Origin of the sequence: Lutimaribacter marinistellae, from assembly GCF_042648365.1 — a bacterium.
Lineage (GTDB): Bacteria > Pseudomonadota > Alphaproteobacteria > Rhodobacterales > Rhodobacteraceae > Lutimaribacter_A > Lutimaribacter_A marinistellae.
The window spans coordinates 367153-479245 of the sequence record NZ_JBHRXI010000049.1 but is presented as its reverse complement, the minus strand read 5'-3'; the positions used below and the strand labels follow the sequence as shown (position 1 = coordinate 479245).

At 62.9% G+C, this 112093-nt stretch carries 107 protein-coding genes (2 of these 107 running past the window's edge); 60 read left to right on the top strand and 47 right to left on the bottom strand.

Annotated elements, in window-relative coordinates:
* Window positions 1–865 carry the 3' portion of an arylsulfatase gene (locus ACFORG_RS23620; RefSeq protein WP_386738065.1) on the top strand. Its footprint begins 668 nt before the window's first position, so the window shows 865 of its 1533 coding nt (coding positions 669–1533); its start codon lies off the left edge, out of view; its stop codon occupies window positions 863–865.
* Window positions 866–1108: 243 nt separating this feature from the next.
* A complete protein-coding gene (gene coaD, locus ACFORG_RS23615; protein ID WP_386738064.1) occupies window positions 1109–1612 on the top strand; it encodes a pantetheine-phosphate adenylyltransferase in 504 nt (167 codons plus the stop codon).
* 51 nt (window positions 1613–1663) lie between these two features.
* Here the strand turns inward: coaD and ACFORG_RS23610 are convergent, their stop codons facing one another.
* Window positions 1664–1807, bottom strand: coding sequence for a hypothetical protein (locus tag ACFORG_RS23610; protein WP_386738063.1), 144 nt, complete (start codon window positions 1805–1807; stop codon window positions 1664–1666).
* A gap of 73 nt (window positions 1808–1880) precedes the next feature.
* Window positions 1881–2882 (bottom strand): type I glyceraldehyde-3-phosphate dehydrogenase, encoded by a 1002-nt coding sequence (gene gap, locus ACFORG_RS23605; RefSeq protein ID WP_386738061.1) that lies wholly within the window; start codon window positions 2880–2882, stop codon window positions 1881–1883.
* Window positions 2883–3175: 293 nt separating this feature from the next.
* On the opposite strand from gap, the gene ACFORG_RS23600 reads away from it, so the two are divergent.
* Together ACFORG_RS23600 and ACFORG_RS23595 are read left to right on the top strand one after the other, a co-directional pair.
* Complete coding sequence (locus tag ACFORG_RS23600; protein ID WP_386738060.1) at window positions 3176–4147, top strand: DUF808 domain-containing protein; 972 nt, start codon at window positions 3176–3178, stop codon at window positions 4145–4147.
* A gap of 77 nt (window positions 4148–4224) precedes the next feature.
* Window positions 4225–5022 (top strand): acyl-CoA thioesterase, encoded by a 798-nt coding sequence (locus ACFORG_RS23595; RefSeq protein WP_386738059.1) that lies wholly within the window; start codon window positions 4225–4227, stop codon window positions 5020–5022.
* 84 nt (window positions 5023–5106) lie between these two features.
* On the opposite strand, the gene tkt is transcribed toward ACFORG_RS23595, so the two are convergent.
* The gene (gene tkt, locus ACFORG_RS23590) at window positions 5107–7128 is read right to left on the bottom strand and encodes a transketolase (protein WP_386738058.1); all 2022 of its coding nucleotides are present in this window, start codon (window positions 7126–7128) and stop codon (window positions 5107–5109) included.
* Between the two features lie 248 nt (window positions 7129–7376).
* Here tkt and ACFORG_RS23585 point away from each other — a divergent pair, with 248 nt between their 5' ends.
* Window positions 7377–8315 (top strand): hypothetical protein, encoded by a 939-nt coding sequence (locus ACFORG_RS23585; RefSeq protein WP_386738057.1) that lies wholly within the window; start codon window positions 7377–7379, stop codon window positions 8313–8315.
* Complete coding sequence (locus ACFORG_RS23580) at window positions 8315–8710, top strand: cell division protein ZapA (RefSeq protein WP_386738056.1); 396 nt, start codon at window positions 8315–8317, stop codon at window positions 8708–8710. Before ACFORG_RS23585 ends, ACFORG_RS23580 begins: the two co-directional genes overlap by 1 nt.
* 3 nt (window positions 8711–8713) lie before the next feature.
* On the opposite strand, the gene ACFORG_RS23575 is transcribed toward ACFORG_RS23580, so the two are convergent.
* From ACFORG_RS23575 to ACFORG_RS23560, 4 genes are all read right to left on the bottom strand, one after another.
* Window positions 8714–10378 carry a tetratricopeptide repeat protein gene (locus tag ACFORG_RS23575; RefSeq protein WP_386738055.1) on the bottom strand — a complete coding sequence of 555 codons (1665 nt, stop codon included), beginning with the start codon at window positions 10376–10378 and terminating at the stop codon, window positions 8714–8716.
* A 53-nt stretch (window positions 10379–10431) separates the two neighbouring features.
* Window positions 10432–11637, bottom strand: coding sequence for a multidrug effflux MFS transporter (locus ACFORG_RS23570; protein ID WP_386738054.1), 1206 nt, complete (start codon window positions 11635–11637; stop codon window positions 10432–10434).
* A gap of 75 nt (window positions 11638–11712) precedes the next feature.
* Window positions 11713–12372, bottom strand: a complete 660-nt coding sequence (locus ACFORG_RS23565) for a DsbA family oxidoreductase (protein WP_386738053.1) — start codon at window positions 12370–12372, stop codon at window positions 11713–11715.
* Window positions 12369–13883, bottom strand: coding sequence for a class I adenylate-forming enzyme family protein (locus ACFORG_RS23560; RefSeq protein WP_386738052.1), 1515 nt, complete (start codon window positions 13881–13883; stop codon window positions 12369–12371). The genes ACFORG_RS23565 and ACFORG_RS23560 overlap by 4 nt, the downstream gene beginning before the upstream one ends.
* 66 nt (window positions 13884–13949) lie before the next feature.
* Between ACFORG_RS23560 and ACFORG_RS23555 the strand changes: the two genes are divergently transcribed.
* Entirely contained in the window at window positions 13950–14573 is a 624-nt protein-coding gene (locus ACFORG_RS23555) for a helix-turn-helix domain-containing protein (RefSeq protein ID WP_386738051.1), read from the top strand.
* Window positions 14574–14576: 3 nt separating this feature from the next.
* On the opposite strand, the gene ACFORG_RS23550 is transcribed toward ACFORG_RS23555, so the two are convergent.
* Window positions 14577–16394, bottom strand: coding sequence for an extracellular solute-binding protein (locus tag ACFORG_RS23550; RefSeq protein ID WP_386738050.1), 1818 nt, complete (start codon window positions 16392–16394; stop codon window positions 14577–14579).
* A 464-nt stretch (window positions 16395–16858) separates the two neighbouring features.
* Between ACFORG_RS23550 and ACFORG_RS23545 the strand changes: the two genes are divergently transcribed.
* The gene (locus tag ACFORG_RS23545; protein WP_386738049.1) at window positions 16859–17632 is read left to right on the top strand and encodes a 3-hydroxybutyrate dehydrogenase; all 774 of its coding nucleotides are present in this window, start codon (window positions 16859–16861) and stop codon (window positions 17630–17632) included.
* Between the two features lie 75 nt (window positions 17633–17707).
* Complete coding sequence (locus tag ACFORG_RS23540) at window positions 17708–18733, top strand: patatin-like phospholipase family protein (protein ID WP_386738048.1); 1026 nt, start codon at window positions 17708–17710, stop codon at window positions 18731–18733.
* Window positions 18734–18736: 3 nt separating this feature from the next.
* Here ACFORG_RS23540 and ACFORG_RS23535 read toward each other — a convergent pair whose 3' ends face one another.
* The 4 genes from ACFORG_RS23535 to ACFORG_RS23520 all read right to left on the bottom strand — a co-directional run bounded on the left by ACFORG_RS23535 (window position 18737) and on the right by ACFORG_RS23520 (window position 22161).
* Entirely contained in the window at window positions 18737–19417 is a 681-nt protein-coding gene (locus ACFORG_RS23535; RefSeq protein WP_386738047.1) for a DUF502 domain-containing protein, read from the bottom strand.
* Between the two features lie 76 nt (window positions 19418–19493).
* Window positions 19494–20411, bottom strand: coding sequence for a pseudouridine-5'-phosphate glycosidase (locus tag ACFORG_RS23530; protein WP_386738046.1), 918 nt, complete (start codon window positions 20409–20411; stop codon window positions 19494–19496).
* Entirely contained in the window at window positions 20408–21301 is an 894-nt protein-coding gene (locus ACFORG_RS23525; RefSeq protein WP_386738045.1) for a PfkB family carbohydrate kinase, read from the bottom strand. The genes ACFORG_RS23530 and ACFORG_RS23525 overlap by 4 nt, the downstream gene beginning before the upstream one ends.
* A gap of 62 nt (window positions 21302–21363) precedes the next feature.
* Complete coding sequence (locus tag ACFORG_RS23520; RefSeq protein ID WP_386738044.1) at window positions 21364–22161, bottom strand: DUF4198 domain-containing protein; 798 nt, start codon at window positions 22159–22161, stop codon at window positions 21364–21366.
* Between ACFORG_RS23520 and ACFORG_RS23515 the strand changes: the two genes are divergently transcribed.
* Complete coding sequence (locus ACFORG_RS23515; RefSeq protein WP_386738043.1) at window positions 22160–23302, top strand: HupE/UreJ family protein; 1143 nt, start codon at window positions 22160–22162, stop codon at window positions 23300–23302. The genes ACFORG_RS23520 and ACFORG_RS23515 overlap by 2 nt on opposite strands.
* Window positions 23303–23307: 5 nt before the next feature.
* Here the strand turns inward: ACFORG_RS23515 and ACFORG_RS23510 are convergent, their stop codons facing one another.
* The 4 genes from ACFORG_RS23510 to ccmI all read right to left on the bottom strand — a co-directional run bounded on the left by ACFORG_RS23510 (window position 23308) and on the right by ccmI (window position 25954).
* Window positions 23308–23928, bottom strand: coding sequence for a thiamine phosphate synthase (locus ACFORG_RS23510; RefSeq protein ID WP_386738042.1), 621 nt, complete (start codon window positions 23926–23928; stop codon window positions 23308–23310).
* 96 nt (window positions 23929–24024) lie between these two features.
* The gene (locus ACFORG_RS23505) at window positions 24025–24255 is read right to left on the bottom strand and encodes a DUF1289 domain-containing protein (protein ID WP_386738041.1); all 231 of its coding nucleotides are present in this window, start codon (window positions 24253–24255) and stop codon (window positions 24025–24027) included.
* A gap of 14 nt (window positions 24256–24269) precedes the next feature.
* Window positions 24270–24734 (bottom strand): Holliday junction resolvase RuvX, encoded by a 465-nt coding sequence (gene ruvX, locus ACFORG_RS23500; protein ID WP_386738039.1) that lies wholly within the window; start codon window positions 24732–24734, stop codon window positions 24270–24272.
* Window positions 24731–25954, bottom strand: coding sequence for a c-type cytochrome biogenesis protein CcmI (gene ccmI, locus ACFORG_RS23495; protein ID WP_386738038.1), 1224 nt, complete (start codon window positions 25952–25954; stop codon window positions 24731–24733). Before ccmI ends, ruvX begins: the two co-directional genes overlap by 4 nt.
* Window positions 25955–26128: 174 nt before the next feature.
* Between ccmI and ACFORG_RS23490 the strand changes: the two genes are divergently transcribed.
* The 6 genes from ACFORG_RS23490 to ACFORG_RS23465 all read left to right on the top strand — a co-directional run bounded on the left by ACFORG_RS23490 (window position 26129) and on the right by ACFORG_RS23465 (window position 32528).
* A complete protein-coding gene (locus ACFORG_RS23490) occupies window positions 26129–27373 on the top strand; it encodes a sarcosine oxidase subunit beta family protein (protein ID WP_386738037.1) in 1245 nt (414 codons plus the stop codon).
* Between the two features lie 279 nt (window positions 27374–27652).
* Window positions 27653–27979 carry a TfoX/Sxy family protein gene (locus ACFORG_RS23485; RefSeq protein WP_386738036.1) on the top strand — a complete coding sequence of 109 codons (327 nt, stop codon included), beginning with the start codon at window positions 27653–27655 and terminating at the stop codon, window positions 27977–27979.
* A gap of 18 nt (window positions 27980–27997) precedes the next feature.
* The gene (locus ACFORG_RS23480; RefSeq protein WP_386738035.1) at window positions 27998–28327 is read left to right on the top strand and encodes a sarcosine oxidase subunit delta; all 330 of its coding nucleotides are present in this window, start codon (window positions 27998–28000) and stop codon (window positions 28325–28327) included.
* A 62-nt stretch (window positions 28328–28389) separates the two neighbouring features.
* Window positions 28390–31404: a sarcosine oxidase subunit alpha family protein gene (locus tag ACFORG_RS23475; RefSeq protein ID WP_386738034.1), complete on the top strand. Its 3015-nt coding sequence runs from the start codon at window positions 28390–28392 to the stop codon at window positions 31402–31404.
* A complete protein-coding gene (locus ACFORG_RS23470) occupies window positions 31397–31966 on the top strand; it encodes a sarcosine oxidase subunit gamma (RefSeq protein WP_386738033.1) in 570 nt (189 codons plus the stop codon). Before ACFORG_RS23475 ends, ACFORG_RS23470 begins: the two co-directional genes overlap by 8 nt.
* A gap of 163 nt (window positions 31967–32129) precedes the next feature.
* Complete coding sequence (locus ACFORG_RS23465; RefSeq protein ID WP_386738032.1) at window positions 32130–32528, top strand: hypothetical protein; 399 nt, start codon at window positions 32130–32132, stop codon at window positions 32526–32528.
* On the opposite strand, the gene ACFORG_RS23460 is transcribed toward ACFORG_RS23465, so the two are convergent.
* Entirely contained in the window at window positions 32525–33277 is a 753-nt protein-coding gene (locus ACFORG_RS23460) for an FkbM family methyltransferase (protein WP_386738031.1), read from the bottom strand. The two genes, ACFORG_RS23465 and ACFORG_RS23460, sit on opposite strands and share 4 nt — an antisense overlap.
* Window positions 33278–33380: 103 nt before the next feature.
* On the opposite strand from ACFORG_RS23460, the gene ACFORG_RS23455 reads away from it, so the two are divergent.
* Window positions 33381–33980 (top strand): superoxide dismutase, encoded by a 600-nt coding sequence (locus ACFORG_RS23455; RefSeq protein ID WP_386738030.1) that lies wholly within the window; start codon window positions 33381–33383, stop codon window positions 33978–33980.
* A gap of 195 nt (window positions 33981–34175) precedes the next feature.
* On the opposite strand, the gene ACFORG_RS23450 is transcribed toward ACFORG_RS23455, so the two are convergent.
* A complete protein-coding gene (locus ACFORG_RS23450) occupies window positions 34176–35186 on the bottom strand; it encodes an LLM class flavin-dependent oxidoreductase (RefSeq protein WP_386738029.1) in 1011 nt (336 codons plus the stop codon).
* A 131-nt stretch (window positions 35187–35317) separates the two neighbouring features.
* Here ACFORG_RS23450 and ACFORG_RS23445 point away from each other — a divergent pair, with 131 nt between their 5' ends.
* Both ACFORG_RS23445 and ACFORG_RS23440 read left to right on the top strand, forming a co-directional pair.
* Window positions 35318–35803 carry an EamA family transporter gene (locus ACFORG_RS23445; protein ID WP_386738027.1) on the top strand — a complete coding sequence of 162 codons (486 nt, stop codon included), beginning with the start codon at window positions 35318–35320 and terminating at the stop codon, window positions 35801–35803.
* 66 nt (window positions 35804–35869) lie between these two features.
* Window positions 35870–36250 (top strand): hypothetical protein, encoded by a 381-nt coding sequence (locus tag ACFORG_RS23440; protein ID WP_386738026.1) that lies wholly within the window; start codon window positions 35870–35872, stop codon window positions 36248–36250.
* Here the strand turns inward: ACFORG_RS23440 and ACFORG_RS23435 are convergent.
* Window positions 36187–36738, bottom strand: a complete 552-nt coding sequence (locus ACFORG_RS23435; RefSeq protein ID WP_386738025.1) for an LOG family protein — start codon at window positions 36736–36738, stop codon at window positions 36187–36189. The genes ACFORG_RS23440 and ACFORG_RS23435 overlap by 64 nt on opposite strands.
* 135 nt (window positions 36739–36873) lie before the next feature.
* On the opposite strand from ACFORG_RS23435, the gene ACFORG_RS23430 reads away from it, so the two are divergent.
* The 3 genes from ACFORG_RS23430 (at window position 36874) to ACFORG_RS23420 (ending at window position 42005) form a co-directional block, all read left to right on the top strand.
* On the top strand, window positions 36874–38487 hold the full coding sequence (locus ACFORG_RS23430) for a LysM peptidoglycan-binding domain-containing protein (protein ID WP_386738024.1): 1614 nt from the start codon (window positions 36874–36876) through the stop codon (window positions 38485–38487).
* Between the two features lie 102 nt (window positions 38488–38589).
* A complete protein-coding gene (locus tag ACFORG_RS23425) occupies window positions 38590–40380 on the top strand; it encodes an ABCB family ABC transporter ATP-binding protein/permease (RefSeq protein ID WP_386738090.1) in 1791 nt (596 codons plus the stop codon).
* Between the two features lie 71 nt (window positions 40381–40451).
* Complete coding sequence (locus ACFORG_RS23420) at window positions 40452–42005, top strand: phospholipase D family protein (protein WP_386738023.1); 1554 nt, start codon at window positions 40452–40454, stop codon at window positions 42003–42005.
* A gap of 1 nt (window position 42006) precedes the next feature.
* Here the strand turns inward: ACFORG_RS23420 and ACFORG_RS23415 are convergent, their stop codons facing one another.
* Both ACFORG_RS23415 and ACFORG_RS23410 read right to left on the bottom strand, forming a co-directional pair.
* A complete protein-coding gene (locus ACFORG_RS23415; RefSeq protein WP_386738022.1) occupies window positions 42007–45798 on the bottom strand; it encodes an efflux RND transporter permease subunit in 3792 nt (1263 codons plus the stop codon).
* Window positions 45795–47063: an efflux RND transporter periplasmic adaptor subunit gene (locus ACFORG_RS23410; RefSeq protein ID WP_386738020.1), complete on the bottom strand. Its 1269-nt coding sequence runs from the start codon at window positions 47061–47063 to the stop codon at window positions 45795–45797. The genes ACFORG_RS23415 and ACFORG_RS23410 overlap by 4 nt, the downstream gene beginning before the upstream one ends.
* Before the next feature lie 264 nt (window positions 47064–47327).
* Here ACFORG_RS23410 and ACFORG_RS23405 point away from each other — a divergent pair, with 264 nt between their 5' ends.
* From ACFORG_RS23405 to ACFORG_RS23385, 5 genes are all read left to right on the top strand, one after another.
* The gene (locus tag ACFORG_RS23405) at window positions 47328–47999 is read left to right on the top strand and encodes a tetratricopeptide repeat protein (protein ID WP_386738019.1); all 672 of its coding nucleotides are present in this window, start codon (window positions 47328–47330) and stop codon (window positions 47997–47999) included.
* A gap of 78 nt (window positions 48000–48077) precedes the next feature.
* The gene (locus tag ACFORG_RS23400; RefSeq protein ID WP_386738018.1) at window positions 48078–49409 is read left to right on the top strand and encodes a PQQ-like beta-propeller repeat protein; all 1332 of its coding nucleotides are present in this window, start codon (window positions 48078–48080) and stop codon (window positions 49407–49409) included.
* A 51-nt stretch (window positions 49410–49460) separates the two neighbouring features.
* Complete coding sequence (gene der / locus ACFORG_RS23395) at window positions 49461–50960, top strand: ribosome biogenesis GTPase Der (protein ID WP_386738017.1); 1500 nt, start codon at window positions 49461–49463, stop codon at window positions 50958–50960.
* Between the two features lie 185 nt (window positions 50961–51145).
* Window positions 51146–52132 carry a fatty acid desaturase gene (locus ACFORG_RS23390; protein ID WP_386738016.1) on the top strand — a complete coding sequence of 329 codons (987 nt, stop codon included), beginning with the start codon at window positions 51146–51148 and terminating at the stop codon, window positions 52130–52132.
* 109 nt (window positions 52133–52241) lie between these two features.
* The gene (locus tag ACFORG_RS23385; RefSeq protein WP_386738015.1) at window positions 52242–52769 is read left to right on the top strand and encodes a helix-hairpin-helix domain-containing protein; all 528 of its coding nucleotides are present in this window, start codon (window positions 52242–52244) and stop codon (window positions 52767–52769) included.
* A 21-nt stretch (window positions 52770–52790) separates the two neighbouring features.
* Here the strand turns inward: ACFORG_RS23385 and serS are convergent, their stop codons facing one another.
* Window positions 52791–54083 carry a serine--tRNA ligase gene (serS, locus tag ACFORG_RS23380; protein ID WP_386738014.1) on the bottom strand — a complete coding sequence of 431 codons (1293 nt, stop codon included), beginning with the start codon at window positions 54081–54083 and terminating at the stop codon, window positions 52791–52793.
* Between the two features lie 116 nt (window positions 54084–54199).
* Complete coding sequence (locus ACFORG_RS23375) at window positions 54200–54628, bottom strand: SET domain-containing protein (RefSeq protein ID WP_386738013.1); 429 nt, start codon at window positions 54626–54628, stop codon at window positions 54200–54202.
* Between the two features lie 380 nt (window positions 54629–55008).
* Between ACFORG_RS23375 and yajC the strand changes: the two genes are divergently transcribed.
* Genes yajC through ACFORG_RS23350 form a run of 5 tightly spaced genes read left to right on the top strand, consistent with a single transcriptional unit; the run spans window position 55009 to window position 59067 of the window.
* Window positions 55009–55293 (top strand): preprotein translocase subunit YajC, encoded by a 285-nt coding sequence (gene yajC / locus ACFORG_RS23370; RefSeq protein WP_386738012.1) that lies wholly within the window; start codon window positions 55009–55011, stop codon window positions 55291–55293.
* A gap of 33 nt (window positions 55294–55326) precedes the next feature.
* A complete protein-coding gene (gene secD / locus ACFORG_RS23365) occupies window positions 55327–56988 on the top strand; it encodes a protein translocase subunit SecD (protein WP_386738011.1) in 1662 nt (553 codons plus the stop codon).
* 1 nt (window position 56989) lies between these two features.
* Complete coding sequence (gene secF, locus ACFORG_RS23360; protein ID WP_386738010.1) at window positions 56990–57958, top strand: protein translocase subunit SecF; 969 nt, start codon at window positions 56990–56992, stop codon at window positions 57956–57958.
* A complete protein-coding gene (locus ACFORG_RS23355; RefSeq protein WP_386738009.1) occupies window positions 57951–58703 on the top strand; it encodes a TSUP family transporter in 753 nt (250 codons plus the stop codon). The genes secF and ACFORG_RS23355 overlap by 8 nt, the downstream gene beginning before the upstream one ends.
* Before the next feature lie 10 nt (window positions 58704–58713).
* Window positions 58714–59067, top strand: coding sequence for an Mth938-like domain-containing protein (locus ACFORG_RS23350; RefSeq protein WP_386738008.1), 354 nt, complete (start codon window positions 58714–58716; stop codon window positions 59065–59067).
* A gap of 3 nt (window positions 59068–59070) precedes the next feature.
* Here the strand turns inward: ACFORG_RS23350 and ACFORG_RS23345 are convergent, their stop codons facing one another.
* Window positions 59071–60075 carry a hypothetical protein gene (locus ACFORG_RS23345; protein WP_386738007.1) on the bottom strand — a complete coding sequence of 335 codons (1005 nt, stop codon included), beginning with the start codon at window positions 60073–60075 and terminating at the stop codon, window positions 59071–59073.
* A gap of 124 nt (window positions 60076–60199) precedes the next feature.
* On the opposite strand from ACFORG_RS23345, the gene ACFORG_RS23340 reads away from it, so the two are divergent.
* From ACFORG_RS23340 to ACFORG_RS23320, 5 genes are all read left to right on the top strand, one after another.
* Window positions 60200–60652, top strand: a complete 453-nt coding sequence (locus tag ACFORG_RS23340) for a hypothetical protein (RefSeq protein WP_386738005.1) — start codon at window positions 60200–60202, stop codon at window positions 60650–60652.
* A gap of 174 nt (window positions 60653–60826) precedes the next feature.
* Window positions 60827–62158, top strand: a complete 1332-nt coding sequence (locus ACFORG_RS23335; protein WP_386738004.1) for an NAD(P)-dependent oxidoreductase — start codon at window positions 60827–60829, stop codon at window positions 62156–62158.
* Between the two features lie 10 nt (window positions 62159–62168).
* On the top strand, window positions 62169–63395 hold the full coding sequence (locus ACFORG_RS23330; RefSeq protein WP_386738003.1) for a glycosyltransferase: 1227 nt from the start codon (window positions 62169–62171) through the stop codon (window positions 63393–63395).
* Complete coding sequence (gene preA / locus ACFORG_RS23325; RefSeq protein ID WP_386738002.1) at window positions 63396–64700, top strand: NAD-dependent dihydropyrimidine dehydrogenase subunit PreA; 1305 nt, start codon at window positions 63396–63398, stop codon at window positions 64698–64700.
* Between the two features lie 137 nt (window positions 64701–64837).
* Complete coding sequence (locus tag ACFORG_RS23320) at window positions 64838–66130, top strand: MFS transporter (RefSeq protein ID WP_386738000.1); 1293 nt, start codon at window positions 64838–64840, stop codon at window positions 66128–66130.
* On the opposite strand, the gene ACFORG_RS23315 is transcribed toward ACFORG_RS23320, so the two are convergent.
* Window positions 66103–66714, bottom strand: coding sequence for a TetR family transcriptional regulator C-terminal domain-containing protein (locus ACFORG_RS23315; protein WP_386737999.1), 612 nt, complete (start codon window positions 66712–66714; stop codon window positions 66103–66105). The genes ACFORG_RS23320 and ACFORG_RS23315 overlap by 28 nt on opposite strands.
* Window positions 66715–66881: 167 nt before the next feature.
* Between ACFORG_RS23315 and ACFORG_RS23310 the strand changes: the two genes are divergently transcribed.
* The 7 genes from ACFORG_RS23310 to ACFORG_RS23280 all read left to right on the top strand — a co-directional run bounded on the left by ACFORG_RS23310 (window position 66882) and on the right by ACFORG_RS23280 (window position 73766).
* On the top strand, window positions 66882–68132 hold the full coding sequence (locus ACFORG_RS23310; RefSeq protein WP_386737998.1) for a Zn-dependent hydrolase: 1251 nt from the start codon (window positions 66882–66884) through the stop codon (window positions 68130–68132).
* An 85-nt stretch (window positions 68133–68217) separates the two neighbouring features.
* On the top strand, window positions 68218–68526 hold the full coding sequence (locus ACFORG_RS23305) for a hypothetical protein (protein ID WP_386737997.1): 309 nt from the start codon (window positions 68218–68220) through the stop codon (window positions 68524–68526).
* A gap of 25 nt (window positions 68527–68551) precedes the next feature.
* Entirely contained in the window at window positions 68552–70006 is a 1455-nt protein-coding gene (gene hydA, locus ACFORG_RS23300; RefSeq protein ID WP_386737996.1) for a dihydropyrimidinase, read from the top strand.
* A 52-nt stretch (window positions 70007–70058) separates the two neighbouring features.
* Window positions 70059–70856, top strand: coding sequence for an ABC transporter ATP-binding protein (locus tag ACFORG_RS23295; RefSeq protein WP_386737995.1), 798 nt, complete (start codon window positions 70059–70061; stop codon window positions 70854–70856).
* 21 nt (window positions 70857–70877) lie between these two features.
* Entirely contained in the window at window positions 70878–71792 is a 915-nt protein-coding gene (locus ACFORG_RS23290; protein WP_386737994.1) for an ABC transporter permease, read from the top strand.
* Between the two features lie 76 nt (window positions 71793–71868).
* Complete coding sequence (locus ACFORG_RS23285) at window positions 71869–72714, top strand: ABC transporter permease (RefSeq protein ID WP_386737993.1); 846 nt, start codon at window positions 71869–71871, stop codon at window positions 72712–72714.
* A 62-nt stretch (window positions 72715–72776) separates the two neighbouring features.
* Window positions 72777–73766 (top strand): ABC transporter substrate-binding protein, encoded by a 990-nt coding sequence (locus ACFORG_RS23280; RefSeq protein ID WP_386737992.1) that lies wholly within the window; start codon window positions 72777–72779, stop codon window positions 73764–73766.
* Between the two features lie 57 nt (window positions 73767–73823).
* Here the strand turns inward: ACFORG_RS23280 and ACFORG_RS23275 are convergent, their stop codons facing one another.
* The 9 genes from ACFORG_RS23275 to ACFORG_RS23235 form a co-directional block, all read right to left on the bottom strand.
* Window positions 73824–73946 (bottom strand): hypothetical protein, encoded by a 123-nt coding sequence (locus ACFORG_RS23275; RefSeq protein WP_386737991.1) that lies wholly within the window; start codon window positions 73944–73946, stop codon window positions 73824–73826.
* A 1-nt stretch (window position 73947) separates the two neighbouring features.
* On the bottom strand, window positions 73948–75216 hold the full coding sequence (locus ACFORG_RS23270) for a c-type cytochrome (RefSeq protein WP_386737990.1): 1269 nt from the start codon (window positions 75214–75216) through the stop codon (window positions 73948–73950).
* A gap of 1 nt (window position 75217) precedes the next feature.
* Window positions 75218–76423, bottom strand: coding sequence for a formate dehydrogenase subunit gamma (locus tag ACFORG_RS23265; protein ID WP_386737988.1), 1206 nt, complete (start codon window positions 76421–76423; stop codon window positions 75218–75220).
* A 118-nt stretch (window positions 76424–76541) separates the two neighbouring features.
* Complete coding sequence (gene fdh3B / locus ACFORG_RS23260; protein ID WP_386737987.1) at window positions 76542–77138, bottom strand: formate dehydrogenase FDH3 subunit beta; 597 nt, start codon at window positions 77136–77138, stop codon at window positions 76542–76544.
* A gap of 15 nt (window positions 77139–77153) precedes the next feature.
* Window positions 77154–80255 carry a formate dehydrogenase subunit alpha gene (locus ACFORG_RS23255; protein ID WP_386737986.1) on the bottom strand — a complete coding sequence of 1034 codons (3102 nt, stop codon included), beginning with the start codon at window positions 80253–80255 and terminating at the stop codon, window positions 77154–77156.
* Between the two features lie 149 nt (window positions 80256–80404).
* Window positions 80405–80593: a twin-arginine translocation signal domain-containing protein gene (locus ACFORG_RS23250; protein WP_386737985.1), complete on the bottom strand. Its 189-nt coding sequence runs from the start codon at window positions 80591–80593 to the stop codon at window positions 80405–80407.
* Between the two features lie 65 nt (window positions 80594–80658).
* Window positions 80659–81264, bottom strand: a complete 606-nt coding sequence (locus ACFORG_RS23245; RefSeq protein WP_386737983.1) for a TorD/DmsD family molecular chaperone — start codon at window positions 81262–81264, stop codon at window positions 80659–80661.
* On the bottom strand, window positions 81261–81866 hold the full coding sequence (locus tag ACFORG_RS23240) for a DUF3306 domain-containing protein (protein ID WP_386737982.1): 606 nt from the start codon (window positions 81864–81866) through the stop codon (window positions 81261–81263). Before ACFORG_RS23240 ends, ACFORG_RS23245 begins: the two co-directional genes overlap by 4 nt.
* Entirely contained in the window at window positions 81863–82390 is a 528-nt protein-coding gene (locus tag ACFORG_RS23235; protein WP_386738089.1) for a DUF3305 domain-containing protein, read from the bottom strand. The genes ACFORG_RS23240 and ACFORG_RS23235 overlap by 4 nt, the downstream gene beginning before the upstream one ends.
* A gap of 234 nt (window positions 82391–82624) precedes the next feature.
* Here ACFORG_RS23235 and ACFORG_RS23230 point away from each other — a divergent pair, with 234 nt between their 5' ends.
* On the top strand, window positions 82625–84574 hold the full coding sequence (locus tag ACFORG_RS23230; RefSeq protein ID WP_386737981.1) for a 4Fe-4S binding protein: 1950 nt from the start codon (window positions 82625–82627) through the stop codon (window positions 84572–84574).
* Between the two features lie 13 nt (window positions 84575–84587).
* Here the strand turns inward: ACFORG_RS23230 and ACFORG_RS23225 are convergent, their stop codons facing one another.
* Complete coding sequence (locus ACFORG_RS23225) at window positions 84588–85316, bottom strand: hypothetical protein (RefSeq protein ID WP_386737980.1); 729 nt, start codon at window positions 85314–85316, stop codon at window positions 84588–84590.
* Window positions 85317–85384: 68 nt separating this feature from the next.
* On the opposite strand from ACFORG_RS23225, the gene ACFORG_RS23220 reads away from it, so the two are divergent.
* Genes ACFORG_RS23220 through ACFORG_RS23205 form a run of 4 tightly spaced genes read left to right on the top strand, consistent with a single transcriptional unit; the run spans window position 85385 to window position 87840 of the window.
* Window positions 85385–85582 (top strand): DUF6494 family protein, encoded by a 198-nt coding sequence (locus tag ACFORG_RS23220; protein WP_386737979.1) that lies wholly within the window; start codon window positions 85385–85387, stop codon window positions 85580–85582.
* The gene (locus ACFORG_RS23215) at window positions 85579–86640 is read left to right on the top strand and encodes an Mrp/NBP35 family ATP-binding protein (protein WP_386737978.1); all 1062 of its coding nucleotides are present in this window, start codon (window positions 85579–85581) and stop codon (window positions 86638–86640) included. The genes ACFORG_RS23220 and ACFORG_RS23215 overlap by 4 nt, the downstream gene beginning before the upstream one ends.
* Window positions 86641–86647: 7 nt before the next feature.
* Window positions 86648–87358 (top strand): biotin/lipoate--protein ligase family protein, encoded by a 711-nt coding sequence (locus tag ACFORG_RS23210; protein WP_386737977.1) that lies wholly within the window; start codon window positions 86648–86650, stop codon window positions 87356–87358.
* Window positions 87355–87840 carry a DUF6505 family protein gene (locus tag ACFORG_RS23205; protein WP_386737976.1) on the top strand — a complete coding sequence of 162 codons (486 nt, stop codon included), beginning with the start codon at window positions 87355–87357 and terminating at the stop codon, window positions 87838–87840. Before ACFORG_RS23210 ends, ACFORG_RS23205 begins: the two co-directional genes overlap by 4 nt.
* Here ACFORG_RS23205 and ACFORG_RS23200 read toward each other — a convergent pair whose 3' ends face one another.
* The 8 genes from ACFORG_RS23200 to acs all read right to left on the bottom strand — a co-directional run bounded on the left by ACFORG_RS23200 (window position 87841) and on the right by acs (window position 97275).
* Entirely contained in the window at window positions 87841–88341 is a 501-nt protein-coding gene (locus tag ACFORG_RS23200) for a flavin reductase family protein (protein ID WP_386737975.1), read from the bottom strand.
* An 82-nt stretch (window positions 88342–88423) separates the two neighbouring features.
* On the bottom strand, window positions 88424–89836 hold the full coding sequence (locus ACFORG_RS23195; RefSeq protein ID WP_386737974.1) for a 3'-5' exonuclease: 1413 nt from the start codon (window positions 89834–89836) through the stop codon (window positions 88424–88426).
* On the bottom strand, window positions 89836–90357 hold the full coding sequence (locus ACFORG_RS23190) for a hypothetical protein (RefSeq protein ID WP_386737973.1): 522 nt from the start codon (window positions 90355–90357) through the stop codon (window positions 89836–89838). The genes ACFORG_RS23195 and ACFORG_RS23190 overlap by 1 nt, the downstream gene beginning before the upstream one ends.
* A gap of 78 nt (window positions 90358–90435) precedes the next feature.
* Window positions 90436–92259, bottom strand: coding sequence for a DUF294 nucleotidyltransferase-like domain-containing protein (locus ACFORG_RS23185; RefSeq protein WP_386737971.1), 1824 nt, complete (start codon window positions 92257–92259; stop codon window positions 90436–90438).
* Between the two features lie 99 nt (window positions 92260–92358).
* On the bottom strand, window positions 92359–94140 hold the full coding sequence (locus ACFORG_RS23180; RefSeq protein WP_386737970.1) for a sodium:solute symporter family protein: 1782 nt from the start codon (window positions 94138–94140) through the stop codon (window positions 92359–92361).
* A gap of 6 nt (window positions 94141–94146) precedes the next feature.
* A complete protein-coding gene (locus ACFORG_RS23175) occupies window positions 94147–94431 on the bottom strand; it encodes a DUF4212 domain-containing protein (RefSeq protein WP_386737968.1) in 285 nt (94 codons plus the stop codon).
* Between the two features lie 185 nt (window positions 94432–94616).
* Window positions 94617–95300: an adenylate kinase gene (locus ACFORG_RS23170; RefSeq protein WP_386737967.1), complete on the bottom strand. Its 684-nt coding sequence runs from the start codon at window positions 95298–95300 to the stop codon at window positions 94617–94619.
* 10 nt (window positions 95301–95310) lie between these two features.
* Window positions 95311–97275 carry an acetate--CoA ligase gene (gene acs / locus ACFORG_RS23165; protein ID WP_386737966.1) on the bottom strand — a complete coding sequence of 655 codons (1965 nt, stop codon included), beginning with the start codon at window positions 97273–97275 and terminating at the stop codon, window positions 95311–95313.
* Between the two features lie 464 nt (window positions 97276–97739).
* On the opposite strand from acs, the gene ACFORG_RS23160 reads away from it, so the two are divergent.
* The 3 genes from ACFORG_RS23160 (at window position 97740) to ACFORG_RS23150 (ending at window position 100868) form a co-directional block, all read left to right on the top strand.
* On the top strand, window positions 97740–98756 hold the full coding sequence (locus tag ACFORG_RS23160; RefSeq protein WP_386737965.1) for a C4-dicarboxylate TRAP transporter substrate-binding protein: 1017 nt from the start codon (window positions 97740–97742) through the stop codon (window positions 98754–98756).
* 75 nt (window positions 98757–98831) lie between these two features.
* The gene (locus tag ACFORG_RS23155) at window positions 98832–99461 is read left to right on the top strand and encodes a TRAP transporter small permease subunit (RefSeq protein WP_386737964.1); all 630 of its coding nucleotides are present in this window, start codon (window positions 98832–98834) and stop codon (window positions 99459–99461) included.
* A gap of 3 nt (window positions 99462–99464) precedes the next feature.
* Window positions 99465–100868: a TRAP transporter large permease gene (locus ACFORG_RS23150; protein WP_386737963.1), complete on the top strand. Its 1404-nt coding sequence runs from the start codon at window positions 99465–99467 to the stop codon at window positions 100866–100868.
* A 211-nt stretch (window positions 100869–101079) separates the two neighbouring features.
* On the opposite strand, the gene ACFORG_RS23145 is transcribed toward ACFORG_RS23150, so the two are convergent.
* Window positions 101080–101961, bottom strand: coding sequence for a helix-turn-helix domain-containing protein (locus tag ACFORG_RS23145; protein ID WP_386737962.1), 882 nt, complete (start codon window positions 101959–101961; stop codon window positions 101080–101082).
* A gap of 52 nt (window positions 101962–102013) precedes the next feature.
* On the opposite strand from ACFORG_RS23145, the gene pobA reads away from it, so the two are divergent.
* Genes pobA through ACFORG_RS23120 form a run of 5 tightly spaced genes read left to right on the top strand, consistent with a single transcriptional unit; the run spans window position 102014 to window position 106183 of the window.
* A complete protein-coding gene (gene pobA / locus ACFORG_RS23140; protein WP_386737961.1) occupies window positions 102014–103180 on the top strand; it encodes a 4-hydroxybenzoate 3-monooxygenase in 1167 nt (388 codons plus the stop codon).
* Window positions 103181–103190: 10 nt separating this feature from the next.
* Window positions 103191–103586: a 4-carboxymuconolactone decarboxylase gene (gene pcaC, locus ACFORG_RS23135; RefSeq protein WP_386737960.1), complete on the top strand. Its 396-nt coding sequence runs from the start codon at window positions 103191–103193 to the stop codon at window positions 103584–103586.
* Window positions 103579–104307, top strand: coding sequence for a protocatechuate 3,4-dioxygenase subunit beta (pcaH, locus tag ACFORG_RS23130; protein ID WP_386737959.1), 729 nt, complete (start codon window positions 103579–103581; stop codon window positions 104305–104307). The genes pcaC and pcaH overlap by 8 nt, the downstream gene beginning before the upstream one ends.
* Complete coding sequence (gene pcaG, locus ACFORG_RS23125) at window positions 104307–104906, top strand: protocatechuate 3,4-dioxygenase subunit alpha (RefSeq protein ID WP_386737958.1); 600 nt, start codon at window positions 104307–104309, stop codon at window positions 104904–104906. Before pcaH ends, pcaG begins: the two co-directional genes overlap by 1 nt.
* On the top strand, window positions 104906–106183 hold the full coding sequence (locus ACFORG_RS23120) for a flavin-dependent oxidoreductase (RefSeq protein ID WP_386738088.1): 1278 nt from the start codon (window positions 104906–104908) through the stop codon (window positions 106181–106183). The genes pcaG and ACFORG_RS23120 overlap by 1 nt, the downstream gene beginning before the upstream one ends.
* On the opposite strand, the gene nagA is transcribed toward ACFORG_RS23120, so the two are convergent.
* Complete coding sequence (gene nagA, locus ACFORG_RS23115; RefSeq protein WP_386737957.1) at window positions 106162–107289, bottom strand: N-acetylglucosamine-6-phosphate deacetylase; 1128 nt, start codon at window positions 107287–107289, stop codon at window positions 106162–106164. The two genes, ACFORG_RS23120 and nagA, sit on opposite strands and share 22 nt — an antisense overlap.
* Window positions 107286–108164 (bottom strand): BadF/BadG/BcrA/BcrD ATPase family protein, encoded by an 879-nt coding sequence (locus ACFORG_RS23110; RefSeq protein WP_386737956.1) that lies wholly within the window; start codon window positions 108162–108164, stop codon window positions 107286–107288. The genes nagA and ACFORG_RS23110 overlap by 4 nt, the downstream gene beginning before the upstream one ends.
* An 89-nt stretch (window positions 108165–108253) precedes the next feature.
* On the opposite strand from ACFORG_RS23110, the gene ACFORG_RS23105 reads away from it, so the two are divergent.
* Window positions 108254–108739 (top strand): flavodoxin family protein, encoded by a 486-nt coding sequence (locus ACFORG_RS23105; protein WP_386737955.1) that lies wholly within the window; start codon window positions 108254–108256, stop codon window positions 108737–108739.
* A gap of 106 nt (window positions 108740–108845) precedes the next feature.
* Here the strand turns inward: ACFORG_RS23105 and ACFORG_RS23100 are convergent, their stop codons facing one another.
* On the bottom strand, window positions 108846–109757 hold the full coding sequence (locus ACFORG_RS23100; RefSeq protein ID WP_386737954.1) for a LysR family transcriptional regulator: 912 nt from the start codon (window positions 109755–109757) through the stop codon (window positions 108846–108848).
* 138 nt (window positions 109758–109895) lie between these two features.
* On the opposite strand from ACFORG_RS23100, the gene ACFORG_RS23095 reads away from it, so the two are divergent.
* Both ACFORG_RS23095 and ACFORG_RS23090 read left to right on the top strand, forming a co-directional pair.
* Window positions 109896–110954 (top strand): dipeptidase, encoded by a 1059-nt coding sequence (locus ACFORG_RS23095; RefSeq protein WP_386737953.1) that lies wholly within the window; start codon window positions 109896–109898, stop codon window positions 110952–110954.
* 43 nt (window positions 110955–110997) lie between these two features.
* On the top strand, window positions 110998–112093 hold the 5' portion of the coding sequence (locus ACFORG_RS23090) for an ABC transporter substrate-binding protein (RefSeq protein ID WP_386737952.1). It continues 506 nt past the right edge of the window; the window shows 1096 of its 1602 coding nt (coding positions 1–1096); it begins with the start codon at window positions 110998–111000; the stop codon falls past the right edge of the window.

The window sequence follows — 112093 nt, the reverse complement described above, 5'->3', positions numbered from 1 at the left end:
GAAACCTTTTTTTCTGTGGTACAATACGACGCGGATGCACATCCATACCCGCCTCAAGGCCGAAAGCCAGGGCGTAACTGGCCTGGGCGTCTATCCTGACGGGATGGTCGAACATGACGGCATGGTCGGGCAGATGCTGGACAAGCTTGAAGAGCTGGGCATCGCCGAGAACACGGTGGTCATGTATTCGACCGACAATGGCGCCGAGGTTTTCTCGTGGCCCGATGGCGGCACGACACCGTTCCGCGGTGAAAAGAACGACAATTGGGAAGGTGGTTTCCGTGTCCCACTGGTCGTCAAATGGCCCGGCGTCATCGAGCCCGGGCGCAGGTCGAACCAGATCATCAGCCATCTGGACTGGTTTCCGACACTGATGTCGGCGCTTGGCGATAGCGATATGAAGGAGCGGATGCTGACCGAGGCGCCGTTCGGAGAAGCGAACGAACCGGTTCATCTCGACGGTTACGACTTCATGCCGTATTTCCGCGGCGAGACCGACGAAGGACCACGTCGGGAGTTCCTGTATTTCTCAGATGGCGGCGACCTGATGAACCTGCGTTACAATCGCTGGAAGGTCGTTTTCGCCGAGCAACGGGCACACGGGTTCGATGTCTGGCAGGAGCCGCTGACATTCCTGCGGCTGCCAAAGATCATCGATCTCTACTCCGACCCGTTCGAGCGGGCCGAGCACGAGTCGATCGGGTATTCGAGATGGCGGCTTGACCGGACCTTCCTGCTGGTGCCGGCACAAGCCTTCGTGGCGCAATTCCTCTCGACATTCGAGGAGTACCCGCCGCGGCAGAAACCCGCGAGCTTCTCGATCGACCAGGTGCTGGAAAGCCTGCAGCGGAACCAGGGCGGATGACGTGACCACCCTCTGAGCAAGTTACCGGGGCGACCGCTGCTGGCGGTCGTCTCTTTTTGCTGCCCTGTGATCCTGACGGTCGCGTATCACTGCCTCACATCTGGTCTGCTTCAACCTATTGGCCGTCCAAAGCCAGGTTTGCCTTCTCGTTTCGTTTCAACAGGTCCGCGAGCGTCGCAGCACTTGCGCAATCCTCACGGATGTGTTTGCTAGCGCGGAACGATTGTTGCGCAGGAGGCCGCCATGCGGGTGGGTTTGTATCCCGGGACCTTCGACCCCATCACGCTGGGGCATATCGATATCATCCGGCGCGCATCGGCGTTGGTCGACAAGCTGGTGATCGGGGTCGCGATCAATCGGGACAAGGGACCGTTGTTTTCGCTGGAAGAACGGGTCTCGATGATCGAGCAGGAATGCGCCGCGCTTTCCGAACAGACCGGCACCGAGATTGTTGCCCATCCGTTTGAGAACCTGCTGATCAACTGTGCCCATGACGTCGGCGCCCAGATCATCGTACGAGGGCTGCGGGCCGTCGCGGATTTCGAGTACGAGTTCCAGATGGTGGGCATGAACCGCGCGCTCGACGACTCGATCGAAACGGTGTTCCTGATGGCCGAAGCGCGCCATCAAGCCATTGCGTCGAAACTGGTCAAGGAAATCGCGCGGTTGCATGGCGATGTGTCGAAATTCGTCACCCCGCCAGTAAACGCCGCGTTGATCGAACGGCTTGGCGCACCGGAACGCTAAGGGCGCTGCGAGGGCGGCTGGGCCTGTCCCAGACGCCCGCCGGGATGAGGGTCAACGCCAGAAGGCGAGATACTCCACCAGTGCATCGAGCTTCTTTGCGAGGAAGATGAGGTGCTCTGTCCCGTAGAGGAGTACATCGACGAGAATCGCGCCGAGGATAAGAGCGCCCAGCCAGAGCGCGATCTTGTTGGTCATTGCGGTCCCCGAACGATTACGCCCGCCCAGATAAGCCGAGCGGGCGTTGTATCTCAAGGGGTTGGGCGAAAGTTCAGCCCAGCTTGCCCATGGCGACGGCCACATCTGCCATGCGGACCGAAAAACCCCATTCATTGTCGTACCAGCCCAGGACGCGCACCATCCGGCCCTCGACCACGCGGGTCTGGTCAGGCGCAAAGATGCAGCTTTCTTCGGTATGGTTGAAATCGGTCGAGACCAGCGGCGCGGGTTCATAGCCCAGAACGCCCTTCATCGCGCCTTCGGCCGCTTCCTTCATCACGGCATTCACCTCTTCCGCGGTCACATCGCGTGCGGCGCGGAAAGTGAGGTCGACCGCCGAGACATTCGGCGTGGGGACACGCATGGCCGAGCCGTCGAGGCGGCCCTTGAGACGGGGCAGGACCTCTCCCAGCGCCTTGGCTGCTCCGGTCGAAGTGGGAATGATCGACATGGCCGCCGCGCGCGCGCGATAGAGATCGGAATGGCGGCGGTCCAGCGTCGGTTGGTCACCGGTATAGGCATGGATCGTTGTCATAAGTCCGTGTTCGATGCCGATGGTCTCATCCAGAACCTTGGCCATGGGGGCAAGGCAGTTGGTGGTGCAGGACCCATTCGAGATCATGCGATCTTTGGCGGTCAACTGGTCGTCGTTGACGCCAAAGACGATGGTCTTGTCGACATTCTTGCCCGGCGCCGACAACAGAACCTTTTTTGCTCCACGGTCAAGATGCGCGTTGGCCTTCAGCCCGTCGTTGAACTTGCCGGTGCATTCCAGAACGACATCGCAGCCGTCCCAGTCGAGCTCTGACATGTCATATGTCGAATACATCTGTATGTCGCCACGGCCGAGGTTCATCGTGCCATCGCCCAGAGTGACCTCTCCGGGGAAACGGCCATGGACACTGTCATATTTCAGAAGGTGAGCGGCGGTCTCCAGCGGGCCCGTCGCATTGACCTTGATCACCTCGATATCGTCGCGCCCGGAAGCGGCGATATGGGACAGGGTACAACGACCGATCCGGCCAAAACCGTTGATGCCAACCTTGATGGACATGACAGGGACTCCGCAGACAGTTAATTCGGCGACCATATAGACGGATGCCCGGTGGTCAGGAAGCGGAAAAGCATAGAAATTGAACATGTTAGCGCAAAAGCTTTATGGTGCCGGTACCGGTTGCGCTAACGTGCCGACGCCGCCCCGTCCTGCACTTCTTCGCCAGGTGGACCTTTTCGCTGGCAGCGCAGTTGGTTGCGAGATGCACTTGCGTTGTCGACGGTCGCAGTTAACGTGCCACGCAGCGGCGCGGCCCTGATCGGTGGGAAAGAACGGAACGAAAGGAAGTTGCGATGAGCGGTTTGTTGGCCCTGCTGGACGACGTGGCGGGAATCGCCAAGGTTGCGGCGGCATCTGTCGATGACGTCGCGGCGCAGGCGCTGAAGGCCGGATCCAAGGCCGCGGGTGCAGTTATTGACGACGCAGCCGTGACACCGAAATACGTACATGGTTTCGAAGCGTCGCGCGAATTGCCGATCATCTGGCGCATCGCCAAGGGCTCTCTCAAGAACAAGCTGCTGTATCTTCTGCCAGTGGGCCTGCTGCTGGCCAATTTCGCGCCTTGGGCCATAGCGCCGCTGCTGATGCTGGGCGGGGCCTACCTGTGTTTCGAGGGCGCTGAAAAAGTGTATCACGCGCTTGTTCCGCATGACGACCACGTGGTCTTTCCCGAGGATGCGCCTGGCGATCCGGCCCATCTCGAGGAGAAGAAGGCCGCAGGCGCCATCAAGACGGATTTCATCCTCTCGGCCGAGATCATGACCATCGCGCTTGCCGCCATCCCGCCCAGCAATTTCTGGATGGAGGCGGCCACCCTTGCGCTGGTGGGTGTGATGATCACCGTTGCGGTCTATGGTTCGGTCGCGCTTATCGTGAAAGCGGATGATGTCGGGCTTTTCGCTGCACAGAACGGTCGACTTGGCGTAACCCGCACGCTGGGTCGCTGGCTGGTACGTGCGATGCCGGGCTTCATGAAACTACTGACCATCGTTGGCACCGCTGCCATGCTATGGGTCGGCGGTTCGATCATCATTCACGGGCTTGAAGAGCTTGGGTTCGGCTGGTTGGGCCATCACATCCATGACTGGGCCTATGCGGTCGGACACGCGGTTCCTGCACAATGGACCGCTGTGGTTGAATGGATCGCCAAGGCCGCGATGGACGGCGTGTTCGGGCTGGCGCTCGGTTTCCTTCTGATCCCTGTGGCCACCAAGGTGATCGGTCCGATCGTGGCGCGGTTCGGCGGGGCCGACGCCGCGCATTGAGGCGTGACGTCCGGTCAGGCTGGTTCCGGGCGCGACGATCGCTACGGTCCCGCTCGAACCATGAAACGAGGACCAGCATGACCGACCAGAGCCTTGATGACGTATTGAACGCTGCCGACCGTGAAGGGGACGGCTTGCGCTACCCCGTACCCGCGGGTTGGACGCAGGGGCGCACGGCTTATGGCGGGTTTACGGCGGCACTGCTTCTGCATGCTGCGCTTGACGGGCGTGACGGGTTGCCGCCCCTGCGCTCGGCCCTCGTCAATTTCACGGGACCTGTCAGCGAGCCACCAATCGTCCGGTCCGAAGTTCTGCGCGCGGGGCGCAATGTCACCACGGTGAATACCCGTGCCGAGATTGACGGGAAGGTCGCAGCGCAGGGCACGTTCTCCTTCGGCGCCGCGCAGGAGAGCCATGTGAGCCAGGGCTGCCCGGCGGTGCCGTCGACGCCGCCCGAGGATACGGCGCCTTTTTTCGGAGAGGCCCGGCGCGCACCGGTGGCGTTTTTCAACAATTTCGAAACAAGGCTGATCGAAGGCGCCCTTCCATTTTCGGGTGCGGAGCGGGGATACAACCGGGTTTGGGCGCGTCACAAGTCACCCGCCATGTGGGACCGGATCGAGGGGCTTCTGGCGATCGCCGACCTGTTGCCTCCGGCCGTGTTCCCGATGTTCACCAGGATCGGTCCGAACTCGTCCATGACCTGGATCTGCAACATCCTTGCGGCCCAGCCGGCAACGCGTGACGGCTGGTGGATGGTAGAGACCGACCTGACCGCCGCACAAGACGGTTATAGCAGCCAGGTCATGCGGATGTGGAACACCGACGGTGAGCTGGTGGTCGAAGGCATGCAATCGGTTGTGGTATTCGTCTGACCTGGATCGCTTGGCGGCGGATGCCCGGAAACGAGAAAGGGCGCCCCGGTCCGGACGCCCTTCATCTTTCTCTGATTGCAGGCGTCAGCCCAGCAGTGCCTTGACCTTTTCGACGACGGCATCGGCCGTGATGCCGAACCGTTCGAAGAGTTCGCCGGCCGGTGCCGACGCGCCGAAGCGATCCATCCCGATGAAGGCAGATTTTGCTTCGCGGCCACGCTCTCCCAGCAGCCAGCGGTCCCAGCCGCCGTCGCGGACGGCAGCCTCGATGCCCACGCGCACGGGTCCTGCGGGCAGGACGCGCTTGCGATAGCTTTCGTCCTGCTCGGCGAACAGTTCCATGCAGGGCATGGACACGACGCGAACGCCGATGCCCTGAGCCTCGAGCTTGGTCTTGGCGTCCATCGCTACGGCGACCTCGGACCCCGTCGCGAGCAGGATCGCCTCGCGCTTGGCAGAGGCTTCGGCCAGCACATAGGCACCCTGTGCAGAGAGGTTCTTGGTCTTGTGCTGGGTCCGCACGGTCGGCAGCCCCTGACGCGTCAGCGACAGGACCGACGGGCTGTCCTTCATCGTCAGTGCCATTTCCCAGGCCTCTGCTGTCTCGATCACGTCGGCGGGACGGAATACATAAGTGTTGGGCGTCGCGCGGCTGATGGCCAGATGCTCGACAGGCTGGTGGGTCGGTCCGTCCTCGCCCAGGCCGATGGAGTCATGCGTCATGACAAAGACCGTCGGCACCTGCATCAGTGCCGCCAGCCGCATCGCGGGACGCGCGTAATCGGTAAAGCACATGAAGGTCCCGCCATAGGGCCGGATGCCGCCATGCAATGCCATGCCGTTCATCGCCGCCGCCATGCCGTGTTCGCGGATGCCATAGTGAATGTAACGGCCCTTGCGGTTTTCGGGCAGGAATACACCGAGATCGCCAGTCTTGGTGTTGTTGGAGCCGGTCAAGTCGGCGGAGCCGCCCACCGTTTCGGTCATGATCGGGTTGACGACCTCCAGCACTTTTTCAGATGCGGCACGAGTGGCCAGCTTGGGCGCGCTTTCCGACATCTGCTTTTTCAGCGCGCGGATCGTGCTGGCCAGCTTCTTGGGGGCCTCGGCGGCATATGCGCGGGTGAACTCGTCCTGCTTGCGCCCCGAAAGCTGGGCAAAGCGCTGCTCCCACTCTTCACGTGCGGCGGCACCGCGGCTTCCGATCACTTCCCAGGCCGTTTTCACGTCGACAGGAACCTCGAACGGGCCATAGGACCAGCCATAGGCATCCTTGGCCGCCTGCAACTGCTCAGGGTCGGTCAGCGCACCGTGGCCCTTGGGCGTGTCCTGCGCCGCGTGACCCAGAGCGATATGCGTTTCGCAGGCGATCATCGTCGGCTTGGACGATTTCTTGGCAGCGGTGATGGCGTCGTCGATAGCCTTGGGATCGTGACCGTCGATCTCGATCACGTTCCATCCCGAGGCGCGGAAGCGCTGCGGCTGGTCTGTGCGGTCGGCAATGTCGACCGTGCCGTCGATGGTGATGTTGTTGTTGTCCCAGAACACGATCAGCTTGGACAGCTCGTGCCGACCGGCGAGGCTTATCGCCTCTTGGCTGACGCCTTCCATCAGGCATCCGTCACCGGCGATGACATAGGTGTAATGGTCGACCACCTTCTTGCCGTAATGGGCGCGCTGGATCTCTTCGGCCATGGCGAAACCCACGGCATTGGAAATCCCCTGGCCGAGAGGGCCTGTCGTGGTCTCGATCGCGGTTGCGAGGAAGTTTTCAGGGTGACCCGCCGTGCGCGCGCCCATCTGGCGGAAATTCTTGATTTCCTCGAGGGTGATCTGCTCGTCGCCGGTCAGGTAGAGCAGGGAGTAAAGCAGCATCGAGCCATGGCCCGCCGACAGGATGAACCGGTCACGGTCTGGCCAGCTGGGGTTCTTTGCATCGAATTTGAGATGCTTTTCAAAGAGCACGGTCGCCACGTCGGCCATGCCCATCGGCATGCCGGAATGGCCGGAATTAGCAGCGGCGATGGCGTCGAGTGTGAGGGCGCGAATGGCCGAGGCCTTGGCCCAATGGTCGGGGTTTGCAGTGCGCAGCGCGGTCAGGTCCACGGGGCTTCATCCTTTGGTTCTCGGGCGGTTTGGCGGGTCAATACCATCCAAGCCCCAAAGTGCAAGTGGAACCGGGCGGCACGTCTTTTCCCACGTCAAGCACGCGCGCCAAGCCCTTGAAACGCAACAGGGGGGTATTTTCCGCGTCGTTTGGGTAGACTAAGCCTGTCCGGTCCCAATTCCGATTCGGATGAGGGCATCAAAAGACCCGACGAAACGAGAACCTGTTTCAGACAAGGCGAGGGGCGATGAGCGAGATCGAGGAACTTCAGCGGCGTATCACGGCTGCGATGGAACGTATCGGGGCCGGGGTCACGAGCCTTTCCGAACGGCCCGTTGCGGTCGAAGTGGCCGAGCCCACCACCGAAGAGGGGGAGGACGGCCCCGGCGCCGCGGCGCTGGCCGAGGCACTGGACGAAGAGAAGATGGCCAATGCCCAGCTCGAAGAGCGTTTGAAGACGCTCAAAGCGCGGCATGCCGAAGAGATCGAAGAACTCAAGGGCCAGTCCGACGGCGAAACTGTCGAGGCACTGCAAGTCGAACGCGATGCGCTGAAGGCCCAGCTGGAAGACACTGCAGAGCTGGACGCGTTGAAAGCTGAATTGGCGGATCTTTCGGAAAAACTGCTCGAAGCCGAAACGGCGAGGGCACGGTTGTCCGAGGAAATCGAGACGCTGCAACAGAATGACCAGACCACGATGCTCACCGCCGAGATCGACGCACTGAAAGCGCAGATCGAAGCGACGGAAGATCCCGCGCCCCTGCGCTCGGAGATCGAGCGGCTGACGGCGCTGGCCGCCGAGGCGGAACAGGTCGAAAGCCTGCGCGCGGAAAATGCCGCGCTCAAGGGTGAGCTGGCCGAGAGTGAACGGTTGTCCGAGCTTTCGGCGGAACTGGATATGCTGCGTGCCGAGCGTGTCAGCCACGGCGAGGCGATGGGACGGCTTGACGGCGATCTGCAACGGCTTCGGAAGTCGAACGAACAAATGACCAAGGCGCTGGCCGAGATGCGCGAGACGGCTCAGGACCAGCTTGGCGATCCGGCGCTGCTGAACAGCGCCATGCTGGCCGAGCTGGAGGCGCTGCGTGCCGCGCGCGCGACCGACGCGGCCGAGGCGCATGCGGTGCTTAGCCGTTTGGGGCCGCTTCTGGCGCAGGCAAACCTGACTGAGGGAGAAGACGAATAATGCCCGAGGTGACAATACATATCGGTGGCCGAGCATTCGAGGTGTCCTGCCAGGAAGGCGAGGAATCCTACCTGCAATCGGCGGCCAAGATGCTCGATGATGAGGCGCAGGTTCTCTCTGACCAGATCGGTCGCATGCCCGAGGGGCGGATGCTGTTGATGGCGGGGCTGATGCTTGCCGACAAGACCGCCGCTGTCGAGGACAAGATCCGCGAGGTCGAGGCGCGGCTGTCAGAGCGCGAGGAAGAGCTTGAAGCGCTGCGCAATGCGCCTGCGCCCGAACCCGAGCGGGTAGAGGTCGCAGTGGTGCCGCCGTCGGTCACCGAAACCTTGGCCGAGTTGGCGGCCCGCGCCGAGGCGCTGGCCGAACAGGTCGAGGAAAAGGCGCAGGGCTAGGCGCTATTCCGCGGCCCGCATCGCCGATTGCGCGCAGAAGCAGGACGCGGCCACGCGTCTATCTGCACGGGCAAGCGCCAGATCAAGCCGCTGCCTGATCAACGGCGCCTCTGCCGCGTCCCCGCGTGCCTCAAGGCAGTCGTGCAAGCCTTTGAGGCTCCAGACATTGTCGGGATGAACACAGGCGCGCGGCAGGTCTCCGCCGAGGCCCAGATCCTCGCGGTAGATCGCTTCGGCCTCGTCGATCCGGCCCTGTTCGAAAAGCAATGCACCAAGCGCATGCCTTGCCGGCTGCATCCAGCCCCACGGCTCGTCATAGGGCAGGTGGTCATCCAATTCGACCGACCTGCGCAGATGAGCAAATGCGGTGTCGAAATTGCCTTTGCGGTACTCGATCTCGCCGCGCAGCATCTCCTTGGCGATGGCCAGCAGGTCGACCACCCGGTTGTTGTGCAAGAGCCGTGTTTCGGGAACGCGGGCGCAGGCGGCAAGAAAGGCCTGCTCTTCGGCTTCGGCTTCCGCGATGCGTCCAGTGGCCGCGTAGCCCAACGAACGTGCATACAGAACCGTGGCGGTCACCGTGCAGAACAGGGCTTGATCCTGCGGCAATTCCAGCGCGATGCACTCCTCCCATTGACCGAACCGGACAAGGATATGCGGCTCCATCGCCATGAAAGCCTCGAAATAGTCTGCCATTGGCGGGCTTTCGACACGCAGCATCTCTTCCGGCGTGGTGTCATGCAACCCGGCATTCGCGCGCAAGGCAGGTTGCATCTGGCCCATGAACAATGCGCCATAGATGACGAAATGGTAATCGTGCTGACGATAACCGGTATAGATGTTGAACGCGCCTTCGCGCTCATAATACTTGAGGTCGGCTTCGATCGCCCGCTCGTTCCAGTGGACGACGTCATGATAGTGTCCGCAGAGCACGTCGATATGGGTCGGCATGTGGACGAGGTGGCCCGCATCGGGCACGAGGGTCCGCAACCTGTCGCCAGCTTTGAGCGCCTTTTCCGGGGTCGGAGACATCTCCATCAGGTGGACGTAAAGATGTAGCAGGCCGGGATGATCCATCGCTGACGGATCCTGCGCCATCGCCTGTTCCAGAACCTCCTGCGCCTCGGTTGTCGCGGCGCCTTCGGCCGGCTGGCCTGTGGTCAAGTTCCACATTTGCCAGGGGGTGAGGTTCAGCAATGCTTCGACGTAGATCGTGCGAAGATCGAGATGGTCCGAAACCGCGGCAAAAGCCGCGCGCATCGCGTCGGCGAAATCGTGATTCCAGCCGTGCATGTCCTCGACGATCTTGCGCTGCGGGTACCGGGCGGGCAGGGCGCGGATCAGCGCCTGTTCGGCTGGGCTGCACGTGTCGGCAAGGCGCAGCGCCTCTTGCGTGGCGTCGTAGGCCAGCGCCAGCGCGTCCGCGCGGCCCTGCTCGTCGAACAACTCCCACGGCATGTTGTAGTTCGGGCCGCCAGCATAAGCGATGCCCCACTGTGCCATCGCGCAGTCCGGGTCGCTTTCTGCCGCGCGCTGAAAGCAGCGCACCGCCTCTTCGTGGTTGTAGCCGTAGGTCCAGACGAGGCCACGGTCGAACCATGTCTGTGCCTCGGACGAATTGGTGGTCACCGGGCAGCTATACTGCCCGAGGTCATAATACGCGGTCATCGGATGCCCTCCCTGTCGGTGGAATGCTACCAGATTCCGCGCGAGGGTGACAGTCAGGCGGGCAGTTGCTGCTGTTCTACCCGACCCATGTGCAGCATCAGGCCAAAGCCGAGCGTCACCATGACAAAGATACCGGCGGCCAGCGGCAGCAGTGAGCCATCGAACAGAAGCCCGACCGGCGCCGCGATGGCTGCGGCAAGAACGGTTGCCACCGCCCCTATGACCGAAGCTGCCATGCCCGCGATGTGGCCCATCGGTTCCATCGCGATCGCGTTCAGGTTGCCGAGGGTCATGCCAGCCATGAAAAAGACGGTTGCCTGCCACATCAGGAACAGCCCGAAACTGACCCCGCCAGGCAGCAGGGTGAGGCTAAGCATTGCGCCGCTGATCGCAATCTGTGCGCCGAGGGTCCAGGTCACCATGCGCCGCATTCCAAGCCGCACCACCAGCGCTGCATTGAGAAGGCTGGCTGACCCCGAGATGATGGCGATCAGGCCGAACCACGCCGGAAAACTCTCGGCCCGATCATAGATCACGTCATAGATCGGCTGCACCATCGTGAGCATGGTAAACAGAACCCCCATGCACAGCGTCTGAACCAGGATCGAAAGGCGCACGGTGGGATGCGCAAACATCTCGCGCAGGGCCGCCAGCAACAGCGGCAGGCGGAACGGACGCCGGTTTTCCGGCGGCAGGGATTCAGGCAGGCGCAGCCCCATCCAGACCACGGTAAGAAGCGAGAAGAGGATGAAGGCCGCAAAGATCCCGCGCCAGTCTGTCAAGGCGATGATGCCCGCACCCATCAAGGGCGCGATTGCTGGAACAAGGGTGAAGATCATCATCGCGATCGACACGATCCGCGCCATCTGGCGGCCGGCATAGAGGTCGCGCACAACCGCCATCGCCACGACGCGCGGTCCGGCAGCGCCAAGGCCCTGCGCCACGCGTGCGGCCAGCACCAGTTCCAGCGAGGAGCTTGCCCAGGCAACGACCGACGCCGCGATGTAAACGAATGCACCGCCATAGATAACAGGCTTGCGCCCGAACGTGTCCGACAGCGGGCCGGTGAAGAACGTACCCAGCCCCATGCCAAGAACGAAAGAGGTCAGGATCAGCTGCGCCCGGTTGATGTCATCGGGGCTGAGTTCCGAGCCGATCTCGGGCAGGGCAGGCAGCATCGCGTCGATGGAAAACGCGATGGTTGCGAACATCATCGCCGTGAGGGCGATGAATTCGGGGCGGGACATTCGGTTTTCCATGGAGGGCTCCTTACCGGATTGCGCTATCACGCAGGGCCGGGCGGAACCAGTCGCAAATTCGCACAGAAATCTGTGCTATTCTGCCGAGTTGCCCTCAATTTGAGACATGATCTCGCGGATCACCTTCTCCCACAATTCGGGTTGTTGCGCCCCCGGAACGGCATGCTGGTTGGCGACGATGAAGGTCGGAACCGATGTCACGCCCATCTTTCGCGAATGCGCGTCGCGGTCAGCTATCGCGTCGCGGTCGGCATCCGAGGCCAGCAGTTTCAGAACGACCGCTGCATCCATGCCGATGGCGTCGGCGATGTCGGCCAGCACCTCGTGATTACCGATATCGCGCCCCTCGACAAAGTAAGCCTCGAACAATGCGTCGACAGCCTCGGTCTGCTTGCCCTCGATGCCGGCCCAGTGGATCAGGCGATGCGCGTCAAGCGTGTTGGGCGTGCGTTCCATCCGGTCGAATGCAATGGACAGCCCAGCCTTTTCAGCATGTTCCACGATGGGTGCATAAGCGCGTGCCGCACCTTCCCGCCCGCCGAACTTCGCCTCGAGATAGGCCCGACGGTCCATGCCGTCCGCAGGCATGTCGGGGTTGAGCTGGAACGGATGCCATTCGATCGAAAACGGGTGATCCGGGATCGAAGCAAGCGCCGTGTCCAGATGTGTCTTGCCGATGTAGCACCACGGGCAGATCGGGTCAGACAGGATATCGAGCTTGACGGTCTGGGTCATGCGGTCGCCTCGAAATAGGCCGGCAGCGCCCGGCGCAGGAGTTTTCCGTTCCCACCCGTCGGCAGGGCAGGCAGGTGTATGAAGGCGCGCGGTTGCTTGTAGCGCGCGAGGTTCGCGCCGACATAGGCACGCAGGCCGTCTTCGTCCAGTTTTTCCGGCCCGGTATAGAAGGCGGCGATCACGAAAGTGTCGGTCTTGACCTCGACCGAGGCCACGCCTGCTTGTGAGATTCCCGGATAGCGGGCCAGCACCTCTTCGACCTCGACGGGTGATACGCGGAACCCGCCCGCGTTCATCATGTCGTCGTCGCGGCCCAGAAAAGTGATCTCGCCATCCACGGCCATCGCACCCTGGTCGCCGGTCAGGAACCAGTCGCCCTGCATCCGTGCCTCGGCCTCTTCGGGCGCGTTGAGGTAGGTCAGCATCAGGCCGGGGTCGGACCGGTGGATCGCGATAGTGCCCTCGGCGCCCTGCGGCACCGGGCCATCCGTGCCGATGATCGCGACGCGGCGCCCCGGTTGCGGTCGGCCCAACGCCTCTCCCCGCGCCGGGTGGGCCGGGCTGGAGGATATGAAGGTGGAGCATTCCGACATCCCGTAGGCCTCGTAAAGCTCGGTGCCGGTGCGCGCCACCCAGTTTTCGTGCAGCGAACGCGACAGTTTCTCGCCTGCGCTCAATCCATGGCGCAGGTCAGACAAATGCAGGCTGTCTGCGCGGGCAAGCATCTGGCGATACACACCAGGCGCTGCTGCGAAGATGGTGGCGCGATGCTCGCGTAGCAGGTCGGCAAGCCGGGCCGGATCGGTGCCCGGTTGCGGGACAAGCGCGGTCGCACCGATGGTCCAGGGATCCATCAGCCCCGTGCCCAGCGTATAGGTCCAGTTGAAGGCGCCGGCATGGCACAGCCGGTCCTCGCCGGTCAGCCCGTACCAGCCATCGACCATCATCTGCCGTGCCCAGATCGCCCTGTGGGCATGCGCGACGGCGCGCTGTTTGCCCGACGTGCCCGAGGTATAGACGACATAGGCCATTCGCTCGGGATCGCCCATCGCATAGGTGGCAGGCGGCAAAGTACGCATGGCCGAAAGTTCCTCGAGGCTGATCTGCCGGGGATGGTCGGCACAGGCCACGGCCGGGTCGCGCAGCACCGCGGCGGGCGAAAGCTCGGCGATGATCCTGGCGGTTTCAGGCTCGGTCAGCTGGGATGAGGTCGGCACCGGCACGAGGCCTGCCGCTATTGCGCCGAGATAGGCAATGGGAAACTCCACCGAGTTGCCCAACCGCATCAAAACGATCTGCCCGGGGACAAGTCCAATCTTCAGCAAACCGGTCGCGGTGCCGAGGATCGCCTCCTCGAGGGCAGCATAGGTCCAGTCCTGTACGCCATCGCGACCCAGAACTGACAGCGCGATCTTGTCGCCGCGGTCGCGTGCGTGGCGCATCACATGGGCCGCAAGGTTGAAGGGCGCGGGGCAGGGCGTTGGCGGCCCCTGATCGAATACGGATATCATCGTGTTTGGCTAGCGCGCGCCGCTCTGCGTTGCAAGCGCCGCGGGCGCACCCTATAGACACTGGTCATGAGCGACAGAGACCCCAGATCCATCATCCGCGTTGCCCGTGACAGCGGTGCGGAAATCGAGGCCGAGCCCCTCGACCTTGGCGCGCGCGTGCGCGAGCTGCGCAAGGCGCGCGACTGGACCCTGGAACAGGCCGCCAGCCAGGCCGGGCTCGCACGCTCGACGCTGAGCAAGATCGAGAACGGGCAGATGTCGCCCACCTATGATGCACTCAAGAAACTGGCCGTCGGTTTGCAGATCTCGGTGCCCCAGCTGTTCACGCCGCCGCAGAAGGACCAGATCAACGGCCGGCTCTCGGTCACGAAATCGGGCGAGGGTACGGCGCATGCGACCGCCACGTATGAACACGAGTTGCTTGCCGAAACGCTGAGCAAGAAGCGGATGCTTCCCTATCGCGCCCGCGTACGTGCGCGGTCCATGGAAGAGTTCGACGGTTGGGTGCGCCATGACGGTGAAGAGTTCCTGTACGTCCTCACCGGCGTCATCACGCTCTATACCGAGTTCTACGAACCGATCGAGATGCGCCGCGGCGACAGCGCCTATTACGATGGCACCATGGGGCATAATGTCGTGTCGGTCAGCCCCGAGGATGCCACGATCCTCTGGGTGACCTCTTTGGTCTGACGACTAGTCTTCCTCGTACCACCAGACATCGGGCATGTATTGCGGCCCATCGCCATAGATCGGCAGCGTTTCGGGAAACTTCAGTTCCTTGGCATGTGCGATCCTGCCGACATCGAAATTCCAGATCGGTATCACGTAGCGCCCCGCCGTCAGCACCCGGTCGAGCGCACGGGTCGCCGCAATGAACTCGTCGCGATCCTCGGTCGTCAGCATCGCGTCGATTAGCGCATCCGCCGCCGGTTGCGCCATACCCATGAGGTTGCGCGTCCCCGGTGCATCCGCGACCTCGCTTCCCCAATAGAGCCGCTGCTCGTTGCCCGGAGAGAGCGAAAGCGCCCTGCGAAAAGGCGTCATGTCGAAATCAAGCTCGGCCAGCCGTCCGGTATATTGCGCATCGTCGACCTTCTCGATCCCGGTGGTGATACCCAAACGGTCCAGCGCCCGGGAATATATCTCCATGACGGTCTGCATGTCGGTATCGCCCTGTCGCAGCAGGACGGTGAAGCGAAACGGCTCCCCCTTGGCGTTGCGCAGCTCTCCCGCCTCTACCTGCCATCCGGCCTCGGCCAGCAGGGCAGTGGCACGGCGCAGGTTGGACCGGTTGCGCGCGGTTCCATCGCTTTGCGGCAGGGCGTACCCCTCCAGCGCTCCGGGCGGCAGCGTGTCGGCATAAGGCGTGAGGTATTCGAGCACACGCCCTTCGGCCGGTCCCGGACGCATCGCCAGCTCCGAGCCCGAGAAATACGATGTGATGCGCGGCTGCGCCCCGCCCGTGACCGTGTCGTTGATGAATTCGAAGTTGAAGGCCAGCAGCATCGCCTCGCGTACGCGCCAGTCGTCGAACGGCGCGCGGCGCGTGTTCATCACGAAGCCCGTCATGCCTGATGGTTTGGCATGCGGAATTTCGGTTTTGATGACATCGCCCCGTGTCACTGCTGGAAAGTCATACTGAGTAACCCATTTCTCGGCGTTGAACTCGCGGATCGCGGTCAACTCGCCTGCCTTGAAAGCTTCGAACAGGACCGTCTGATCGCCGTAGAACTCGATGCGGATTTCGTCGAAATTCATCGTTCCGCGCCGAAAGGGGATATCATCGCCCCAGTAGTCCGGATTGCGTGTCAGCGTCACGAAACGACCCGCCTCGTAATCCGTGACGACATATGGCCCGCTGCCCATGGGAATCTCGGACAGGGGGGCGTTGGCGAAATCCTTGCCTTCCCACTGCGCCTTGTTGAGGATCGGGCGCATCCCGGCGATCAGGGCCAGTTCGCGATCTGTCTCGGCAAAAGTGATCCGCAGGCTGCGCGGGCCGGTCTGCTCGATGGCATCGATCTGGCCCCACAATCCGCGATAGCGCAGATGCCCCTCGGTCCCCAGCATCTCGTAGGACCAGATGACATCCTCCACCGTAACCGGGCTGCCATCGGAGAATCGGGCCTCTTCCCGCAGGGTGAATTCGACCCAGGACCGGTCCGGCGCGGCCTCGACCGATTCGGCCAAAAGACCGTAAAGCGAGAAGGGTTCGTCCCAGGAACGGCCCATAAGGCTCTCATGAGACAGAAATCTCAACTGCCAGGGGTGCGTGCCTTTTTGTGTGAACGGGTTCAGGCTGTCGAAACCTCCGGTGTTTCCGAACACCACGCGCCCGCCTTTCGGCGCGTCCGGGTTGGCATAGGGCAAGGACACAAAATCCGGTGGCAAGGCCGGGTTGCCATACATAGCTATGCCATGCGCTGATTCTCCCTGCGCCGACAAAGGAGCGGAAATCAGCGCAGCGACGGCGAAAACGGGTCGAAGATAGCGGAAAAAATCGGGTCGCACTTTGGCAACAATCCTGCTCTGGCCTTGTTTTGTTGGGTCCGATGGCTATCACGGATCGAAGTCTTTTCAAACTTTTAGCTTGGACGACGCAAGGGAATTGCGTATAAAGGATGCACTGCTCGATAGGTTTCTTGCCTGTATGAAACCTGCCTCAATAACTTAACGCCCGCCTCGTGCGGGCGTTTTTTTTGGTGCGCTGTATCGGGGTCGTCCGCAAGCGCTGGCATCAGTGGATCGGCGGCATCCCGCCGCTTCATGTCTTGTGGACTGTTTCTTCGCGCGATGTAACGCCCAACCGCGCGCCGCATGGCGCGCGGCCCGGCCCAACGCCGAGGAGGGCGCCCGGAAAGGGCGGCCCCGCAGGGGGCGGGAGCGCTTGGATCCAAGGACGGGTTTTCGCGTTCCCTTTGCAGGTGCAGCATGTCAGGGTGGCGCCGGGTAAGCAGATTTGGAAAGGACTCTCCATGTCACTCAAGGGCAAGACCGCCGTGGTCACTGGATCGAACTCAGGTATCGGGCTGGGCGTCGCGCGGGAACTGGCGCGGGCGGGCGCCGATGTGGTGCTCAACTCCTTCACCGACCGCGAGGAAGATCACAAGCTGGCCGAAGAGATCGGGGTCGAGTTCGGCGTGAAAGCGCGCTACATCAAGGCCGACATGTCCAAGGGCGAAGAGTGCCGCGCGCTGATCGAGCAGGCCGGGGCCTGCGATATCCTCGTGAACAATGCCGGCATCCAGCATGTCGCGCCGATCGACGAGTTCCCTGCCGAAAAATACGATGCCATCATCGCGATCAATCTCAACTCGGCCTTTCATACCACCGCCGCCGCCTTGCCGATGATGCGCAAGGCTGGTTGGGGGCGGGTGATCAACATCGCCTCGGCGCATGGCCTGACCGCCTCGCCCTACAAATCCGCCTACGTGGCGGCAAAGCACGGTATCGTCGGCATGACCAAGGTCGTCGCGCTAGAAACGGCGCGAGAGCCTATCACGGCGAACACAATCTGCCCGGGCTATGTTCTGACGCCGCTGGTCGAGGCGCAGATTCCCGACACGATGGAGAAATACGACATGGGCCGCGACGAGGTGATCGAGAAAGTCATGCTCGAACGTCAGCCGTCCAAGGAATTTGCCACCGTGGAACAGCTGGGCGGGACGGCGGTGTTCCTTTGCTCGGACGCTGCGGCGCAGATAACCGGCACGTCGATCAGTGTCGATGGCGGCTGGACCGCGCTTTGACGAAACGGCCGTGGGGGCGCTGCCCCCACGACCGACGGCATTCTGCATTCTGCACGAGATGAAGGAGCGGTCGCGGTGAAACGGATCAACCTGGCGCTTCAGGGCGGCGGCGCTCATGGCGCATTTACCTGGGGCGTGCTCGAAAGGCTGCTGGACGAAGACGACATTGAGGTGGCCGGAATCACCGGCACGTCGGCTGGTGCGTTGAACGGCGCGGCGTTCAAGGCGGGCATGGTTCGCGGCGGCCGCGACGGTGCACGGGCTGAACTCGACCGCCTCTGGAGCCGGATGGGTGCGGTCGGTGACATGCGCCTGGCCAGCTGGATGCGTTGGTTCGAACCTGCGGCCGTCGCCCAGGCCATCGAATATTCGCTGCCCTTTTCCATTGCCGACAACTGGTCGCGCATGGTCTCGCCCTATGCCTACGGTCCGTTCTACCAGAACCCGCTGCGGTCCGTCGTTGACACCTTCGATTACGACACTGTCTGCGCCGATCAGGGGCCGCGCCTGTTCGTCAGCGCGACCTGTGTCCGGTCGGGCAAGATCCGCGTCTTTACCGGTGATGAAATCTCGACCGATGCGATCCTGGCCTCTGCCTGTCTGCCGAACCTCTTTCAGGCGGTTGAGATCTACGACCCCGAGACCGACAGGATGGAGGCCTATTGGGATGGCGGTTACACCGGTAACCCGGCGCTTTTCCCGCTTTTCAACGTCGGCCTGCCGGATGACGTCGTCATCGTGAACATCAACCCGCTGGTTCGGGATGAGGTGCCGCGCAGTTCCCAGCAGATCCAGAACCGGATCAACGAGATCAGTTTCAATTCCTCGCTGCTGCGCGAATTGCGGGCAATCAATTTCGTTCGCCGCCTGCTGGATACCGGCAAATTGAAACCTGGGGAGATGAGCCGCGTGTTGGTTCACATGATTGCCGATGACGACCTGATGAACTCTCTCTCGGTCGCGACCAAGCTGGTGCCGACACCGGTTGTTCTTGACCGGCTGCGTCATGCCGGACGTGCGGCAACCGACCGGTTCCTGTCCGAATTCAAGGACGACCTCGGAGAGCGCTCTACCGTCGACCTGGCCGAAATGTTCGGCTGAACGTCAAGCCTTCGGTGGCTCGCTCGGGTCCTTTTCGTTGGGATAGACAAGCCCCGCCGAGATCACCAGTTTCGCGGCATCCTCAACCGTCATGTCGAGCAGGATCACGTCCTCCTCGGGAAAGTAGAGCAGGAAGCCGGAAGTCGGGTTCGGCGTGGTCGGTACGAACACGCTAAGCAGGTTACCCCCGGTTTCGGCCTTGCGCGCGACTTCGCCCTTGCCCTGTGTCGAGACGAAGCCGATTGCCCAGATGCCGCGGCGCGGATACTGGATCAGGCAGGCCTTTTCAAAACTGCGATCGGTCTGGGCAAAGACGGTTTCCGAAATCTGCTTGATGCCGGAATAGATCGAGCGGACGACTGGCATCCGGTCCACCACGCCCTCGGCGAAGCTGATCAGCGATCGGCCGATCAGCCCCTTGGCGATCCATCCCACCATGATGGTGAACAGCAGGAAGATGATGACGCCCAGGCCACGCAGGTTTATCCCGATATACTGCTCGGGCCGGAAAGACTGCGGTATCAGCGGCAGGACAAACCCGTCGATCCAGCCCACCACTGTCCAGATCAGCCAGATGGTCAGCCCGACGGGCGCGATGACGACGAGCCCTGTCAGGAAAGACGCCCGCAAGCTGGCCAGCAGCCCGCCGCGGCGGTGAGGTTCTTCGTCGAAAGGGGTATTCATCTTCGGTCCCGGAATTCTGCCCATTTCAGTTAGGCAGTTTGGCCGTGCAGCACAATAGTATGCCGCGCCGCAGGCTTTAGCCGGTTTTCAGATTGACCAGTTCCTGTGCGATACCCGCACCCAGCCGGGCATTGTTGCGTACCAGCGCGATATTGGCGGTTAGCGACCGCCCCTCGGTTCGTTCGAATATGCGCTGCAGCAGGTAGGGTGTCACCGCCTTGCCCGCGATGCGATGGGTATCGGCGTCGGCCTGCGCCTCGGCGATGATCGGGCCAAGTTCCGCGGCCGCGATTTCATCGGCCAGCGGGATCGGGTTCGCGACAAGCTGTCCGCCCGGCAGGCCGAGCGCGCCGCGCATCGCGTGCGCGCGGGCAATGGATACGGCATCGTTCATCCGCAACGGTGCGCGATGGGACGAACGCGCCGACCAGAACGCGGGAAACGCGTCCTGCCCGTAGGCGATCACCGGCACGCCCAGCGTCTCCAGCACTTCGAGTGTCTTGGCGAGGTCCAGAATGGCCTTGGCCCCTGCGGCGACCACGGTCACGGGCGTCTGCGCCAGCTCGTGCAGGTCCGCCGAGATGTCAAAAGACGTTTCCGCCCCCTTGTGCACCCCACCGATACCGCCAGTGGCAAACACTTCGATACCGGCATAGCGCGCGGCGATCATCGTTGCGGCCACGGTCGTCGCGCCGGTCCCGCCCGTCGCAAGGCACGCTGCCATGTCCGCGCGCGACAGTTTCGCGACATGCTGCGCCGTTCCCAGCGCCTGCAGTTCCCGCGGCTCCAGTCCGACATGCAGCCGACCTTCTATCACCGCGATGGTGGCCGGTACGGCGCCAGCGTCGCGGATATCCTGCTCGACCTGGGCCGCGACCTCGACATTTTGCGGATGGGGCATGCCGTGGGTGATGATGGTACTTTCCAGCGCGACCAGCGGACGGCCGGACTCGCGGGCTTTGGCGACTTCGGCGGAATAACGGATATCGATCACAGAGGGGTTTCTCCGGAAACATAGGTTGCGGCGGCTTGCAGGGCGCGTGACAGCGCCTCCTCGTCGGGCGCGCCTTGCGCCTCGGCCGCGATATGGGCCGCCATGAAGGTATCGCCGGCACCGGTTACGCGAGTAACCAGAACGGAGGGGGGTGTCAGGGTCAGCGTGCCGTCGGCGTTCGCGACCGAGGCAGAATTGCCGCCATCGGTCACCAATGCACGCAGAGCGCCGCGTTCGACAAGCGCACGGGCGGCGCTTTCCGAACCGGTGAAGGTCCTCTGGCAGAGGATCCCGGCCTCTTCGAGATTGACGTAGAGCGTTGCCCGCGCGTGCTGAAGAAAGGGCAAGAGCCGTTCCGCTTTGCCCGGCGAGGCTGGCGCGACCCGCAGATCGGCGCGGGCAAAAGCATCGGAACGGGCAATCTCTTCGAGCAGGGCAAGCGTCAGGTTACCGTCCAGCGCCACCAGCCCCTCGAACGGTACGGCAGGCGTTCCCAGCGGCCCGTGAATCAGCGGGCGCAGGATCTTGGCACCAGCAGCTTCAAGCGAATGCGCATCGGCAATGGCGGCGATCAGCCCATTCGCGCCCTCGACGGCCATGTACCGGTCCGTCGGCAGATCGTCCGACCGATAGACGTGATCGGTCACCATTCCCAGGCGCGAACTGGCCGCAAGAAGTTCATCCCCCTCGGGGTCGCGTCCGATAGCGGTCAATAGTGTTGGTGTCATTCCAAACCGCACCAGCGTCATCGCGATGTTCATCGCAACACCGCCGGGCAGGCGTGTGATCCGGCCCGGCACGTCCGAACCCTGACGCATGTGGCTGGCGGCCCGGCCGATGATGTCCCACAGGACAGAACCGATGCACAGGATGTCGGAGGTAGTGTTCATCGCTCCCTCATGCCGCAGCCCGGATCACGGCGCAAGCCATTGGCCGCCCTCAAGGTAAGGAATCAGGGGACCGAAAAGGTCATCGCCGCCCAAAGCGATTCCCAAACCGGACCGTCGGGGTCGTGGAGCGGTCGCAGAACGACCGAGTCGAGCAGGTATTCATGCCCCCGCGCGATTGGCACAAGAGTGCGCCCCTCGGCATCGGTCGTGAGAAAGCTGACCGTCACCGTACCTTCCGCGCTGCGATCAAAGACCTCGACCTGTGCATCCGCGCGTGGGCTGCCGCGGTAAAGAAGTTGCACAGGCATACCGCCCATTACGTCGTCAGTGTAAGGATTCGCGAGCGCCACGAACTCCGTCTCCATCCCGGTGGGCGCATCCGTTCCTGCGCCATCGCCAACGGCCACCAGCGCTTTGGCGAACCGACTATAGCTTTCGGCGAATCCTTCCTGTGGAAGCCCGCGCGCGACATGCTCCGCAGCGATCGCCGCGTGCCCCTTGTGCTCGACGAAGCGCACGAACTTGTCCCAGTCGCGATAGGTAAGGGTGGTTGGTTGGGTCTCATGGACCAAAACCAACAAGCCCGCGTCAGGTGCCTTTGCCTCAAGCGCGGGAACATCGCCCATGCGGCCGGTATAGGGCGTCGCGGCGCCTCCGGTAACCATGTCGAAGCGCGCGATGCGGTTCGGGAAATACACTTGCGGTGATCCCTCGAATTTCTCGCCATTTCGTAGCTGAACCACCAGTGGCGCACCACTTTCAACTTGCCACCGCTCGGGATCAATCCAGAATTCATGGGCACCGGCACCGCCAGACAGAAGCGAGGCCGAAATAACGACGGACAGGAGACGCGTTAGCATGGGCAGCCCTTTTTCGCACATCTGGAAGAAGCTGCGCCTTGCGCTGGCGCTGTCAACCCTTTGGGCCGGGCTTGCCAATGCCCATGAGGTCACCCCGACGATCGGAGAGTTCACGGTCGAGGCCAGCGAGATCCGCCTGACCCTGCGCATGAATGTCGAGGCGTTTCTTGCCGGCATCGATCTGGACGGTCTCGAGGACACGAACGAGACTGACCAATCCGACCGATACGACGCGCTGCGCGCCATGCCCGCCGACGAGCTGGAGCCGCTGCTGGACGCCTTCACGGCACGCTGGCTGGAAGAGTTGCAACTGTCTACGGGGCAGGGGACCGAGGTGCCGTTGATCGCACGCGAGGCCGACATTCCGCCGGTCGGCAATGTCGAGCTTCCCCGGGCCTCGGTCCTTGCGTTCTCGGGCACCTTGCCAGACGGTGCACAAGCCTTGCGCTTGGCCTGGCCGGACGGGGACGGGGCGCTGGTACTGCGCCAGATGGGCGTCGAGGCACCCTATACCGGATATCTGCAAGGCGGCGAGACCAGCCCCGCCATCCCGCTGTCAGGCGGCGCAGAGACGACCGGCTGGGAGAGTTTCATCACCTATATCCCGGTGGGCTTCGACCACATCCTGCCAAAGGGTCTGGATCATATCCTGTTCGTGTTGGGACTGTTTTTTCTCAGCGCCCGGCTGCGGCCACTGGTCTGGCAGGTCAGTGCGTTCACGCTTGCGCATACGGTCACCCTTGCGCTCGGGGCTTTGGGGGTCGTCACGGTGAACGCGTCCGTGGTCGAACCGCTGATCGCCGCCTCGATTGCCTTTGTCGCACTGGAAAACGTCTTTTCGTCGCGCCTGCACGCATGGCGACCGGTGATCGTCTTCGGGTTTGGCCTTTTGCACGGGCTCGGGTTTGCCAGCGTGCTCGAAGAGTTCGGCCTGCCCGAAGGCCAGTTCGTGCCTGCGCTCATCGGCTTCAACATCGGTGTCGAGCTGGGCCAGCTTACCGTGATTGCGCTTGCCTTTCTCGCTGTCGGGTACTGGTTCCGCGACAAGCCTTGGTACCGCGCCCGGATCGCGATTCCGGCGAGCCTCGCCATTGCGGCGGTGGGCCTTTACTGGACGGTCGAACGTGTCGGTCTGATCTGATCGCGTCAGCCCATCGCGCCGGTCAGGCGCGACAGGGCTGCCAGAGGGTTGTCCGCGCTCCAGATCTCGGTGCCGATGCCAAAGAAGTCGGTATGCGGAGCAAGCGTGCGAACCACCTCTTCGGTCAGGCCGCCCTCGGCGACGACGGGGATTTCGATCATCTGGGACCACCATTCGAACAGTTCCGTTTCGGCAACGGACCCGTCACCCAGCGCACTGCCCGTGACCGGACCAAAGGCCACGTAATCGGCCCCGGCCTCGCCTGCGGTCATGCCGTCATGGCGCGACGTTCCGCAAAAGCTGCCGACGATGGCATCTGCCCCCAGTTCCTTGCGCGCGGCCCGAACCGAGCGCGAGGCATCGGACAGGTGCACACCGTCCAGCCCCAGACGCTGCGCCATGAGCAGGTGGTCGGCGATCACGATGGCCACGTCGCGGGCATGGGCCACCTCGCGCAGCGTATCGGCCGCACGCGCCACGCTGTCCTCGTTCGTCCCTGCAAGCGCCAGCCGGATACAGGCGATCTCGGCGCCGTCAAGAACCTGTGCAAGTCGATCGGGAAAGACGTCCAGATCGATGCTAGGCGGCGTGACGAGGTAGATCTGCGGCTGCTCGGGGGCGTCCATTGTGGGCTCCTGCAATAGTGGTCGCGACGGCATAACCCATCGCCTCGGCGAAGGAAACGGGGCAGGGCGCCCATCTGCGATGCCGCAAAGCGGTGTTCAGCTCTTGAGGCGCGCCGCGCGTCCACCGCGCCGCTTGGCGAGCGATGGCTTGCGCGCAGGCAGCTCCGCCATGACGGCCTGTCGCTCTTCGCTCGACATGCGCGACCAGCGGCCGATCTCGTCGATCGTGCGATAACAACCGGTGCAGATCCGTTCTGCCGGATGAACGACGCAGATCTGCACGCAGGGGCTTTCGATCTCGTCGCGTTTCCACACCATCTTTGTCATCGCGCGTGATTTCCTTACAAAAAGCGCAACCGGTCGAGCGCGCCTTGCAGAATATAGCCGGCCGCCACGTGATCAATAACCTCGCCGCGACGTTTTCGCGACGTATCCGCCTCAAGCAGTGCTTTTTCCGCCGCGACTGTGCTGAGCCTTTCATCCCAGAAGCTGATCGGGATCTCGGTCAGGCGTGACATGTTGCGCGCAAAGGCGCGGGTCGACTGGCATCGTGGACCCTCGCTGCCATCCATGTTGCGTGGCAGGCCCAACACGATGCCGCCGATTTCGCGCGCCTGCGCGATGTCCAGCAGCCGCGCCGAATCAAGCGTGAATTTCTTGCGCCGCACGGTCTCGAGCGGGCTGGCCACGCCGCGCATCCGGTCGCTGACGGCGACGCCGATCGTCTTGTCCCCAAGGTCGAGGCCCATGAGCGCGGTCATCGGGGCGAGGGCGGCAGCAAACTCGGTGAAATCGTCGTGGATCATTCGATGAGCCCGGCAGACCGCGCCGCGGCACCGATGCGCGCCAAGGCGGCGTCGTTGTCGGCAAAGCGTGTCAGCGCCTCCTGGTGGATCGCGGCGGCGCGTTCGCGCTCTCCCAGCACACCCAATGCGCCGATCAGGCGGGCCCAGTCCTCGGGCGGGCCGCCTTCGGTCGCCAACCGGTTCGAAAGGCCGTCCACCATGCCCCGGATCATCGCCTGCCGGTCTTCGGCGTTCATCTCTCCGGCAGCCTCGATATCCGCGGCAGACGGTCCGCGCGTCGATGCGGCCGATGGCGGCTCGTAATCGACGCCGGCGCGAATGGCCAGATCCTCTATCTGAGCCGCGATCGCCTGCGACCAGGGCGCGTCGGGCGGCGAGCTGCGCAATGTCTGTTCCCAGATGCGGAATGCCAAGTCGGGCCGTCCCGTCTGTGCCAGCATCGCGCCCCAGTAATAGCGCGCGGGCCCATCGCTCGGGTCACGGCGCAGTACCTCTTGCAGGGCCTGCTCGGCCTCGGGTGAGACATAACCGCCAGCGGCCATCACCATCTGTTCGGCCAACTGCGAGTAATCCGAGGCGCCGGCCTCGTCACCCAACAAGTCCAGCGCCCGGCGCTGCGCCTCATAGGCGGCCTTGTGATTTCCAAGATTGGCTTCGTGCTGGGCCAACAGGCGCTGACCCTGCAAATCTCCCGGCCGGTCGGCCACGGCCAGCCGCAGCTGTTCGATCAGGGCCGCATAATCGGCATCGACCTGTGGGTCAGGCGTGGCGGGCATCCGCTCTTCAGCAGTGGCCTGCGCAGGGCGAGACTCGCGGATATCTTCGGCCGTCTCGATACGCAGAGAAAGCGGCAAGTCGCCATATCCAGGTGCACCGAGCCGTGTGTAAAGCGCCATGCCACCGCCGACCACTGCAACCGCGGCAAGGGCAGCGGCGATCACGGTCGGTCCGCGCGACTGGGCCGCATTTGATCCTTCTTCGTTCAGCTTGGCGTCAGCTGCGAGGATGCGGCGCGAAATCTCGGTCCGGATGCGTTCGGCATCCTCCTCGGCGATCACCCCGCGCGCCAGATCGCGGTCGACGCCGGCAAGCTGGTCGCGATAAACCTGCATGTCATAGGCCGCGGCCGGCGCCGCATCGCGCCGTCCGCGCATCAGGGCCAGCGCCAGCAGTGCAGCGACAGACAGCGCCAACAGCGTCACGATTATCCAGAAGACCATGTCCACTCCCAAAACCTCCTTTCATCTAGCGATGCCGCCCAGCCGAAAAAAGAGGCAATCGGTCCAGGCGGGCCACCATGTCGCAAGCGGGTCATATTGCGACGGTTCGCGGCGTGGGTATTCTGCGGCGGCACGGCATATGTGCCCCAAGCTTCGGACCGATCGGAATCGCCCATGAGACACTATTCAGCCTTTGCCGTCGCGCGTGAGGCCTTGCGCTACCACACGGGCTGGGAACGCGCCTGGCGTTCGCCCGAACCGAAAAAACGCTATGACGTCATCATCGTCGGTGCGGGCGGGCATGGGCTGGCCACGGCTTACTACCTTGGCAAGAACTATGGCATCCAGAATGTCGCCATCATCGAAAAGGGCTGGCTGGGCGGCGGCAACACGGGCCGCAACACCACGATCATCCGCTCGAACTACCTGCAGGATCCTTCTGCTGCGATCTACGAAAAGTCGCGCGCCCTCTACGAAGATCTCAGCCAGGACCTGAACTACAACCTGATGTTCTCGCCTCGCGGCGTAATGATGCTGGCCCAGACCCAGCACGAGATACGCGGCTACCAGCGCACCGCGCATGCCAACGCGCTGCAAGGAGTCAAGACGGAATGGATTGGACCCGAGCGGGTCAAGCAGCTGGTGCCGATCATCAATATCGACGGTCCCCGCTACCCGGTTCTGGGCGCGCTCTGGCAGGAACGCGGCGGTACCGCGCGCCATGACGCGGTTGCGTGGGGCTATGCGCGCGCCTGCTCTGCCATGGGCATGGACATCATCCAGAAATGCGAGGTCACCGGCATCCGCCAGGACAAGGGCCGGGTCATCGGCGTGGACACGACCAAGGGCGCGATCGATTGCGACAAGCTGGGCATCGTGGTTGCGGGTCATTCCGGCGTGCTGGCTGACATGGCCGGGTTCCGCCTGCCGGTCGAATCCGTAGCACTTCAGGCGTTGGTCTCAGAACCGATCAAGCCCTGCATGGACGTGGTCGTGATGGCCAACACGGTGCACGGCTACATGAGTCAGTCCGACAAGGGCGAGATGGTGATCGGCGGCGGCGCAGACGGCTACAACAACTATACGCAGCGCGGCTCCTTCCACCATATCGAGGAAACCGTGCGCGCGCTGATCGAAACCTTCCCGATGATCAGCCGCCTCAAGATGCTGCGCCAGTGGGGCGGGATCGTCGACATGACCGGCGACCGCTCCCCGATCCTGTCAAAGACGCCCCTGGGCAACTGTTTCATCAACTGCGGCTGGGGCACTGGCGGGTTCAAGGCGATCCCCGGCTCGGGCTGGGGTATGGCGCAACTCATGGCGACCGGCCATTCGCCGCTGACCGAGGCGTTCAACCTCGACCGCTTCAAGGAAGGCCGCTTCATCGACGAAAGCGTCGCGGCCGGGGTGGCGCATTGAAGCAGACGCCGCAAAAGATCCGCCGCTGTGACACCGGCCCGATTTGCATCGGGCAGGGCGGTTCGGCTGCGGTGGAAAAAACACGCGCGATTTTTGTCTCAACCGGGAACCGGATTGTAACACGCGACGTTTATCGCCTGAACCGGGTCACGGTGGCGGTCCCCTCGGTCCGCCATTCGCTTTCCAAAGCGTTCACGTCTCGTAAAGAGTTCCGGATGGGTTTACCTCGTGCCCATCCGGTTATTCTTTGCACCTCCCTCCGATGCCGCGAGATGCGCCATGGCCTATCCTGAGCAGATGGCCGAAACCATGCGCGCCGACCTGGGGGTCGAGCCGGGCCTGTCCGAAAAACGCATGTTTGGCGGGCTGATGTTCCTGCTTCATGGCAACATGGTCTGTGGCGTGATGAAAGACGGCGCGATGTATCGCCCCGGCAAGGCCCGCGAGGCGGCCGCACTGGAAGCCGGGGCAAGGCGCCTGGAATTCGGCGGTCGCAACCTCGGCGGCATGGTCGAGGTCGACTACGCCGCCTTCGAGGACGACGCCCTGCGCGCCCGACTGACCGAATTCGCTCTGGCCCATGCGGCCAGCCTGCCCCCGAAATGACCGTCCGAGGAGACTGACATGCTGCTGCTCAATTGCCCCTATTGCGGCGTCGATGCCGAGGAAACCGAACTTTCTCCGGGCGGCGAAGCGCATCTGACACGCCACGGTCCGGGATCGTCCGAGGAGGAATTCCACGACTACCTTTTCACACGCGAAAACCCGCGCGGCGTGCACTTTGAACGCTGGCGCCACGCCCATGGCTGCGGTAAGTGGTTCCACGCGGCCCGCTGCACGCAGACACTCGAGGTGTTCGGCACCTATACCGCCCAGACCTCTGAGCCGCCGCAGCACATCCGCGATGCGATCAGCGAAAAGCGCCCCGGCTGGCAATGGCGCGGTCTGTCCTGATGCGTCGCCCACATTCTTCCTGCCGGAGGGATCTGCCCTCCACATGCGAAAGGCCTGCATGAATGAGCACCCGTATTGAAAAACACGGCCGCCTGATCGACCGCTCCAAATCCATGAGCTTCACTTTCAACGGCCAGAGCTTTCGTGGCTATGCGGGCGATACGCTGGCCTCGGCGCTTCTTGCCAATGACCAGCTGATGATGGGCCGGTCCTTCAAGTATCACCGCCCCCGTGGTCCTGTCGCCTCGGGTGCCGAGGAACCAAATGCGCTGGTCGGCCTTGGCGAGGGCAGCCAGTTCGAGCCGAACCAGCGCGCGACCACGACAGAGCTGTTCGACGGGCTCAAGGCGATCTCGCAGAACCACTGGCCGAATCTCGACTTCGACATCGGCGCGGTGAACACGGCATTGGCGCGGTTCCTGCCCGCGGGCTTCTACTACAAGACATTCATCCACCCGCAGCCGTTCTGGAAACATGTCTACGAACCGTTCATCCGGCAGTCCGCAGGTCTCGGCAAGGCACCGGACAAGGATGCCCGCGACGCTGACACCTACGAGCATTTCTACGCCTTCACCGATGTTCTCGTGATTGGCGGGGGTATCGCCGGACTGATGGCGGCGCATGCGGCCGGTCGTTCGGGGGCCAAGGTGCTGCTGATGGAACAGACCGCCCATTGGGGCGGGCGATCCCCGGTCGATGGCGGATCTGTCGATGGCAGGCCTGTGGACAAGTTCGTGGATGATCTCGTCGCCGAGCTGGAGGCGATGGAGAATGTCACCCTGCGCCTGCGCTGCATGGGGGCAGGGGTCTACGACCACGGTTACGCGCTCGGATACGAGCGTCTGACCGATCACAAACCCGGCACGCAAGGTCCGCGCCACCGCCTCTGGCGTATTCGGGCCAAGCAGATCGTGACCGCGACCGGGGCCATCGAACGGCCGCTCTCCTTTGCAGGAAACGACGTGCCGGGGGTGATGCTTGCCTCGGCCATGCGCGACTATGTCGTGAACTGGGGTGTGACGCCGGGGCAACGTGTCGTGGTCGTCACCAACAATGATGATGCCTATCGCACTGCGATCACCCTGCACGAGGCCGGGGTGAAGGTGGTTCGCATCCTCGACGCGCGTAACGCGGCTGGCCCGCTCGCCGACCGTGCGCGAGAGCTTGGCATTCGTGTCGACCCCGGCAAGGGGATCGCCAAGGTCGCCGGTGGCAAACGGGTCAAGACGGTCGCGATCTGCAACCAGGACGGTGTCGGTGGCGCGCGCGAAGAGATCGAGGCCGATGCCGTCGCCATGTCCGGGGGCTGGTCCCCGGTCGTTCACCTTTGGTCGCATTGTGGTGGCAAGCTGATCTGGGACGAGGCACAGGCCCATTTCCGGCCCGACCCCGACCGCCCGCCGCTGGGTTCCGACGGGTTCGGCTTTGTCCGCGCGGCGGGCAGTGCCAATGGGCCACTCGACCTGTCGACGGTCCTGCGTGACGCGCTGGTTCAAGGGGAGGCTGCCGCGCTGGCCGCTGGCTTCTCCACCACGACCGAAGAGACGCCCAAGGTCGAAATCGAGGCCGAGGCGCCGCTGCAACCCGTGTGGCTCATGCCCGCGAATGCCGACAAAAGCCTGCGGATGAAGGCGTGGCTCGACTTCCAGAACGACGTCAAGGTCTCGGATGTTCGGCTCGCGGCGCAGGAAGGGTATGAAAGCGTCGAACATACCAAGCGTTACACCACGCTGGGTATGGCGACGGATCAAGGCAAGCTGAGCAATATCAACGGCCTCGCCGTCCTTGCTGATGCGTTGGGAGAGGAGATTCCGCGTGTTGGAACAACAACGTTCCGGCCGCCTTACACCCCCATCTCGCTCGCGGCGATCGCGGGTGAGGCCCGTGGCGAGATCTTTCAGCCGATCCGCCGCACACCCATGCATGACTGGCACGACAAGCACGACGCCGAGTGGGAACCGGTCGGCCATTGGCGCCGTCCCTATACCTACAAGCGCCCGGGCGAGACGACTCATGACGCCGTGAACCGCGAGGTGAAGAACACGCGCGAGAACGCGGGTCTGCTGGATGCCTCGACCCTTGGCAAGATCATCGTCAAGGGGCCGGATGCGGGCTGTTTTCTCGACATGCTCTACACCAACATGATGTCGACCCTGAAGCCGGGCAAATGCCGCTACGGCCTGATGTGTTCCGAGAACGGGTTTCTCGTCGATGACGGGGTCGTCGCGCGGATCGACGAGGATACGTGGCTGTGTCACACCACCACCGGCGGGGCCGAACGCATCCATGCCCATATGGAGGAATGGCTCCAGACCGAGTGGTGGGACTGGAACGTCTATGTCGCCAACGTGACCGAGCAATATGCCCAGATCGCCGTGGTCGGCCCGAATGCCCGCAAGCTGCTGGAAAAACTCGGCGGCATGGACCTGAGCGCCGAGACGCTCGGCTTCATGGACTGGGCCGATGGCAAGATCGGGGAGTTCGACGCACGCGTCTACCGCATCTCCTTTTCCGGCGAACTCAGCTACGAGATCGCGGTGCCCGCCAGCCGGGGGCAGGCCTTCTGGGACGCGCTCATGGCAGCGGGGCAGGAGTTTGGCGTGATGCCCTATGGCACAGAATGCCTGCACATCCTGCGCGCGGAAAAGGGCTTCATCATGATCGGCGATGAAACCGACGGCACGGTGATCCCGCAGGACCTTGGCCTGAACTGGGCGATCTCGAAAAAGAAAGAGGATTTCCTCGGCAAGCGCGCGCAGGAGCGTGTGCATATGACCGACCCGGATCGCTGGAAACTGGTGGGTCTTGAAACTGTGGATGGGTCTGTCCTGCCGGATGGAGCCTATGCCGTGGGCGAGGGTGTCAACGCCAATGGCCAGCGCAACACGATCGGGCGCGTGACCTCTACCTACTACTCGGCCAACCTGGGCCGAGGTATCGCGATGGGCCTGGTCAAGCACGGCCCCGACCGTATGGGCGAGGTGCTGGATTTCCCCGGTACCGACGGCACCGTAACCAAGGCCAGGATCGTCTCGCCGGTCTTCTACGATCCCAAGGGGGACAAGCAGAATGTCTGACGCAAGAAGCGCATTGATGAAGGCCAGTTTCGACGGCATCGCCCGGGTCGAGGAATGTGGGCTGCAAGGCATGATCACCCTGCGTGGCGATCTCGGCTCCGAGCTTCTGGCAAAGGCGGTCAAGGACGCGGTCGGGCAGGACGTGCCCGGCATTCGCGAGGCGAAGGTCAATGGCAGCACAGGCGTGATCTGGATGTCGCCGGACGAACTGCTGCTGCTCGTCCCATATGGCAAGGCAGGTGAGACCTGCGCCACACTTGCCGAAGCACTGAAGGGCGAGCATGCGCTGGCCGTGAATGTCTCGGACGCCCGCGCGTTGTTCCGCATCAGCGGCGCGCCCGCGCGCGAGGTGATGGGCAAGCTCGCGCCTGTCGATTTCGCGCCCGGCGCATTCGAGCCGGGACAGATCCGTCGCTCGCGTATGGCGCAGGTCCCGGCCGCATTCTGGATGGACGATGCCGAGACTTTCCGCGTGATATGTTTCCGGTCCGTGGCCGATTACGTGTTCAAGCTGCTCAAGACCGCCGCCGTACCGGGAAGCTCCGTCGGCTATTTCGGATGAGGTGAGTAGCGCAAGCTGCTGCCATTAAGTATCTTTTTCGGGTTTGATGTGGCTCCGATGGGTGGCCGCGTCCGCCGGTGCCAGTTAGCGATCCGCCGCGGATCTGCCCGCGTTTTGCGGCGACGTGCCCCTGTGCTATAGTGCGGCATCGGGGGGCGTTGCCATGAAAACAGCAATTATTCTTTCCATTCTGGGTCTTGGCCTCGCACAGGCCGCTTTCGCCGAAACACGCTATGTTTGCAGCTTTCCGGCAGGACGGGATGATTTCATTCCCGAAACCGTTCAACTCGCGGTCGACACATCGACATGGCGAGCGCAGGTTCTGGAAAAGTTCACCAAGGCAAAGCACGGCGGCGCAATCGCGGCCAAGGCGAAACGGCGGGACGGAAAATCCATCCAGTTCAATTGGGAGGTCGAAGTGCCCTACACGCGCAACCGCACCTCGCAGGCCGATTACCGCATCATTCTGAACCACACGAACATGACCGCATCCCTGCGTGGCGATATCCCGGGCAACATCGACCCGAGTATCGCAAGAGGGCGATGCCGCGTGGCGAACTAGCCCGAACAGACGAAGCTGCGGAAGCGCGTGGCGGCATCGGGATCGGTGAGTGAGGCCGGATGCCCGGTCTCGTCCGTGATGCTCCCGTAAAAGGACAGCGCCTCGGCAAGGCCGGCCATGGCATTCGCGCGGTCCCCCTCGGGCAGAAAGGGCGCGTGGGTCGAAAGGTACAGAACCGGCCGATGCTGCCGCAACCAGTCGAGCAGGGCGGGCAGAACCGCGAATTCGGCACCTTCGATATCCATCTTGACCAGTGCCACGCCCGACAGGTCCACCGCGCCTGCGAACTGGTCCCAGCCCAGCGTCAGCACGTCGTGGCCATGCGCGCCGTCAGCCAACAGCGAGGTCATCGAATCCCCGGCTTCGCCGCCCAGGCTTGCCATGCGCGCGATGCCAACCTGCGTCGACAGCGCCGCGGCAAAGGCAGAGACGTTGTGCAGCCCGTTCAACTCGATGTTCCAGGCAAGATGGCGAAAGGCGACCGGGTCCGGCTCGAAGCACCAGACATGGCGCGCACGCCGCGCAGCGTACAGTACCGTCGGTCCGATCCATGCCCCGATATCGAGGTAATCGCGATCAGCCGAGAGATGCTTGTCGAGCACGGCAAAGGTCTCCGGCTCCCAGCTGCCCGAACCCGCCTTGCGCCAGAACTTGGAATGATAGGGGTCGAGGCGGAACCGCTCGCCGCCGAGCGTTCCCGGGTAATGCCCGCGAACGCGGTAGATCGCCTTGCGCAGCTTTGTCAGCATCGCGTGCCGCCCTCCGGTTTTTCCGATCAAGCCTTGACCTGAGCGCAGCCGGGTCGCATGTAACCCGAAGGAACCGCAACACGAATTCGAACAGGGGGCCAAGATGGCTTTTGAACTTCCCGACCTTCCTTATGCACATGACGCACTGGCGGCCAAGGGCATGTCCAAGGAAACGCTCGAATATCACCATGACCTGCACCACAAGGCCTATGTCGACAACGGCAACAAGGCCATCGCGGGCACCGAGTGGGAGGGCAAGTCCCTCGAAGAGATCATCAAGGGCACCTATGACCCCAAGGCCGTCGCGCAATCGGGAATCTTCAACAACATCAGCCAGCTCTGGAACCATAACCAGTTTTGGGAAATGATGGGCCCCGGCGAAAACAAGATGCCGGGCGAGCTTGAAAAGGCGCTGACCGAGAGCTTTGGCTCGGTCGACGATTTCAAGTCGCAATTCGCCGCCGCTGGCGCCGGGCAGTTCGGCTCGGGCTGGGCCTGGCTGGTCAAGAACGCCGACGGCTCGCTGGCCGTCACCAAGACCGAGAACGGCGTCAACCCGGTCTGCTTCGACCAGACCGCTCTCCTGGGCTGTGACGTGTGGGAGCATTCCTACTACATCGACTTCCGCAACAAGCGTCCTGCTTATCTCGACAACTTCCTGAACAACCTCGTGAACTGGGAAAACGTCGCCTCGCGCATGTAATCGCGCGCAGGATCGAAAACCTCCAAGCCCCGCGCCCGGCGCGGGGCTTTTGCTTTGCCGGAACACCAACTGCAAACCGGCCCGCCATGTGCCGATCTTGCAGCCACTGACCAAGGGGGCGGCGCTCCCGCCACCTGCGGGACCGCCCTCGCGGGCGCTCTCCTCGGCGTTGGGCCGGGCGCCCTTCGGGCGCGGTCAGGCCACCGGTTCGGGTTTTCGCGCCATGTCGGCCAGGACCTCGCCGGCGATCTCGAAAGAGCGCAGCCGCGCGGCGTGATCGTGGATCATGCCCGTGACGATCAACTCGTCCGGCCGGTAGCGATCGACGATGCCCCGCAGCCCGCGGGCCACGGTTTCGCGGCTGCCGGTTGCAGACACGGACAGCGCACCGCGCACCTGTTCCATCACCTGCGGCGGGATCTCGGCCTCGACGCTGCGGACCGGGCGCGGCAAGGGGCCGGGGCGCCCGGTTCTGAGCCGGGCGAAGGCCAGAAGCTGCGAGCTGCGCAGATACGCAGCCTCTTCATCCGTATCCGCGGCGCAGACCCCGGCGGCGACCATCGCATAGGGCGCGTCGAGCCACGAGGACGGTTCGAAATGGCTGCGATAGACATGCAGCGCTTCCTCCAGCATGGCGGGCGCGAAATGCGAGGCAAAGGCATAGGGCAGCCCCAGATGTGCCGCCAGTTGCGCGCCGTAAAGGCTGGACCCCAAGATCCAGACCGGGACGCCCGTCCCCTCGCCGGGGATCGCGCGCACGGGGGCCGAACCCGGTTCGGCATGCAGATAGCCCAACAGCTCGATCACGTCCTGCGGGAAGGCGTCCTCGGGTGCCATGTGGCGGCGCAGGGCGCGGGCGGTGGCCATGTCCGTTCCGGGTGCGCGGCCCAGCCCCAGGTCGATACGTCCGGGATACAGGGTTTCGAGCGTGCCGAACTGCTCGGCCACCACCAGCGGCGCATGGTTGGGCAGCATGATCCCGCCGGCCCCCACGCGGATCTTGCGCGTCGCGCCGGCCACATGGCCGATCACCACTGCCGTCGCAGCACTGGCGATTCCGGGCATGTTGTGGTGTTCGGCCAGCCAGTAGCGGGTATAGCCCATGCGCTCGGCCAGCTGGGCCAGCTCCACCGAGTTTCCCAGCGCGTCACGGGCGCTGCCGCCCTCGGGAATGGGCGAAAGGTCGAGAAGGGAATAGGCCTGCATCTGTTTGCCTCGTTTGTCGTGTCCGGTCTCAATATCGGACCCCGTCCGCCCCGGTACAACCCCACCCGGCCGCCGGCTCCCCTTGCGTTTTCCGCCGCCTAGGCGCAGGAGGTAGCCCGAAGGAGAGGCGCATGACCGAAACCACCAAGGGCATTCTGGCGATGATCGGCGCCTGCACCATCTGGGGGCTCTCTCCGATCTATTACAAGCTGCTGGCCCATGTCCCGGCATCCGAAGTCATGGCGCACAGGGTCGCGTGGTCGCTGATCTTCTTCCTTGCGGTCCTCGGCCTGCAGGGCAGGCTTTCGGCCCTGCAGGAGGCCGTCTCGGACCTGCGCCGCCTCGGCACCATCGTACTGGCCTCGGCGATGATATCGACCAACTGGTTCCTTTTCATCCTCGGCACGCAGATCGGGCGCAACACGGAAACGAGCCTTGGCTATTACATCTTTCCGCTGGTTGCCGTCCTGCTGGGCCGGTTCGTTCTAAAAGAACGTCTGGGACGCCTGCAATGGGCCGCGATCATGCTTGCCGCGGCGGGAGTCGTGGCATTGACGATCGGGCTGGGTGTTGCGCCCTGGATCTCTCTCGCGCTTGCCGTGACCTTCGGCTTCTAAGGGCTGATCAAGAATGGCCTGCCGCTCGGCCCGGTCGTATCCGTCACTGCCGAGGTCGCGGTTGTCATGCCGTTTGCCCTTGCACTGCTCGCCGCGCGACATGGCGGGGTTTATGGCGACGGGTCGCCCGCGTTTGGCGCATCGCTGCAGGACAGCATCCTGCTGATCCTGTCCGGTCCGCTGACCGCGATGCCGCTGATCCTGTTCTCGGCCGCGGCGCGGCGGGTGGCCATGTCGACCGTGGGCGTGCTGCAATACATCAACCCGACGCTGCAGTTCTTTTGCGCCGTCGTTCTGTTCGGCGAGGCATTCACGTTCGTTCACCAGATCGCCTTTGCCCTGATCTGGGTCGCAGTCGCGCTTTACTCAGTGGGAGCGTTCCGTCAGGACAAGGCGTCGCGCAGGGCGGCCATGGCGGCGTCCGGGCCATCGACCCAGGTGAGATAGGCGGCGAGGGATGGCTCGGCAAACCCGTCGGACACGGTCCGGTCCACCAGCGCCCGCAGCCCGTCCCAGTAGCCCTCGACATTCATCACGAGGATCGGCTTGTCATGCAGGCCCAGCTGCCGCCATGTCAGCGCCTCGAACAACTCGTCAAGCGAACCGGGGCCGCCCGGCAGCACGACCACCGCGTCGGCATTCATGATCATCACCTTCTTGCGCTCGTGCATCGTTTCGGTGACGACGAAACGGGTCAGGTCGCGTTTGCCGACTTCACGCTGCAACAGATGCACCGGTATGACGCCAAAGGTCTCGCCGCCGGCAGTCTGCGCCGCGCGCGCCACCTCACCCATCAGGCCCACGTCGCCGGCGCCGTAGACCAGCCTCCAGCCTTCGGTCGCAAGCGCGGTGCCAAAGGCCTTGGCCGCCTCGGCATAGGCCGGGTTCGCGCCGGGCCGTGACCCGCAATACACACAGACTGATTTCAGCGTCATTCATTGGCCTTTCTGCGCTTGCACATGGCATGGTTTTGACCCCTGATAGCGAGATTGCTAAATTGGCTCAACTATGCGGGGGCTGGCCGGACAGAAAGGCTTCGGCCCGTTTCCATCACGGGGGATGAACGGACGATGGCAGCCGATGGGGATGGCGGCGGTACGGGTACTTTTGCCTGGGGCGCGCTTGCAGGCGTGGCGGTTCTTGCCGCGCTCGGCGCACTCTATGCCAGTGGTGTTTTCGACACGGACCGGCAGGACGAAGGTCTCGCGCCGGTCGCCTCGGACGAGGCAGCGCAGGAACCTGCTGCGCCGGAGCAGCTGACCAAGGCCCCCGAAGTGGGGCAGACGGCGCCGCAGCCGCCTGTTTCGGCCGACCCGGCACAGACCGAAACCTCCGACCGCCCCGTTGCCAGCCTGTCGGACGAGACACAGCCGCTTGCGCCGTCGGGCTCACAGCTGCCCGCGGATGAGGCTGCCCCGGCTTTGCCCGACCGCTCCGGACCCGCCGAACCAAGTGCAGCGGTCGAGGAACAGCCGACGCAAGGCAACGAAGACGACGCGCCGTATGCCCGCACACCCGAAACCGCCACACTCGGCGATGAAGCTGCGCAGGACGACACGGTGGAACCGCTGGATGCGCCCTCGCTTGATCAGATCTATGTCGAGCCCGATGGCACCGCGCTTCTCGCGGGCCGGGCCGCGCCCGGATCCGAGGTCGTGGTCCTCGTCAACGGGGCCGAACTGCACCGCTTCACGTCCTCCGGCAGCTTTGCCGAATTCCTGACCATCCCGTTCAACGAGCGCGCGCAAGGCCTTGTTCTGAGGTCGGAAAAGGCGGGCCGCAGCGCTCTGTCGGATGACTACCTGATCGCGGCCCTGCCGGCCCCTGCTACCCCACCGACCAATGCGCAGGATCAGGTCGCGGCAGCCGACCCCGAACCGAACCCGCAGGCCGAAGATGCCCCGAAACCGCAAGCGAATGCGCAGGCGGAGCCAGACAAGACACAACAGGGTGAGGCTGACAGTACCGAAGACGGGCCCGCCGAATCCGCCGGGGATGACATCCGTACGACCACGGCGACGGACGAGGGTGGCGAAGAGGCGGCACTGCAACTGGCCGATGCCCCTCAGACACCCACCGAGCCCGAGGCAGAGACAGCCAAGGCCGCACCGGATCTCGCGACGGATAGTGGCCCGGTCGCGATCCTGCGGTCCGGACGTGAAGGCGTCGAATTGCTGCAACCCGCACCCGCCGACCCGCAGGTGAGCCGCGACCAGGTCGCGCTCGATACGATCGGCTACTCGGATGAGGGCGAGGTCAATCTCTCCGGCCGGGCGCAAAGCGGCTCGACCGTGCGCGTCTATGTCGACAACCGCGCCGTGTCGGACATTCCGGCAGGGCTCGACGGGGAATGGCGGGCCGACGTTCCGGGCATAGATCCCGGCATCTACACGCTCCGCCTCGACGAGATCGACGCCGCCGGCGCGGTGGTCAGCCGGATCGAGACGCCTTTCAAGCGCGAACCGCCCGAAGCGCTTCTTGTGCCCGTGTCCGAGGCCGGCGTCGCGGCAGGCACAGCAGCGATCCAGGCCGTCACCGTGCAGCATGGCGACACGCTCTGGGCCATCTCGCGCGAGCGCTACGGAGAGGGCGTGCTTTACGTCAAGGTGTTCGAGGCCAATCGCGGCGATATCCGCGACCCCGATCTGATCTATCCCGGGCAGATATTCACCCTGCCGGAATAAGCCATCTGCCCTTGACCTCTGGCCGCCATGCGGTCAAGGGCTAGGTTCCGGTACCAGGCAAGGCAGGCGAGAACGTAAGTGCCCCCCAACCAACCCGAAGACATGACAGCCGAGGCCGAGCGTCGCTCGGGCTGGCGCACGATCCGCAAGGTCGCACCCTATCTCTGGCCGGAAGGCGAGACATGGGTGAAACGCCGTGTCGTGGCCGCCATGGCGATGCTGGTTCTTGCCAAACTGATCGCGGTCTACACCCCCATCCTCTACAAGGGCGCCGTCGATGCGCTTGCGGGCGAGGGCGTGCCGCCGCTTGCCCTTGGCGCCGTGGGGCTGACCGTCGCCTATGGCGTCGCGCGCATGATGAATGTCGGGTTTCAGCAGTTGCGTGACGCGCTCTTTGCGCCGGTGGGCCAGCGCGCGCTGCGGGCGCTGGCGCTCGAGACGTTCCGCCATATCCACCGCCTGTCGATGCGCTATCACATCACGCGCCGCACAGGCGGGCTCAGCCGGATTATCGAGCGCGGGGTCAAGGGCGTCGACTTCCTGTTGCGCTTCCTGCTCTTCTCGATCGGTCCGCTGATCCTCGAACTGCTACTTGTCGGTGTGATCCTCGTAGTGCTATTCGACATTCGCTACCTTCTGGTCGTGGCGGGTACCATTGCCGTCTACATCTGGTTCACCTTCGCGGTGACCGAATGGCGGGTAAAGCTGCGCCGCGAGATGAACGAGCAGGATACCGAGGCCAACCAGCGCGCCATCGACTCGCTGCTTAACTATGAAACCGTCAAGTATTTCAATGCCGAAGAGCGCGAAGCTCAACGCTATGACGTGTCGATGCGGGCCTATGCGGGGGCCGCTCTCAAGACTGCCTATTCGTTGGCCTTCCTCAATTTCGGGCAAAGCTTCCTGATCACCTGCGGGCTGATCGGCGTGATGGTTCTCGCCGCCGTCGGGGTGCAGAACGGCACACTCACTGTGGGCGATTTCGTCATGGTGAACGCCTACATGATCCAGATAACCGTGCCGCTCAATTTCCTCGGCACCGTCTACCGCGAAATCCGGCAGGCTCTGGTCGACATGGGTGAAATGTTCGTGCTGCTCGAACAACCGGCCGAGGTCGAGGAAAAGCCGGGCGCCAAGCCGCTGAAGGTGACAGGGGGCGAGATCACGCTCGACAACGTGCATTTCGGCTACGACCCCGAGCGCGAGATCCTGCATGGCGTCTCGCTGACGGTGCCTGCCGGGCAGACTGTGGCCATCGTCGGCGCGACCGGTTCGGGGAAATCCACGGTCGGCAGGCTTCTCTTCCGCTTTTACGACGTCACCAAGGGTGCCCTTCGTATCGACGGGCAGGACATCCGCGATGTCACCCAGGAAAGCCTGCACGCCAGCATCGGTGTCGTGCCGCAGGACACCGTGCTGTTCAACGACACGATCCGCTACAACATCGCCTATGGCCGTGAGGACGCGACCGAGACCGAGATCGAGGCCGCGGCCCGCGCCGCCCAGATCCATGATTTCATCCTGACCCTGCCCGAAGGATACGATACCAAGGTGGGCGAGCGGGGGCTCAAGCTGTCGGGCGGCGAGAAGCAGAGGGTGGGCATCGCCCGCACCCTTCTCAAGAACCCGCCGATCCTGCTGCTGGATGAGGCCACATCGGCGCTCGACACCGATACCGAGCAGGAGATCAAGGGCGCATTGGCTCGCGCGGGCGAGGGTCGCACCGTCATCACCATCGCGCACCGGCTCAGCACCATTGCCGAGGCCGACACCATCGTCGTTCTGGAAAAGGGCGAGATCGTCGAACAGGGGGCGCATGCCGACCTGCTGGCGCGAGGCGGGCGTTATGCGCAGCTCTGGTCGCGCCAGCAATCCGAGGAAGACGCCGCCTGACCAGCACGCTTGCCTGCAATGCGCAGCCTTGCCACTATCGTCCGACCCGGACGTGAGACAAGGAGTTGCGGATGCTTGGAGTGCTGCGGACCATCATTTACGTGGTCGTTCTTTTCCTGCTGGGCGGATTGGCCTTTCGGGCGCTCTACCCCGTGCCCACCGATACAAGCCGCGAGGTCAGCCGCGCCATTCCGCCCTCGGCCGACACCACGTTGGGCGCCGCTGTCCTGCCGCAGGTCGCCGCGCATCCCGGCCTGTCTGGCGTCAGCCGGTTGCAGGATGGCCATGTCTCTTATGCCGCGCGGATCCAGCTGGCCGACATGGCCGAGCAGAGCATCGATGCCCGCTATTACATCTGGCAGCGCGACATATCGGGGCTGCTGCTTCTCGACGCGATGAAACGCGCCGCCGACCGTGGTGTTCGGGTCCGGCTCCTGCTCGACGACAACGGCATTCCCGATCTCGACGCCGAACTGGCCGAGATGGACGCGCATGAGAATATCGAGGTGCGCATCTTCAACCCCTTCGTCCTGCGCAGCCCGCGCATGCTGTCCTACCTGTTCGATTTCTCGCGCCTGAACCGCCGGATGCACAACAAGAGCATGACGGTCGATGGCGTGGCCACCATTGTCGGAGGGCGCAACGTCGGCGACATCTACTTCTCGACGAACACCGAGGTGAATTACTTCGACCTAGATGTGGTTGCCCTAGGCGACGCGGCACAGGACGTGGCCGATGATTTCGACCTCTACTGGGCCTCGGACAGTGCCGTACCCGCCGATCTGATCCTGCCGGCACGGCCCGCCGATGGCGGGCTTCTGGACGCCGCTGTACAGGAGGTTCGCGCCCGGCCGGGGGCCGAAGCCTATGCCGAGGACGTGCGCAGCCTGCCGCTGCGTGACGAGATCCTCGACGACACCCGTGCCTTTGAATGGGTGCCGATGCAGATGGTCAGCGACGATCCGGCCAAGGGGCTGGGGCAGGCGGGCGAAGAGGACCTGATGATCACCCGTCTTCTGAAACTGGTGGAACGCCCGACGCGCGAGGCTGTCCTCATCTCGGCCTATTTCGTTCCCGGCGACCGGCTCACCGACATCCTTGTCGACTGGGCCCGGTCCGGCGTCGAGGTCATGACCCTCACCAATGCGCAAGAGGCGACCGATGTGCTGCCGGTGCATTCGGGCTACCGCAAGTATCGCGACAGGCTGGTCGATGCCGGGGTCGACGTGCGCGAATTGCGTTCTGACCTGCAAAAGCGCGAGCTGTGGGAGCAGTTCGGCCTGACCGGCTCTACCAATACGAGCCTGCACGCCAAGACCTTCGTTCTGGATGACGACGAGATCTTCGTGGGTTCTTTCAACTTCGACCCGCGCTCGGCCCGTCTCAACACCGAGATGGGGTTCCTGATCGAAAGCCCCACGATTGCGCAGGCCTTTACCAACCAGATCACCGCCAATCTCGACCGTTGGACCTACTCGGTCTCGCGTGGCGCGGATGGCGAGCTGGACTGGCGCCGGAGCGCCGAGGGCGAGACCACCCTATACGAGACCGAACCCAAGACCACCGCGCTATCGCGGTGGCTGGTCAGGTTCATGGGGGTCCTGCCGATCGAATGGATGCTCTGACCTATTCCGCTGCGCGCAGCGGCGGGGTCAGGCCCGGCTCGTTCGGCGGCGTGTCGCTTCTCGGGGCAGCCTCCGACAGGTCATCCCAGATGATCTCGGTGGCCTGCATCTGCCGCGCCTTGCGGTAAAGCCGCGAGTCGCGCGCGATCCGGCTGGAACGGCCCTGCGTAAGTCGCGCCAGCAGACGGAAGAAGGCAAAGACATAGGTCCAGAACCACACACGCAGCGCCAGCAGCGAGGGGGTCACCACCAGTGTCAGCACCGTTGCGATGCCAAGGCCGAACACCACGGCCGTCGCCAACTGCTTCCACCAGAGCGCGGTGGGCGAGTCGATGGAATACCCGCCGCCGATGAAATCGAGGCTGAGGCCGAACATCATCGGCGTCAGGCCCGCCATCGTGGTGATCGTGGTCAGCAGAACCGGCCGGATGCGCGCCTCTGCCGTGCGGATGATCGCCTCGATCCGCGGCATGTAGGCGCTGTATTCCTGGTAGGTGTCGATCAGAACGATGTTGTTGTTCACCACGATCCCCGCAAGCGCCACGATCCCCGTGCCGGTCATGATGATCGAGAAAGGCTGCTCCATCACCATCATGCCGATCAGCACGCCGGTCGTGGACAGCACGACCGCCAACAGCACCAGCACCGCGTTGTAGAAGCTGTTGAACTGCGCCAGCAGGATCACGAACATCAGGCCAAGCGCCGCGGCAAAGGCCTTCATCAGGAAGTCCTGGCTTTCGGCCTGTTCTTCCTGGTCGCCGGTCCAGACCCATTCGACGGCGCCCTCGAACGGTTCGCTCTCCAGCCAGGTGGTCAGCATCTGGATGCGCTCGTTGGCATTCACCGGTACGAACCGGGCTTCGCCCGACTCGACGGCGTCGCGCAGCGCATTGATCGTTTCGGCCGTGCCGAATTGGACCATTGTGTAGGCATTGCCGCCCGGATCCGTCACAAGGTCCGAGCCGGTCGCGCCGTCTTCGGCACGACGCAACAGGGCCAGCGTTTCAGGTGCATCTTCCGCGCCCGTGACCAGCTTCACGAGGCCGGGCGCCACATCCGCCTTCACGTCGAAATAGCGTGTCTGGTCAACGCGGGTGATCTCGGCGAGCTTGTCGACAGGTTTACGCGTGATGAAGTTCGACAGCGGCACAAGCCCGTCATTCGTGCGCACCTTGAGCGAATCGAGCGTCGCCAGAACGCGGTCCTGATCGGGCAGGCGCACGCGGATCTCGATCTCCTCGTCGCTGTTGAGCGGGCGCATCTCTCCAAGAAGGATGCCGCGCGTGACAAGCTGCACCATCGCGCCCACGGTCGCAACGTCCGCGCCAAAGCGGCCCGCCTTGGCGACATCCACGTCGATCTGCCAGTCGATGCCGGGCAGGGGCAGCGTATCCTCGACCTTGATGAGGCCGGGCATCGCGTCGAATTCCTCGCGCGCGGTCTGCGTCGCGGCAACCAGTTCATCCCAGTTGTCGCCCATGATCCGCAGATGCACCGGCTTGCCCTGTCCAGGACCCTGTTCCAGCGCCGAGATCTCGGCGATGATGCCCGGCAGCTTGGCCAGTTCCGCGTTCAACTGGTCGATCACCCGGTCGCCGTCGAAATCCGGCGCCGTCACCTGCCGAGAGAGGCGCCCGTCAAGGATCGGCTCGGACACGGTCGGGCGCTCTTCCCACGGGATGATCTCGAACTGGACCTGGCCCACCGTGTCGGCAGGCGACTGGCCGCCCGCTGGACCGCCGGTATTCAGCCCGCCTTCGCCCGCAAAGGAAAAGACGTTGATCACCGCCGGATGCGCCGACACGATCTCTTCGACCGCGCGCACCATCTCGTCCTTTTCGGCCAGCGAAAGGTTGCCGCGCGCCCGCACATAGGTCGTCGCCTGTTCCGGCTCGCTCTCGACAAAGAACTCAACCCCGCGCGAGTTTTCGGGGAAGATCACGAAAACAACCTGGTAGACCGTGAACAAGACCGCCGCGATGGCGACGACGGGCATGATCGGGTTGCCGGCGATGAACTTGATGAAATACCCGAACAGGCTGTGCCCGCCCTGCTTGGCAACCTTGCGCTGCGGGATCTCGATCCGCGATGCGCTCAGCGTGATCGACGCGGCAAAGGCCGAAGCCGCGAACATGGCCGCGCCAACGAACTCGCCGAACACCAGGTTCTCGTTACCCGGCAGCAGGTAGGCCGGGTTCAGCATCTGCATCGCGCCTAGGAACATGCCGTAGAGAGAGGGGGGCACCAGCGCCGCGCGCACGATCCACGGCGTCCGCGCCCGCAGCCAGTCCGACGTGCGCGAGAACGAGCGGCTGATCCGGCCCGAAACACCGCCCACGACCGGCAGGTAGATCAGCGCGACAACCAGCGAGGCCGAAAGAACAAAGATCAGCGTTACCGGCAGCATCCCCATGAACTCACCCGGGATGCCGGGCCAGAACAGCATCGGCAGGAAGGCGCACAGCGTCGTGGCCGTGGACGAGATGACCGGCCAGAACATCCGCTTGGCGGCCTCGACATAGGCATGCATCGGGCCGACACCCTCGGAGATGCGCTTGTTGGCGTATTCGACGACGACGATTGCCCCGTCGACCAGCATACCCACCGCCAGGATCAGCCCGAACATCACGATGTTCGACACGCTCACGCCCATCGCGGCCAGCAGCGCGAAACACAAAAGGAAGGAGGTCGGGATGGCAAAGCCCACCAGCAGCGCGGCCCGGCTGCCCAGCGAGGCCAGTACGACGATCATCACCAGCGCGATCGCGGTCAGAACCGACCCCTCGAGCTGGCTCACCATCGACCCCACGACCCGGCTCTGGTCGTTGGAGTGATTCACGCGCACCGCGGCGCGCAGCTCGTCGGGCCATTCCTCTTGTGCGGCGGCCACGGTCTGTTTCACCAGGTCGACCGTGTCGATCAGGTTATAGCCCTTGCGCTTGACCACCTGCAGCGCGACCGTGTCTTCGCCGGCAAACCGCGCGGTGCCAACGCGATCCTCGAAGGTATAGTTGATCTCGGCAAGCTCGCCCAGCGTCACCACCCGGTCGCCATTGACCTTGACCGGCAGGCCATAGACATCCTGCGCCGTCTTGAACGAGGAGGGGATCTTGACCGAGAACGTGCCCTGTTCGGTTTCGACCTCGCCCGCCGCGATCAATTGGTTGTTGTTATTGACCACGTTGATCAGCTCGGCCGCCGTGACGTTGTAGGCCTCCAGCCGCAGCGGGTCGATCACGACCTCCAGCATCTCGTCGCGGTTGCCCGCGATCCCGGCTTCCAGCACGGCGTCCAGCGCCTCGATATCGTCCTGCAGGTCCTTGGCGATGCGTGCCATGGTCCGCTCGGGCACCGCGCCCGACAGGCTGACGATCACGATGGGAAACTCCGAGAAGTTGATCTCGTTGATCGTGTACTGCTCGGCTCCTTCGGGGAACTCGGCCTGCGCGCTGTTCATCGCGTCGCGTACATCGGCGATGGTGGCCGACTTGTCCCAGCCGAAATCGAACTCCAACAGGATACCGGCATAGTTTTCCGACGCCGTGGCGGTCATTTCCTTGAGCCCGTCGAGATCGACCATCTCGGTTTCCATGGGCTTGACCAGCAGGCTCTCGGAATCCTCGGCCGAGATGCCGGGAAACTGGACCGATACGAACAGCATCGGCACGTCGATATCGGGCTCGCCCTCCTTGGGCAGCGTCACGTAGGAATAGGTGCCCACCGCCAGCGAGATGATAATGAAGGCGATGACCATCCGGGCGCGCGAGGCGGCCCAGTCGACGATACCGGTCATTGTGCAGCCTCCCGGAAGGTTGGCGCGACCCGCACGCCCTCGGTCACGAATTCCTGCCCGACGACGATGATGTCGACGGTCTGCGGCAACCCGCCGACCCAGACGCCATCGGCCGCGTCACGGATCAGGCGCACCGGCATGAAGCCCACGCTGTTCTGCGCATCGACCACGCGTACGCCCAGATCGCCTTCGTTGTTGAGGGTCAGGGCGGATTGCGGCAGCAGGTGAGCCTGCGCGCCCTCGGCCGAGATCAGGATGCTGGCGGTCTGCCCGTCGCGGATGCTCAGATCTTCGTTCGGCACCGTGATCTCCACCTCGAAGGTCCGCGTCGTGGGATCGGCCGACCGGCTGATGAATGTAACGCGGCCCTGCACACGCTCACCGGTGATCAGCTCGGCCCCGGCCATCGCCCCCATCTGGACACGGTTCACCTCGGCCTCGGGAACGAAACCCACCAGCTTGACGGGGTCGAGCTGGATAACCGTCGCGCAAAGCGAGCCGGGCTGCATCAGGCTTCCCAGCTCGGCCGTGTCGCTTTCCAGCAGCCCGTCGAACGGCGCCTCGATGGTCAGACGGTCGATTTCCCGTTCGGCTGCCGCTACTGCGGCGGTCGCCGCCTCGATTCCGGCCCCCACGGTCTGCAGCCCGGCTTCGGCAGACTTGATTCCCGCCTCGGCTGAACGCACGGCGGCCTCGGTCGCGATCCGCCGCGTCTCCGAGGCGTAGCCGGACAGGCTCAGCTTCTGCGCGGCATTGTCGTTGACCCGCGCCTCTGCAAGCCGCGCGTGTGCTTCTTCAAGGCGCGCCTCGGCCTCGGGCACCTTGGCCTGCGCCTCGGCCTTGCGGGCGCGCGCCTCTGCCAGCGTGCTTTCGCGGGTTCCGGGGTCTAGCTCGCACAGCAGGTCGCCTGCCTTGACGAACGCCCCCTTGCGCAGCGGCTCCGAAATCACGGTCGAGCTGGTCTCGGCCCGGACCTCGACCTGGCGCATCGCCTTGGTCTGACCGCGCAGCACGACCGCGCTGTCGATCTCGCGTGCGGTGGATTTCATGGCAACAACGCCGACCGCTCCTGCGCCTTCGGCTTCCTGCGGGGCCGTTTCGGTCATGTCTTCCACGGCATCTGCCGCGGCATCGCCGTCTCCGGGAAGCATCGCGCTTGCCTCGACCTCGCCCTTTGCAAATGCGATCAGGTCGTCACGTTCGAACACCAGCAGATACAGTGTCGCGGTCACCAGAATTGCGGTGATAAACGGGATCAGTCGCATAAAATTGCCTCTTTCAATAAACCTGGGCGGGGTCTTGGGGGCCGGTCATCCTCCCAGACTCGGATGAACAGACCCCTTTGTTTGGCGTGACATGGGCATTTACCCACACCTTGTCTACGCTGAACCGACCAGTTCAGATTATTTTTTTTCGACCTGCGACGCAACTGCCCGCGAATTGCGCAGAATACGCCCCCTTGGCTTGGCCTATGGCGCAGGTTAAGAGGGGCCGGACGTAAACAGGACCATCCGGGAGCGGGGACAGGGATGAGCGACGCCGACAGTTTCATCGACGAAGTGACCGAAGAGGTGCGCCGCGACCGCATGTACCTGCTCTTGCGGCGCTGGGGTTGGGTCGGCGTGGTGGTCGTCATCGCCGTCGTCGGCGGTGCGGCCTGGAACGAGTATCGCAAGGCCCAGGAAACAGCGACCGCGCAACAGCTTGGCGATGCGCTGATCGCCGCGCTCGACCCGGACGCGCCCGCCGATCGCGCCGCAGCGCTGGCGCAGGTGCAGCCTGACACGCCCGGCGGTGCTGCCGTGCGCGACCTTCTGACCGCGGCCGCGCAGGCCCAGTCGGGCGAGCAGGAGGCCGCGGCGGAAACTCTGGCCGGTGTCTCCACGCAGGGCGAGCTTCCAGAAATCTATCGCCAGATCGCCACGTTCAAGGCGCTCCTGATGCAGGCCGAGACACTCCCCGTCGCCGACCGCCGCCAGCAGTTCGAGGCGCTCGCCCAGCCCGGAGCGCCCTTGCGCCTGCTGGCCGAAGAGCAACTCGCCCTCATCGAGATCGAGCAGGACGCCCCCGACGCGGCCATCGACCGGCTGCAGGGCATTCTCCAGGACGCCGAGGCCAGCGTGGACTTGCAACAACGCGCCTCTCAGTTGATTGTGGCGCTTGGCGGCACGCCCGAACCGGCCCCCGGACAGCAGGGCTGATCCGGGCTGCGTGCAGGGCAGGCGTGCCGACCCACGGCGCGCGGCAGCGAACGAAGGACGACAGGCGAGTTTCTTAAGATGGTTGACATGAGCTTTCCCCGGATCGGGCTGACGCTGGCAAGTGCCGCGCTGATGATCCTCACCGCCTGCGCCGAACGCGAAGAGATCCTGACCGGCCCGCGCGAGGATATCCGCCCCGAGGGTCAGTCCTCGACCGCGCCGCCCGAAGACGGCACAGGGCCCCGCGCAATCAGCCTCGGTACGCCATCGACCAATTCCAGTTGGACGCAGGGTATCGGCTCGCCGTCCTTCCGGCCCAGCCACCCGGCGCTGCGCGCGACGCCTCAGCGTGTCTGGACGACCGATATCGGCGAAGGAGACACCCGCCGCACGCGCATCACCGCCGAACCGGTCGTCGGTGGCGGGCTCATCTACACGCTCGATTCCGGCGCCACCGTCTCGGCCGTCAGCCCGCAAGGCGGGCTTGTCTGGCAAACCAACCTCATCCCCCCCGGCGAAAGCGAGGGGCAAGCCACGGGCGGCGGTCTCGCCTATGCCGACGGCACGCTCTACGTCTCGTCGGGCTTCGGGCGTCTTACGGCGATCGAGGCGCGCACAGGTGGCATCCGCTGGCGTCAGCGTCTTGATGCCACCGGTTCCGGCAAACCGACCGTGCGTGACGGGCTTCTCTACCTCGTTGCCGGCGACGAGATCGGCTGGGCCATCGAAACCAAGACCGGTCGCATCGCCTGGCAGACGGTCGCCACGCCCAGCGTCGGCAACGTGCTGGGCGCTCCTGCACCTGCCCTCGGGTCCGAGCTTGTCGTCTTCGGCTTCGGCTCGGGGGATGTCACGGCCAATTTCCGTCGCGGCGGCGTCGGCCGCTGGAACGCATCCGTCACCGGCCGCAGCCCCGGGCGCGCAGCGGCGCGGATCGGCGACGTGACCGGCGCGCCGGTTATCTCGGGCAGCCGCGTCTATATCGGCAACCATTCGGGCCGCACGGTCTCCTTCGATATGGAAACAGGTGACCGCCTCTGGACAATGGACGAGGGCGCGCTCGGTCCCGTCTGGCCGGTTGGCGACAGCGTCTTTTTCGTCTCCGATCGCAACCGCCTGCTGCGGGTCAACGCCGCCAGCGGCGAAACCATCTGGGCCACCGAATTGCCCGGCTTCGTCAAGGACAAGCCCCGCAAGCGCAGCACTGTCTTCGCCCATTACGGCCCTATCCTTGCCGGCGGACGCATCGTTGTCGCCTCGAGTGATGGTCGGTTGCGGTTCTTCAGCGCCGAAAGCGGCGCGCTCTCGCACCAGGTCGAGATCCCCGATGGCGCAACAAGCGGACCGGTGGTGGCGGGCGGTACGCTCTACGTCGTATCGACCAAGGGCCAATTGCACGCTTTCCGTTGAGGCCCTGACGCGCTATAGCGCGCATTTAGAGTCGCGAAAGCCGAAAGAGCCATGTCCCTGACCCTCGCCATCGTGGGCCGCCCCAACGTGGGCAAATCCACCCTGTTCAACCGCCTCGTCGGCAAGCGGCTGGCGCTGGTCGACGACCAGCCCGGCGTGACGCGCGACCTGCGCGAGGGCGAGGCGCGGCTGGGCGATCTGCGCTTCACCGTGATCGATACCGCCGGGCTCGAGGATGCAACCGACGATTCGCTTCAGGGCCGGATGCGCCGCCTGACCGAACGCGCCGTCGACATGGCCGATATCTGCCTGTTCCTCGTCGATGCGCGCGCGGGCATCACGCCCACGGACGAGATCTTTGCCGAAATCCTGCGCAAGCGCTCCGCCCATGTGATCCTTGCCGCGAACAAGGCCGAGGGCGCCGCGGCCGACGCCGGTGTGCTCGAGGCGTACGGGCTTGGCCTTGGCGAGCCGATCCGGCTGTCGGGTGAACATGGCGAAGGGATGACCGACCTCTACGCCGCGATCCAGCCGCTGGCCGACAAGATGGCCGAGCAGGCCGCCGCCGAGGATGCCGAGGCCGCCCCCGAAACCGACGTCACCATCGATGACGAGGGCGAAGGCGAAGACAGCCAGCAAACCCTCGAAGACCGCGCGCGTCCCACATCCGAGAAACCGCTTCAGGTGGCAGTGGTCGGGCGGCCCAACGCGGGCAAGTCGACCCTCATCAACCGCATCCTGGGCGAGGATCGCCTGCTGACCGGACCCGAGGCAGGAATCACCCGTGACGCCATTTCGCTGCGGGTCGACTGGCCCCAAGGCGAAGGCGAGGTCACACCGATGCGCCTGTTCGACACCGCCGGCATGCGGAAAAAGGCCAAGGTGCAGGAAAAACTGGAAAAGCTGTCCGTCTCGGACGGTCTGCGCGCGGTCAAGTTTGCCGAGGTCGTGGTCGTTCTGCTCGATGCCGCGATTCCATTCGAACAGCAGGACCTGCGCATCGCCGACCTGGCCGAACGCGAAGGCCGCGCCGTGGTGATCGCGGTCAACAAGTGGGACATCGAAGAGAACCGGCAGGACAAGCTGCGCGAGTTGAAGGAGAGTTTCGACCGCCTTCTGCCGCAGCTGCGGGGCGCGCCGCTGGTGACGGTCTCTGCCAAGACGGGCCGTGGGCTTGACCGGCTGCACGATGCCATCCTGCGCGCGCACCAGGTCTGGAACCGCCGCGTGCCCACCGCGGCGCTCAACCGCTGGCTCTCGGGCATGGTCGAGGCACATCCGCCCCCGGCACCGCAGGGCCGCCGGATCAAGCTGCGCTACATGACTCAGGCCAAGACCCGGCCGCCCGGCTTCGTGGTGATGTGCTCGCATCCCGACAAGATGCCGGACAGCTATCGCCGTTACCTGATCAACGGGCTACGAGAAGATTTTGACATGCCCGGAACGCCGATCCGCCTGACGCTGCGCGGGCAGGGGGGCAAGAACCCCTACAAGGGCCGGCGCGAAAAGAACGCGGGTGCTCTCGCCAAGCACCTGAAACGGCGCGGCTGAGCCGAGGGCGCGAGGTATGCGCCCCGACAATACTGTCCTGCGACGCGGCGGGTACGTGACAGCGCCCGCATTTCGTCTTATGTCTTGCGATGACTGGCAAATTCGCCGCTGCCCGGCTTGCCGCGCAGGCGAAGATGCCTATTTCGTCGATGCGACATGGGATATCGCACATAAAGAGGGACGACATGGATCTCAGGGCCTATACGCGGCAATATGCGAAACAGGATAACCGTCTGGCATCCTTGAGCTATTTCGGGACATTCGCGATCTATTTCACGACCCTGGCACTTGCCATCGCCTATGTGGATCGCTGGTACGTTCTCGTCCCGTCGGGCATCGTCTTCGCTTTTGCCGCCGTGCGCCTTTACGTCCTGCAACATGATTGCGGGCATCACTCCCTGTTCGAGACGCGCGGCCAGAACGAGTTGGCCGGCCACGCCCTGTCGCCTTTCACCTTCGCCCCTTTCGAGGTGATGAAGCAGAACCACAACCTCCACCATGGCGGGATCGGCAATCTCGAGCATCGCGAGACGGGCGAGATCCACACCATGACGCTGCGGGAATGGAACGCGGCCGATTTCTGGACCCGGCTGCACTATCGCCTGTATCGCAACCCCTTCGTCCTGATCCCGGTCGGTGCGCTCTTCACCTACTTTATCCGCTACCGCTGGCCCAAGAACACCATGCGTTTCGGCTGGAAAGGCGTCGTGCTGCACAACCTGTCGATCGTCGCGCTGCTTGGCCTGCTTTGGTGGGTCGCGGGTCCGACCGGCCTGCTGGTCTGGCTTATCTTCTCGCTGCTGGGCGGCATGCTGGGCGTGTTCCTCGTCTACCTTCAGCACAATTTCGAAGACACCTACTGGGACCGCCGCCCCGATCTCGACCCGCAGATCGCAGCGTTGCAAGGGTCCTCGGCGCTCGATTTCGGCTGGTGGTTCGACATGGCGGTGGCTTGCATCACGCTGCATGACATCCATCACTTCAACGCGCGCATCCCGTCCTACCGGCTGCGGGCCTGCCACTATAACCTGCCGCCCGAGGTCGCCCCCCGCCGGATCAAGTTCCCCGAGGCCGTGGCCGCTCTGAACCTCAAGCTGTGGGACGAGGAGCAGAAACGCCTCGTACCCTTCCCGAAATCGAACGCGGCGCAGGGTCAGGTACAGCCCGGCTGATCCGTCCTTGATCCGGGACATGGTTCCGGCTCACACTCGTCCCATGTGCGGTTGCACCAGCGTATGTGCAATGTATATACGTTGGTGATCGAACGAGGAGACGAGTGATATGACCCCAGTCAGCAAGATCAGCGGTGTGGGACCCGCTTTGGCACGCCGCCTGACCGAGGCCGGCTTTGACACGGCCGAGGCGGTTGCCGCCACCACACCACAGGCGCTCTCGGCGGCGCAGGGCATCGGAGGCGCACGCGCCCCGGCCATCATCGCAGCAGCGCAGCAGCTTCTGAACACGACAACGCCCGCCCCGGGGGCCACGAAACCCGCCCCGGCCAAGCGCGCCGCAACGCGGCGGCCGACCCGAAGGGCGACGGCGCCCAAACCCGCGCCTGCGGCAAAGCCTAAGCCAGCCGCGGCTCCAAAGCCCGCCGCAGATCAGAACGTCACCGAGATCATCGAGGAAAAGGCACAGAAAGCCGCCGAGAAGATCGACGCTCTGCAGGCCGAATTCAGCAAGGCCAAGACCAAGGTCAAGGAAAAGCTGAAGAAGGAAAAGAAGAAAGCCGACAAGAAAAAAGACAAGAAGTCCGGCAAAAAGAAGAAGGACAAGAAAAAGAAGGGCAAGAAGGCGAAGGGCTGACAGCCCTCCGCCGCATTCAGCTCAGCGCAGGGTCCCGTCCGTATCCAGCACCAGCTTGCCGCCCAAGTACGGGCCAAGCGCGTCGGGCAGGGTGACGGTACCGTCTTCGTTCTGGCCGTTCTCCAGCACCGCGATCAGGCAGCGCCCGACGGCAAGGCCCGATCCGTTCAGAGTGTGCACGAATTGCGGCTTGCCGCCCTCGGCGGGCTTGAACCGCGCGTTCATGCGCCGTGCCTGGAAATCGCCCGTGGTCGAAACGCTGGAAATCTCGCGATAGGTGTTCTGCCCCGGCAGCCAGGCCTCGATGTCATAGGTACGTCGCGCCCCGAACCCCATGTCGCCGGTGCACAGAACCACGGTGCGGTAGGGGACACCCAGATCCTCGAGGATCCCTTCGGCGCAGCGCAGCATCCGCTTCTGCTCGGCGTCGGAATCGTCGGGATGGGTGACGGATACCATCTCGACCTTCTCGAACTGGTGCTGGCGCAGCATCCCCGCCGTATCCTTGCCCGCGCTGCCCGCCTCCGAGCGGAAGCAGACGGTATGCGCGGTCATCCGGATCGGCAGCGCGCTTTCCTCCAGCACGTCACCGGCCACCGAATAGGTCAGCGTTACCTCCGAGGTCGGGATCAGCCACCAGCCATTCGTCGTCTGATAGCTGTCATCGCCGAACTTGGGCAGCTTGTCGGTGCCATACATCGCCTCGTCGCGCACCAGCACGGGGGTCGCCGTCTCGGTCAGACCGTTCTTGTCCACATGCGTGTCCAGCATGAATTGCGCCAGCGCTCGGTGGATACGCGCCACGCCCTTGGACAGGTTCACGAACCGGCTGCCGCTGGTCTTGGCTGCGGTCTCGAAATCCATCCCCTGGGCAACGCCTGCGATCTCGAAATGCTCCTTGGGGGCAAAGGCGAATTCGCGCGGGGTGCCCCAGCGGTTCACCTCGACATTGCCGTCTTCGTCCTCGCCCTCGGGCACGTCGTCTGCGGGCAGGTTGGCAATGCGCGCCAGCATGTCGGTCAGCTGCGCATCCAGCTCCTTGGCCTCGGCCTGCATCGCGGCGACCTCGGCCTTCTTCTCTGTCACCAGCGCGCGCAGCCGCTCGAACTCGGCCTCGTCGCCGCGGCCCTTGGCGGCGCCCACTTCCTTGCTGGCCTTGTTCTGTTCGGCCTGCGCGGTTTCGGCGGCAAGGATCTTGGCCCGGCGCGCCTCGTCCAGCGCCAGAACCTCGGACGAGACCGGCGCATCCCCGCGGCGCGCCAACGCGGCATCAAAGGCTTGCGGGTTCTCGCGAATGGCGCGGATGTCGTGCATGGGTCCGGTCCTTGTGGCGGTGAATCACTGTCCGCCGCCTTATGCACCATCTCGCGGGGCTGCGGTAGCGCCCGCTTGGCGCGGCCCAGTGTACCGGGCCGCGCCCTTGCGTCGCGTCAGTTCAGAACCATGTCCGAGCGCAAAAGCGCCGTGCTCACCCTGTGGCGCGGCGGCTGCATGACGATCTCTCCGGTCTGGAAATCGGCATAGTCGCGGGTCAGTTCGGACCCGGCCGGAATATCGGTCACAGCAATGCCCCAAACCCCGTCCGAGAAATCGAGGTTGGGATACATAGAGTGGTTCATGAAGCGCCCCTCGTCACATTCCAGCACGCGATACCCAATGCGACGCGGGTCGGGATAGCTGTAATGCTCCAGAAAGTCGCAGACATGCCGCTCGACATTTTCCAGCTTGGTCTCGGGAAACGAGAGATCGAGCATCCGGTCGAACCGCCAGACCTTGTCGCCGCGGGTGATGTCGTCATGACAGAAAACGCCAAGTCCCTCGATCGACGAGGGGCCGAGATAGCAGCGCACCATCATCATGCGCCAGTTCCTTCTCATGGGTGGCCGGGCCGCCTTTCCGGTCGGGTGGAATGGGCCCCAGAGCATGTGTTGGACCCGCGCCAGGCGGCTTGCGCGACATCATCCTAAGCGACGATTCGCGGCTGCTGGCAAGGGGTTTCGTGTGCCTTGAGCAGCGTTCGCGCAGGGGGCAAAACGACGAAACCGGCGACCGGGCAGGTGGTACAACGATTGGTACCCCCATGGTCGGCTTTGTACAAAACGGTCAACCCCCCGCGTCAACCATGTACAAAACGGACAAAAGGCGCGTTTCGTCGCCTTGCAAACCCAAGGGCCAGCGCATAGTTTCCCGCGCAACTCCGGGGCCGAGGTCCCGCCTCACTCATGCAAAGGAACATCCCATGGAAGGTGGCGCAATCGCCCAGTTTCTCCCGCTCATCCTGATCTTCGCGATCATGTATTTCCTGCTGATCCGCCCCCAGCAGAAAAAGGTGAAAGAGCATCAGTCCATGGTAGATGCCCTGCGCCGGGGCGACCAGGTGGTGACCCAGGGTGGCATCATCGGCAAGGTTGCGAAGGTCAAGGAAGACGGTGAACTCGAGGTCGAGATCGCCGAAGGCATCAAGGTCCGCGTGGTCAAGGCCACCATCGCACAAGTGCTGAGCAAGACCGAACCCGCGAAATAAGCGCGCCTTGCAACCCTTTGTAAAGGCAGGGTAATGCTGTATATTGACACCTGGAAACGGGTCCTGATCTGGGCGGTCTGCGCGGTTGGTTTGCTCCTTGCGCTGCCCAACACCTTCTACACGCGCGTCGAGCAGTCGAACGACGCCCGCGCCGCGATCGAGCTGGGCGCGGACACGCCCGAGAACCAGGTGATTGCCGAACAATGGCCCAGCTGGATGCCGTCGTCGCTGGTCAACCTGGGTCTTGATCTGCGCGGCGGCGCGCATCTGCTGGCCGAAGTGAAGGTCGAGGACGTCTATGCCAGCCGGATGGAGGCAATGTGGCCCGAGATCCGTGATGCGCTGCGCCAGGAACGTGCGACCGTCGGCACCATCCGCAAGCAACCCTCGGACCCGCAAGAGGTGCGCGTGCGCATCTCGCAGCCCGAGGGGATGGACCGTGCCCTTCAGGTTGTGCGTGATCTTTCCCGGCCAATTCAATCACTTACCGGGGCAGGAGCCTCGGACATCGTCGTGAGTGCGGATGGCGACGAGATCGTTGTCGCCCTCAGCGAGGCCGAGAAACTCGCCAGCGACGACCGCACCGTACGTCAATCGCTCGAGATCGTGCGTCGCCGGATCGACGAGGTCGGAACCCGCGAGCCGACCATCCAGCGGCAGGGCTCGGACCGGATCCTGATTCAGGTTCCGGGTATCGGTTCAGCCGCCGAGTTGAAGGAACTGATCGGGACGACCGCGCAGCTGTCCTTCCACCCGGTGATCGGCCGCGGCACGGATGCTGACGCCAACACCGGTATCGGCAACAAGCTTTTGCCTTCATTGGATGAATCCGGAATCTTCTACGAGGTTGAAGCCGCTCCGGTGGTAACCGGAGAAGAGCTTGTCGACGCGCAGCCCTCGTTCGATCAGAATGGTCGCCCGGCGGTTTCCTTCCGGTTCAACACCTCTGGCGCGCGCAAGTTCGGGGATTATACGCTCGAGAATATCGGCTCGCCCTTCGCCATCGTCCTTGATGACGAGGTGATCTCGGCCCCCGTCATCCAGAGCCATATCCCCGGTGGATCCGGCATCATTACAGGTAATTTCTCGGTCGAAGAGAGCACGGATCTTGCTGTTCTGCTGCGCGCAGGCGCCCTGCCTGCCGGGCTCGACTTCCTCGAAGAGCGGACCATCGGGCCGGAACTGGGCCAGGACAGTATCGACGCAGGCCGCGTCGCGACGATCGTCGCCTTCGTTGCCGTACTTGTTTTCATGGGGCTGAGCTATGGCTTGTTCGGCCTGTTCGCGAATGTCGCCCTGATCCTGAATATCGGCATCATCTTCGGCCTGTTGTCCTTGATCGGCGCAACGCTCACGCTTCCAGGTATTGCCGGCATCGTCCTGACGGTCGGTATGGCCGTCGACGCCAATGTGCTGGTCTTCGAACGGATCCGAGAGGAACTGAAAACCTCAAAGGGGCCGTCGCGGGCAATCGAACTGGGCTATGAAAAGGCACTCAGCGCGATCCTGGACGCGAATATCACGACTTTCATCACCGCGGTGATCCTGTTTGCAATGGGCTCTGGTCCGGTGCGCGGTTTCGCCATCACACTCGGCCTCGGCATCCTGACCTCGGTCTTCACCGCGATCTTCGTGACGCGGTTGATGATCGTTATGTGGTTCGAGCGCCGTCGCCCAAAGACGATCGAGGTTTGACATGAGACTGAAACTGGTTCCCCAGCAGACCTCTTTCGACTTCTTCAATCGTTGGAAGCTTTGGCTTGGCATTTCGGCCCTGCTGATGGTCGTGGCCTTTGCGTCGTTCCTGATCCAGGGGTTGAACTTCGGCATCGATTTCCGCGGCGGCACGACGGTGCGCACGGAAAGCACACAGCCGGTGGATGTGGGCCTTTACCGTGATGCCCTGGCACCGCTGGAACTTGGCGATATCAGCATAACCGAAGTGTTCGATCCCACCTTCGGCCCTGATGAGAACGTCGCCATGATCCGCATTCAGGCCCAGGAGGGCGACGAAGCGGTGTCGACCGAAACCATCGCCGCTGCACAGGAAGCGCTGAGCGCGGTTGTTCCCGACATCCAGTTCGTTTCAGTCGAATCCGTCGGTCCCAAGGTGTCGGGAGAATTGATCCAGACTGCCATGATCGCGGTCGCGCTCGCCATCGGTGCGGTGCTGGTCTACATCTGGCTCCGGTTCGAATGGCAGTTCGCGCTGGGGGCCGTGGCGGCGTTGGTGCATGACGTGATTCTGACTATCGGGATCTTCTCCGAGCTTCAAATCCGCTTCGACCTCGCCATCATCGCCGCCCTTCTGACCATCGTGGGGTATTCCCTGAACGACACGGTGGTGGTGTTCGACCGCGTGCGCGAGAACCTGCGGAAATACAAGAAGCTCGAGTTGAAGGAAGTCATGAACCTTTCGATCAACGAAACGCTGAGCCGGACGGTAATGACTTCGGTCACGACGCTGCTGGCGCTGATCTCGCTCTACGTGCTGGGCGGCGACGTTATCCGCGGATTCGTGTTTGCGATGATCTGGGGCGTGATCGTCGGGACGTATTCGTCGATCTTCGTCGCCTCGACAATCCTGCTGTGGCTGGGAGTCAAGCGCGACTGGTCCAAGCCGTCGAATACCAGCGGGAACCAGTTCGCCAACGTCGATGCCTGACACTGTCGCCACGGCCCTTGCCACGCAAGGGCTGTGGTGGCTGGGCGTCGTTTCATTCATCGCCGGCCTTGTTCGTGGCTTTGCGGGATTTGGATCAGGCCTCGTCCTGTTGCCCCCAACAGGCGCGGTTCTGGGGCCGGTGGCTGGCATTACCGCGATGACGGTCGCAGACCTTGCCGGGCCGCTACTGATCGTTCGCCATGCGATCCGATCGGTTCACCTTCCCGATCTCGCGCGCTTGCTTGTGTCAACGGCTCTTGCCTTGCCTGCTGGCGTTGCCTTGCTCCTTGTTCTCGATCCGGAGGTCTTTCGCTACGTTCTCAGCGTGGTGGCGCTGGTAACGCTCTCTTTGCTCGTTTCGGGCATACGGTACCGTGGCGCGATGACACCGCCCCTGATCTACACGACAGGCGGGCTTGCAGGTCTTCTGGGAGGTACGGTGGGCGTACCGGGTCCGCCGATCATCACCCTCTATCTCGCCAGTACCTTGCCGGCCGCCACGGTGCGGGCGACCATCCTGGTCTATCTCTTTGCATACGACATTTACCTGCTGGGCATTTATGCCCTGAACGGGAACCTGTTTATCGAGGCGCTTTTGATCGGGGCACTGCTCGCAATACCCAACATAACGGGCAACTCCTTGGGTGCCGCGATCTTTCGTCCATCGCTCGAGCGGTTCTATCGCGTCACGGCCTATTCGATCATCGCCTTTTCAGCCCTTTCCGCCTTGCCATTGTGGGACTAAGTAGACCGGCATGAGACTGAACGAGATCGCCTACACCGATGCCAAACCTGTCGAAGGCTACGGGCCCGGATTTTTCCGCGTCGGTGGCGAGGTTTATCACGGCGCCCTGATCACCGGTCCCTCGGGGACGCAAGCCTGGAGCGGTTACGAGGATAAGCAGGCGCTCATTGCCCTTGCCGGTCGGATCGATGTGCTGTTTGTCGGCACTGGTGCCGAGATCACGCATGTGCCGGCCGACCTGCGCCGCGAGCTGGAAGACGCCGGTGTCGGGGTCGAGAGCATGTCCTCGCCGGCGGCATGCCGGACATACAACGTGCTGCTGTCCGAGGGGCGCCGCGTGGCACTGGCGGTTCTGCCGGTCTGAGGCTCAGCGCATCCACAAGCCCGCAGCACGGATCTGGTTGCGGATCGCCTGTTCCTTGCGCGGAAGATGCGCCCGGTCGAACAAGGCACGCACTCTCTCGCCCTTGCCTTGGAACACCATCTTTTTGAGCGGGTCGTGGTTGCGTAGCACCTTCTTGACCTTGTTGGGGGCCGATACCGTTTCGAGGATATCGATCACCTCGTCCTCTTCGCGCGCGTAGAGAAGAGGAAAGTGCCGATAGTGACAGCTGACCGATCCGTCGAGATACCCCTCTGGCAGGGTGTCGCGCCCGCCGCCAAAGGAATGGATGACGAGCGGAAGCGCCACCTGGTCAAGCCACGGGTCGAGGCTCTGCCCCACAAGCTCGGGCGGCGGGTCTTGCTTGATCGACTTGGCATAGGTCAGAAAGCGCTGCCCGAAAGCGCGCGGACATCGGTAAAAGAACCAGCCCGCGTTGAAATACAGGTAACGACGCCAGTATTCGTGCGGTTGTTCAGTATCCAGCGAACTTTCGAAATCCAGTCCGAACCGGCGATAGAGAGCGGCCCAGATCTCCGTGTAGCCGGGACCGTAAAGCGTCGGTTCCGGCCACGTGCCCTCCCGCCGGAGTGACGCGGTCGGGCGATCGAAATCGAACGGCACATCCGAGATTTCGCCGGTAATCAAGGTGTCGGTGTCGAAGAAGACGAAAGGTTCTCCCTCGGGCACGGCGAGCAGGGCCTCGATCTTGTTGCCGTGCGGGTAGCTCTCGCCGAATATGCGGTTGTCAAATGGCAGGATCTCGGCGTCGAGCCAGTCTAGCGCCTTGAGAACGTCCTCGTTCTGGATGCTCGGGTCGGATTTCCAGCGCGGACCCGGTTGCGGTACCGCGACAAACAGTCTGCCCGAAAACTCCGGAGAGGCATGGCGCAGGGACGCAGCAAAGAGCACGGCTTCGTATTGCAGCCGGTTGTTCTGGCCGACTATCACGATGTTGAAGGCTTGGCGCCCTGCCTCAGTCTCTGTCATAGTCCTGTCCAACCGCAGATTTTTCGCGGTGCCTGCCTGCTTTCGGGAAACTATAGGCGGCAGTTTGACATGCCGAAAGCCCCAATTACGACCACTGGCATGGGGCAAGGGAGGGACGTTGGACGTGATTGCCTGGATTGCGACGGCTTTACTCGCCGCTCAACCGTTAGCCGGAATGGCGCTTTTGGCGTCGGACAACATGGCCGAGCCGCAAGATGTTCAGGGGCGCTTTACCACAGCGACAGAGGTCAGGCCGATATTGGGCGCAACGCGTAGAAGCTGGATCGCCGTGCGTGAATTCAACGGGCAGGATCTGCTATACGTGACACATCTTTGGTCATGGCGCTGCGGGTTGAAGGAAATCCGCATCGGTGTAAACGGAGAAGCACCCGAGATTTGGCCGCTGCCTGAGTGCCATCTCGACACCGCGAGCCCGAACGCGATCACCGAGACGGACGGCCTGCCTTATCGCGCTTTTCCGCTGGAAAGCGTTGAGAGCGTAGAGGTCGAACTGCTCTATGATGACTTGTCGCGCGACACGGCCAGCTTCGAACGAGCCACGATCCTGATGCCCTAGCCGGGCATAGCCATGCCCTAAAATGCCGCGAATTCGGGCATTCGGCGCTGACTGCCACGGTAATGGGCGTTTCTTGGAGATTTTTGACCGGATGATAAATTTTACCAGTTGATAAAAAATCTCTCTGTGGCAGTCTGATTCCCAAGAACAAACATATCTTCAGGGAGAAGAGCGATGGCACAGGGCCAGATGGTCCCCGGCGTACAGGCCGGGAGACTTTCCAGCGACGAGTTGCAGTCGAATTTCGCGGATCTTCATCCGCCTTACGCACCGCACGAGGCGGCGGTGGCCGCCGACAGATGCTATTTCTGCCATGACGCACCATGCGTGACGGCCTGTCCGACCGCGATCGACATCCCGTTGTTCATCCGGCAGATACAGGCGGGCCAAGCCGAGGCTGCGGGCCAGACGATTTTCGAACAGAACATCCTTGGCGGCATGTGCGCGCGGGTTTGTCCGACCGAAACACTGTGCGAAGAGGCCTGCGTGCGTGAGGCGGCCGAGGGAAAACCCGTGGAGATCGGCAGGTTGCAGCGCCACGCGACCGACGAGTTGATGACCCGCCAAGGCCATCCCTTTACCCGCGCCCCCGAGACGGGCAAGCGCGTCGCCGTCGTGGGGGCGGGGCCGGCCGGTCTTGCCTGTGCACATCGGCTTGCGATGAAGGGGCATGCCGTGACGATTTTCGAGGCCAAGGAAAAGCCCGGCGGCCTGAACGAATACGGCATCGCGACCTACAAGACGACCGAGAATTTTGCGCAGCGCGAGGTCGAATGGCTTCTGGGGATCGGTGGTATCCAGATCGAGCACGGTCGCGCGCTCGGCGATGGCCTGACACTCGACGGCCTTCGCGGAGAGTTCGACGCCGTCTTCCTTGGCCTTGGGCTGGGATCGGTGAACGCTTTGTCCTGCGACGGGGATGAGCGCGATGGGGTTGCCGACGCCGTCAGTTTCATTGCCGACCTGCGCCAGACGAGCGATCTTTCGCAGGTGCCCGTCGGGCGTAATGTCGTGGTCATCGGCGGCGGTATGACAGCAGTGGACGCGGCGGTACAGGCGCGGCTTCTAGGGGCCGAGAACGTGACACTGGCCTATCGCCGGTCACGGGCCCGTATGGGAGCCTCGAAATTCGAACAGGATCTCGCCGCATCAAAAGGTGTTCGCATCATCGACAACGTCATGCCGGTCGCAATCCACGGCAACGGCGCCGCAGCAGAGATAGAGATGGAGTATACCGCCGAGATCGACGGCCGGTTGCAGGGCACCGGCGAACGGTTGCGCCTCCCAGCGGACCAGGTTTTTCGTGCCATCGGGCAGAGTTTCGTCGAGCCCGGCGGGATCGAGATCGAGCATGGCAAGATCAAAGTCAGCGGGTCCGGGCGGACCTCGATGGACGGTGTCTGGGCCGGGGGCGATTGCACGCCGGGAGAGGATCTGACGGTTGTCGCCGTCGCCGAGGGGCGCGATGCGGCCGAGGATATCCACCTGGCTTTGACCGACGGGTGAGGGCGGTCCGATGGCGACCTTGTTCATCACGCTCGGTGCCCCGTTCTTTCGGTGGCAGGGCGAGCTGTGGCAGGAAGGCCAGACGATCAGCGGCCTGAAGGCGTGGCAAGAGCATTTCGACAAGATCATCGCCTGCGGATTGTGCAAGGATGAAAAGCCGCCCGAAGACTGCCGGCCGCTCGAAGCCGAAGGCATCCGTATGCCGGAGTTCGAGATGCTGGCACTGCCGGATGGCTATCACTTGCCGACCTATTTCCGGACGCGGCGCGAGATCGAGGCACGGTTTCTCGATGCGATGCGTCGTTCTGACTATGTCTCGGTCGCCATCGGTGGGTGGATTGGTGATTGGGGCGTCGTCGCGGCGCGTGTCGCGCAGCGCAACGGCATTCCGCATGCGGTCTGGTTCGACCGGGTGGAAAGCCAGGTTCTTGCCGCAGCCGGAGGGTCCGGCGTCAAGGACAGGATGAAGGCCGCCATCAAGTCCACCGTCACCGCGCGAGCGGAAAGAGACGTGCTGAAAGGTGCCGACCTCGCGCTGTTGCATGGGCGGACCGTGTTCGAGGCGCTCGCTCCGCTTTCGCGTAACCCGCATCTGGTCGAGGATATCCACCTCGAAGAAGGAGACAGGATATCTGCACCGGCCTTGGCGTCCAAGCTTGCAGCCGTCCCTGACGCGCCTTTGCGTATCGTGTATGCAGGACGTGCCCACAAGATGAAGGGCGGGCTGCACTGGGTTGAAGTACTTCAGAAAATTGCCCGAAAGGGTGTCGCATTTTCTGCCGAATGGGCAGGGGATGGCGACATGCTTGAAGCGATGCAAGAACAGGTGCGCGATGCAGGTTTGGAGGAGCAGGTCTCGTTTCCCGGCTTCGTAAGCGATCGTGATCAAGTGCTCGAACTGCTGCGCGGGGGGCATCTGCTGATGTTCTGTCACCTGACCGACGAGTCGCCGCGCATCCTGATCGAGGCCTTGCACGCGGCGACACCGCTCGTCGGCTACCGCGATGCATTTGCCGAGGGCCTGGTGACCGAGCAGGGCGCTGGCCACCTTGTCGAGCGTGGAGATATCGACGCGCTAGCCGAGGCGGTTGCGGACCTTGCACAGGACCGCACTTTGCTTGGCGATCTTGTTTCACGCGCGGCCCGCTCGGCCCGGCATCTTACGCGGGCGCAGGTCTTTGCGCATCGCAGCGACATCATAAAACAAAACCTAAAACCTCTAGGGGAGGTCTCGTAAATGGCTGATCTGACGACAGATTTCGTGGGCATCAAAAGCCCGAACCCGTTCTGGCTGGCTTCGGCCCCGCCCACCGACAAGGAATACAACGTGCGGCGCGCCTTCGAGGCTGGCTGGGGCGGTGTGGTGTGGAAGACGTTGGGAGCCGAAGGGCCGCCGGTGGTGAACGTGAACGGGCCGCGCTACGGGGCGATCTATGGCGCGGATCGGCGGCTGTTGGGTCTCAACAACATCGAGTTGATCACCGACCGTCCGCTCGAGGTGAACCTCGAAGAGATGGCGCGGGTCAAGGCTGATTACCCCGACCGGGCGCTGATTGCCTCGATCATGGTGCCCTGCGAGGAGGAAGCGTGGAAAGCCATCCTGCCGCGGGTGGCCGAAACGGGCGCGGACGGAATCGAACTGAACTTTGGCTGCCCTCATGGCATGAGCGAACGCGGTATGGGCTCGGCCGTCGGGCAGGTGCCCGAATACATCGAAATGGTCACCCGCTGGTGCAAGCAATACTATGACCGCCCGGTGATCGTGAAACTGACGCCGAACATCACCGATATCCGAAAGCCTGCGACAGCAGCGCGGAATGGTGGGGCCGATGCGGTGTCGCTCATCAACACGATCAATTCGATCACCAGCGTGAACCTCGACACCTTCAGCCCTGAGCCGTCGATCGACGGGAAGGGCAGCCATGGCGGCTATTGCGGACCTGCGGTCAAGCCCATCGCGCTGTCGATGGTGTCGGAAATCGCCCGCAATCCGGAAACCCACGGTCTGCCCATTAGCGGCATCGGCGGTGTCACAACATGGCGCGACGCTGCGGAATTCATAGCGCTCGGCGCGGGCAACGTGCAGGTCTGCACCGCCGCAATGACCTATGGCTTCCGCATTGTCGAGGAATTGACCCGCGGGTTGAGCCAGTGGATGGATGAGAAGGGCTATGCCTCGGTGTCGGATTTCGTGGGCATGGCCGTTCCGAACGTGACAGATTGGCAGTACCTGAACCTCAACTACGTCGCCAAGGCCAAGATCGATCAGGATAAGTGCATTTCCTGCGGACGTTGCTACGCCGCCTGCGAAGACACCAGCCACCAGGCGATTTCCATGTCACCCGACCGCGTGTTCGAGGTCATCGACGAGGAATGCGTGGCCTGCAACCTGTGCGTCGATGTTTGCCCGGTGGAGGACTGCATTTCGATGGTGCCTATGACGCCCGGCGAGGTCGATCCGCGCACCGGCAAGACCGTCGAGGCCGACTACGCGAACTGGACGATGCACCCCAACAATCCGATGGCACGCGCCGCCGAATGATGCGAGCCGGCCCGGGCCGGATTTTGCCGGCACGGGTCGGGAAATTTGCGGGGTCCCTTTGTCCAGCCTTGCTTTTCGCTACGGCGAAGGGCTAGGCAGCGGGCATGTCCTGAAGCAGAAAAGCGGCCGATCCGAACGTGAAACAGCTATTTTCGGTAACCGCCCTTTTGCTTGGCTCGGCTTTGCTGCTGTTCGCCGGGGGCATGAATGCGCTTATTCTGCCGATCCGGGGAACCGAAGAGGGGTTCTCGGCCGCGGCGCTGGGTATTCTCGGCACCGGCTGGGCCCTTGGATATGTGGCCGGATGCGTGATTACCCCGCCGCTGGTGGGCAAGGTCGGGCATATTCGCGCCTTTGGCGTCATGGCCGCCTTTGCCGCAGTCGCGGTGTTGTTGTCGCTGATCTTCATCACCCCCTACGCGTGGGTGCCGCTCCGGGCGCTATCGGGTTTTTGTTTCGCCGGGGCGGCGATGATCGTCGAAAGCTGGCTGAGTGAGCGCGCCGACCCGGGATCGCGCGGGCGCATCTTCGGGCTTTACACGATGGTCAACCTCGTGGCGTCGACCGCCGGTCAGATGGTCCTGACCTTGGGCGACGCGAGCGGGTTTCTCTTTTTCGTCCTGCCTGCGATCTTCTACTGCCTTGCGCTGGTCCCGACCGCGGTGTCGAGCACGGCCGTACCCAAACCGCTTGTCAGCGTGCGTCTCGACCTGCGGGCGCTCTGGCGCAATTCTCCGGTTGCCGTGTTCGGCGTGCTTTGCGTGGGAATTTCGAATAGCGCCTTTGGTACACTGGCTGCGGTCTATGCTGACCGGGTCGGGCTTGCCGTATCCTCGGTCGCCCTGTTTGCCAGCCTTCCGGTGCTTGCGGGTGCGTTGAGCCAGGTGCCCATTGGTTATCTCTCCGACAGGATGGATCGGAGAAAGGTACTTGTCGCGGTGGCTGCGACAGCACTGGCGGTCGATCTTCTTTTCATCCTTGCGCCCATTCAGGATGTCATCGCCTTGCTTGCGCTGTCAGCGGCGTTTGGAGGGGCAATCTACGCGATGTACCCGATCATCATTGCCCATGCCAACGATCACGCGCCCGAGGGCACGGCGATCCAGGTCAGCGGCGGATTGCTGATGGTGTTCGGGATAGGCTCCATCGCTGGTCCGGCTTTCGCGGGTTTCGCGATGACGGGGCTTGGCGAATGGGGGCTTTTCCTGACATCGGCCGGCGCCCACGTGTTGCTTATCCTCTTCGCGATCGTGCGTATCGCGGCGCGTGCCCCGGTCGAGGCCGAGGACAAGGCCAGCTTTGTTCCCGCGCCAAGCGCGCGCGCTCTGACACCCGAGACGGTAGCATTGGCCGTGGGCGAAGAGGCGGAGACCGGGGATCTGGCAGCGCCCGAGGCCGCGCCTCAGGCCGGTGACAGCAATCTGCGGTAAAGCGTTTCCACGAATTCCGGAGCGCTGTTGAAAGGGTCCTCTGGACCCATCACGGCGCGGACCTGGACATCGAAATCGGCGTAGTGCTGGGTCAGAGACCAGATCGAGAAAATCAAGTGGTAGGGATGCACCCGCGCAATTCGGCCCTCTGCCATCCATGTTTCGATCACGGCGACCTTCTCATCGACGAGGATCTTCAGATCATGGCGCAGCGCATCCTGGATCCGTGGTGCGCCCTGGACGATCTCATTGGCAAAAAGGCGGCTTTCGCGCGGAAACTCGCGGCTCATCTGCAATTTTCGCCGGACGTAGGCGATGATTTCCTCCAACGGCTCTCCTTGGGCGTCGAGATCTCGCAAGGGATCGAGCCACGTATCGAGCAGCCCTTCGAGCAGCGCTGCATGAATCGCTTCCTTGGACGGAAAGTAATACAGCAGGTTCGGCTTGCTCAGCCCGGCCTGCGCCGCGATCTGATCGACTGTCGCGCCACGAAAGCCATGCGCGGCGAACACCTCGAGCGCGGCGTCGAGAATCGTGGCACGGTTCTTTTTCTGGATGCGGGTCGGTGCGCGATCCTGCGCCATGCGGGCGGTGCCTCTATTTCCAGCGCGGGGATGCCGTTTGCTGCCTTTTTCGGCAGGACCCCTTGCATTTTCTTGACTGGGTACAGGCTCGTGATAGCGTGAGTTTGACCAGATGGTCAAATCATTCGACACAAGCGGCGCCAGACCGCGAACACAGGGGGACCTTCATGGCAGCACCGGCGCAAAATCTCAGGATAAATGGCGACCGCCTTTGGGACAGTCTGATGGACATGGCCAAGATCGGGCCGGGCGTCGCGGGCGGCAACAACCGACAGACGCTGACCGACGAAGATGCTGAAGGGCGCGCGTTGTTCCAGAAATGGTGCGAAGCCGCAGGATGCGAGATGGGACTGGATCAGATGGGCAACATGTTCGCCCGTCGCGAGGGAACCGACCCGGACGCATTGCCGGTGTATGTCGGCAGCCATCTCGACACACAGCCCACCGGGGGCAAGTATGACGGCGTTCTGGGCGTTTTGGGTGGTTTGGAAATCATCCGCACGCTGAACGACCTGGGCATCAAGACGAAACATCCCATCGTGGTGACCAATTTCACCAACGAGGAAGGAACCCGATTTGCGCCGGCGATGCTGTCCTCTGGCGTTTTTGCCGGCATGCACACGCAGGATTGGGCCTATGCACGTGAGGACGCCGAAGGAAAACGCTTTGGCGACGAGCTGGAGCGGATCGGCTGGAAAGGCGCGGAAGAGGTGGGTGCGCGCAAGATGCATGCCTTCTTCGAACTGCATATCGAACAGGGTCCGATCCTTGAGGCCGAGGGTAAGGACATTGGCGTCGTCACCCACGGCCAGGGTTTGAGCTGGACGCAGGTGACGGTGACCGGCAAGGACGCGCATACCGGCTCTACCCCCATGCCGATGCGACGCAACGCGGGCCTGGGCATGGCGCGTATCTTGGAGCAGGTCGAGGCGATCGCGCTGTCGCACGCGCCTCACGCCGTGGGCGCGGCGGGCCATATCGATGTCTACCCGAACTCTCGCAACGTGATCCCCGGCAAGGTGGTCTTCACGGTCGATTTCCGGTCCCCGGAGCTTTCGGTGATCGAGGACATGGAGGCGCGGCTCAAGACCGAAGGCCGTCGCATCGCTGACGAAATGGGCTTGGAGATCGCGTTCGAGAAAGTCGGTGGTTTCGACCCCGTGGCCTTTGACGAGGGCTGTGTCGGGGCAATCCGCAATGCGGCGGAGAGGCTGGGTTACAGCCACATGAACATCATCTCGGGCGCGGGGCATGATGCCTGCTGGATCAACCGCGTCGCACCGACGGCGATGGTCATGTGCCCCTGTGTCGACGGGTTGAGCCATAACGAGGCCGAGGAGATCAGCAAGGATTGGGCAAGCGCGGGGACCGATGTTCTGTTCCACGCGGTTGTCGAGACGGCGGAGATCGTGGAGTAGCGAGGGGCCAGCCCCTCGCGCTCCCCGGGATATTTGGAGCAAGAGGAAGGCAAGGGCGCTGGAGCCGGGTGAGCGGGAGTGCGCGATGGCGGAGACGGCAGCACAGATCAAGGCGCTGATTGCGGACGAGATCGCGGCCTGGCCGCTGGACAGCCGCGAGGCGCGCATGACTGTCGAAGCCTTCAAGGCCAACCTTCGCGAACCCCGCAGGGTGACGGTGAATTTCTCGGGTGGAATCACGCAGACCTGCTGGTCGGTTGCACGCGGGGACGGGTGCTACAGGCTGATCTACTTGCCGAGTGCTGGCTATTTCTCACTATGTGTCGAAAGCGATTTCGGTCCGCTCGACATCGGTGTCCATGGTAATGCGATCGAGTGTTTCAGCTCGGTCTGAAAAGAGAAAACAGGGAGTGAACGACATGAGCACGGTCATCAAGAACGGCACGGTGGTTACGGCCGATCTGACCTACACGGCGGATGTGCGCATCGAGAATGGCATGATTGCCGAGATTGGCCCGGATCTGAAGGGTGACGAGGTTCTGGACGCGACGGGCTGCTATGTGATGCCAGGTGGAATCGACCCTCACACCCATCTCGAGATGCCGTTCATGGGCACCTATTCCAGCGATGATTTCGAAAGCGGCACGCGCGCTGCGTTGGCGGGCGGCACGACGATGGTGGTCGATTTTGCGCTGCCGAACCCGGGTGAGAGCCTGCTGGATGCGCTCAAGCGATGGGACAACAAGTCGACCCGGGCCAATTGCGACTATTCCTTCCACATGGCCGTGACCTGGTGGGGTGAACAGGTTTTCAACGAGATGAAAACCGTCGTCGAGGAGCGCGGAATCAACACCTTCAAGCATTTCATGGCCTATAAGGGCGCGCTGATGGTGAATGATGACGAGCTTTATGCGTCGTTCCAGCGCCTGTCGGAACTTGGCGGGATCGCCATGGTCCATGCCGAGAATGGCGACGTGGTTGCCGAACTGTCGGCAAAGCTGCTGGCCGAGGGCAATACCGGCCCCGAGGCGCATGCCTATTCCCGACCGCCGCAGGTCGAAGGTGAGGCCACGAACCGCGCGATCATGATCGCCGACATGGCAGGTGTTCCGCTCTATGTCGTGCACACCTCTTGCGAGGAAAGCCACGAGGCGATCCGGCGCGCGCGGCAGTTGGGCAAGCGTGTCTGGGGCGAGCCTTTGATCCAGCATCTGACGCTGGATGAAAGCGAGTATTTCAACAAGGATTGGGATCATGCGGCCCGCAGGGTCATGTCGCCGCCATTCCGCAACAAGCAGCACCAGGAAAGCCTTTGGAACGGGTTGCAGGCGGGTTCGCTTTCCGTCGTCGCGACGGATCACTGCGCCTTTACGACGGAACAGAAACGCTATGGTGTTGGCGATTTTACAAAGATTCCGAATGGAACCGGGGGTCTTGAGGACCGGATGCCCATGCTCTGGACGCATGGGGTGGAGACCGGGCGCCTGACGCCGAACGAGTTTGTCGCGGTCACCTCGACCAATATTGCCAAGATCCTCAACTGCTATCCGAAGAAAGGCGCGGTTCTTGTCGGTGCGGATGCGGACCTGGTGGTGTGGGACCCTGAAAAGACCAAGACGATCTCGGCCGGGTCGCAGCAGTCGTCGATCGATTACAACGTGTTCGAGGGCAAGGAGGTGAAGGGCCTTCCCCGCTATACGCTGACCCGGGGCAAGGTGGCCGTGCATGATGGAGAAATCCGTACCGAAGAAGGGCACGGCAAGTTCGTGGCGCGCGCGGCGAACACCACCGTCAACAAGGCGCTTTCGACCTGGAAGGAACTGACCGCGCCGCGCCCGGTGGAGCGCAGCGGCATTCCGGCGACAGGTGTTTGACAACGGAGCCGGGCCCGCGGGCCCGGTTTCCCAATCCCATCAGGACTTTATGATGAACAGTGAAAACACACCCCAGCCCGTCGTCGAGGCAAGGCAGTTGGATCTCACTTTCGAGACCAATGACGGGCCGGTCCATGCGCTCAAGGATGTGAACCTGACGATCGACAAGGGCGACTTCGTCAGTTTCATCGGCCCTTCGGGATGCGGGAAGACAACCTTTCTGCGTTGTGTCGCAGCGCTTGAGACGCCCACTGGCGGCACGCTCTCCGTTAATGGCATGTCACCGGACGAGGCCCGTCGGCAGCGCGCCTATGGCTATGTGTTCCAAGCGGCGGGGCTTTATCCCTGGCGGACCATCGCCCGGAATATCAAACTGCCGCTCGAGATCATGGGCTACAGCCGTTCACAGCAGGATGAGCGCGTTAACGACGTTCTCGAACTGGTTGATCTAAAAGGATTTGGCGGAAAATATCCTTGGCAGCTTTCGGGGGGGATGCAGCAGCGGGCCAGTATCGCGCGCGCCTTGGCCTTTGACGCCGACATATTGTTGATGGATGAGCCGTTCGGGGCCTTGGACGAAATCGTGCGGGATCACCTCAACGAGCAACTTCTGGCGCTCTGGGCACGGACCGGCAAGACCATTGGTTTCGTCACCCATTCGATACCCGAAGCCGTTTATCTCTCGACCCGGATCGTCGTGATGAGCCCGCGGCCGGGGCGGATCACCGATGTGATCGAAAGCCCGCTGCCCAAGGAACGGCCGCTCGACATCAGGGATACGCCCGAGTTCATCGAGGTCGCCCATCGTGTGCGCGAAGGATTGCGGGCGGGGCATTCCTATGACGATTGATCCCAAGCAAGAGGCCCGCACATGAGGTCGGTGCTTGCCGTTCTGACGGTCGTCGCAGCATTGGTCGCGCTTTGGTACGCGGCATGTGTTCCCATGAACATCAAGGGTGTACTGACAGAGGCCGAACGTGCTGGTGCAGAGGTGGTCCCGGCGACGGCGCGTGAACGCCGCGATGCCGGAGAATTCGGATTGATCGCGCGCAACAGTTTCGCCATCCCCGCGACATGGGAGCAGGACCGGCCGCGGTTGCCGGCGCCACATCAGGTCGCAATCGAACTGTGGGAAACCACGGTCAAGAAAAAGATCACGTCGAAGCGGTCGCTGATCTACCATGGCTGGGTGACGCTCAGCGCGACCCTTTTGGGATTTGCCATCGGGACGGGGCTTGGAATCCTGCTTGCCGTGGGGATCGTTCACAGCCGGGTCATGGACATGTCCGTGATGCCGTGGGCCATCGTCAGTCAGACCATTCCAATCATTGCACTGGCGCCCATGATCATCGTGGTGCTCTATTCCATAGGGATCCAGGGGATCATTCCAAAGGCTGTGATATCCGCTTATCTGAGCTTTTTTCCTGTTGTAGTCGGCATGGTGAAGGGATTGCGCAGTCCGGATGGCATGCAGCTTGACCTTTTGCGGACCTACAATGCATCCAATGCACAAGGTTTTTGGAAATTGCGGCTGCCCGCCTCGATGCCCTACCTCTTTGCGTCGCTGAAGATCGGTATCGCGGCTTCCTTGGTTGGTGCCATTGTGGGCGAATTGCCAACAGGCGCCGTTGCGGGGCTTGGCGCCCGCCTGCTTGCGGGCAGCTATTACGGCCAAACAGTGCAGATCTGGTCGGCACTCTTCGCGGCGGCGATCCTGGCGGCCTGTCTTGTTGCATTGCTGGGTTTGCTGGAGCGGATGGTTCTGAAACGGATGGGGATGGCATGAGTGTACATGTGTTTGTTGCCCAGGGCTGCAACGCCTTTCTTTCCGTGCCGGGTACCGGAAAGAGGAGCGTGTCGAGATGATCTTTGTCCTTTTCGCCATACTCCTCTGGGCCTTGGGCTGGTGGCTCAATTCACGGCTGGCCAACGGCCCACAGGCCGATACGAGTGCGGTGCGATTGCTCGTGCCCGTCATTTTCGGCCTGACCATCGTGGGCATTTGGGAATTGCTTGTTCGGGGGCTGGAGGTTCCGTTGGTGATCCTGCCTGCGCCCTCTGTCATTGCCGAGCGGTTCGTGAACAGCGTTCCGATCCTATGGGCCGATTTCGTGCAGACGATCCTCAAGGGCGCGCTGAGCGGCTACGTGATCGGCTGTGCGGCGGCCTTCCTGACAGCGATCGCGGTGGACCGCTCCGAGTTTCTGCGCCTTGGCCTGCTGCCGGTGGGCAATTTCGTGGCGGCGCTTCCCATCGTGGGGACCGCGCCGATCCTCGTTATGTGGTTCGGCTTTGACTGGCAATCCAAGGCTGCTGTCGTGGTGGTGATGGTGTTCTTCCCCATGTTGGTCAACACGGTTGCCGGCCTTCGGGAAACCACGGCCATGCAACGCGACCTGATGGAGACATACGCCGCGAGCTATTGGCAGAGCTTCTTCAAGCTGCGCCTTCCCGCTGCAATGCCCTTCATCTTCAACGGGCTCAAGATTTCCACCACGCTGGCGCTCATCGGGGCCATCGTCGCCGAGTTTTTCGGCTCCCCTACGGTTGGTATGGGCTTTCGCATCTCGACCAGCGTCGGGCAGCTTGCGCTCGACATGGTTTGGGCCGAGATTGTGGTGGCGGCACTGGCAGGGACGCTGTTTTATGGTCTCATGGCCGCGATCGAACGGGCGGTGACCTTCTGGCACCCCTCGCAGCGCGGATGAGGATGAGCAAAGAAACAAGACCCCGGAAGAGGGGCAAAGAGTTCAACAAGGAGAAAGTCAGAATGAAAAAGCTACTGAGCGGGGCGGTTGCCGCCCTGACCCTGGCAGCCGGGAATGCCTTTGCCGCCGATGAGGTGACATTGCAGCTGAAATGGGTGACGCAGGCGCAGTTCGCGGGCTACTACGTCGCCCAGGACAAGGGGTTCTACGAGGAAGAGAACCTTGACGTCACCATCTTGCCGGGCGGTCCCGACATCGCTCCGACGCAGGTCATCGCGGGTGGCGGGGCGGATGTCACCGTCGAATGGATGCCCGCCGCACTGGCCGCAAGGGAAAAGGGGTTGCCGCTGGTAAATATCGCGCAACCGTTCAAATCCTCGGGCATGATGCTGACCTGCTGGAAGGATGCGGGGATCGAGTCGCCCGAAGACCTGAAGAACCGCACGCTGGGCGTCTGGTTTTTTGGCAACGAGTTTCCTTTCATGTCCTGGATGAGCCAGTTGGGCATCTCGACCGAAGGAAAATCCGAAAACGGTGTCGAAGTCCTCAAGCAGGGGTTCAACGTCGATCCGCTGCTTCAGCGTCAGGCCGATTGCATCTCGACCATGACCTATAACGAATATTGGCAGGTGATCGACGCTGGTGTCGACCCCGAGGAACTCGTGACTTTCAAGTACGAGGATCAGGGTGTGGCGACGCTCGAAGACGGTCTTTACGTGCTGGAAGAGAACCTCGCCGATCCGGAGTTCTCCGACAAGATGGTCCGTTTCGTGCGGGCATCGATGAAAGGCTGGAAATATGCCGAAGAAAATCCCGATGAAGCGGCGGAAATCGTGCTCGACAACGATGCGACCGGTGCGCAGACCGAAGAGCACCAAAAGCGCATGATGGGTGAAATCGCTAAACTTACGGCTGGATCAAACGGCGCGCTTGACGAGGCCGATTACCAGCGCACGGTGTCGACTTTGCTTGCCGGTGGTTCCGATCCTGTGATCACGAAAGAGCCCGAGGGCGCTTGGACACAAGATATTACCGACAAGGCACTGAACTGATCCGGCGCACTCGCGCGGTATGATGGCGGCTCCTTCGGGGGCCGCTTTTTCGTTGGATCAGTCGAGCCGTACCGAAGGGCCGGTTCGCGCATCGCGCATCGTTTCGACCTCGGACAACAGAAGAGGGGCGGCCACGGTGATAACCGCCATCGCGGCAAGCGCGGAAACAAAGGCTTTCATTTCAGTTCTCCTGTCGTGTGGCGCGGCGCAGGTAATCGATCAGATCTGCCCGATCCTGCGGCTTCGCGATCCGCTGCATTGGCATCTTTGACCCTGGGATATAATGGTCGGGGCCTTCGTCGAAAAGCGCATCAATCGTATCGGCTGTCCAGATGACCTCCGATTGCGCAAGCGTTTCGGAATAGTGATAGCCGGGGAGGGTACCGGCGGGACGGTCGAAAAGACCGTAAAGACTGGGACCTGCCCGGCGGGCGCTGTCTGGCGTAAGCGTATGGCAGATGGAGCATTTTCGAGCAAATTGGCGTTCACCGTTTTCCATCGTTTCGGGATCTTTTAGAAAACGCTGCTCGCCGGTTGCGATGGGCTCGTGTTCGCCGAGCGAGGCAATTGGCCAGCTGTGGACCGCATTATCGATCCCGCCCGCATGAATATTCTGACCGTCGGCGGAAAAGGCCAGTGCCCAGATCGGACCGCGCAATGCCGCGCGGAAATCGCGCGTGATGCGCCAAGCATCGGTGTCGATCACCATGATGTAGCCTTCGCCGTCACCAACGGCGAGGTCCTTTCCATCGGGGCTTAGCGCTAAGGCGAGGATCGGTCTGCGATCGAGCGTGAAGTCGCGTTCCGCACCGGTTGCGAGGTTACGTATGCGGGTTACGCCGTCAACGGCACCATAGGCCAGCCAGCTCTCGCTTGGATCAAGCACCAGCTCGTTGATACCGAACCCGTGCGAAAGGACTTCTTGAAGTTCGCGGCCCGAGGCCACATCCCACAGCAGCAGACGCCCGTCCATCCCGGCAGAGTAGAGCTGTTCGCCGCCGCGCGCGAAAGTGACGGCATTCACACCCGCGCCAACCGGTCCCAAGAAGCGGGTCGGACCCTCGCCGAAGCGTGGCCAAAGCCCGATGGTACCGTCCCAGCTGGCCGTTGCGACATGGCTGGCAGACACCGCGATCGAGACGATCTTGCCTTTGTGTCTGCCAATGACCTGGCCGCCGGGCCAGCGCCGCAGGGTGAAATCGTCCCCGGCCGAAAACAACTCCTCGCCATCGATGGCCACGGCATTCACCGCGGCCTCGTGACCGTCGTACCAATGCGGAGTTCGGTCGGTCCACAGCCCGACCGAATTGTCAAAGCTGGCCGTGGCGACCCGGCCATCGGGCGCGGCGTCGATTCCCATTATCGGCCCGCCATGCCCTTTCAACGTGTAGAATTCGGACGCCGCAGTCGGCGATGCGGCCAGCAGCAAGGCAACGGCCAGCAGACGCATGTCACTCGGCGGGCGAGGGGGCCTTGCCCCCGGTTTGTGCTTCGCTCTCCTTGACCTCTTCCAGCCAGAGGGAGTGATGCTCGCGCGCCCATTGCTCTTCAACTTCGCCATTGCCCATGGCATCGAACGCCCCCTCCATGCCAATGGAACCGAGATAGATATGGGCCAGGATGATCGCGATGAAGATGAACGCGACGATCACATGCCACAGCTGCGCGTATTGCATCTCTTCATGCGGTGCCAAGACTTCGGGAAGAGGGGCGTAGCCGAACCAGCCGAGGACACCGATATCGTTGATCACGACGAACGTCTTGGCGAACATCGGCATTTCGAACGGGAATAGAAGGGACAGGCCAGACAGCGAGATGGAAACGCCCAGCACGATGCAGGCCCAGAAGATGATCTTTTGGCCCGCGTTGAATTTGCGTGCCGGAGGGTGGTGGCCCTTGCTGAAAAGCCCGCCGCCCGCTGCCAGCCATTTCAGGTCGAGGCGGCTGGGAATGTTATGTGCGATCCAGTTTACCGTGACGATGACGAGGCCCAGAATGAACGCCCAGGCGATGTTGTTGTGGAGCCATTTGCACGCCTGCGCCAGCGTCGCGTACCCTTCCTTGCCGACAAGCGGCATGAACAACTGGCGCCCCCAGAGGGTGATTAGGCCGGTCGCGCCCAGGATGAGGAATGAACCGGCAAAGAGCCAATGACCGAAGCGCTCGAACCCCGAGAAGCGCGTTACGGTGCGGCCTGTTTTCTCTCCGTCGATACGAATCCGTCCACGGATAAGGAAGAACACGGCCAGCAGGACCAGCATTCCACCCAGTATCCAGGTGCCATACTTCCTGATCGGGCCTTCGCGCAAAAGCAGCCAACGCATTCCGCCATCTTGGATGATCACGTCGGCCGCAGGGCCGCGGGACGAAGTGGTGACATCCGCCGCGTTGTAGCGCAAGGCGCGAAAGATATCCGCGTCCGAGGCAACGCCGCGCGTCGAAAGCCCTGCCGCAGTTCCTTCCCGGTTTGTTTGACCGAGGTTCTCGGAGCGGTAACTGTCATCGACTTTCAGGCCTTCCTGACGACGAAGGATATCCTCCAGTGTCGTCGCCCCGCCGGTGGCCGACCGATCAATCGGCGGAAGTTCGGGCGTCTCTTGAGCCACGGCCGGTAAGGCTAGGCAGAACAAGCAGATCAAAAGGCGAAGCATCGTCATGAATGCCCTCTTGGCGTCTGAAACGATCAACGCGTCAACTGCGGAGCGCGCCGTTATGGAAGTGGTGTAATTCGGGACCGGCGCCTGTTCGCACCGGTCCCGGTTATCGGGCGAGGGATCAGCCGCCCTTCTGGTCGTAGGCCGTACCCCAACCCCAAGCACCGGTGCCGAAGCCACGCGCCACCACGCGCTCACGGTAAATGGCCGACACGACGTCGCCATCACCTGCAAGCAACGCCTTGGTCGCGCACATCTCGGCGCAGATGGGCAGCTTGCCCTCGGCGATCCGGTTGCGGCCGTACTTGGCGAACTCTTCGGTCGAGTGGTTCTCCTCGGGGCCACCGGCGCAGAAGGTGCACTTGTCCATCTTTCCGCGGCTGCCGAAATTGCCCGCTTGCGGATATTGCGGCGCGCCAAAGGGGCACGCGTAGAAGCAGTAGCCACAGCCGATGCAGAGGTCCTTGGAGTGCAGGACCACCCCTTCCTCGTTCTGGTAGAAGCAGTCGACCGGGCACACCGCCATACAGGGTGCATCCGAACAATGCATGCAGGCGACCGAGATCGACCGTTCGCCCGGGGTGCCATCGTTGATGGTCACCACGCGGCGGCGGTTGATACCCCAGGGCACCTCATGCTCGTTCTTGCACGCCGTGACGCAGGCGTTGCACTCGATGCAGCGCTCGGCGTCGCAGAGAAACTTTGCTCTTGCTGCCATTTTCTCTTCTCCTCCTTACGCTGCCCAGATCTTGCAGAGAGTCGCCTTGGTCTCCTGCATCTGGGTTACCGAGTCATAGCCATAGGTCTGAGCGGTGTTGGTGCTCTCGCCCAAGACGTAGGGATCCGCGCCAGCGGGGTATTTCGACCGCTGATCTTCGCCCTGGAAATGGCCGCCAAAGTGGAAGGGCATGAAGGCGACGCCTGCGCCGACACGCTCTGTGACCATGGCCATCACCTTGACCTTTCCTCCTTCGGGACCTTCGACCCAGACCTGCGCGCCGTCCCGTACGCCAAGGTTATTGGCGTCACGCGGATTGATTTCGACGAACATGTCCTGCTGCAATTCGGCCAGCCAAGGGTTCGATCGGGTCTCGTCGCCGCCGCCTTCGTACTCCACCAGTCTGCCCGAGGTCAGAATGATCGGATAGTCCTTCGAGAAATCATTCTTCTGGATCGAGGCATAGAGTGTGGGCAGGCGATAGGCATGCCGGTCCTCATAGGTCGGATAATCCGCCACGAGGTCGCGCCGGTTGGTGTAAAGCGGCTCACGGTGAACCGGCACCGGATCCGGGAAGGTCCAGACCACGGTTCGTGCCTTGGCATTGCCGAAGGGGGCGCAGCCATGCTTGATCGCGACCCGCTGGATACCACCCGAAAGGTCGGTCTTCCAGTTGACGCCAGCGGCCTTCTCGTTGAAGTCGGACGGGAAGGGCGACATGGATTGTTCACCGACTTCTTCCTGTGCCCCTTGCTCGCCGGACGGCTGGGCAAGGTTATGAGCCGCCGCAGTCTGATCCACCTCTTCGGTCTGACCTGACGTCGAAGCAGCCGATGCAGCGGTATCATCGCCGTCGTCGCTCTGACCCACTTCGTCCAGCCCTCCGATGCCGGCCACACGTCCGATCGCACGGCGTTCCTCGTCGGTCAGGTCGCCATCCCAGCCGAGATCAACCAACATCTGGTACGTAAACTCGGGATAGCCGTCCTGGATTTCCGACCCCGCGCTTGCCACACCGTCGGCCAGCAGGTTCTGACCATCCCGTTCGACGCCAAAGCGCGCCCGGAAGGTGAGGCCGCCTTCGGCCACCGGTTTGGACATGTCATAAAGGTTCGGCGTACCGGGATGGCCCATCTCGGGCGTACCCCAGGTCGGCCACGGCAGACCGTAGTAATCGCCATCCGCCGGCCCACCATTGGCGCGCAGCGTCGTACGGTCAAAGGTGTGCTGGTTGGCCATGTGCAGCTTGAGCCGCTCTGGCGACTGGCCGGTATAGCCGATGGTCCACATGCCGCGATTGATCTCGCGCAGAGTGTCCTCGATGTTCGGGGTCACCCCGTCATCTTCCAGCGCGATGTTGCGGAAGATACGGTCGTGGAAACCGAACTTCTTGGCGAAGAGCCCGACGATCTCGTGATCCGGCTTGGACTCGAACAGGGGATCAACCACCTTTTCGCGCCACTGGATCGAGCGGTTGGACGCCGTGACCGAGCCGTAGGTTTCGAACTGCGTCGCTGCCGGAAGCAGGTAGACACCATCGGTGCGGTCATGCAGCACGGCCGAGACGGTGGGATACGGGTCGATCACGACCAGCATGTCCAGCTTCTCCATCGCCGTCTTCATCTCGGTCATGCGGGTCTGAGAGTTGGGCGCATGCCCCCAGAGCACCATGGCGCGGACATTGTTGTCCTGGTCCATGTTCTCCGGCTTTTCCAGCACGCCGTCTATCCAGCGCGACACGGGGATACCGGTCAGGTTCTGCAGGGATTTTTTCTTGCCGTCCTTGCCGGTCGTCGTCGCGAATTGCCCGGCCAGCCACTCCGGGTCTTCCTCCCAGACGCGGGACCAATGCGCCCAGGCACCTTTCGACAGGCCGTAGTAGCCGGGCAGCGTGTGCGACAGAACGCCGAGATCGGTGGCGCCTTGCACGTTGTCATGGCCGCGGAAGATGTTGGTGCCGCCGCCGCTTGTTCCCATGTTGCCCAAGGCGAGCTGCAGCACGCAATAGGCGCGGGTGTTGTTGTTGCCGTTGGTGTGCTGGGTCCCGCCCATGCACCAGATCACCGTACCGGGACGGTTGTTTGCCATGGTGCGCGCAACGCGGCGCAACTGGCTGCCGGGAACACCGGTGACGCGCTCGGTTTCCTCGGGCGTCCACTTGGCGACTTCTTCGCGGATCTGGTCCATGCCCCAGACACGGGTACGGATGAACTCCTTGTCTTCCCACCCGTTCTCGAAGATGTGCCACAGGATACCCCAGATCAGCGCAACATCGGTGCCGGGACGGAAGCGGACGAACTCGTCCGCATGGGCGGCGGTCCGGGTAAAGCGCGGGTCGCACACGATAAGCGGAGCGTTGTTTTGCTCTTTGGCGCGCAGAACATGCAGCAGCGAGACGGGATGCGCCTCGGCCGGGTTGCCGCCGATAATGAAGATCGCGCGGCTGTTGTGAATGTCGTTGTAGGAGTTCGTCATGGCGCCGTAGCCCCATGTGTTTGCAACACCTGCAACCGTCGTCGAGTGACAGATACGGGCCTGGTGGTCCACGTTGTTCGTGCCCCAATAAGCCGCGAACTTGCGGAAAAGATAGGCCTGTTCGTTGTTATGCTTGGCCGAGCCCAGCCAGTACACGCTGTCAGGTCCGCTCTCGTCGCGGATCTTCATCATGCCGTCGCCGATCTCGTCGATCGCCTGTTCCCAGCTGATGCGCTTCCACTCGCCGCCCTCTTTCTTCATCGGGTATTTCAGGCGGCGCTCGCCATGTGCGTGCTCGCGGACCGACGCGCCCTTTGCGCAATGGGCGCCGAGGTTGAACGGGCTGTCCCAACCGGGTTCCTGTCCGGTCCAGACGCCGTTCTGCACTTCGGCAACGACGGTACAGCCGACCGAACAATGGGTGCATATGGATTTCACCGTGTTCACGGCCTGTGCCGCTGCGGTCTGGGCGCTGGCTTGCGTCACGGTTCCGCCCGTGGCGCCGATCGCGGCAAGGCCGCCGATCGCGAGACCCGATCCGCGCAGGAACGCGCGGCGGTCGACGGTCTTTTCACCGACCCGGGTCAGCATACTTGCCCGCTGGGGGCGTCGCGCAACCCCGTTGGTCTTTTTCCTAAGCATGTCTGTCTCTCCCTTGCGTGCCACGGTTCGATGCCGTGGCTGGCGTGGTACTCTCGTCGAAACCGGCACCGGGGCGTCACGCAACCGTCGGCCGGTGGAAGACGTCGTCCGGCTGCGCCGGGCGCTGTCATGTCATGTTGCGCGGCGGCTCAGAACCGGGCGCTGTCAAGATAGGCGCGGGTATGTGCCGTATCCTGAATCCGTGTCTCGTTTATCGGAGCCTCGGCCGCATGTGCCTCGCCACCCGATGCCACGGCAACAGCCGCGGCGGGCGCCATGGTGCCGGCCAGTTTCAGGAACTCGCGGCGGCTCGCGCCATCTTCCCGGATCTTGCTCATGGGAACCTCCTTCCCCTCTGCGATTGTGGCACTGTCTGAATGGATGTGCCGGTGAATGGGCGGATCTACTCCGCCGTCATGCGAAACCCTTCCCGTTCGATTTCGATGAAAAGGCGACCGGCTGTGCCGACCGACGCATAAAGGACCGAGTTCTCGGCAGCTTCGAGATCGGTAAAGAAATGGCCGGCCCACGGCCCGATATGGCGGTTCCAGAATAGGCGCTGATCGGTCAAGGCGGCCGGCGCACCGAAACGGCCAAGGATCATGCCCGCCATCATTTCCATCAGCGACGCGATGTTGTCCTCGGGTTCATAAACGTTGGGGGCCCGGGTCATCCGCCGCGCCGCCATGTCCTGCCGCAGCTGCGACAGCGGTTTCTCGTTGAGAAAACCGGTCAGGTAGTAACTGGCATAGGGTAAGAGCTCTCCCCGGCCGAGGCCGATGAATAGCGCATTGAACTCGCGCTCGGCGGCTTCTGAACGGGTAACCTTGGCCACGCGCGCCATGGCCTGAACAGCCTGGCCCAGATCGCTTTCATCGCCTTGCAGGCCGGCCATGCTCGACAAAAGCGGCCCGTCCGGCGGAGCGGCCAGAAGTCGACCGAGGAAGTCATAGAATTCCGCGCGCAGCCGGTCCTCTTCGGCGATGTCGGGCAGGGTGGCGGCGGTCATACTTGCTCCTTGTCGAACACGAAACGCATGCGGCGCGGGGCGGGGGTGGCGACCTCCTCGAAGTCCCCGTCGGGGACTTTCTCTTCGGTCGCGGTGTCAGCTGACGCTGTCACCGGCGCGCATGCCTGGGGGATCTCTTCGGTGGTATCAGCTTGAGCCGGTATTTCGGCGTCCGCCTGGTCAGCCGTGGGCTCGGTTTCGGCCATGGCGAGATGCTCAACATGCGAGAGCATTCCGCGTCCCACCTGGTAGGCCGTTTGCAGGTTCTCGATAACGCAGGTCGCATCGGTGAAGTCTTCGCCATAATCTACAAGGCCATCAACATTGGCCAGAACCGGATTGATCTGCCACAGACGGCGCAGCGCACGTCGCCGCAAACGTTCCGGCACAACCTCCCGAAGGAAGGCCGCGACATCATCGCCGGGTGCGATCGTATCGGGGTCGGGAAGGTCGAGTTCGGCAAGGATCTCTTCGTCGGACCGCGTCTCTAGCGCGCGACGCTCCTCAGCTGCCTTTTCGGCCAGCGTCGCGACCTCTTCGGTTCGCGCCTCCTCGGCAACTGCCGCGCGCCTGCGCGACCAGAAATCCTGCGCCCGGGTCATTGCACGGCTCTCCGAGGAGCGCGGTAGACGTCGGAGGTCTGCCGGATGCGCGCGTCACCTTTGCCGTCCTCGACAAGGTCAATCCGTTTGCGGTCTCTGCGGCGTTTCACGAACGCTTCTTCATGATGGTACTCCAGCGTGAAATCGCGAACCCAGGCGACCAGCCCTTCGGTCATGGGGACCTTTTCCACGATTTCTTCGCCCGTATCGGCGTAATCCTGTGCCTCAAACGGCGATGCGGTGACAAGCACGGCTTCGAGAGGATGATCTTTGCTGTCCGGCTCGCGAAGTACGACATAGATTGCAGGTTCTGCGTCGGACAGATTGGCAAGGTAAGCCTCGGTCTCGGCGGCCCAGAGCGTGAGAGGCAGCGTCGCCGCGTGATACTCGATTGCGTCGCCTTCGCGGCGGAGTTCTGCCCAATCCGCAGAAGCGGCCCCAGGAAGCACTGCGACAGCCCGCCATGACCACCGCGCCCAACGCGTTATGCCGGGCGTCCGGCGCACAACAATGCCAAGCGGCATTTCGATGTGAACGGCTGCGGTCTTCAATCAGTCCTCCGGCCGTGGTCATCCCCACCATCGGCTATTGATAGTTATGGCGCAGGACACCATGGTATGCCAAGCCCGTATTTGCATATCTTGGCAGCTGGAAATCAAAAATTCCTGTTGTCGCGCAAATACTTGAGTAAAATACTCTGGTGGTCAGCCGGCGCCAAAACGGCCAGGGCGGCACCAGTGAACCGGGGAGGGACGTGCATGACGGACCGCGTTATGCTGTGCAGTTGCGGCGGATCGCAAAGGCTTGATGCCGACGGGTTGGAGGCCTCTTGCGGAGTGAGCTGCACGCGCGTGCACGAAGCGTTGTGCACCGCCGAGATCGAGACGGCCGCTGAGGCGATGCGGGCTGGCCCGGTTGTCATTGCCTGTGGGCAGGAAAGTGCACGGTTCGAGGAACTGGCCGAGGAACTTGGTGCGGATCTTCCGCTCATGGTCGATCTGCGCGACCGGGCAGGGTGGTCGGACGAGGGCGGTGATACGCACCCCAAGCAGGCTGCGCTCTTGGCTGAAGCATTGATGCCGCGGCGGGAAACACCTTCAGTCGACGTGGTCAGTGAGGGAACCTGCCTGATTGTCGGGCCGGGTGAGGTTGCGTTTGGACTGGCCGGACAACTGGCAGACACGCTGGCGGTCACGGTTCTGGCCCTGGACGAGGCCGAGCCAGTGTCGCGGCGATGGGACACGGTTCGTGGGCGCGTTCGACGGGTCACGGGGGCCTTGGGAGGGTTCGAGGTCACGTTCGATGCGCTACAGATCTTGGATCCGGTCGGTCGCGGCAGTTACGGCTGGAGCGCGCCTCGTGACGGAGCGAAATCGGCCTGCGATATCATCATCGACCTGAGCGGAGCATCTCCATTCGTTCCTGCGCCGGAAAAGCGCGAGGGTTACCTGCGCGCAGATCCAAAAGACATGGTCGCGGTGGCCAGCTTGACCGCCCAGGCGCGTGACCTGGTGGGAACCTTTGAAAAGCCGCTCTACGTTCGCCTCGACGAGACGCTTTGCGCTCATTCGCGGGCGGGCCAGACGGGATGCTCGAAATGCCTAGATATCTGCCCGACCGGAGCGATCACGGCGGCTGGCGAACATGTGGCGATCGACCCGATGATCTGTGCTGGCTGCGGCTCCTGCGCCGCGCTCTGCCCCTCGACGGCGATCACATACGAGGATCCGCCGGTTGGCCACCTTCTGTCGCGGATGGAAGTGCTGGCCCGGACATTTCGATCGGCCGGTGGTATTGCGCCTCGGCTTCTCGTTCATGATGCGCGCGGGGCCGAGATGATCCGCTTGGCTGCGAGGTTTGGCAGGGGGTTGCCGGCCCAGGTGATTCCGCTGGAGCTCTCGGTGATCTCGGGTTTCGGACATGCCGAAATGCTCGCCGGGTTGTCACATGGTTTTGCCCGCGTCGACGTTTTGGTGTCGCCGACGACCGAGCGTGACGCGCTGATACGCGAACTGGCCTTGGCTGAGGCCATCGCCGGGTCCGACCGGCTTGGCCTGATTGACGAGACCGATCCTGACATCATGGCGGATCGCCTCTATGATCAAGACACCTCCCCGCCCTTGGAAAGCCCTGTCTTGCCACTCGGCAACCGGAGGCAGATTGCCCGGCTTTCGGCGCAGGCACTCAACCCCGGCGGACCGGTACTCGATTTGCCCGACGGCGCGCCTTATGGTGCGGTTGCGATTGATACGGATGCCTGTACGCTCTGCCTGTCCTGTGTATCGCTCTGTCCTTCGGGTGCGTTGATCGACAATCCTGATAAGCCACAGCTCAACTTTCAGGAGGATGCCTGCCTTCAATGTGGTATCTGCAGGACGATCTGCCCCGAGAACGCCATAGAACTGGTACCGCGGTTCAATCTGTCGGACGCGGCCCTGTCGCAGCAGGTGCTGAACGAGGAAGAGCCGTTTGCCTGTATCGAATGCGGGGCCGCCTTCGGTGTGAAATCGACGGTGGAGCGCATCATGGAAAAGCTGGCCGGAACGCATCCGATGTTTGCCAGTTCGGCACAGGCGCGCATGATCCAGATGTGCGATGATTGCCGGGTCAAGGCGCAGTTCCATTCCAAGGAGAACCCGTTTTCTGCCGGTGAGCGGCCACGCGTGGTGACGACCGAGGATTACTTCGGCAAGCGCCGGGACCACTGATGCGGCAAAGCGATCATTGCGTCTGAAGCGGCGCGCCAAGATCGGCGGCCGCGACAACCGATACATAGGCAAGTATCGCCTCTAGATCCTCCAGCGACATCGTCACCGGAACAATCGGCGGCGGTCGCTCGGGGTCGAACGGTTGGGTGATGTCCTTGACCTGCGTGAAGGCGGGATGCGGTGCCAAAACATAGAAGACCTGAAACCGTTCGAGCCAGTCCGGCAGCGTTCGCAAGACGGCGAAAGAAGGGGTCGATCCAAGCCCGTTCATTCGATTCTCCGGCCCGACCACATGACAGCGACCGCAGAGTGACATCGACAATTCCGCCCCGCGTCTGGCGTCGCCCTCGACCTTGGGCGCTTCGACCACCTCCACCCGGCCGATATCCGTCGAAAACGCCGGTCCGGTTTCGGGTCGGAACCCGGTAATCGTCTTCTGCCCCACTTCCGACAATAACCAGTCGCGGAACCGTTCCTGGCTGGCGTTCTCGGTGATGCGCAGGAAATAGGTCACGCTTGCCCGCTTCATCACCGGTGTGCCGGGGGCTGACTCGGCCAGAAACATTTCGCCCTTGGGATCAGGGCGAACGCGAATGCCGGTCTTGAGGGAGAAGCGCGGAAGGATATGTTGCAGCAAGCCCGAGGTCGTCACGCTTTCGGGTACGGCCAAGCCAAGTGCATCCTGCCCAACAGAAGGGCTGGCGGTCAGCATCAGGCTCAGGCACAAGAGAAACCGGCGCATGGGGCCAGCCTAACGAGACAGGCGGCCCTGCGTCAAACGCGATGCGAGCACGAAGGGAGACCGAAGCCATGAGCGCCGATTACAACATGTCGATGCGCAAGTTCCTCAAGCAGGTCGGAGTGACCAGCCAGCAGGCCATCGAGGACGCGCTGCGCGAGGCTGGGCACCCGGAAGGCAAGAGCTTTGCGGCCAAGATGGTGCTGACGGTCGAAGGTCTCGACGTCGAGCACGTGGTGACCGGTCATATCAAGGACGGAGAGGCATGAGCATTCGAGACGCGGTTCTGGCCAACCTCAAAAAGATCACCGATCCGCTCAGCGGTCAGGACATCGTTGCAGCCGGCGTGGTGCGCGCGCTGAATGTCGAGGACACGACCGTGCGCTTCGTGCTCGAGATCGACCCCAAGCACAGCGACCTCTACACGCCGATCCGGGACGTGGCGGAAGAGGCGGCAAGCAGCGTGTCCGGGGTGGAGCGTGTTTCCGCGATGCTGACGGCCCATTCCGACAAGGCGCCACCGGATTTGAAGCCCAAGGCCAAACCCCAGCCACAGGGGCCGCAGGCTGTTCCCGGCGTCGACCGGATCGTCGCCATCGCCAGCGGCAAGGGCGGGGTCGGGAAATCGACCGTATCGGCCAACCTTGCTTGTGCACTCGCCGCTGAAGGACGACGCGTCGGTTTGCTAGACGCCGATGTCTACGGCCCGAGCCAACCGCGGATGCTGGGCGTATCCGGACGACCGGCAAGCCCGGATGGCAAGACGATCCTGCCGCTGCGCAACCATGGGGTGACCATGATGTCCATGGGCCTCATGACGAACGAGGGCCAAGCGGTTGTCTGGCGCGGTCCGATGCTGATGGGTGCGCTGCAGCAAATGATGAGTCAGGTGCAATGGGGTGGTCTCGACGTGCTGATCGTCGACCTGCCGCCCGGCACCGGTGACGTCCAGCTGACGCTTAGCCAGAAGTTTCAGGTGGATGGTGCCATCGTCGTGTCGACGCCACAGGATGTTGCGCTGATTGATGCCCGAAAGGGGATCGACATGTTCAACCAGCTCAAGACGCCGATCCTCGGGATGATCGAGAACATGTCGACGCATATCTGCTCCAAATGCGGCCACGAGGAACATGTGTTCGGTCATGGCGGTGTCGCGTCTGAGGCGGCAAAGCTGGGCGTGCCGCTGTTGGGAGAAATCCCGCTGCATCTCGATATCCGGGTGGCCGCCGATGGCGGAGCGCCGATTGTTGTCAGCAAGCCCGACAGCGCACAGGCGCAGGCGTTCCGCAAGATCGCGCGCGACATGATCGCCAGCGGCAACGCGTGAGGTGTCGATGACGGCGCAGCTCAGTTTTCCGCCTCTGTTGCAAGGCCAGCCTGCCCCGGATGGCGCAGATCCATTCGAACGGGCGCAGGCCTTGGCAGCGCTCGGGTGCGACGGTGGGACGATCGTGCATGCCATTCAGGCCGACAGGCTGCGCGCGGCGGTGGTCTTTGCACCCGAGACATCTCTCGATCAGGCCATGGCCATGCTGCCGCTCTGTGCCGTCGGATTTCAGAACGCCTTGGGGGCCCTTGCCCCGCCCGAGGTCGCCGTGCACCTGTCATGGGATGGCCAGATCCGGGTCAACGGCGCCCGGTGCGGCTTTTTCCGTGCCGCCGCCTCGACGCGCGAACCCGAAGAGATACCCGACTGGCTGGTGATCGGATGGGAAGTGGCGTTGATGCCTACGGGCGCGGTGCCCGGCGAGACACCTGATGTGACGGCACTATACGAAGAAGGCTGTGCCGATCTATCCCCGGCCGGATTGGTGGAAAGCTGGTCGCGTCATATGCTCGCTTGGCTGCATCGCTGGGAAGAGGAAGGAAACGCGCCGCTCCACGCCGAGTGGATGGGGCTGGTGCAGGGGGTGGGCGAAGATGTCACCCGCGAGGATGTCTCGGGGACGTTTCTCGGGACCGACGACAGGTTCGGAATGCTGATCCGGACTGCGGATGCGACCCGGCTCGTTCCAATGACCGAACTGCTGGAGACAGGACGATGAAACTGGCGCGCGCCATCCATTTCGACGAAAGCGACATGAACGTGTTTCATTCACCGGCAAGGACCGGTGAGTGGTGCATATCCGGTGGGTTCGAATTCTCAAACTGGTCTCCGGCAGACCTCGAAGGGAAGGCGCGGCAGGCCTTCGCCAACGGCTGGCTCGGCTTGGAAACCGCCGGACGCGTGACCTTTGTCGCGGTCACCCAGATCGAACCGGCCGAGTTGGAACGGCTGGCGGAAAAACTGGCTGCCCATTTCGTCGAGTTTTATGGAGCTCCTTCGGTCGACGCCGCGATCGGCGTGGCGCGGGACGAAATTGCCCAGATGGCAGACCTGTGCGATGAGCATCCTGCCAACACGCTGCTGACCGTTGCCAGAGACCTGACAGAGGCTGGCGTGAGGGAGAGCTATCGCGTGATCGAGCCGCAGGACGCGGAAATCGACCTTTTGGCCGTCCATGCCACGCCGGACGATGCCTCCTGATCAGAGCAGGCCGGAAAACGCGCCGTATTGGCCGCGTTTGAATATCAGCCCATGGCCCGGTCTGTGCATCGCGCGTGTGACCTCGCCCAGGATAATGATGTGATCTCCGGCTTCATGCGTCGCGGACAATCGGCATTCGAACCGCGCGAGGCAATCGTCAAGCAGCGGGACGCCGTCCGCATTGGCCTGCCACCGGGCATGTGAGAAATCGTCGCCATCGCGGGCGAAATCCAACGCAAGGCGCTGCTGTTCTTCACCCATTACGTGGATGGCATAGTTCTGTGCGCCCGCAAACACATCGTACCGGTTCGACTTGTGATCCAGACACCAAAGCACCAAAGGCGGGGTCAGCGAAACTGACGAGAACGAATTCACGGTAATCGCACGCGGCTTGCCGCCCACTTGCGTCGTGACCACGGTCACGCCAGTGGCAAAGCATCCCAGCGCCTCGCGAAAGGCGCGGGTGGTTTCGGGGCCGGGAATGAAACTGGTCTCGGTCATCGCACGCCTTTTTTGGCCGTCGGGCTTGCGCCTGACCTGCCACGACGCGCCGGGATTGTCCATGCTCGCCAGTTCGGGGGTATCAGTTCAGATCTTCGAGCAGGCGTCCATGCTTGCGAGTCTCGGCAATGACGTCGCCAAAGGTTTCCATCCCGCGGGCCTTCAGCATGGGCAGCATTCGAACAAGAACCTCTGCCGTGGCCCTTGCATCGCCCAACGCAGTGTGGCGCAAGGCCTGCGGTATCTCGACCTCCAGACGGTCGCACAAGGCGTCGAGCGTATGCGTTTCCCCCGCACCGAACAGGACGGCAGAGACCAGAACGGTATCCAGTATCGGGTGGTCCCAGTTGACGCCGATCCGCCCGGCGTGACGGCGGAGAAAGGCCATGTCGAATGGTGCGTTATGCGCAACGATGACCGCGTCGTTTGCGAATTGATGAAAGGCGCGTCCAGCCTCCGCTATGTCGGGAGCGCCTGCAACCATCGCATCGGTGATCCTGTGAACCTTGGTCGATGCGGGCGGGATCGGTCGGCCAGGATCAACCAGCGTGTTCAGTTCCTCGCCTTCGATGATGCGACCGCGCAACACCCGAACCGCCCCGATCTGCACGATCTCGTCCTTGTGCGGAAGCAGGCCAGTCGTCTCGGTGTCGAAGACCACGAAACACAGGTCCGACAGTTTGCGGGTTTCAAACGCGGTGTCGCCCGAGGTTTCCAGAAGGTCGAAATCGTAGATCAAGGGACGCGCGGCGTCGGGCGCTATGCGGGCTTCGCTGTCGTCAAGAAACAGCATGTAGCCGGGTGCATCGCCCAAGGGGCGCATCCGTGCGCTGTAGCTTTGCGCGCCATCTGCGCTGGCCAGAGAGCATTCCACTTCCTTGCCGCTGCGGGCAAGCCTCGCATGCGCGGCTTCGACATCGGCACGCGACAGGTAATCGAACAACGAAGCGTTGAGCCGAGGATGAGCGACCTGCGCCAAAACTTCGGCAGCCTGTCCGTCATAGAGCACGATCTGATGAGCGGGGTTCACAAGAACCATCGCGACCGGAATTTCTGTCAACAGTGCGGTCAGTCGCGCCTTTTCAGCCGCTAGGCGGGCGGTCTGCTCGGCGACGGCCTCTGCCGTCATCATGGTGCTGTCGCCAATTTGGCCGGCAAGGCCCGCGGCCGCTGGTGCCAGATCGCCAAGGTAGCGCGCGCCGTGCAGGTCCATCTGCCCTCTGACACCGGCATGTGCCTTGGTCCGCATCTGTGCGGCCAGCCGTTCGATCGGACGCGCTACATTCTCGTCGAACAGCAGCCAGATCCCTACCACGAGTGCAAGTTGCCCGAACCCGATCACGATGGCGGCAAAGGTGAACGCATCCGTCAGCCCGGCCGCGCCCGATCTGGCATGGGCCCAGGCCAGCGCACCAAGCGCAAGCGAAACTCCACCCGCTGCAAGCAATGCGAAGAACAGGAAAATCCGCAACCGAAGCGAGAGCGACGTGCCCATTACGCCACCTCGCAGACAGTTTGCACCAGAGGATCACCCGGCGGGGCCACGACCCAGTCTGCATCCACAAGCTCGCCCGCAGCATCGAACTCCACCCCGTCGCCCAGCATGGCGCGCCTGTTCTCGGCGCAATCGAACGCGACCGGCAGTTTCTCGACCGCAGCCCAACGGCCGAAGAAGTACAGCTGCGCGATCTTCTGGTCCGGTCGCTCGGGGTGGCTTTGCATCGTGGCGATATCAGCGGCGACAAAGCGGTTCACGTAGGGCGTGACATAAGTCCATGGTTGATAGAAGGCGCGTTTCTCCACGGTCTGCGCGACCACCAGCCCCTCGGGCAGGGCAGCTGTCGTGCGCGAAAACCACGAATACTCGCTTGAGATCGTCACGGCGATCATCGCAAGACCCGCAGCAACCGGTGTCATCCAGCGCGGCAGGCGACCGCCCGTCACCTTGCCCAGCAACATGACCAGCCCTGCCACGGCGATGCCGGCAAACACCGTTCCGATCAGTTCCAGAAACATCGTGGTTCTCCTCCCAAGGTCACCGCTCGCGCGCGGCTCGTTCCAGATCCGGCAGCCACTGGCGGGACCGCGTTACGGTTAGCCCAGCATTCCCTTGCCGTGACCCACTGCCGATTGCATCGTCTTTACCACGACGAAGGCATCGCGCAGATGACTTCGCTCAAAATCCGAAAGATCCGTTGGGGTCAGGTAATTGTCGGGTTTCTCGCCGCGCCGTGCCATTTCAACCTGATGTTCCAACCGCGTTTCCGCAATCAGGTCGTAGGCATCGATCAGGTCGCGCGCACCCGACGGGCTGAGAACGCCAGCAGCTTCGGCGGCTTTCAGGCGGGAGCGGGTGTTCACCTCCGGCAGGCTGCCCTGCAAGGCATAGATGCGGCCGAGATCGACCACCGGCACGACGCCGTTATGCTTGAGGTCGAGCGTGTTGCGATGCTCGCCCGAACGGATGGTGGCAAAGCCCCGTAGAAGGCCAAGCGGCGGCGTATGCTTGAGCGAGTTCGAAATCATATGCGCGACGAAGATCGAATTCCGGCGCGCCATGGCAAGCGTCTCGGTCTGAAGACCCTCGAACAGGCTGCGGTCGCCGCCGATCGGGCGCAGGTCGAACATGACCGAGGCCAGCATCTGCGCCTCGGGGTTGGGCTTCGCGATCCAGCCCGCGAAGTAACTCCGCCATGTGCTGACCGGCTGGCACCAGCGTGGATTGGTTGCCATCATGTCGCCGGGGCACAGGAAATAGCCGCAGGTATCGAGCCCCTCGCAGACAAAGCGCGCGAGGTCACGAAAATACGGCATGTCGACGTCGCTTACGGCGTCATCGAGCATCATGCAGTTGTCCTGATCGCTGACGCCTGTCTGTTCCTGCCGCCCCTGGCTGCCACATGCGAGCCAAAGATAGGGCACCGGCGGCGGGCCGAGTTTTTCCTCGGCCAGTGCCAGCAGCCGTCGGGTCGCCGTGTCGGCGATATCGGTGATGAGACGGGTTACGACCTCGTGCCGGTTACCGCCGGCGACAAGCTGCACCAACAGGCGCGGTATCTCGGCCGTGGTTTTGGCCATCTCTTTGGCACTGTCCGCGCGGGAGATGGCGCTCACCAGTTCGGCCGAGCTGACGGCCTGGAAACGGGTCAAGTCCGTCTGGGTAACGATGCCGACAAGGCGTCCGGCCTCGGTGATCGGAATATGGCCGATGTGACGCTCCATCATCGCGTGCAGCACGTCCGAGCCGATCGCATCGGGCGACAACGTAAGCGGAGCCACGGTCATGACCTGATCCAGTGGGGTGTTCGAGGGCATCGCCTCTGCCACGACCTTGCCGGAAAGATCACGCACCGTGACGATCCCGGCGAGGCTCCCAGCATCGGTCACGCACAGAGAGGAAATGCCGCGATCACGCATGATGCGCGCGGCGTCCTGAACGGTCGTCGTTGGCGGGCAGGTGGCCGGGTTGCTGGCCATGAAGGTTTCCACACGCGAGGTGGCAAGGTCGCTGCCGCGGCTGCCTTCCCCTCGGCGGCGGTCGAAAAAGCGTGCGACCGTGGGTTCGTTGGCCATGAGCTTTTCGAAAGCGTGTCGCGGCAGCAGGAGCAGTTCGCTGTCCGCACTGGCGCGGGCTGCAGTCACCGCTCGACCATCTCGCGCGAGGCCTCGTTCACCGAAAGAGTTGCGGGAGCCCAGGATCGACACGATGGCACCGTTTTCGTCGCTGACTTCGACCTCGCCCTCGTGGATCAGGTACAACCCGTCCAGCATCTGGCCGCGCGTGTAAACCTCCTCGCCTGCCTTCAGGTGAAGAACGGTGAAATCGGGTGCGACCTCGTCAAGCCGTGCAGGCTCGAGCCCGTCATAGGGGTGGACGGTGCGCAGAAAGCGGATCAGGTCATCGGTCGAGAGAGACATCGGGCCACCCGTTGAAACAGAAAGGTCCCGCCCAGATTGCGAAGGGCGGGACCGTTGTCAAAGAGGGCAGGCCGTCGCATGCGGCCCGCCCGTTGGGGATCAGTGGTCCTGCGCCGCGGCGGCACCGCGGGGGATGCGGACGCTTTCCACGAGGTCTTCGATCTCTGCCGGGATAGGTGCACTCGACTTCGAGACGAAGTAGGCCACCGCAAAGTTCACCATCGCGCCGATTGCTCCGAAGGAGGTCGACTTGACCGTGCCCAGCAGCGGGTCGGCATCGGTGAAGCTGTTGGTGCCGGGGATGAAGAACCAGCCCTTGTGCAGGAAGATGTAGATCAGCGTCACGACGAGGCCCGCGATCATGCCTGCCACGGCACCCTTGTTGTTCACCTTGGTAAAGATGCCCATCATCAGCGCCGGGAAGATCGATGCGGCGGCAAGGCCGAAGGCGAGTGCCACGGTTTGTGCAGCAAAGCCCGGAGGGTTGAGCCCCAGGTAGGTCGCCACCGCGATGGCCACCGCCATTGCGATACGTGCCGACAAAAGCTCTCCTTTTTCGCTGATCTGCGGGTTGATCGAGCCCTTGATCAGGTCGTGGCTGACCGCCGAGGAGATCGCCAGCAGCAGACCGGCCGCAGTCGAAAGCGCGGCAGCCAGACCGCCTGCGGCGACGAGGCCGATGACCCAGCCGGGCAGGTTGGCGATTTCAGGGTTGGCCAGAACCAGGATGTCGCGGTTGAAATTGGTCAGCTCGTTGCCTTCCCAACCGTTCGCAGCCGCTTTTTCCTGCATGGCTTCGGACTTGTCGTTATAGTACTGGATCCGACCGTCGCCGTTCTTGTCTTCCCAGCCGAGAAGGCCGGTTTTCTGCCAGGTTGCCATCCAGTCATAGCGCGCATCGTTCTCGATCATCTCGACCGACACGGCCTGACCATCTGTGCCTTCGGGCCACATCATGTCCGAAATGTTCAGACGGGCCATGGCGCCAACCGCGGGGGCGGTGAGGTAGAGCAGCGCGATGAAGACCAGCGCCCAGCCTGCCGACCAGCGCGCGTCGGCCACTTTGGGCACGGTGAAAAAGCGCATGATGACGTGGGGGAGACCCGCTGTACCGATCATCAGCGACAGGGTGAACAGCACCATGTTGAACGTGTCACCGTGATGTGCCGTGTACTCCTTGAAGCCGAGGTCGGTCACGATGGCGTCCAGCTTGGACAACAGCGGCTCGCCGCTGGCGGCGTGATCACCGAAGAGGCCAAGGGCCGGTACGGGGTTGCCGGTCAGCTGCAGCGAGATGAAGACGGCCGGGATCGTGTAAGCCATGATCAGAACGCAGTACTGAGCGACCTGCGTGTAGGTCACGCCCTTCATGCCGCCGAACACGGCATAGGCAAAGACCACACAGGCACCGATCAGCAGGCCGGTGGTGTTCGACACTTCGAGGAAGCGGCCAAAAGCCACGCCAACGCCGGTCATCTGGCCGATCACATAGGTGGTCGACGCGACGATCAGGCAGATCACGGCGACGATGCGCGCTGTCGGGCTGTAGAACCGGTCGCCGATGAACTCGGACACGGTGAACTTGCCGAACTTGCGCAGGTAAGGTGCCAGAAGAAGCGCCAGCAGAACGTAACCGCCGGTCCAGCCCATGAGGAAGGTCGAGTTGTCATAGCCGGTAAAGGCGATGAGACCCGCCATCGAGATGAACGAGGCCGCCGACATCCAGTCGGCCGCCGTGGCCATGCCGTTGGTGACAGGGTGAACGCCGCGTCCTGCGGCGTAGAATTCCGACGTGGAACCCGCCCGGGCCCAGATCGCGATGCCGATGTAGAGCGCAAAGGACGCGCCCACGAACAGCAGGTTGATGGTGAACTGGTCCATGACGGTTTACTCCTCGTCCACGCCGTATTCGGCGTCCAGCTTGTTCATGCGCCAGGCGTAGAAGAAGATCAGCCCGAGGAAGACCAGGATCGAGCCTTGCTGGGCGAACCAGAAGCCAAGATCGGTCCCGCCCACGGCGATGCCCGACAGAAGCGGGCGCAGCAGGATGCCGAACCCGAACGATACCAGCGCCCAGATGACGAGGCTGACGATGATTATGCGCACATTGGCCTGCCAATAGCCTTTGTCGGCCTTGGCCGCCTGCGCGGTATTTGTGGTCTGATCCGCCATTCGCGGGTCCTCCTTCTTTCCTCCAGGGCCGCCCTGCACGGATGGGCGTTCCCTCTCCATTGCGCCTGCCGGGCAGTGATATCGGCAGGCAAGCCGTTACCGGTCCGCCAAGGCGGGTCGTCCGGTCACATTCCTTCAAGGGGGGTGGGGCGGTGGCTTGCGCCGCCGGGCCCGGTCGTTCGCGCCTAGTTCACCGCCCCCTTGACGATGTTGGCGAGGCCCTGGGCGATCTCATCGATCTCGCCCATGGCGTCGATACGCTTCAGCACATCCTTGTCGTCGTAATAGGCGATCAGCGGGGCGGTCTGTGCGTGGTAAGCCTCCAGCCGGCTCGCCACCGTTTCGGCATTGTCATCGGCGCGGCGCTTGAACTCGGTGCCGCCGCACTTGTCACACGTGCCGGACTGCTCAGGTGTCTTGAACGTGTCGTGATAACCTTCGCCGCAACCGGCGCAGGTGTAGCGACCCGAAATCCGGGTCACCATCGCCGCATCCTCGACTTCGAGGCTGATCGCGGCGTCGATCTTCTGGCCGTTGGCTGCAAGCAGTTCGTCCAGCGCAGCGGCCTGAACCGTGGTGCGCGGGAAGCCGTCAAGGATCACGCCGCGGGCGCAATCGGGCTCGGCCAGGCGATCGCGAAGGATGGCGATGACGATGTCGTCGCTGACCAACTCGCCCGCTTCCATGACGGCCTTTGCACGCTTGCCGGCCTCGGTGCCGGCCGCGACGGCTGCACGGAGCAGATCACCGGTGGAGAGTTGAACCAGCCCGAATTCGTTTTCGAGCATGCGGGCCTGCGTGCCCTTTCCGGCACCCGGAGGCCCGAGAAGGATCAGGACGGCGGGTGTGGTTTCGACGACATCTTTCATCATCTTGCCCTCAGCTAGCAGCGCGGTTCTGGATCAGGTCATCGACGACCGAAGGATCGGCCAGTGTCGACGTGTCGCCAAGGCTCCCGAAGTCGTTTTCGGCGATCTTGCGCAGGATGCGGCGCATGATCTTGCCCGAACGGGTCTTGGGCAGGCCTGGGGCCCATTGGATGACATCCGGCGAGGCGATCGGTCCGATTTCGGTCCGCACCCATTGGCGCAGATCCTTGCGCAACTCTTCCGATGGCTCGCGATCGTTCATCAGGGTGACGTAGCAGTAAATGCCCTGACCTTTGATCTCGTGCGGGTAGCCGACGACGGCGGCCTCGGCCACGGCGGCATGGGCCACCAGGGCGCTTTCGACCTCGGCAGTACCCATGCGGTGCCCGGAGACGTTGATCACGTCATCGACGCGGCCGGTGATCCAGTAATCACCATCCTCGTCGCGGCGGCACCCGTCACCAGTGAAGTAGTAGCCTTTGTAATCCGAAAAATAGGTCTTTTCGAACCGCTCGTGGTCGCCCCACACGGTACGCATCTGGCCGGGCCAACTGTCCTTGATGCACAAGACGCCTTCGACCCCGTTGCCGGTGATCTCTTCACCCGATTGGGGGTCGAGAACGACCGGCTGCACGCCGAAGAAAGGCTTCATCGCGGCGCCGGGCTTGAGCGCGTGGGCGCCGGGCAGGGGCGTCATCAGATGTCCGCCGGTTTCGGTCTGCCACCATGTGTCGACAATGGGGCATTTACCCTTGCCGACGACGTCGTTGTACCAGTTCCAGGCCTCGGGATTGATCGGCTCACCCACGGTGCCGAGAATGCGCAGATCGCTCAGATCGTGCTTTTCCACGAACTCGGTGCCCTGACCCATCAGCGCACGAATTGCGGTGGGCGCAGTGTAGAACTGGTTGACCTTGTGCTTTGCGCAGACTTCCCAGAACCGGCCCGCGTCTGGGTAAGTGGGCACACCTTCGAACATCAGCGTTGTCGCGCCGTTGGCCAGAGGGCCATAGACGATATAGCTGTGCCCGGTGACCCATCCCACGTCGGCGGTGCACCAGTAGATGTCACCATCGTGATAGTCGAAGGTGATTTCATGCGTCAGCGCGGCATAGGTCAGGTAACCACCGGTGGTGTGAACGACCCCTTTGGGCTGCCCCGTGGAACCGGACGTGTAAAGAATGAACAACGGATCTTCGGCGTTCATCTCGATGGGCTTGGAGTAATCATCAGCCTCCAGCGCCATTTCGTTATAGTCGAAATCGCGCCCGTCGATCCATGTGGTCTGCCCGCCGGTACGCTTGACCACCAGGCATTTGACAGTGTCCTTGCAGTGCAGCAGGGCGGCATCTGCGTTCGATTTCAGCGGTGTCTTGCGACCGCCGCGCGGCGCTTCGTCCGCGGTGATGATGACCTTGGCGTCGCAGCCATTGACACGGGCCGAGAGCGCATCGGGCGAGAAGCCGGCGAAGACAATCGAATGAATTGCGCCGATCCGGGCGCAGGCAAGCATTGCATAGGCAGCTTCAGGGATCATCGGCAGGTAGATGACAACCCTGTCACCCTTCCGCACACCAAGAGTCTCAAGGATATTGGCCATCCGGCAGACATGGCCGTGCAGCTCCTTGTATGAGATATGCTTGGGCTTTTCGGTGGGGTCGTCGGCCTCCCAGATGATTGCCGTCTGATCGCCTCGGCTGGCAAGGTGACGGTCGACACAATTCGCGGCGACGTTGAGTGTGCCGTCGGCGAACCAGTTGATGTTCACATTTCCGAACTCGTAGGAGACATCCTTGACCTGGCTGAATGGCTTGATCCAGTCGATCCTCTTTGCCTGTTCCGCCCAGAAGCCTTCGGGGTCGTTGATCGAGGCCGCGTACATTTCGTCATACGCGGCGGCATCGACATGCGCGCGGGAAATTACGTCTTGCGACGGCGCATAGGCGGCGGCTTCGGTCTTGGTGGCGGTCGTCATTTGGGCTCCTCCCTCTGACTGATGTCTTGCCCGGCCTTCATAGCACCTGTGTCCGTTGCCATGAAATCCGAACTCCTCCTGACCCCACATAATACGCGTGACTGAAAATAATGAAATAACTTACGGTAAAGACACGATTTGTCTGTAAAGTTTTTTGATGCATTCTGGATGTATTGTAAATTTTTGCCAGAATGCCTTGAAAAACCTCATTTCCGCACAAGCGGCCGGAGTCAACGCGTTCAGTGGCTGGAAATCGGGTTACCGCTATCAGCGATGAACCGGCGAGGCGAAGGCGGCCCAGACAAGACCTCAATGGATAGAGAGTCATGGTGATTGTACTCTCAAACGCCCCGACTCGCGCGCCGAGCCCGAAAGGGCGAGGGGTTGGCACGCCATTCACTTGGCGCTAGCTTCGCTGCCAAGCGGCAATCGGGAGAGAGGCCGCATCAATAGGGAGAGAAATCATGACCAAGTTTCTGACCGGTACGGCCGTGGCCGCGCTGAGCTTTGCACTCGTGTCCGAGGCCGCCGCGACCGAATGGAATGCCTCAGTCTGGGGCAAGCGCCGCGCCTTTACCGAGCATGTCGAGAAGCTGGCCGAGCTGGTTGCAGAGAAAACCGGGGGCGAGTTCACGATCAATGTCAGCTATGGCGGTCTGTCCAAACCGCGCGAGAACCTCGACGGAATCTCGATCGGCGCCTTCGAAATGGCACAGTTCTGCGCTGGATATCACCGCGACAAGAACCGGGCGATCACCGTTCTCGAGCTGCCTTTCCTCGGTGTGTCCAACCTCGAAGAAGAAGTCGCAGTCAGCCATGCTGTCTATGACCACCCGGCGGTTCAGGACGAAATGGCGCAATGGAATGCCAAGATCTTGATGACGTCGCCCATGCCGCAATACAACCTCGTCGGCACTGGCGATCCCCGCGAGACTTTGGCGTCGATGGACGGCATGCGCGTACGCGCGACCGGCGGCCTGGGCGAGGCGTTCTCGGCCGTGGGCGGTGTGCCGACCTCGGTTCCGGCGACCGAAGCCTATAACGCAATGGAATCGGGTGTGGTCGATACGGTTGCCTTCGCGCAGCATGCCCACCTGTCTTTTGGTACGATCAACCGCGCCGACTGGTGGACCGCGAACCTCAACCCCGGCACGGTGAATTGCCCGGTCGTCGTAAATACCGATGCTTACGAGGCCCTGTCCGATGAGCATCGCGAGGCGCTGGACAGTTCGATCGACGAAGCCATCGAACACTACTTGGCAAACTACGCCGAATTGCTGGAGCGCTGGGACACGGTGCTTGAGGAGAAAGGCGTAGCCAAAGTGATGATCTCTGACGAGGTCCTTTCGGAATTCCGCGCCAAGGCGGCCGATCCGATCCGCGAAAAGTGGATCGCGGACATGTCAGGCCAGGGTCTGCCTGCGCAGGAACTCTACGATACTGTTGTTCAGGCGCTGGAAGAGGCCCGCGGGGGCAGCTGATCGCTTTTTCTCGTGCCGGGCGCGGATTCGTGTCCGGCTCATTCACCCCCCTGGAAATGACAAGGGAGTTCTGCCATGGCAGGACATGCATCGGTCTTGGAGGACGAGTCCAGGCTGAGCCAGATCGACCGTTCGCTCTTGCGGCTCGAAAAATTCATGGCGCTTCTGAGCGGCATAGCGGTTTTTGGACTGATGGTGCTTGCCGTGGTCTCCGTGGGTGGACGTAACCTGATGAACGCGCCCTTGCCCGGCTATGTCGACTGGATCGAGGCGGCAATGCCGCTGATCGCCTTTCTCGGCATCTCCTACGTGCAGCGCGATGGCGGCCATATCCGCATGGACATTGTCATCAGCCGGTTGAAAGGCCGAGCGCAATGGCTGTTCGAGCTGTTCTCGGTCTTGCTGATCCTGCTTGTGGTGGTCGCGTTGATCTGGGGGAGTTGGTCGCATTTTGGGCGGTCCTTTGACTTCAACGCACCAATGTGGAGCCGTGACAGCTCTATCGACATTGGATTGCCGATCTGGCCGGCAAAGCTGCTGGCGCCGGTTGCCTTCTCGGTGCTTGCGCTGAGGCTCGTTCTGCAGGTCTGGGGATACGGACGGGCCCTTGTCCTTGGACTGGCTAATCCGGTGGCCGTACCCTTGGTGCAGGACGCAGCGGCGCAGGCGGCGGCCGAGGCCGAACAACTCGACGGGCAGGGATAAGCCATGGATACGATCGAAATCGGGCTCTGGGTTACCGGAGGTCTGCTCTTCCTCGTCGTCACAGGCATGCGCGTGGCCTTTGCCGCTGCATTGGCCGGTCTCGTGGGTCTTCTTTGGGTTTTCTGGTCTAAACGGGGCTATGACCCCGAGGATTTCGGCTGGGCATTGACCGTAGCGGTGAAAACGGCGGGGCAGGTACCGCATTCAAAGGTTGCTGCCCACACGCTGAGCCTGATCCCGACATTCATCCTGATCGGTTACCTCGCCTATTACGCGGGCTTGACCCGCGCGCTGTTCGAGGCAGCGAAACGCTGGGTGGCGTGGGTGCCAGGTGGCCTCGCCGTTTCGACCGTGTTCGCGACAGCGGGCTTTGCCGCCGTATCCGGCGCATCGGTTGCGACCTCTGCTGTCTTTGCACGGATCGCCATACCGGAGATGCTGAAGATTGGTTACAACAAGCAGTTCGCGGCGGGGGTCGTCGCGGCCGGCGGCACGCTGGCCTCGCTCATCCCTCCGTCGGCGATTCTGGTGATCTATGCAATCATCGTGGAGCAGGACGTGGGCAAGCTGCTGCTTGCAGGCTTCATTCCAGGAGCCTTCTCAGCCATCATCTACGGCACGCTGATCGTGGGCATCGCCGTCATATTCAAATCAGTCGGTCCACCTGTACGGGGGTTCACTTGGGGCGAGCGGTTCGCGGCGCTTCCCGGTGCGCTGCCAATCGTGGCCGTCATCCTCATTATCATCGGGTTCGTCTACAACCCGTTCGGCGAACAGGCCTGGGGCACACCGACCGAGGGTGGTGCGATCGGGGCCTTCATCGTTTTCCTGTTTGCACTTTGGCGCGGTATGCGATGGGAACAGTTGAAGGCGGCCCTGCTCGAAACGGCAAAGCTGACCGCGATGATCTTTTCAATCATCTGGGGCGTGTTGATCTACGTCCGTTTCCTGGGCTTCGCGGATTTGCCGGGTGCGTTTTCCGACTGGATAACCGGGCTCGAGATGTCGCCGATGCTGATCCTGATCTGCATCCTTCTCGCTTACGCCGTTCTGGGCATGTTCATGGATGCGATCGGCATGCTTTTGCTGACATTGCCGGTGGTCTATCCTGCGGTGATGGCGCTGAATGGCGGCGAGACGGTGACCGCGGCCGAGAGCACGTTTGGAATGTCGGGGCCGATGTGCGCGATCTGGTTCGGTATCCTCGTGGTGAAGATGGCCGAATTCTGCCTGATCACCCCACCCATCGGGCTGAACTGCTTTGTCGTTGCCGGCGTGCGGCCAGACCTGAGCGTTCAGGACGTGTTCCGCGGTGTCACGCCGTTTTTCATTGCAGACGGCCTGACCATTGCCGCGCTGGTCGCGTTTCCGGGGATCGTGCTCTATCTGCCGTCGCTTGCCCAATAGAACAGGGTGGGCGGACGCTCTGTTTCGCCTGCGCCGAAAGGCGCCCGCCCGCCGATCCGTTTGCCCAGGCGGTTCGTGAGTGTATCGGGGTAGTGCCGCAATAATTTCGATCGTGCCCCGGACCGGTTCTGCTCATCGCCTTGTGGTTTCCTAAGGCCGCGCAGGGGTATGGCCGTGTCGACCGGAGCTTCGCGACGCATGCGAATACGGTTTAACTCACGATACTGTCCCGATAGGTCGAGGGCGTCTGACCGCGTGCCGCGCGGAAGCGTTTCGAGAAATACGACGGGTCCGAGAACCCCAGCCGATACCCGATCTCGGACACGGGCAAACGGGTAAAGGCAAGCAGGCGGCAGGCCTCGTCGATGCGGGCTTGTTCGATATAGGCTGTTGCCCCGCGGCCCGTCGCGGCCCGACATATCCGGCTGAGATGTCCGGCGGTAAGGGAAAGAGCGGCGGCATAATCCCTCGCTGTCCAGCTGTCGGACATGTGTCGGGCGATCAGCACGTCCAATTGCGTGAGCCGCGTGTGATCAGCCTGAAGCGCATCGCGGGAATGTCCAGTCTCGGCAATCATAGCAAGCACGGAATGTGCCATTCCTACTGCGCGTTGAGCACGAAACGGACCCGTATCAATCGCCACATTTGCAAGCATTTCAGCGAGAGCTGCAAGCGCGGGCATGACCCTGCCCGAAACAGGTTGTGCAAGGGCGCGCATGAGATCGGCCGAGGACGGGCCGATTGCATTGACCACTGCCACTGGAACCGAAATCACTTGGCCCACGGTTTCAGGTCTGAACGAGAATTCATGCACTTTCTGAGGCGGAATGAAGAGGAAATGGCGCGCCTCCAGCAACATCCGGCCACCATCGATGACCGCCTCGCCGCGGCCTTTCGTGATCAGGAAAACCTGCGCTAGATGTGCGTGCCGGTGCGGCGGAATACGCCACCCATGTTGCGGCGACCGGACCGAGAGCGGTTCGGAATGGATTACGTCGGGAAACCGTCCGGTTTCGCCAAGAAGCGTGAAAACTGGGATCGGGTCTGAGCCGTTCATGCACGAAAAATACCATTGGCTGCCCGCCGCGTCCATTCTTTGACTCGTTCAGCGAGGCTAAGATGCCCCGATCAGCCGGGAGGACGACATGAAAACGCAGATCGCCATTATCGGGGGCGGGCCCTCCGGGTTGCTTTTGTCGCAGTTGCTGAACCGGGCTGGTGTCGAAACGGTGATCCTTGAACGGGCCAGCCGGTCCCATGTTCTTGGCCGGATCCGTGCAGGTGTTCTGGAATGGGGCACGGTCGAACTGCTCGAGGCTGCAGGCGTCGCCGACCGACTGAATGCCGAAGGCATGGTTCACGAAGGCTGTTTCGTCACTGATGACGAGTTGATGGTGCGCATCGATTTCAAGGCACTCACGGGCAAAACCGTCATGGTTTATGGTCAGACCGAGGTTACAGCGGACCTGTATGATGCGCAGGATGCGATGGGGACGACCATCCTGCACGAGGTCTCTGATGTGTCCATTCATGGCGGCGACACCGAGGCCCCGCATGTCACGTTCACCCACGACGGAATGCAAAAGCGTCTGGATTGCGCTTATGTCGCGGGCTGCGACGGGTTTCATGGCGTCAGCCGCAAAACGATCCCCGCCGAAAAGCGACAGGAGTTCGAGCGTGTGTATCCCTTTGGCTGGCTGGGTATCCTGTCCAGAACGGCGCCCGCCAATCATGAATTGATCTATGCCAACTCGCCGAACGGCTTTGCGCTGGCCTCGATGCGCGGGCCGCAGCTCAGCCGGTATTACGTTCAGGTGCCATTGTCGGACAAGCCCGAGGATTGGAGCGATGCGCGTTTCTGGGAGAAACTGAAATCCTGCCTGCCGTCCGAGGTTGCGCAGACCATGGAAACGGGACCGTCTATCGAGAAATCCATTGCGCCTTTGCGCTCTTTCGTCAGCGAGCCATTGCGATGGGGGCGTCTGTTCCTAGCCGGGGATGCGGCGCATATCGTGCCCCCGACAGGCGCAAAGGGGCTGAACCTTGCAGCCTCGGACATATTCTACCTGCACCAGGCGCTGATCGAGGCCGTCCGGGGCGATACAGGCGGTATCGATGCCTATTCGGAACGGGCATTGGCACGGATCTGGAAAGCCATGCGCTTCTCCTGGCAGATGACCACCATGCTCCACCGGTTCGAAGGCGAAGACAGCTTTGCCGAACAGATGCGTCGTGCCACATTGCTGCATCTGTCGCAGTCGGAAACGGCGCGGCGTGAACTGGCCGAGAATTACATCGGCCTGCCGTTCTGAGGGAGGCGGGATGAGCGAGCGACACAACAAGGGAATGGAAGTGCGGCGTGCCGTTCTGGGGGCGGCCCATGTCGACCGCGCCGAGGCGAACCGGACCGAAGACGATACGCCTTTTCAGACGCTGATCACCGAAGGTGCCTGGGGTACGGTCTGGGCGTCCGATGCAATTTCGCGCCGCGACCGATCGATGTTGACTCTGGCGCTCTTGGCGGCGACTGGAAATTTCGAGGAAATTCCGATGCATATCCGCGCTTGCGCGCGGACCGGGGCCACCAGGTCCGATGTGATGGAGGCGTTCCAGCACGTTGCGATCTACGCGGGCGTGCCGCGCGCCAACCACGCGATCAAGCTCGCCAAGGCGACTTGGGCCGAAATGGCGGCTGAACAGGAGGGAACCCATGACTGAGACCGCTGCACTCATGCCGCGTCAGCGCGACAAACACCCGGTGCCGTACTGGCCCGACTACAAGACGTCTGTTTCGCGTTCACCCTCTTTGCCGCTGCTGTCGATGGAGTCCACGCCGAGCGAAGAAACCGGGCCCCGTTTCGGCCACTCGCTGCTGGGGCCGCTCGATAACAACCTGATCCTGAACTACACGCAGGGCAAGGCCCCGGCCGTGGGGGAACGCATCCGCGTACACGGGCGCGTTCTGGACGAAACAGGAAGACCGGTGGCGAACACGCTTGTCGAGATCTGGCAGGCCAATGCGGGCGGACGTTATCGCCATGTCAAGGATACCTATTTCGCGCCGCTCGACCCGAATTTCGGTGGTTGCGGCAGGACGCTGACGGACGAGAACGGATATTACGAGTTCATGACCATCCGGCCCGGCGCATACCCGTGGCCCAACCGCGCCAATGACTGGCGGCCCATGCATATCCATTTCTCGGTCTTCGGCCACGCCTTCGGCCAGCGCCTGATCAGCCAGATGTATTTCGAAGGGGATCCGCTGATCGATCGGTGCCCCATCGCGGCAACCATACGTGACCGGGGACAATTGGAACGCCTCGTGGCGCCGCTCGACATGCAAAGCTCGCGGCCGCTCGACTATCTTGCCTACAAGTTCGACATCGTGTTGCGCGGGCGGCGGCAAACCATGTTCGAGAACAAGCCGGAGGGAATGTGATGACGCAAGCGCTGGACCTGTTGACCGAAACGCCAAGCCAGACGGCAGGGCCTTATGTGCATATCGGCTGCATTCCCAGTTTCGCGGGAGTCGAGGGGATCTATCCGCAGGACCTGGGCCAGAGTCCGTTTTCCGAGGGGGCCAGGGGCGAGGTGATCACCATCACCGGATCGGTATTCGATGGCACAGGCTGGGCGATGCGCGACGCGATGCTGGAAAGCTGGCAGGCGGATGCCGCGGGTGTCTATCCTGGTCAGGCAGGTGCCGATCCGAACGTGGCGGGCTTTTGCCGTTTCGCGGCAGACAAGGACAGTGGAGAGTTCACCCTGCGCACGATCAAGCCCGGTGCAGTGAGTGGTCGTGGTGGCGCCGCCATGGCGCCGCATATCTCGCTCTGGATCGTTGCACGGGGGATCAATATCGGACTCAATACACGGATCTATTTCGAGGATGAGGCTAATGACGCCGATCCGCTGCTTGCCCGGATCGAACAGCGGCAGCGTGTCGATACGCTGGTCGCGAAGAAAACCGGTGAAGGCCACTATCGGTTCGACATCCGGCTTCAGGGCTATGACGAAACCGTTTTTCTGGATCTCTGATCGTGACGCGGGTTCTTATTGCCGGGGGCGGCATAGGCGGGCTGGTGACGGCCCTGACACTTCACCAGATCGGTGTTGCCTGCACCGTGTTCGAAGCGGTCGACGAAATGCGCCCGCTTGGTGTCGGGATAAACCTGCAACCGAACGCCGTACGCGAGCTGCTCGACCTCGGCCTTTCGGAGGAGGATCTGGCTTCGGTCGGGGTCCCGATTCAGGAATGGGCGCTTCTCGGGTTGAACGGGCGCGAGGTCTATGCCGAGCCGCGCGGCAGGGCAGCCGGTTATGGCTGGCCGCAATTTGCGGTACACCGCGGGGCGTTGCACATGCTGCTCTACCGTACGGTGCTGGATCGTCTCGGCCCTGACGCGGTGCTGCTTGACGCGCGTATCACCGGCTACACGGTCGAGGCTGACGGAGTTGTTGCCCATCTGCAAACCGGCGAAAGCGTATCCGGTACATTGCTGATCGGCGCGGATGGCATCCACTCGGCCATCCGTGCCCAGATGCATCCCGATCAGCCGCCGATCCATTGGGGCGGTGCGGTCATGTGGCGCGGAACAGTGCGCACGCGGCCGATCCGCACCGGTGCGTCCTTCATCGGACTGGGTACCCACCGCCATCGGATGGTGATCTACCCGATTTCAGCCCCCGACTCCGATGGCCTAGCGCTCGTCAACTGGATCGCAGAAGTTACCGTGGACAGCACGGATGGATGGACCGGCGAGGGCTGGTTCCGTCCCGTCGCGGTCGAGGATTTCGTCCATCACTTCGATGGTTTCCGGTATGACTGGCTGGATGTGCCGGCAATGCTGCAGGCGGCGGATTGTGCCTATGAAAACCCGATGATCGACCGTGATCCGGTCGAAACCTGGGTTCAGGGGCCGGTTGCCCTGTTGGGCGACGCCGCGCATGCAATGTATCCCACCGGTTCCAACGGGGCGAGCCAGGCAGTGATCGATGCGCGAACGCTCGGCGCAAAGCTGCTACAGCACGGTGCAACGCCGCAGGCGCTCGCGGCGTATGACGACCAGCTTTGCGGACCGGTCTCAGAATTGGTGCTCCGCAACCGTGGGGCGGGGCCTTTCGGCCTGCTGAACCTTCTCGACGAACGCTGCGGCGGGGTGTTCGACGATATCGACGCGGTGATCCCCGAGGAGGAACGCCGCGCCTTCATGGCGGGGTACAAACAGGCGGCAGGTTTCGCCATTGACGCCCTGAATGCCGCACCGCCGACGATCCCGCAGGGCGCGCGCGTTCAGTCGGGAAGTTCGCTGTAACGGAGGTGCTCATCCAGGTGGATCGCGGTCCAGGGGCCGCCCGGCTCCAACACCCCGACGCCGCGCGGCAATCGCAGCACCCCGGCAGGGACGCCCGTGGCCATGGCAAGGGCCTGTTCAAGCGGCAGCCCGACCTCACCCGTCATCACCTGAAGCGCGCGGGTCAGCGTCAGGTCCGCCCCGGCCAGTGTCCCGTCCTCTAGCGTCAGCCGCCCGGAATGACGCAGCACGCGTCGACCGCTCAACTGAAACTCACCGATGTCCGAGCCGACAGTCGCCATTGCATCCGTGACCAGAAAGACCCTCTCAGCACCCTTCGCCGCCACTGCTGCACGGATTGCGGTTGGATGGACATGGATGCCGTCGGCGATCAAGCCGGCCTTTACGTGCGTGGCCAGAGTTGCACCGACCAATCCCGGCGCGCGGCTCGACATCTGGCTCATCGCGTTGAACAGATGGGTGACACAAACCGCACCGGCACATAGCGCCTCCTGCGCAGTCTCCGCGCTGCAATCGCTGTGACCCAGCGCGAGGATTACCCCGGCAGCGGCCAGCTGACGGATCTGTTCGACCGACACGCTTTCCGGTGCGATCGTCACCATCAGGTTCGGCAGGCGTACGGCTGCCTCGCTCAGGAATTCGAGGTCACGATCCTCCATCGGCCGGATCAGGGCTTCATCATGTGCGCCTTTCCGCCGGGGATCGAGATGCGGTCCTTCGAGGTGTAGTCCGATGATGCCGGGCACGTCCTGTTCGATTGCCGAGACCACCGCGTCGACCGCAAGCCGTGTGCGCTCGGGCGTGTCGGTAATAAGCGTGGGCAGTATCGCGCGGGTTCCTGTCGCCCGGTGCGCGGCGGCGACCGTGGCCAGCCCCGCGACAGTTGTTTCGTCGTTGAACATCACGCCGCCCCCGCCATTGACTTGGAGATCGACGAACCCAGGGGTCAGAACACCCCCTGCAAGAGGGATGATACTGACATCGGCGGGAAGCGCATCTTCGGCGACAGCCCCGACGTAGCGATCCTGTTCGACCAGTGCGGCGTGACCTTTGACTAGGGTTCGGCCGTCGAACAGCGACGCGCCTTTGTACGCTCGAAGCGTCATGCCGAATCCTCGGCCAGGTGCTGGGCAAGATACAGCGCGCCATCCAGAGCATCGCCTGCGGGCGGCGCGATCCTGCTGCGAAACGTGGGCGAGAGAAACCGCTCGTAGTGCGGGCCAAGGCCACCGGACAGGCAGACGACCTCGTCGGGATGCAGGTCCATCATGGCCAGAGCCTCGTCGAAATAGGCGGCCCCTTTTTCCATCAACGTGGTTGCCGCTGCGTCCCTTGCATCTGCGGCGGCCACGACTTCGGGCGCGAAAACGGCATAGTCGCCCGGGCTCGCGTCGCGTGCAAAATCGACGATGCGACGCGTCTCTCCTTCGAAACGGGCCAGGACCGTATTGGTCAGGGAGCTATGGCGGCGCAGACCGTCTTCGGCCATCAGGATATGGCCAAGCAGTTCGCGACCCATCCACGCGCCTGAACCCTGATCGCCCAATTGCAGGCCCCAACCCCCTATGAAGAATGTAATTTCTTTCCAGCGGCGCGCGACGAAGGAACCTGTTCCGGCGGCAAGAAGCGCGCCGTTTCTTGGTCCGAGCGCACCGTGCAGCGCGGTCTTCTGGTCGTCGCTGACCGTCACGCGGGCAAAGGGCAGGCGCTGCGCGACCGCGTCGCCCTGATCGGCGCCAAGCAACCCGGCAAGACCAAGATGCGCGGTCAAGTGTTCGAGTTTGGGCGCATGTGGCCCAAGCTTCAGCGCTGCGCGTTCGACTGCCGTCATGATGTTGAGGACCGCGCCGCCGGGGTCGGTGGTGATGTTGGCGGGGCCGGCTTCGGCGCGGGACAGGACCTTGCCGGTGAGGGTGGCCAACGCCGCGCGGCATCCCGTGCCGCCGCCGTCAACGGCGCATATCAGGGCTTCTTCGCTCATGATCCGAGATGTGGCAGAGCCGCGCGCGGGAGGGAAGCCGAAACGCTTTGCCGTGGACCTTTTCCCGCGGTCCGTCCTATATCCGGGGCATGGCTGAACTGCTCATCGTCTATCACAGCCGCACCGGCGGCAGCGCCAGCATGGCCCGCGCCGCGGCCGAGGCCGCACGGGTCGAGACGAACACTCGGCTGTTGCGGGCGGATGAGGCGGAGCCCAAGGATATCCTTTCTGCACAAGGGTTTATCTTTTGCGGGCCAGAAAATCTTGCGGCGCTTTCGGGGGCGATGAAGGAGTTTTTCGACCGCTGCTACTATCCCGTTCTGGGGCGTGTCGAGGGGCGGGCCTATGCCCTGATGATCTGCGCTGGGTCCGATGGGGAAGGAGCGGCGCGGCAGGCGGCGCGGATCGCCAAGGGCTGGCGCCTGCGCGAGGTTCAGCCGCCACTCATCATCTGTACGCATGCGCAGACAGCCGAGGAGATCATGGCGGAGAAGACCCTTTCGGAGGCGCAGCTGGCCCCCTGTCGGGAGCTGGGGGCGGCGATGGGCGCGGGGCTGGCGATGGGTGTGTTCTAGGGGTTGGTACCCCCCGGATTGACCGTTTTGTACCCGGTTCAGGCCGGGCTTTGACCGTTTTGTACATGAATGTACCCCCGCAAAGACCGGCGGTCGCGCCGCCTGCTCATCCCCTGCTCGAGAACGGGTCGGGCGGAGTGTTCAGCCGCATGTGCCGCATGAAGGCGCGGGCGATGCGCGGGGTCGAGCGGCTGGCCGAGGTCACGAAGTAATTGCGGTAGAGGATCGGCGATTCGAAGGGGACGAAGGCCACGTCGTCGGAGCGGTAGTGATAGAGCGGGAAGGGGTTGATGACGGTCAGTCCCAGACCCTCGCGCACGAGGTCGGCGGCGGCAAAGCTGGTCGAGACCTCGGCGACGAGCCGAGGCTCGGCCTTGGCCTGATGCAGCAGGCGCTCGAGCTGGCCGCGGCGGGCATGGCGCGGGGTCAGCGCGATCAGCCGTTCACCATCGAGGTCGGCGGGCCGGATCACGGCGCGTGAGGCAAGCGCGTGATCGCGGGGCAGGGCGCAGACGGCGGGGGAGTTGCGATAGGGCAGCATCTGGAGGTTGGAGCGCGTCTGTTCGACACCGGTGATGCCCAGGTCGAACCGGTCGTCGAGGATGCCGCGGATCACCTCTTCGGAGGTGTTGACCTCGAAGCTCACGTAGAAATGCGGGTGGATCGTCAGGAAACTGCCGATCAGCGACACCATGAAGCGATGCGCGTAGGTCGGCGGCGCGATCAGGCGCAGGGTTTCCTGCACCGGCTCGGGCGCGCCGTCGATCCGTTCGAGCGCGTCGAAGAGCGGGTCGAGCCTGCGGTTGAGGCTGACCGCCTCTTGCGTGGGGCGCAGGCGCCCGGCATCGCGTTCGAAAAGGGTGGTGCCGAAGCGGTTTTCGAGACTGGCGAGCGATCGGCTGACAGCGGATTGCGACACGCCCAGCCGGTGCGCGGCCCCGGTTGTAGTGCCGGCCTGCATCAGCGCGCGCAGGGCGTTGTATTCGCTGAGCGAGTGCCAGGTGCGGGATTTGGCCATGCGGTCCTGCGGAGCGGTTTGGTGAATGAGAAAAACTCATAGCATTTGGGCTAAACAATGCGAAGCGCTTTTGATTAGTCTCATGCGAAGACAAATCACTTGGTCTCAAGCAAAGACAAATCGACAGGGATGGTAAGGTTGAACGACGGCGGGCCATTGGTGTTCGACGGGCATAACGACGTGCTCTCGAAACTGTTTCGCGCAGGCGGCATGGCGCAGATCGACGGGTTCCTGACCGGTCGGGACGGGGCCATCGACCTGCCCAAGGCGCGTGCGGGCGGGTTCGGCGGCGGGTTTTTTGCCGTCTACGTCCCCTCGCCGATGGATCGTGCCTTTCGCATGAGCGAGATGGACAAGCCGAGCTATGACCTGCCGCTGCCCGAATCGGTGGAGTGGGAAGACGCGTTGCCGGTTGCGGTTGCGCAGGTGGCGATTCTGCTGGAGATGGAGCGGCGCGGCGCGCTGGTCGTCTGCCGGACAGTGGCCGATATTCGCGCTGCGATGGATGCGGGAAAGATGGCCGCGATCTTTCACATCGAGGGTGCCGAGGCGATCGACGCGGACCTGCACATGCTGGACGTGTTCCATGCCGCGGGGCTGCGCTCCATCGGGCCGGTCTGGAGCCGGCCGACGATTTTCGGCCATGGCGTTCCGTTCCGCTTTCCTTCGGGGCCCGACACGGGCGACGGGCTGACCGACCTGGGCCTGCGGCTGGTGCGGCGCTGCAACGAGCTGGGCATCATGCTGGACCTGTCGCATCTGAACGAGGCGGGGTTCTGGGACGTGGCGCGGCAATCCTCGGCCCCGCTGGTGGCGAGCCATTCCAACGTCCATGCGATCTGCCCGCATTCGCGCAACCTGACCGACAGGCAGCTGGCCGCGATTGCCGAAAGCCGCGGGCTGGTGGGGCTGAATTTCGCCGTGGCCTTCCTGCGCGAGGATGGCCGGATGGCGGCGGATGTGCCATTGTCGCAGGTGATGCGGCATCTCGATCACCTGATCGGGATACTGGGCGAAGACGGCGTGGCGCTTGGCTCTGACTATGACGGGGCGGTGGTGCCGGAGGACCTGACCACTGTCGCGGGTCTGCCGAAACTGAAACAGGCCATGAAAGAGCACGGGTACGGTGACGATCTGATCCGGAAACTGTGCCACGAGAACTGGCTGCGGGTGCTGGAGGCGACATGGCGCGCCTGACACCCGTGGACCGCAACATCCAACAACAGGAGAGAGAAGAAACATGAGTGCATTCAGCAAGTTCCTGAACGGTGCGGCCGTCGGCCTGGCGCTGGCGGTTACCGCGGCCCCGGCCGTCTGGGCCGAGACCCCGGCCAACATGCTGGTCATCGCCAACCGGATCGACGACATCACCACGCTGGACCCGGCCGAGAGCTTTGAGTTCGCGGGATCGGACGTGATCCGCAACGTCTACATGAAGCTGGTCAATTTCGACCCGGCGGACCTGGACAAGGGATACGTGCCCGAGATCGCCGAAAGCTGGACGGTCAGCGAGGACGGCAAGTCGATCACCTTCACCATCCGCGAGGGGCTGAGCTTTCACTCGGGCAACCCAATCCGGGCCGAGGACGTGGAATTTTCGCTGCGCCGCGCGGTTGTCCTGAACAAGACGCCGGCCTTCATCCTGACGCAGTTCGGCTTTACCGAGGAGAACGTCGAACAGACCATCGTCGCCGATGGCAACACGGTGACGATCACCACCGACAAGCCCTATGCGACGTCTTTCGTGCTGAACTGCCTGACCTCAACCATCGGGTCGATCGTCGACAAGGAAATGGTCATGGCGAACGAGGCCGATGGCGACATGGGCAACGAGTGGCTCAAGACCAACTCGGCCGGGTCGGGTGCCTACACGCTGACCAGCTGGAAGCCGAACGAGAGCGTGACGCTGACCGCCAATGCCGATTTCTACCTTGGCGCGCCCGCGATGGAGCGGGTGATCGTGCGTCATGTGCAGGAAAGCGCAAGCCAGCGTCTGCTGCTGGAGCGTGGCGATATCGACATCGCGCGTGACCTCAACCCCGAGGACGTGGCCGGTGCGCGCGAGGCAGAGGGCGTCAAGATCCATGACGAGCTTCGCGGGCGTCTGATGTACCTGGCGTTCAACCAGAAGCATCCCGAGCTGTCCAAGCCCGAGGTGCGGCAGGCGATGAAATACCTCGTGGATTACGAGGGGATGCAGAACAGCTTCCTCAACGGTCAGTACACGATCCACCAGAACTTCCTGCCCAAGACCTTCCTGGGTGCGGTGGACGAGAACCCGTTCAGCCTCGATATCGAGAAGGCCAAGGCGCTGCTGGAAGAGGCGGGCATTCCCG

Bases quoted from the DNA above. Each gene is read 5' to 3' on its own strand.
- coaD (WP_386738064.1), top strand. From the start codon at position 1,109: ATGCGGGTGGGTTTGTATCCCGGGACCTTCGACCCCATCACGCTGGGG.
- ACFORG_RS23610 (WP_386738063.1), bottom strand. From the start codon at position 1,807: ATGACCAACAAGATCGCGCTCTGGCTGGGCGCTCTTATCCTCGGCGCG.
- gap (WP_386738061.1), bottom strand. From the start codon at position 2,882: ATGTCCATCAAGGTTGGCATCAACGGTTTTGGCCGGATCGGTCGTTGT.
- ACFORG_RS23600 (WP_386738060.1), top strand. From the start codon at position 3,176: ATGAGCGGTTTGTTGGCCCTGCTGGACGACGTGGCGGGAATCGCCAAG.
- ACFORG_RS23595 (WP_386738059.1), top strand. From the start codon at position 4,225: ATGACCGACCAGAGCCTTGATGACGTATTGAACGCTGCCGACCGTGAA.
- ACFORG_RS23585 (WP_386738057.1), top strand. From the start codon at position 7,377: ATGAGCGAGATCGAGGAACTTCAGCGGCGTATCACGGCTGCGATGGAA.
- ACFORG_RS23580 (WP_386738056.1), top strand. From the start codon at position 8,315: ATGCCCGAGGTGACAATACATATCGGTGGCCGAGCATTCGAGGTGTCC.
- ACFORG_RS23575 (WP_386738055.1), bottom strand. From the start codon at position 10,378: ATGACCGCGTATTATGACCTCGGGCAGTATAGCTGCCCGGTGACCACC.
- ACFORG_RS23570 (WP_386738054.1), bottom strand. From the start codon at position 11,637: ATGGAAAACCGAATGTCCCGCCCCGAATTCATCGCCCTCACGGCGATG.
- ACFORG_RS23565 (WP_386738053.1), bottom strand. From the start codon at position 12,372: ATGACCCAGACCGTCAAGCTCGATATCCTGTCTGACCCGATCTGCCCG.
- ACFORG_RS23560 (WP_386738052.1), bottom strand. From the start codon at position 13,883: ATGATATCCGTATTCGATCAGGGGCCGCCAACGCCCTGCCCCGCGCCC.
- ACFORG_RS23555 (WP_386738051.1), top strand. From the start codon at position 13,950: ATGAGCGACAGAGACCCCAGATCCATCATCCGCGTTGCCCGTGACAGC.
- ACFORG_RS23545 (WP_386738049.1), top strand. From the start codon at position 16,859: ATGTCACTCAAGGGCAAGACCGCCGTGGTCACTGGATCGAACTCAGGT.
- ACFORG_RS23535 (WP_386738047.1), bottom strand. From the start codon at position 19,417: ATGAATACCCCTTTCGACGAAGAACCTCACCGCCGCGGCGGGCTGCTG.
- ACFORG_RS23525 (WP_386738045.1), bottom strand. From the start codon at position 21,301: ATGAACACTACCTCCGACATCCTGTGCATCGGTTCTGTCCTGTGGGAC.
- ACFORG_RS23515 (WP_386738043.1), top strand. From the start codon at position 22,160: ATGGGCAGCCCTTTTTCGCACATCTGGAAGAAGCTGCGCCTTGCGCTG.
- ACFORG_RS23520 (WP_386738044.1), bottom strand. From the start codon at position 22,161: ATGCTAACGCGTCTCCTGTCCGTCGTTATTTCGGCCTCGCTTCTGTCT.
- ACFORG_RS23510 (WP_386738042.1), bottom strand. From the start codon at position 23,928: ATGGACGCCCCCGAGCAGCCGCAGATCTACCTCGTCACGCCGCCTAGC.
- ACFORG_RS23505 (WP_386738041.1), bottom strand. From the start codon at position 24,255: ATGACAAAGATGGTGTGGAAACGCGACGAGATCGAAAGCCCCTGCGTG.
- ruvX (WP_386738039.1), bottom strand. From the start codon at position 24,734: ATGATCCACGACGATTTCACCGAGTTTGCTGCCGCCCTCGCCCCGATG.
- ccmI (WP_386738038.1), bottom strand. From the start codon at position 25,954: ATGGTCTTCTGGATAATCGTGACGCTGTTGGCGCTGTCTGTCGCTGCA.
- ACFORG_RS23490 (WP_386738037.1), top strand. From the start codon at position 26,129: ATGAGACACTATTCAGCCTTTGCCGTCGCGCGTGAGGCCTTGCGCTAC.
- ACFORG_RS23485 (WP_386738036.1), top strand. From the start codon at position 27,653: ATGGCCTATCCTGAGCAGATGGCCGAAACCATGCGCGCCGACCTGGGG.
- ACFORG_RS23480 (WP_386738035.1), top strand. From the start codon at position 27,998: ATGCTGCTGCTCAATTGCCCCTATTGCGGCGTCGATGCCGAGGAAACC.
- ACFORG_RS23475 (WP_386738034.1), top strand. From the start codon at position 28,390: ATGAGCACCCGTATTGAAAAACACGGCCGCCTGATCGACCGCTCCAAA.
- ACFORG_RS23470 (WP_386738033.1), top strand. From the start codon at position 31,397: ATGTCTGACGCAAGAAGCGCATTGATGAAGGCCAGTTTCGACGGCATC.
- ACFORG_RS23465 (WP_386738032.1), top strand. From the start codon at position 32,130: ATGAAAACAGCAATTATTCTTTCCATTCTGGGTCTTGGCCTCGCACAG.
- ACFORG_RS23460 (WP_386738031.1), bottom strand. From the start codon at position 33,277: ATGCTGACAAAGCTGCGCAAGGCGATCTACCGCGTTCGCGGGCATTAC.
- ACFORG_RS23455 (WP_386738030.1), top strand. From the start codon at position 33,381: ATGGCTTTTGAACTTCCCGACCTTCCTTATGCACATGACGCACTGGCG.
- ACFORG_RS23450 (WP_386738029.1), bottom strand. From the start codon at position 35,186: ATGCAGGCCTATTCCCTTCTCGACCTTTCGCCCATTCCCGAGGGCGGC.
- ACFORG_RS23445 (WP_386738027.1), top strand. From the start codon at position 35,318: ATGACCGAAACCACCAAGGGCATTCTGGCGATGATCGGCGCCTGCACC.
- ACFORG_RS23440 (WP_386738026.1), top strand. From the start codon at position 35,870: ATGCCGTTTGCCCTTGCACTGCTCGCCGCGCGACATGGCGGGGTTTAT.
- ACFORG_RS23435 (WP_386738025.1), bottom strand. From the start codon at position 36,738: ATGACGCTGAAATCAGTCTGTGTGTATTGCGGGTCACGGCCCGGCGCG.
- ACFORG_RS23430 (WP_386738024.1), top strand. From the start codon at position 36,874: ATGGCAGCCGATGGGGATGGCGGCGGTACGGGTACTTTTGCCTGGGGC.
- ACFORG_RS23425 (WP_386738090.1), top strand. From the start codon at position 38,590: ATGACAGCCGAGGCCGAGCGTCGCTCGGGCTGGCGCACGATCCGCAAG.
- ACFORG_RS23420 (WP_386738023.1), top strand. From the start codon at position 40,452: ATGCTTGGAGTGCTGCGGACCATCATTTACGTGGTCGTTCTTTTCCTG.
- ACFORG_RS23415 (WP_386738022.1), bottom strand. From the start codon at position 45,798: ATGACCGGTATCGTCGACTGGGCCGCCTCGCGCGCCCGGATGGTCATC.
- ACFORG_RS23410 (WP_386738020.1), bottom strand. From the start codon at position 47,063: ATGCGACTGATCCCGTTTATCACCGCAATTCTGGTGACCGCGACACTG.
- ACFORG_RS23405 (WP_386738019.1), top strand. From the start codon at position 47,328: ATGAGCGACGCCGACAGTTTCATCGACGAAGTGACCGAAGAGGTGCGC.
- ACFORG_RS23400 (WP_386738018.1), top strand. From the start codon at position 48,078: ATGGTTGACATGAGCTTTCCCCGGATCGGGCTGACGCTGGCAAGTGCC.
- der (WP_386738017.1), top strand. From the start codon at position 49,461: ATGTCCCTGACCCTCGCCATCGTGGGCCGCCCCAACGTGGGCAAATCC.
- ACFORG_RS23390 (WP_386738016.1), top strand. From the start codon at position 51,146: ATGGATCTCAGGGCCTATACGCGGCAATATGCGAAACAGGATAACCGT.
- ACFORG_RS23385 (WP_386738015.1), top strand. From the start codon at position 52,242: ATGACCCCAGTCAGCAAGATCAGCGGTGTGGGACCCGCTTTGGCACGC.
- serS (WP_386738014.1), bottom strand. From the start codon at position 54,083: ATGCACGACATCCGCGCCATTCGCGAGAACCCGCAAGCCTTTGATGCC.
- ACFORG_RS23375 (WP_386738013.1), bottom strand. From the start codon at position 54,628: ATGATGATGGTGCGCTGCTATCTCGGCCCCTCGTCGATCGAGGGACTT.
- yajC (WP_386738012.1), top strand. From the start codon at position 55,009: ATGGAAGGTGGCGCAATCGCCCAGTTTCTCCCGCTCATCCTGATCTTC.
- secD (WP_386738011.1), top strand. From the start codon at position 55,327: ATGCTGTATATTGACACCTGGAAACGGGTCCTGATCTGGGCGGTCTGC.
- secF (WP_386738010.1), top strand. From the start codon at position 56,990: ATGAGACTGAAACTGGTTCCCCAGCAGACCTCTTTCGACTTCTTCAAT.
- ACFORG_RS23355 (WP_386738009.1), top strand. From the start codon at position 57,951: ATGCCTGACACTGTCGCCACGGCCCTTGCCACGCAAGGGCTGTGGTGG.
- ACFORG_RS23350 (WP_386738008.1), top strand. From the start codon at position 58,714: ATGAGACTGAACGAGATCGCCTACACCGATGCCAAACCTGTCGAAGGC.
- ACFORG_RS23345 (WP_386738007.1), bottom strand. From the start codon at position 60,075: ATGACAGAGACTGAGGCAGGGCGCCAAGCCTTCAACATCGTGATAGTC.
- ACFORG_RS23335 (WP_386738004.1), top strand. From the start codon at position 60,827: ATGGCACAGGGCCAGATGGTCCCCGGCGTACAGGCCGGGAGACTTTCC.
- ACFORG_RS23330 (WP_386738003.1), top strand. From the start codon at position 62,169: ATGGCGACCTTGTTCATCACGCTCGGTGCCCCGTTCTTTCGGTGGCAG.
- preA (WP_386738002.1), top strand. From the start codon at position 63,396: ATGGCTGATCTGACGACAGATTTCGTGGGCATCAAAAGCCCGAACCCG.
- ACFORG_RS23315 (WP_386737999.1), bottom strand. From the start codon at position 66,714: ATGGCGCAGGATCGCGCACCGACCCGCATCCAGAAAAAGAACCGTGCC.
- ACFORG_RS23310 (WP_386737998.1), top strand. From the start codon at position 66,882: ATGGCAGCACCGGCGCAAAATCTCAGGATAAATGGCGACCGCCTTTGG.
- ACFORG_RS23305 (WP_386737997.1), top strand. From the start codon at position 68,218: ATGGCGGAGACGGCAGCACAGATCAAGGCGCTGATTGCGGACGAGATC.
- hydA (WP_386737996.1), top strand. From the start codon at position 68,552: ATGAGCACGGTCATCAAGAACGGCACGGTGGTTACGGCCGATCTGACC.
- ACFORG_RS23295 (WP_386737995.1), top strand. From the start codon at position 70,059: ATGAACAGTGAAAACACACCCCAGCCCGTCGTCGAGGCAAGGCAGTTG.
- ACFORG_RS23290 (WP_386737994.1), top strand. From the start codon at position 70,878: ATGAGGTCGGTGCTTGCCGTTCTGACGGTCGTCGCAGCATTGGTCGCG.
- ACFORG_RS23285 (WP_386737993.1), top strand. From the start codon at position 71,869: ATGATCTTTGTCCTTTTCGCCATACTCCTCTGGGCCTTGGGCTGGTGG.
- ACFORG_RS23280 (WP_386737992.1), top strand. From the start codon at position 72,777: ATGAAAAAGCTACTGAGCGGGGCGGTTGCCGCCCTGACCCTGGCAGCC.
- ACFORG_RS23275 (WP_386737991.1), bottom strand. From the start codon at position 73,946: ATGAAAGCCTTTGTTTCCGCGCTTGCCGCGATGGCGGTTATCACCGTG.
- ACFORG_RS23270 (WP_386737990.1), bottom strand. From the start codon at position 75,216: ATGCGTCTGCTGGCCGTTGCCTTGCTGCTGGCCGCATCGCCGACTGCG.
- ACFORG_RS23265 (WP_386737988.1), bottom strand. From the start codon at position 76,423: ATGACGATGCTTCGCCTTTTGATCTGCTTGTTCTGCCTAGCCTTACCG.
- fdh3B (WP_386737987.1), bottom strand. From the start codon at position 77,138: ATGGCAGCAAGAGCAAAGTTTCTCTGCGACGCCGAGCGCTGCATCGAG.
- ACFORG_RS23255 (WP_386737986.1), bottom strand. From the start codon at position 80,255: ATGCTTAGGAAAAAGACCAACGGGGTTGCGCGACGCCCCCAGCGGGCA.
- ACFORG_RS23250 (WP_386737985.1), bottom strand. From the start codon at position 80,593: ATGAGCAAGATCCGGGAAGATGGCGCGAGCCGCCGCGAGTTCCTGAAA.
- ACFORG_RS23245 (WP_386737983.1), bottom strand. From the start codon at position 81,264: ATGACCGCCGCCACCCTGCCCGACATCGCCGAAGAGGACCGGCTGCGC.
- ACFORG_RS23240 (WP_386737982.1), bottom strand. From the start codon at position 81,866: ATGACCCGGGCGCAGGATTTCTGGTCGCGCAGGCGCGCGGCAGTTGCC.
- ACFORG_RS23235 (WP_386738089.1), bottom strand. From the start codon at position 82,390: ATGCCGCTTGGCATTGTTGTGCGCCGGACGCCCGGCATAACGCGTTGG.
- ACFORG_RS23230 (WP_386737981.1), top strand. From the start codon at position 82,625: ATGACGGACCGCGTTATGCTGTGCAGTTGCGGCGGATCGCAAAGGCTT.
- ACFORG_RS23225 (WP_386737980.1), bottom strand. From the start codon at position 85,316: ATGCGCCGGTTTCTCTTGTGCCTGAGCCTGATGCTGACCGCCAGCCCT.
- ACFORG_RS23220 (WP_386737979.1), top strand. From the start codon at position 85,385: ATGAGCGCCGATTACAACATGTCGATGCGCAAGTTCCTCAAGCAGGTC.
- ACFORG_RS23215 (WP_386737978.1), top strand. From the start codon at position 85,579: ATGAGCATTCGAGACGCGGTTCTGGCCAACCTCAAAAAGATCACCGAT.
- ACFORG_RS23210 (WP_386737977.1), top strand. From the start codon at position 86,648: ATGACGGCGCAGCTCAGTTTTCCGCCTCTGTTGCAAGGCCAGCCTGCC.
- ACFORG_RS23205 (WP_386737976.1), top strand. From the start codon at position 87,355: ATGAAACTGGCGCGCGCCATCCATTTCGACGAAAGCGACATGAACGTG.
- ACFORG_RS23200 (WP_386737975.1), bottom strand. From the start codon at position 88,341: ATGACCGAGACCAGTTTCATTCCCGGCCCCGAAACCACCCGCGCCTTT.
- ACFORG_RS23195 (WP_386737974.1), bottom strand. From the start codon at position 89,836: ATGGGCACGTCGCTCTCGCTTCGGTTGCGGATTTTCCTGTTCTTCGCA.
- ACFORG_RS23190 (WP_386737973.1), bottom strand. From the start codon at position 90,357: ATGTTTCTGGAACTGATCGGAACGGTGTTTGCCGGCATCGCCGTGGCA.
- ACFORG_RS23185 (WP_386737971.1), bottom strand. From the start codon at position 92,259: ATGTCTCTCTCGACCGATGACCTGATCCGCTTTCTGCGCACCGTCCAC.
- ACFORG_RS23180 (WP_386737970.1), bottom strand. From the start codon at position 94,140: ATGGACCAGTTCACCATCAACCTGCTGTTCGTGGGCGCGTCCTTTGCG.
- ACFORG_RS23175 (WP_386737968.1), bottom strand. From the start codon at position 94,431: ATGGCGGATCAGACCACAAATACCGCGCAGGCGGCCAAGGCCGACAAA.
- ACFORG_RS23170 (WP_386737967.1), bottom strand. From the start codon at position 95,300: ATGAAAGATGTCGTCGAAACCACACCCGCCGTCCTGATCCTTCTCGGG.
- acs (WP_386737966.1), bottom strand. From the start codon at position 97,275: ATGACGACCGCCACCAAGACCGAAGCCGCCGCCTATGCGCCGTCGCAA.
- ACFORG_RS23160 (WP_386737965.1), top strand. From the start codon at position 97,740: ATGACCAAGTTTCTGACCGGTACGGCCGTGGCCGCGCTGAGCTTTGCA.
- ACFORG_RS23155 (WP_386737964.1), top strand. From the start codon at position 98,832: ATGGCAGGACATGCATCGGTCTTGGAGGACGAGTCCAGGCTGAGCCAG.
- ACFORG_RS23150 (WP_386737963.1), top strand. From the start codon at position 99,465: ATGGATACGATCGAAATCGGGCTCTGGGTTACCGGAGGTCTGCTCTTC.
- ACFORG_RS23145 (WP_386737962.1), bottom strand. From the start codon at position 101,961: ATGGACGCGGCGGGCAGCCAATGGTATTTTTCGTGCATGAACGGCTCA.
- pobA (WP_386737961.1), top strand. From the start codon at position 102,014: ATGAAAACGCAGATCGCCATTATCGGGGGCGGGCCCTCCGGGTTGCTT.
- pcaC (WP_386737960.1), top strand. From the start codon at position 103,191: ATGAGCGAGCGACACAACAAGGGAATGGAAGTGCGGCGTGCCGTTCTG.
- pcaH (WP_386737959.1), top strand. From the start codon at position 103,579: ATGACTGAGACCGCTGCACTCATGCCGCGTCAGCGCGACAAACACCCG.
- pcaG (WP_386737958.1), top strand. From the start codon at position 104,307: ATGACGCAAGCGCTGGACCTGTTGACCGAAACGCCAAGCCAGACGGCA.
- nagA (WP_386737957.1), bottom strand. From the start codon at position 107,289: ATGACGCTTCGAGCGTACAAAGGCGCGTCGCTGTTCGACGGCCGAACC.
- ACFORG_RS23110 (WP_386737956.1), bottom strand. From the start codon at position 108,164: ATGAGCGAAGAAGCCCTGATATGCGCCGTTGACGGCGGCGGCACGGGA.
- ACFORG_RS23105 (WP_386737955.1), top strand. From the start codon at position 108,254: ATGGCTGAACTGCTCATCGTCTATCACAGCCGCACCGGCGGCAGCGCC.
- ACFORG_RS23100 (WP_386737954.1), bottom strand. From the start codon at position 109,757: ATGGCCAAATCCCGCACCTGGCACTCGCTCAGCGAATACAACGCCCTG.